Genomic DNA, 115343 nt, shown 5'->3' on the forward strand with positions numbered 1-115343 from the left:
ACTGGCTGCATGTATCCAAACTAAAGTTTCATTTCGTTTAGCATAGGCATAGGAAATAGCAAAACGTTCCTTAATACGTTTTACATCTTCTTTGCCAATAATAACTCTTAATACTAATAAAAAGAAATACACTGGAAGAAGTAGAAAACTTAAGACATAGTATAAATAGATCATAGATAGATTTACTTCAACCCTGTTAATGCTTGTGCTAAATTAATATTGTCTTGGTTTTCATTTCCTACAAAAGCTAGTGGTAAGCCTATAAAAGTTGTTATTTTACCAAAAGGTAGCGGCATAATCAGTTTATCCCAACTCTTAAGTAAAAAATATCTAGAAGCCTGACAAGAAACCGGTATTAATTTTATATTATATTTTTGAGCTATTTTGTTAATATTACTATTTATCTTATAAATAGGTCCACGTGGACCATCTGGTGTGATCACTATATTACTACCGTTATGTAACTTTTTGATAATTGTTTTTAAAGCTGCTACGGAATTTTTATTAGTCGAACCATTTATTACCCCAAAGCCAAACTTATTGACAATATTACCAATTATTTTACCATCCGAATGAGGAGAAATAAGTGCATAAATATCTTTATGACCAGCAAATATTCCTGGACCGAAAGCCAGCCTATTATGCCAAAAAGCAAAAATCACCCCTTTTTGTGCCAAAAATTCTTGCTTATTGTAATTATCTGAAAAAACAAATTGCCAGCGACAGGTAAAATAAACTACTCTCAAATAAGTATACAATAACTTAGTAACTACACTAAGTACAAAATTGTTTTTTTTCAGAAGTTTCTTGATCATTTTAATTGATGACAAGCATTTTTTATACGCAAGCATGCTTGCTCCAAATTTTCTATCGAAGTTGCGTATAAAATTCTAAAATAACCTTCTAGACCAAATGCAATACCAGGAATAACCGCAACGTTACATTCTTCAAGCAGATATTCTCCAAAATCGTTACTATTTTTGATAATTTTACTAGTGGGAGTTTTCAAACCAAATAATTCATTACATTTAGGAAATAGATAAAATGCTCCTGCTGGTTTATCACAACTAACACCTTTGATATCACTTAGAATTGATAAGGTTAGGTCACGTTTTTTTTGAAAGTTTTTTGCATTAGGTTTAATAAAATATTGAGTGCCAGTTAAAGCTTCAATAGCTGCCATTTGGCTTATAGAGCAGGGGTTAGAAGTACTTTGTGACTGAATAATAGTCATTGCCTTAATTAATGATTTAGGACCAGCCCCATATCCTATACGCCATCCTGTCATAGAATAAGCTTTTGATACACCATTAACAGTAAATATTCGATCTTTTAAATCCGGTGCTACTTGGGCAAAAGTATAAAATTTAAAATCATCAAAAATAATATGCTCGTAAATATCATCTGACATAACATTTACATTGGGATATTTGCGTAGTAACTCAGCAATATCTGCTAACTCTTGGTAAGAGTATGCAGCCCCTGTTGGATTACTTGGTGAATTAATAATTAACCATTTAGTTTTTTGGGTAATTACTTGTTCTAGAGCTTCAACAGTAAGTTTAAAATTGTTGTCAATGCCACAATTAACAAATACTGGAATCCCTTCAGCTAACATTACCATATCTGGATATGAGACCCAGTAAGGACTGGGAATAATTACTTCGTCCCCTTGGTTAAGGGAAGCCATAAATAAATTATAGATTACTTGTTTACCACCGCTTGACACGATTATTTCATCTAGATCATAATCTAAATTATTTTCATACTTGAATTTAGTCTGTACTGCTTGTTTTAGCTCCAAAATGCCATCAACATTAGTATATTTTGTGAAACCATCTCGCAGTGCTTTAATTGCAGCCTCTTTGATATTATTGGGTGTGTCAAAGTCAGGTTCACCAGCCCCAAGAGAGATTATATCTCTACCTAGCTTTTTTAGTTCAAATGTTTTTTTTACTAAAGCTAAAGTTGGAGATGGTTTTATTAGATCTAAGCGTTTAGCAATAAGTGGCATGATTCTATAAAACCTTATAATTATTTTCGTATTACGCGAATTTTGGATAAGAATTTGTTAATTCTTATCCAAAATTGGGGTGTATTATACTATAATTGTTAAAAAAAACAATTCTTGAAAGCAGAATTTAGTACAATATGATTTATTTTATATAATTTATTACTATTAAGTATTAGTGTCATTTGATATATATGTTATCATATGATGAATATATGTTTAAAAAATCAAATTTATAGCAATTTATGTTCGGCAGCAAAATTATTCGTAACAGTTACGACTCAATAAAAGACAAAATAAAATTATACTATAATTATATTAAGAATTTCCCATCTTGGTATAGGGAGAAAATCTTGACATCTATCAATTATTTTGTCGATGTAAAATATAAGGTAACACACTTAAAAGAAACTAATTTTAATCTTGGTATAGAACATTTGTATAAAAATAACTTAAATGACGCTATACTAAGGCTTAAATTGGTTGACAAAATTCTTTGTCCTAACGACCATCAAGCTAATTATTGGCTTGGTTGGACATATTGCTTAAAAAATAATTATGAAAAAGCTTTGTATCATCTACAAAGAGCTTTTGAAGCTGATCAAATAAAGTTAGCATCTTTTCTACAAAATCATAATAATTTGTCAGAGATTCCACCGCAAATTTGGCATCAATATAAAAATCTTACCGCTGAATATTATGGCAATAAATTTCGTAGTAATAATAAACTATACCTACCTTACAGTTTTGTAAGTACAACTATGAATAACATAACAGACTTACCTGATAATTACCATATTTTGGAGTTAGGTAGTAATATAGGCTTAGTGGGTTATGAAGTAAAAAAGCGTTTTCCTGATGGCTTTACTTTTACCGGTGTTGAAAATTCAGAAATTATGAATAAGCTTGTTACCATATATGGCAATATTTATGATCAGTTATTAGAAATTTCAATATCGGATTTTATTAAACACAACTCTAATAAATATGATGTAGTACTGAGTTTTAACTCTCTTTCGTTTACTAAAAACCTATTAGATTATTTTAATTCTATTTATTCTATAGTTAATGTATTAGGATATTTTGCATTTTGTTTACCAATAGATAACGTCACAAACCTTTCATTAAAGAGAAAAGAATTTATTTTTACTATAGCAGATATTAAGAAAGCTTTAGGTCAAACTAAGTTTACCATATTAAATAGTGAAGAATTAGCTCTAGAAAAAAATGATAAATACTATATGGTGATTTGTAAGAAAAACCATTAATGATGCCATGAAGCAATTTATATTACTGTTGTTAGTTAATTTTTCTACTATAACTGCAATAGCGAGTACTCAAAATACTCAAGATGATGAAGATTTTAGGTATGTTTATAATGAAGGTAAGGGATGTACTCAAGTCTATGACCCTTATGAGAAACTAAATCGTAAATTTTTTGCCTTTAATTCTGTTTTAGACTATATATTCTTACGCCCTATTAGTATAGGCTATAAACGAATTAGTAATAATTATATTAGAGCTAGAGTGAGCAGTTTTCTAGATAACATTAGTGTGCCTTTGACTGCCGTCAATTATGGCCTACAGATGAATTATGACCAAACTATGAAAAGCTTATGGAGATTTTTAATCAATGCTACGTTTGGTATAGGTGGGTTATTTGATGTAGCAGATAAAATTGGATTGAGAGTTACCAAACAAACTTTGGGTAGTACTTTTGCCCACTATGGAGTTGGTTCTGGACCATATTTAGTCATACCATTTTTTGGTAGTACTAATGCAAGAGATAGTACAGATGCTATATTTACAAATAGTTACTTAAATCCTATAATGTACGCAGTACATAGAGATTTTGAAATCATAGTTTCTAGTATACAAGTTATAGATACTAGGTTAGGATTATTACCATTTACTGACTATATAGGATGTAGTTCTACTGATCCTTACATAGCTGTAAGATCAGCTATGCATCAAAATCGTGAATCGGTCATTGTCTATCCTAATCAATTTAAATGTCCTAAACCTAATTAAGAGTAGTTACTTATGAAAAAAATTATTGTTTGCTTAATTTTAAGTTGTCTATCTTTGTCAGCCTATTCTGCTGCTGATGACAAAATGGTGGTTGATAATTATGTTAATCAGCTAATAAGAGCTGGGCTAGATGTATGTAATGATGAGAGTTTAGATCAAGATGCCAAAATAGCTAAAACTAAAAAGCTAATTTTAGCTAACTTATATCTGAATTGGATGGCTAAATTCACCCTTGGTGTTTATAGAAGAACTCTAACTCCTGAACAAATTAAACAATTCACAGAAGTTTACAGTAATTATGTAAGCAAGGCCTATGCTGATTTAGTAAAGAATTACCATGGTCAAGAACCTAAAGTTCAACAAGTGCGTGTTCTTGATGAAGGAGAGTTTATGGTAGAAATGTTAATAGGAACTGCTAAAGTAAATTACTTAGTACGTCAAGTAAAGGGTACAAGCGATAAAACTAATTTAAAAGTCTCAGATGTTATTACAGAAGGTGTTAGTCTTATCAATTCTCAACAGTCAGAGTTCATGAATATTCTCAGTAATAGTGGTTTTGATAAGTTAATAGATGAATTGGGAAAGAGGTCATAAAACCTACGAAGATTGATATCATTTTTTCTGCTATTGAATAGAAATATTTTTCATAAAACACTTAGTGCAAATTATAATTATTGTATACTACAAAAAATTAAACCAATTCTTAAACCAATTATTATAATTAGCATGAAAATTCTTGCAGGTCTTAGTCATAAAAAATTAGCCAGATATTTAGCTGAGGAACTAAATTGTTAATATGTGGAAACTTATATTACAGCTTTCGATGATACTGAAACAAGGGTACAAATCCTTGAAGATATGCATAAGTGTGATGTTGTTATAGTACAATCTACTTCTAGACCAGCCAATAACCACTTGATGGAACTTTTATTATTAGTTGATACGGTAAAAAGAGCAGGAGCTTCACAAGTAACTGCGGTTATACCGTATTTTGGTTACAGCCGCCAAGATCGTAGATCTTGTAGTTTTACTCCAGTATCGAGCCGTCTTGTAGCGAGTATGTTGGAAGTTTCTAGTGTTAATCATGTAATAACTGTCGATTTGCATTCACAGCAATTAGAGGGTTTTTTTAAAATTCCAATACAAAATCTTGATCCAATAAGTTTATTTGCTCCGATTATTGAAACTTATAATAATTCTATTATTGTATCTCCAGATGTTGGTGGTTTTGTACGTGTACGTGATGTGAATAGGCTTTTTAACATGAATATAGCTGTTATTAATAAAAGTAGAGAGGTCAAGAGGTCTACTAATAAATGCCAAATGTCAGAAATAATAGGTAACGTTTCCGGCAAGCATTGTGTATTAATTGATGATATTGTTGATAGTGACGAAACCCTGTGTAAGGGAGCTAAGCTATTAATGGAAGTAGGAGCTTTATCTGTCAATGCTTTTATAACTCACCCAGTGCTTTCTAGCATGTCCAAAGAAAATATTCAGAATTATGATATAATGAACGTATATATAACTGATATAATAGAAACTACTGATTTACCATCTAAGTTCCATGTAATATCAGTTGCTCCAATTATTATAGCAGCATTACAAAAATCTACAAAATCATGAGAATTTAAGACTTTATGCATACTGATAGATGTACACTTGAAATAGACTTAGCAAAAATTCGTGCTAATTATCGTATTATTTCTAAAATTTGTAAAACTTCAGAGATTGCCTCCGTGGTAAAGGCTAACAGCTATGGACTTGGTGCTGATGCTATCGCACCAGCCTTACAGATGGAGAATTGTCAGAGTTTTTTTGTAACCTCAGTTGATGAAGGAATATCATTACGTAAAGTATTGGGACAAAAATCTAATATTTTTGTGTTTAATGGTGTATTTAGCAATGACGTTGAGGAATTTAGAAATAGTAATTTAATTCCTGTGCTTAATAGTTTAAAACAAGTTGAAATTTGGCAAGAGTTTGCCTCTCTTAAAAAAGAAGTATTATCTTGTACAATCCATGTTGATACTGGTATGAATCGCTTAGGAATGATTGACACAGAAATGCAACATATAATAGACAAACCTGATCTATTAGTTGGCCTTGAATTGCAGTATATTATAAGTCATTTATCTGCATCTGAAATAGTTGATGATCCTTATAATTTACAACAATTAAAAAAGTTTAAGCATTATTTAAAATATTTCCCAAAAGTCAAAGCTAGTCTAGCTAACTCTAGTAGTATATTTCTAGGGAAAGAATATCATTTTGACTTAATACGCCCTGGTGCTGCATTGTATGGTATTAATCCTTTGGGTAATACATTTAAAAATCCAATGCATAATCCGATAAGACTGACTGCTCCAATAATACAATTGCAAGAATTACCACCAGAAAGTTACATTGGTTACAATATGACCTTTAAAACAAATAGTAATAGACTAATTGCTACCTTGCCTCTTGGTTATGCTGATGGCTATCCCCGGGCTTTTAGCAATTGTGGGGTAGTAGCTATTGATTCGCATTCAGCTCCTGTAGTTGGTAGGGTGTCAATGGATTCAATTACTGTTGATGTTACTGAACTCCCACCAAATAAAATTTTTCTAGGGCAACAAGCTGAAATTATAGGGAATTATTGTACTTTAGATAAAATAGCGAATATAATAAATACCATTGGTTATGAAATTCTCACTCTACTAGGCAGCAGATATAAGAGAGTATACAAAAATGATTCTTGATACCGTTAATTTATTAGGTAAACATACTATTGGTTTTGCAAGGACTATAGGGGCTTTTTCTCTATTTACTATTGCGGGAATCACTAGTATTTTTAAGAGACCTTTATACTACAACTTAGTATTAAAGCAGTTATTGTCTATAGGTTTTTATTCTCTACCAGTTGTAGCTATGACTACCTTTTTTTCCGGTGCTGTGCTGGCATTACAAAGTTATACAGGTTTTTCTCGTTTCTCGGCTGAAAGTTCAATAGCTACGGTGGTAGTCCTTTCAATAACTAGAGAGCTTGGACCAGTTCTTGCTGGTCTTATGGTTGCTGGTAGGGTTGGTGCATCAATTGCTGCTGAAATAGCTACTATGAGGGTGACTGAACAAATAGATGCACTTTATACTTTGTCAACTGATCCCATAAAATATTTAGTTTTTCCAAGAGTACTAGCCGCAGTTATTACATTACCATGTTTAGTATTAATAGGTGATATATTAGGAGTAATGGGTGGTTATTTGGTAAGTGTTTATAAGCTTGATTTTAATAGTTTTAATTATATAACGAATAGCTTTAAGTTTTTAGAACCAATAGATGTCATTTCTGGTTTGGTAAAAGCAGCAGTGTTTGGTTTTATTATCTCAATAGTAAGTTGTTATAGTGGTTATTATTCAGGTACAGGAGCAAAAGGAGTTGGGACGAGTACAACTTCCGCGGTAGTAAATTCTTCAGTTCTTATTCTAATCAGTAATTACTTGATAACAGAGTTATTTTTTAAAATATAAGACTCGAGAATAGATTATGGATGAATCAAAAATAAAAATACGCTCATTATATAAATCTTTTGGCGATCATAAGGTACTTGATGGTATAGACTTAGATATAAAGCAGAATAGTTCAATAGTAATTCTTGGGGGATCAGGAACTGGTAAATCAGTGTTAATAAAGACTATAATTGGTTTAATTCAGGCTGATGAAGGTAGTATAGTTATTGATGAAGTGGAAACTGTAAATATTTTAAGTAAAGATAGATTTAAAATGATGGAAACCATGGGGTTTCTATTTCAGGGAGGAGCTCTTTTTGATTCTTTAACTGTTCAAGATAATATTACATTCTTTACTGAAAAACTGTATAAATTATCTCCAAAAAATAAAGAGGAGTTAGCCGCATCTAAACTTAATTCTGTAGGTTTGTCTACAAAAATACTAGGTCTTTATCCATCTGAGCTTTCCGGAGGTATGCAAAAGCGAGTATCTCTAGCTAGGGCTATTTGTGGCGATCCGTTAATTCTTTTCCTTGATGAACCAACTACCGGTCTTGACCCTATAATGGCTAATGTTATCAATGAATTAATAATTAAAGTTCAAGAGGAGCTAAAGGCTACTACCATCACCATAACTCATGATATGAATAGTGCTTATATGATAGCTAAAGAGGTTGCTATGATTTATAAAGGGAAGATTTTATGGTTTGGTAAAAAAGATGAAATAAAAAATAGTGATAATCCTTACTTGCAACAGTTTGTTAATGGTTTAACTACTGGACCAATTGAGATTTAGTATGGTATATTTAATAATAAAAAGTCAACTAAATCTACAAAATTAAATAACAACCTCCATATAACCTAATGAGTTTCTTAACCAAGTTTTTTGAAAATTGAAAAAATGTTATAATTATTTCAATTTTAGGTATATTTTTTAATTGACTAGCTAATGTATAAGTTATAAAATATGTCTTTTAAGTAGCTTCTTGGTATACTGCTCGTAAATGAAGAGTTGGTAGACGATAGTATAACTTCAAGAAGAGCTAGACAGTAGCAAAGTTGAGCTGCTAGGCGTACATTAGTACGTGAGCAGCTTCGATCTTTAGACATGACGACGCCAATTCTTGAAGTTCACCGAGTATACAAGCATTATTTATCGATAGCTTAAAAAAATTATCGTATATTACTTAGTGCTTGAGAGTTTTTTTGCTATACTACTAATGAGTATCATATAATTTAAGTTATTTATTATGGCTATTTCCCGTTTTCTTGATCCAAAAAATGATTTTTGCTTTAAGCAAATCTTTGGTACAGAGAAAAATAAAGATATATTAATTCACTTCCTTAATGATATTTTGGGATATCAGGGAAAAGATCAAATTATTGAGGTTAGTTTTCTTAAAACCATCCAAGATCCTGTAATTGCTGCATATCGGCAATCTATTGTCGATGTTTTGTGTAAAGATCAGAATGGCACGCAAGTAATTGTTGAAATGCAGGTTGGCGAACATAAGGGATTTGAGAAAAGAGCTCAATTTTATGCGGCTAAAGCCTATTCACGCAAATACTTAAAGAAGATGAAAATCATAAAAAATTAGCAGTATATGCTAAGCTTAAAGGGGTGATATTTTTGGCTATTGCTGATTTTATCATGTTTCCTGACAAGAAAAATTGGAAATCAACCCATAGATTGTTAGATTCCAAGAGTTATGAGCATGATCTTAAGGATTTTTACTTCATCTTTGCTGAACTAAAAAAATTCCATAAAACCATTGATCAGTTAGAGAATATTGAAGAAAAATGGATGTATTTCTTTAAACATGCCCATCATAGTACTTTAGTAGAAATGGAGCATTTAATTGGTCACGATATTATCATTAAAAGAGCTTTCCAAGCAATAGATCAAGCCTCGTGGACGGAAGCAAAGTTAAATACCTATGATCATATAACCAAAACCCAACTAGATAATCTAGCAGTAGAGCAGTTCAAAATCGAACAAGCTGAAAAAGCTGCTGAAACTAGAGGTGAGGCTAGAGGCGAAAAGAAAAAAGCTATAGCTATAGCTAAAATTTTACTTAAAGAAAATATGACGTCTGAGTATATAGCCAAGATTACCGGTTTGAGTATTGAAGAAATCAACAAGCTAGAAAAGTAATTGATTACTTAACCATTTCTGTCCTCTAATTGAAAGTAGAGGATAAACTTGTTGTTTAATTTTTTGATAGTATTGTTTTATATAATTTATCTCATCTGCGTTTAGCATTCTGCGATCTATTAAATCTTTTGCATAAGGAACAAGGGTGAGAGTATCAAACTCTAGATAATTTTCATCCTGTGAAGTATTTTTGACATACATCAGATTTTCTATTCTAATACCAAATTCGTTTGTTTTATAATAACCTGGCTCGTTAGATACAATCATACTAGGTTCTAGAATAACGTTACTGCGTAAACTAATATTTTGTGGTCCTTCATGAACACTTAAGAAGCTACCAACACCATGACCTGTACCATGTGGGTAATCTTGTCCATCTCTCCATAAAAACTGCCTAGCTAGCACATCTAAATTACCTCCTGTAATAAGATTAACTGGAAACTTAATCATCGACAAAGCAATATGCCCCTTAAGAACTTGAGTGTAACGTAATTTTTGTTCTTTGTTAGGATACCCACCTATAGCAAAAGTCCTAGTTACATCAGTAGTACAACCGTTATATTGACTACCAGAATCAATTAATAATATACCTTTACCTAAGATTTTCTTTGCCCCCGTGCTTGTTGCTCGGTAATGAATTATAGCACTATTTTCCTTAAAGCCACATATAGTCGGGAAGCTATCCATAACATATTGATCTTGCTTAAATCTAAACTCTGTTAATATTGCTCCTAAATCATATTCAGTTTGATCTTGCAAATTTGGTAGTTCGAATAAATATGCAAAGAATTCGCATAGTGCCACCGCATCCTTAATATGGGAATTAATTGCATGGTTAATTTCAATATCGTTTTTACGGGCTTTAGCTAATTGACAGGGATCATTAATTTTTTCTATTATCTTAGTGCTTAGCAAATCTATGATATAATTGGAAGTGAAGTTTTCGTCAATTAGGACTTTATTAGCTTGACTCAATATATCAGCAAATTGGGCAGAAGGTAAGATAGTTATATGAGGACGAGCAAGTATAATATCTTGGTCCACCCTATTTGGATTAATAAATAAATATAGTTGGTTCTTAGTGATTAGGACTATACCAAGCATCAATGGTGAATATGGAATGTCACTTGCTCTGAGATTTAATAACCAGCATATTGAATCTGCTGCAGTAATAATCATGGTATCTGCAAAATATTTAGTGAGTAGATTACGACACATGGTAATTTTATCACTATACGATTGACCAGCAAACTTATCATCATAAATATATATTTTTGATGATGGCTCAGCTGGTCTATTACGCCAAATTTGATCTACTAAATTATTAGATACTTTATGTAAACGAGGCTTTATTTTAGAAAATATTTTTAACTTAACATTAGTGAAGAGTTTCGCATCATATCCTAATATACCATCATTACCTAAATAATCATCCCAAGGAAAATAGGGTAAATCTTTAATATCAAAAATCTCAAAAATTTTTGGATCTAGTTCACGCTTACTTTGTTCTAGATAACGACCATCTGTGAAAAATATAACATTATTTTTGCAGATCACCACAATACCATTTGACCCACTAAAGTTAGTCATATATTGCAGTCGTTTAGCACTTTCATGAACATACTCGCTAAAATATTGATCATTAGACGGTACTATATATGCATCTATTTTATACTTAGCGAAAAGACCCCTAATATTGCTAATACGTTCTTGCATTAAATTATTATCAATAAAAAAGAATTATCTTCCTCTGCTACTATTAGGCGATTTATTAATTAAAGAACTCACATGGCTGGGAGCAACATTATCTGTAGTCAGAGCTTTAGGTGATATATCACTTGCAATGGATTTCCCAATCAGTTGAGCGGCTTTTAGAACTTCAGGACTCAATGTTTTTAAGTTACCTAAAGATCTGTCTACCTGCTTCTCTCTTCCAAGCTGCGAAGTTCTACCTAGCATTCCATCAATAGGAGCTTTAAAATAATCAGCAATAGCTATAACTGCTCCAGTACTTAGCATTTTTTGGTTATTATCATCTTCTCTTAAAAAAGCTCGAATGCTGTCTGGACTACCACCAATTTTTGGTCCTAATTCGTATTGAGTCATTTGGTTTTTATTCATCTTCTCGGTGATAAAACTCTTCAAATTAGCACTTAATGCTTCTGGAGATAGTTGCATATATTCTTGTTTCTCTTGAGGCTCAAATTCATCTCTACCTACGACTTTATCAATAGAGCAGTTAAAATAATTTGCAAGTTTAATTATGTTTTTTATTTCAGGACGTCGATTACCCAATATCCCTCTCATAGTAGTCGTAGGAATGCCTGCAAGTTCAGCAAGATCACTTGCCTTTAGTTGTTTTTCTTCCATTTTATTCCTAAGGAATTCTTTTATATTTTCAATCCAGCCCATTGTAAATATTTTTTTTATAAATTTGATCCGTGAAAAACGGTTTTTTATTGACAACAAAAAATTGTCACAGTAAAGTTGTTTATCTTACTAAATGAACCAAGGAATTATTTAGTAAGATAAACTTTAAAAACTAAAACTATTCAGTACATAAATTCAACTACTACAAATATAGGTAAGTTGAATAAAAACGAAATAATACTAAATGTTAGTTAAGCACAAAACCTCAATCATAAAAGGAAATGCCCTATGAATATATACAATATTTGCTCAGTAATCAAATTTATTCTTGCTTATTTAGCAACTTTCTTTTTAAAAATGCAACCTCAACTACCCTATCTAATAATGAATAGGAATATTTTACCTACAATCATAGTAAGAGGGTTTTATGCAAAATGATTTTAATGATAAATATCTAAAACAACTATATAGCAAGATTATGACTATATCAGGTTACATAGTTGCCATGAGATCAGAGTGTATAAGAGAAGCTAAAAAAACTGAAGATGCTCTAAAAATCCTAATCAAGCGTACATATGACATTAGAGGTGGGCTTTGGATATGTTTGATTACTATATGGTTTTTAGCCATACTTTTTTTGCAAAAAAACTTTTAGCCAGTACTTATTAAATTTACATTTTCGGCTACATGTTATTATTTGCAGATTTTGTCATTTGGGGCATAGTTATTCTTCTTCCATCTATTATGAAACCAAAACCATTGACCTGGATTTTCTTTAACCCAATTACCTAAAATTTGGTTAATGGTAAACATTATATTATAACAATCTGTTTTACTATTATTAGTTTTTTGTAATTGTATTGGTGGATGGATAATAGCTTTAAAATAACTGTTATTACTATTAGTGCGAACCACTTGTAATGGTATAATCGGGTAGCCGAATTGTAAGGCAATTTTAGCAATTGCGTGAGCAGTCATGGCCGGTCGGTCTAAAAATGGTACTTCAATGCCATTATTCATTTTTTGATCTACAAGCATGCCAATTGCGTATCCTGATTTGATTGCAGATATGAGATCTCTTGCACCCTTTTCTCCTTTTGGAATTAGCTTTATATCACTAGTTTTACGCCTATCATTAATCAGCTTATCAATATAAGGATTATTTAATTTACGATAAATAATAGCAAATTTAGGATAAAATTTATTTATAATTTTAAGTGCAAAATCCCAATTAGCAAAATGCCCCGTAAATAATAAGAAAGGTTGGTGTGATTTCTGAAATTCTATTATATTATTAAGTCCGATTATTTCTACCCTTCTAGATAATTCTTCCTCTGACATATTATTAACATATGGAAATTCTCCTATAAAACTGCTAAAATTATCCCATACTTGATCAATGGTTACTTGAGTCTCCATGCTTAGACCATTTGTCTGATTCTTGCCAAAAATATTTTGAATATTTTCTTTTGCAATTTTATTGACTGGCAATAGAGGACCTATTTTCCTTGCTATATACCGACAAATTTGTACAGATTTGTCGATACCAAATGTTCCTAATATCTTTAGTACTATTAAAACGAAAAAATACTCAAGCAAATACTTAATATTTTTAAAGAATTTTTTCATATATTAAATCTGCTAATAATTTTTGATTATTTAGTAATAAATGTACATCACAACATATTATTGACAAGTTAGTATCACATATTTTTACGTAATCTTTTCTAGTTGTTATTAGAAGAGAATTAGATTTTTCTGATTGTTCTTTTAAATAGTCTAAATCTTCTTCACGATATTGATGATGGTCCGGAAAAATTTTATTACCAACTAACTGCAATCCATAATTTTCTAATGTAGAAAAAAAACGTTCAGGATTACCTATACCACTAAAAGCAAAATATCTCTTTGTTTTATCTATGTCTATAGTTGGAACTATTTGGGCTTGAAAAAAGGGAAGCTCCTTATATAAGAAAGAAGGAGCAACATTACTCGAACCGACGAGAATAACTATATCTGCTTTTTCAATAGCTTGTTTAGGATACTCACGCAAAGGACCGGCTGGAATTAACAATTCGTTGCCAAATAACCTGTCAGCATCAACTGACAGAATAACAATATCCTTATAAAAATTAGGATTCTGCATTGCATCATCTACTATAACCACCTTTGGCTTAATTTTCTGTATAAAAGGCAGTATATATTGAATTTTCTTGCTAGCTATGACTTTACCATATTTTAATAGCATTACTGCTTCATCTCCGACATCTAGTGCTGTATGATGTGGTTCAACTAACAACGCCGTTTTCAGTTTACTGCCATAACCTTTAGTAATAATTATAAAATCAATATTAATAGCCTTCAACATTTTCGCAAGGAAGATCACTATTTGAGTTTTACCAGTACCTCCAATGCTTATATTACCGACACAAATTACTTTACAAGGAAATATTATAGGACGTGCAATTATTTTTCTTAAATAACTAGCAAAAAGATATAACCAACTTAGTGGTAATAATAAATATGCTATAATGTTCTTGGTGTACCAAAATTTAGGATAAATAAGCCTGATCATAAGTTTAAGACAACTTAAGCCCTATAATAGAAATTATCATAGTCGTAATAAAGAAAACTCGCATGACAGAGTATGGCTCGTTAAAACACACCATCCCTACTATTACTGTTCCTACAGCTCCGATACCAGTCCATATAAGATAAGCAGTACCAAGAGGAAGTTTATCTAGAGTTTTACTTAGACAAACAAAACTCAATATAGAAAAAATAATAAAAGCTATAATGGGTTTTACTTTGGTAAAACCCTCTGACAACTTCAGCGATATAGAGAAACCTACCTCAAATAATCCTGCAAATATAAGGAGAACCCAAGTTACTAGCATATTGTTACCTTTGTTTAATTTGTCCTGAAGATTTGCTATTTTTGTTATTTAGTAAAGACTTTTTACTAGGTAAGTTAACCGATAGCTGATCTTTTATTATATCTAATTTGTTAGATTTTAGATTGACTACCGACTTTATTTGACTATCTAATTTTTGCATGGATACATTATGCTCTACTGCTCGCTGTTGAGACAAGAATTCCTTATTATTTTTCCATAAATTAGTTTTTAGAGCGGTAATTTTTTCTTCTTGCACACTCATGGATTTATCCTGACTCAGAATTACCCCGCCAATTTTTTCGCCGATTTTGGGAGCATATTCTATTGCTAGAATAGAAGCTGGTACTACCATAAAAGCGAATGTGGCACCAGCTGTTGCAACACTGATAGCCCCAACTGCTAGAACAGAAATAGCAGTTATAATTTTACTAGTTGCTTGTTTAAATATTTCAATTTTCTTATTATGTTTTACTGCAACATTTACTATTCTATTAATTTCTAATCTAGCATTAGTGCTGACTTCCTTTGGGTTTTGATATTTTTTCACCGCATGCATTACCGTTGTACAAAATACTTCTGGTTCAAGCTGTATAAAATTTGTTAATTCATAACTATTCCTTGCTGCCAGTAAATCTTTTAACACTTGTTTTATTACTTTTCTCTCTTCAGAATTTGCCTTACCAAAATTTGTATTTATTAGTGTATCAATTATTATATCTTCTGATTTGTTTAGAATATTATCTCTATCTTGATATTCTACTGCATCAGGAGAGATTGCTACTGAAAATAACATTAAAACTGTTGAAAAACTATCATCCGTAATAACTTTCTGACCGAGAAAAATTCTTAATTTACCAATACAATTACTTATATGGACACCAATCTCAGGTGTTGATTTAAGTCTAATTTCGTAATCAATAGTTATTATATTAGCAAGTGTTAAACACGCATGTTTTGTTATATTATTAAATAACTCTTCACTTATTCTTTTTTTACATATAGAAATGTTTATACTGCTAAAGATGTTCATTAGTCTTTGGCTCTTTATTTTTTATTTAGTAAGTCAATTTGCTTAGTTTTTTTATCTTCTGTTAAGAAAGAATATTTAATACTATTAGACACTATTTCTTTTAGCTTATCATAAGATGGTTTATAGCGAGTGACAAATTTTAAATATTCATCAGTTAAATTATTACGTGACACCCCTGGATCATCAGTAGAAATTGCAATTGGTACTCCATACTGCATATAAAGTCTCACTGGATGATCGTTACCTTGTACTCCTAGTAACGCTTCATTACTAGTCAAATTAATTTCTACAAGTATATTTTTGTTTAATAATGTATTTATTAATTGGTAGGGGTTAGATTCATGCATAATATCGACACCATGTCCTATACGGTTTGCCTCTGCCAAATTAACCGCATCATTAATATGATAACTCAATTCTTCAGGAGCAACTTGACCTAAAGTAAGCTCTCCCGCGTGCAGCGACAATTTTACATTAGGAAATCTTTGTTTTAAGAAACGAAACATTTTCATATGCAACTTATAATCACGTAAAGCAATAGGATGAGCCTCATTACCAACAATGTTAACTCTAACAAATTTGGTATTATTCTTTACAATTAAAAACGCTGAATATAATCCAGAAAATATCAGCGATGGGTTGTTGAAACGTACTACATATGGTTGAAATAGCATACTAAAATCATCATCATCAATATCTTTGGAGTTAGATACGATTTCACGTAAATTTTGAGCGATTTCATTTTGTATAATGCTATCTTTATCTAAAACATCAACAGCCTGACTTAAAACACTATTGATAGTGGCATCATCTGTATTACTTGTTAGTTGATTAACCTTATCAAGTGCAGGATTGTCACTAATTGGGGCTAAGAACAATATAGTTTCAATATATTGGATATTTTCTGATTTAGCTCTTACCTTTAATAAGGTCAAACTACTTTTGACATCAACTGCTTCTATTGGACCTACATATCCAAAAACATTAAAGAAATGTTTTAATCCATCTTATTGAGTACAGTTATGATCGTAAAAGAATCTACCATATGACCAGCGACTTAAAAGAGCGGTATATAGATCATAATTATCTTGGAGAGCAGTAATACTAAGGCATGTTTTATTTAGTTTATTTGGTTTATTTTTTTGCACGTGATAGCTATTTTTATCTATACAAAAACCAGCCTTATTAATAAGATATAAATAATTTTCGGCATATATAGCTCCACTAAAATGATGATGAAGCTCCCCTCCTTTGGGTAATAAACTTAAAAACATATTAAGCTCTGCCATATCGTTACTGGATATCAAATTATGGTAATATTGACTAGTAGCGATATAATCTTTTGTTTCTTTTGATGAGGAGTTACTAGCCATCGTCACTTCTGCAATAAAAATAATATTTAAAATAATGATAACTCTTACTAACTTTTTTACAACAATATTCATATATTTTTCTAAGATTTATTAATAATTTTGTTATAAACAATATACAATAACTACTTAAGATTACAATTACTTATTTGCCGTTATTTCTCTTATACGCATGTTAAGTTTTGTAAATATCATATCAGGTGTTCTTTCTGTTGATAGTTTATAAACAACCTTAGGTTCTAATACATCTTCTTTCTTTATGTCTATAGATAGTACAATAGTATTTTCCGGCATACAAGAATAGATTTCTCTTATAATTGTCAAGAAAGTTGCAAAATCTTTAGTGGCAAATCTTATGTAAACATCATAATTCTTTATCCTTATAGTATCCTGCTTTGTTCCCACCATTGGGGTAATACCACTAAAGAATTCTTGTTTAATTGATATAGTAATAGGCTCATTTAAGTTGTATTTTTTTGAGAAACTATCAATTGTTGTTATTAACCTTGCTCGTTCTAAACAATTTTGTCTAGCAGAAATAGATAATAGTTTTGAATATCTTGCATAAGTTTCTAGTATTTTATGTTTGGAATTTATTATAGAATACAACTTTAACGTTTCTTGAGCTAGAGATTCTTCTATATTTTGATTCTTGGCAATTGATTCCATATAATCTTTATTAATACTTTGCAACAACCATAAAATAGTAGAAATACACAGACAACACATAATAAACTTAAAGAATATAACATTTTTTAGATGAACAATAAAATTTTTAAGCATCTCTTATCCTTTTTTCTTAGTAATAATAACCTCAGCAGGTATTACTACTCTATTAGGTAACTCTAATATTTGATCAGTAAATATCGTAAAATTAATATCCATATTGCTAAATATTTTACTAAAATTTGCAATTTCTTGTTTTAAGAGCTGAGTAGCATCTTCAACTAGCATATCACTAACGATAAATTTTAATAATATCTCGATTTTTATATACTGATTAGATGATAATAACGTATTATCTATATCCGACCTTTGCCATTTAATCTCCTCTAGGTGCAGATTAGGTGGTAAATTTGTTAAAAACTTTTCTAACGAGTCAAATGGCGTTGGTACGGGGATTTGCAATAATGCTTCAAATACGTATAAATCAGCTAAATTAGTGGTATTTTGAATATATGGATAGGTTTGCTTAACATTATAATAATCTTGTTCAGCACTAAAATAGTGTGAATTTAAAAGATCCAATTTTCTGTAATTTGCTACGGTTTTAATTTTGATAGCACATGCAGCAAATATCAATACTATTATTATAGTGATAAATGGTTTGAAAATTAAAGAACTGATAATATTGAGTTTAGCTATGGATTCTAAATATTTGTTAAAGGCTAGAAAGCTTTTTTGTTCATTAAATAACTTGACAACCATTGCATCTGAAAATTTGCTATTATCACCTAATACACTGCTAGACTTACATATTACTGGATGTTCAGCAAAACTGGATTGTTCTAATAACAACTTTAGACTTTGGTCTACTATAAGAATTATACAAACTTTAAGGGTTAAACTATCAATATAGCTTTTACAAGATATCAAACAATCTTCCACTTCTTGTTCAATTATACCTTGAATATATAAGTCTGACTTATCAGCTGGATAATCAAATGTTTGAATTGAGATTATATTACCTTGATGTTTAACAACAAGTTTAATACCGTTTGTACTTAAAATACATACAAAAATTTGTAAATATTCACTATACTTATTATTTTTAACATTTTTTACAATTTTATCTATAATTGTTTTCCATTCCAAAGCTAAAAAATAAATCCCACCAAACTTTTGCCTCTTACTTGCCAAAAGATTCTCAAGTAACTTACTTAAAGGTGGGGTATAAGGAGTAGATACCAGCAAGGTATTCCACACCTCACTATATTTGGTATTGATGTTATAGACATTGTAAGCAACTATATCATCTATAGAAAAATACTCCTCTATAAACTTTTCTACAGGATTGGTTTTTACTATTGAATGTAGTACAGGTACTATATCATGGCGTACTTCACATGCAGAACCGTTTAATAAGAAGAAAACGTAATAGTTTTTGAATTTACCAAAAAATTCTTTATAGGAGTCTAAATTATCTTGGTTTTCAGCAGGAACAAATAAAGTATCCACAATTTTATCGTGTATTAAAGCACAAAGAAATGTACCTTTATCGCCTATTAAAATAATAATATTTCTTTTATATAAAAAATATACAACCAATTTATGTAGTTTTTTTAGTAAAACTTGTAGTTTAGGTAGTTTGGATATGTTAATCATGTAACTAATACTTAGACTTAAATATTTAAACATAGACTATTATAACAGCAATTATCTTTCCACTAAGCGGATTTAGTATTTTTTTATGATTTATCTATAAAAAAATACTAAATCCTATTGAATAATTATAATATTATCCGTTTCAAACGGATAATGGCTATGTGAATGATATTAGGTGCAAAACCTTAAATTACTATTATTTTAAAATAAATTTTTATTTTTGTAATATTTTGTTGAACATTCTTAAATAATAAATATACTCTCCTTGAGTTAGGTTATTATAACGAATTATAAAGGACGATAACCTAATAAAATTCTAATGATCTTAATAATTGAAAAATGAGCATATAAAATATAGATACACCTTATTAGGTAAGAATAGTATATTTTTTAGTATTACAAAATCAATTATTAGTAATATGTTGAACTAATTGAGGATTACATTATTATGGCTAATATTATGGCTAAACAACAAAATTATTGGTTTACAAAACAGGATGTAGAGAATGCTTTGGTGATACTTACAGCTGTGCAAGCAAAAAATATTAAAGCTATATACACAATAATAAGTTTACCTAGTGCAATACAAGAGAAACTTACTGGTAAAACTAGTATAGACGCTGAAAAGATATTGACTACACAATTCCCAAAGTTAAAAAAGAGTTATGCTAAAGATGAAAAAGAAATACCACATATAGACCCAAAGTCTCAAAAACTCAAACTAAACGAATTATGCACAAAATTAGCTACAAAAAAACAAGAATTAGAACAAGTAAAAAAATGTCTAGATTTGATTCATGCCATTAATGATCCAAATGTATCTATTAAACAAATACTTAATATGAGCGACGTATCTTATCGTATAATAGACGAACTGAATTTAGACAATAAGTATACAATTATACCTACAGTTGTAAATGAATTGAATAACTTATTGTCTACATTTGATGCTCCACCACCAGAAAATGATTCTGATTATGCATCTGGCGATGAACTTCTTAATAAATCAACTAGCGAAACACAACACACAGTGAAGTTACCAAGTAATATATTAACAAATAATCCACAACAGCATGAACTATTGTCAAGGCTCAAGGAAATATCAAATGAATTCGCTCTAAAGAGAGGACTCGACAACACTGCACATACAAATAATCATATTGATGACTGATGACGTTATCGCAGCAGGAGAACATAATGATACGCATTAAACTATAGCTATAGCACGGAAAGGTTAGTTACAGTAATGGAATAGAATCAATGTCATTCCCGCTTACGCGGTAATGACATCTTTTCTTCTCTTCATAATGTTTAAACTACCATGGCAGTTATATACTAAAAAAGTTGTTATTGCAGTAGACACCACACCCCAAATTCTCTATAATACTGCTATCTTCAAGAATTTTACAATATTAAGAGCCTAAATTATACCCCAAATTTGAGATTGCTAAGTTTTAATAACTCTTGATTTGCAAGTATAAGTATGTAGAGTCAGTATAATTCCCAATTGAAGAGGTGAATTTAATAAAGAGAGTTTAGTATGAATAAATTGTTGAATATAATTCACCCCCATCCTTCTAAAGACATATCAGATAAAATTGGGGGCAAGGAGAGTTATATCAATATGACAGTAGGCAATCCAAATTTCAACCTTCCTGAAAAACTTTTGAATAGTTTAAAGGCTACAATAGAAAGCAATGATAGTACCCTTAATAAATATGCAGATTCAAGAGGTTTTTACCCTTTACGTACCGCAATTGCAGAAAGATACAAGATAAAATACAACATTAAGCTGCAACCAAATAACCAAATACTTGCTACTAACGGTTGTGCTGAAGCTATTTGGTTAACAATCTTTACTGCAACTAACATAGGAGATGAGGTAATAATTCCTGATCCATGTTATATGCTTTATGAACCTATTGTTATTTCATTAGGACGTTTACCTGTAAGAAGTGTTACTTCACATCTTAATAGATTTGAATTAGATGTTGACGATATTTTAAAGTGCATAACTCCTAAAACCAAATTAATCATCATTAATACTCCGTGTAATCCAACGGGTACAGTTTATACTTTAGAAACATTAAAAAAATTGTACCAAATTATAGTAGAAAAAGATATTTATCTTATGCAAGATGAAGTTTTTGATGATTTTATCTTTACAGGACAATCTCATATACCAATAATTAAATTTTGTGATAACATGCATAATTTAATTGTTGTAAACAGCTTTTCAAAAAGATTAGGCATTACTGGTTGGAGAGTAGGATGGCTAGTTGCATCAGAGAAGTTTACTGCACAAGCACTAAAGGCTCATACTTATAATTGTTTGGCTGTCAACACATTGATACAAACAGCACTAGCTGAGGTAATGAATGATCAAGAGGTCATAAATACGACCAAAAGTAATGTATCACTGTTAGAGAAAAAACTAACTCGCTTTTTCTCTTCACTGCAAGAAATTGATGGTTTTGAGCTTGATAAAGCTCCAAATTCAGGTATGTATTTATTTCCTAACATTAGTACCTTATACAAAAAGATTCCTAATAGCTATCAGAATAATTCTGTAAGTGAATCTGTTGCTAATTTTATTTTAGATAAAACTCGTGTTGCGGTTGTCCCTGGGACAGCCTTTGGTAAAGCCGGAGAGAATCATATAAGAATATCTATAACTGGCTCAGAAGAAAGTTTATTGGAAGCCATAGAAAGGCTTAATACGCAATTACAGTATGTCTAATTTTTAAGGATCATTACTAATGACTAAACTTACCACTGAAGAAATTAGAAGTAAATTTATAAGTTATTTTGTTGCAAATAATCATATACACGTTCCAGCTAGTTCCCTAATTCCTTATAATGATCCTAGTTTAATGTTTGTTAATTCCGGGATGGTACAATTTAAAAATGTTTTTACCGGTCAGGAAACTAGAAACTATCAAAGAGCCACTACTAGTCAGAAATCACTACGGGCTGGTGGTAAGCATAATGATCTTGAAAATGTTGGTTATACTGCACGACATCATACGTTCTTTGAAATGTTAGGTAATTTTTCTTTTGGTGATTATTTTAAAGAACAAGCAATATATTACGCGTGGAATCTCTTAACCAAGGAATTTGCTATCGCCAAAGAAAAACTATATGTAACTGTTTATCATACTGATGAAGAAGCAGCAAGCTATTGGAAAAAGATTGCTAATTTAAGTGATGACCGAATTATTAAAATAGCAACCAATGATAATTTTTGGTCAATGGGAGATGGAGATACCGGACCTTGTGGACCATGTTCAGAAATTTTCTATGATCATGGAGAGAAGATACCAGGTGGCTTACCTGGTACAAAAGATCAAGATGGCGATCGATATATTGAGATTTGGAATATGGTCTTTATGCAATTTGAACAATTGGATAGCAAGACTAGGATTGCCTTACCTAAACAATCCGTTGATACCGGCATGGGACTAGAACGTATTAGTGCTGTATTGCAAAATGTATATGATAATTATGACATAGATTTATTTAAGGAAATAATTGCTTATACGGAAAGTATAGTAAAAGTTAAAGTAGAAGGGGAAGCAAAATTTTCTTACCGTGTTATTGCTGATCATTTACGAGCTTGTGCCTTTCTAATTAGTGATGGTGTCATGCCGTCAAATGAAGGCAGAGGATATGTACTTAGGCGTATTATGCGTCGGAGTATGAGGCATGCACATATACTTGGTAGCAGTGAACCTTTAATGCACCGATTGCTAGCAAAATTAGTAGATCTTATGGGTGCAACTTATCCTGAACTGAAGAGGGCTGAGGCTTTTACCCGTAGTATCTTGGAACAGGAAGAATTAAGATTTAAAGCAACTCTTGAACGAGGTCTTAAGCTGCTTGACGATGAAACACAGCATCTTAGTAAAAATTCAGAACTTTCAGGAGAGATAGCCTTTAAATTATATGATACATATGGTTTTCCTCTCGATTTAACTGAAGACATATTAAAAGGTAAACAGATATCAGTTGATCTTGATAGCTTTAATAATAAGATGCAAGAGCAAAAAGAAAGGGCTAGAAAATCTTGGTTAGGTTCAAATGAGTCACAAATTGACCAAATATGGTTTGATATTAAAGGCGAATTTGGTAGTACTGAATTTTTGGGTTACTCTTTGGATAAGGCAGAAGGTAAGATATTAGCTCTAATTAAAGATAATAAGTTAGTCAACAATATAGAAACTAGCGAAGAGCAATTTATTCTAATTAGTAATCAAACTCCTTTTTATGGAGAATCTGGTGGACAGATGGGAGATATAGGCTTTATCAAATCAACAGGCAGCAAAATTAGAGTAATAGATACTTTAAAATATCTTGGTTCAATAATTGCTCATATATGTGTTTTACAGGAAGGAGCTATCCAAGCAGGAGATAGTGCTGATTTTGCTATTGATGTCAAGTACCGTAAAAATTTAAGAATTCATCATTCTGCAACTCATATATTACATACAGTATTACATGAAGTGCTGGGCAAACATGTAACACAAAAAGGATCGCTCGTAGCACATGATCGTCTGCGTTTTGATATTAGCCATATGACACCACTAACAAAACAAGAAGTTATATTGATAGAAGATAAGGTAAATCAAATTATCACTGATAATTTTAAGGTTACCACAACATTAATGTCAACAGATGAAGCTATTAAGGCAGGTGCTATGGCTTTATTTGGTGAGAAATATGATTCTGAAGTAAGAGTGGTGGCAATGGGCAACTCGCTTGAGTTATGTGGTGGCACGCATGTTAGTAGAACTGGTGATATTGGAATATTTAAAATTATTAGCGAAAGTAGCGTTGCAGCTGGCGTTCGAAGGATAGAAGCTGTTTGTGGTGAATTTGCCTTAAAATTAATTAGACAAAACGATACTATAATTGATGACTTGTCTTCAACCTTAAAAATAGGTAAGAATGAAATTACTGATAAAGTAAATAACCTGATTGCCAGTAAAAAACAATTAGAAGATAAGTTAGTAGCTACTCAGGTCTCGATGCTTGACTTGAATATTGAGCAGATTGCCAAAGAATCAGTCAGTATCTCCGATATATACTCAAAGCAGAAGAGCATACAATTTATCTATAAACTAGTACAAAATTCGGATACTAAAATATTACGCTTATCTGCTCAGCGAATAGTTGATAAGTCAGATAATCTAGTGATTGTATATATAGGTATGCCTGATTTGCAGGGTAAATTATCTATTACTATTGCGGTTAGTAAAGAAATTAGCAATAAGGTTCATGCAGGTAACTTAGCTAAAGAAGTGTCTGTATTCCTTGGCGGTAGCGGCGGTGGTGGTCAGGCGAATATAGCCCAGGCTGGTGGCACGGATGTAAGTAAAGTAGGAAAGTTACAAGATATAATAAAGGAGCTGTTATCTAAGTTCTGAATTATTAAACGTCGGCTATATACGATATTTTTACCACATTTATCCAAGAGTTTAATGCTAAAACTATTTTAGGCTTTTAAGTAACAGTATGATAATATATAATACACAGGTAGGATGTTTAACAATTTTTTCTGTTAAGCAAATATAATCAATAGCTTTATTTAAATTAAGGAGTTTGTTATGCTAATAAAAAAAACTGCAATAGCTTTTTTAGCACTATTTGTGCTTTCTGGGTGTGGTACTAAAAAGAAACCGACAGAAGCGGAGGTGACTCCTAGTGTCGAGGAAAGTTCTTTAGCTGCTGATTTCGAAAGAAATGTTGGTGATAGGGTATTTTTTGCTTTGAATAAATCAGATCTTTCAAGTAAATCAAAAGAACAGCTAAATAAACAAGCGGTTTGGTTAAAAAAACATTGTTGTACTAAAACTACTATTGAAGGACATTGTGATGAAAGAGGCACAAGAGAGTATAACTTAGCACTTGGTGAAAGAAGAGCAGAAGCTGTACGAAAATACTTGATTGGTCTAGGAATTGATAATAACAGACTTGATACTATCTCTTACGGTAAAGAGAAACCAGCTGTTATGGGTTGTGACGAAGCAGCTTGGGCACAGAACCGTAGAGCTGTAACTGTTATAAAATAAAGTATCCTACTATTTGCTCTTTTCAAGAGTTGTAAAAACAACTCTTGAAAGTTAAAAAATCGTCATTGCGAAGCACCGTTAGGTGCTGTGGCAATCTTCATGAAGTAAGGTCTCCTTCACAAGATTGCCACGTCGCCGCTTTGCGGCTTCTCGCAATGACATTTATGCATTTTAAAAAACAAACTTTTCTATCATTAGTTGGGACTTTTAAACTGCCCTGCAAACAGCAGTCATTTCTTGTATATCACCACTACAATGTAGTACTAAGTCACAACCAGCTACAATAGTTTGTCTAGCAACTTCAACTATACTTGTAACAAATTCTGCCTTCAGTTTTGGGAATTCTTCTACTAAATATTTTTTTAGTCCGGTTTGGTCGGATTTGTCTTTAATAATTCCGTATTCAATAAGTTTTTCTAAATCTTGATTACTTATCGTAGTTGTAGAATCCTGCTTTTCAAAAATCGTCAGAGGTTTTTTAACTATTGAGTATTTAGCTCCAATTTCACCATGCAGGGCAAGCATACAAATATCATCTGAAACTAATATACCTTTAAAACCAATGTCATTTCTAATGAACTTTATAGCAGTGGGCGATAAAGTTACTGGTAGATTGGTATCTAAAGCCTCAAATACAATGTGACCTGTCATAGCCCATCCTGCCTTAACATTTTTAGATAGTTGTCTAAACACTTCAAAATCTGTATTATTTAATTCAGCAAGCGAACTGGTAACACGCGGCAACTTATAATGACTATCACACGTAGCTCGACCATGCCCTGGTATATGCTTAATAATGGCAATACCTCCCTGCCCTTCTATCGCCTCTATTGTTTTTGCACATAAGCCAACTACTTTTACTACAGAATCTCCAAAGCTACGATCTCCAATAGCATTATCAGTATAAGGGTAACGCAAATCAGCAACTGGACAACATGGCGAGTCTATTCTATATTCTTTTAAACTCTTCATCAGACTTGAATAATTTGCAAAAACTTTTAAATATGCATTCTCTGAACCTTCTTGATCATATATTCTACCGAAATCACCAGCAGGGGGATATTCTATATCTATGATAGGTGGCTTCAACCTTGCAACCCTGCCCCCCTCCTGATCGACAAAAATCAATATATTATAGTCATATAAGCCTCTTAAATCTTGTACTAACTTTAGTAACTGTTCTCGATCTACAATATTTCTTTTAAAGAGAATAAAGCCATATATTGGATTTTCTAAAAATAATTCCCTTTCTTGCACAGTCAAACTAGTACCAGCAATGCCAAATATTAAAGGTTTCTTGAGCATTTATTATTCCTATAACGCGAATTCGGGATAAGAATTTGTCAATTCTTATCCAAATTCAGTGAAATTATCGAAATAATCAGATTTGAGACGGCTCTGCATCTGATTGTTAAATTAATATTTTGCTAAAAACATGATTTTAGCTTTAGAAAGGTTTAAAATGCATTCGCGTTAGCCGCTTTAAGAATGCATTTTTCCTTATATTAAAGCCCATTCGGGATAAGAATTAATTAATTCTTATCCCGAATGGGGGTCTATAGTGTTTTCTGTAAATTATTAAATTTTGAATACTGACCATCATAGTGAAGTTTTACGCTACCAACACGACCATTACGATGTTTTGCTATTATAATATCCGCAATATTATATACTTGATTTATATTATTTTGCCACTTTGCATGTTCTTCATTACCTGAAGAAGGCTCTTTACGAGTTAGATAATATTCTTCTCGATAAATAAACATCACTATATCCGCATCTTGTTCAATAGACCCAGATTCTCGCAAGTCAGATAACATTGGTCTCTTATCTTCTCTAAGTTCTACAGCTCTAGATAATTGTGATAAAGCAATTACTGGAATATTTAATTCTTTGGCTATAGCTTTCAATCCTTGAGTAATTTCTGAAATTTCATTTACTCTATTATCATATTTATTTATCCCTCTAATTAACTGCAGATAATCTATAAATAATATACCAAGGTTATGTTTACGCTTCATTTTTCTTGCCCTAGTACGAATAGCTGCAATAGATAAAGCTGGCGTATCATCAATAAGAAATGGTAGGCTTGACAGATCTATAACTTCTCTACGTAATCGATTATAATGTTCTTCCGTCACATGACCTGTACGTAGCGAAGACGAGTTAATTTCAGTATGCATGGAAAGAATACGAGTAGCAAGCTGCTCAGATGACATTTCAAGAGAGAAAAAACCTACTGACTTATCTTTTTCTTGTTCCTTATTTTTTAACTTCATAGAATTACAAGCATTTATCGCAAGATTTATGGCAAAAGCTGTTTTCCCCATTGATGGGCGTGCAGCAATGACAACTAAATCTGAGTTATGAAAACCTGATAACTCCTTATCTAAATCAATTAATCCTGTAGAAATACCTATTACATGATTAGAATTCTTCATTGCTCTGTTAATATTGGCAAGGGACTCCGAGAGAGAAACAGCAATTTTAACAAAACTCTTGTCATTAACTCCTTCACTAGCAAGGTTATAGAGTTTACCCTCTGCATGCTCTATTTGTTGACTTGCATCATATTCTAAAGAGGAGTCATAAGCATTATTAACTACCTCCTCCCCTATCTGAATTAAATTACGCCTTACTGCCAAATCATAGATTATTCTTCCATAATCAAGAGGATTAATTACCATCATTGACAGAGTAGCCAGCTTATTTAGATAGTCACTGCCACCTAATTGCTGAAATAATTCGTCTCGTTCTAACATGCTTCTAAGCGTTACTGGAGTAGCAATTAAGCCTTTTTCGGTAATAACTTCAATAGCATTATAAATCTTTTGATGTATCGACTCAAAAAAATGATCTGGTCTTAGGAATTCTGAGACAGTATTTAAGTAATCATGGTTGACTAAAATTGCTCCTATTAACATTTGCTCGGCCTGAACATTTGCTGGCAAAGTTCGAGCAACAGGCAAAATTATACTTGACTCACTTGATCCGCTTGACTTATCTATTTTATCACTCACTTTTTTACTACGAGACATAATTTTAATTTAATGATTTAAAAACTTTTCTACTTCCAAAGCCGCCATGCATCCTGTACCAGCAGCGGTAACTGCTTGTCTAAAAATTTTATCTTGTACATCTCCAGCAGCGAAAACACCTTTAACACTGGTTTCCGTTGAATTTGGTTTAGTAATAATATAATTATCACTATCTATATCTAGTTGCCCTTTGAACAAACCAGTATTCGGCATATGACCAATTGCTACGAATATACCAGTACAATTAATTGAACTAAGCTCCCCTGTTTGAGTGTTTTCAAGCTTGGCTGAATTAACCGATTTAGGATTATCAGTACCAATGACCTCAATCAGTCTATGATTCCAAATGACCGATATTTTGGGATTTCTAAATAATCTCTCTTGTAAAATCTTCTCGGCTCTAAAACTATCCCGGCGATGAACAATAGTCACCTGACGTGCATGATTAGTTAAATATAATGCCTCTTCAACAGCACTATTCCCCCCACCAATAACTAATACATCCTGATTCTTGAAAAAAAAACCATCACAAGTAGCACAAGCTGAGACACCATATCCTTTGAATTGTGCTTCGGAAGGAATATTCAGCCACCTTGCTTCTGCACCGGTACATATTATAACGCTGTCCGCCCTAATTATACCAGACGAGGTGGTTACCACTAAGGGTTTTTTTGAAAAATCAACCTTTTCTACATAATCATAGATAATTTCTGCACCAACATTTTTTGCCTGTTGCGTCATTTGTTCCATTAACCATGGACCTTGAATAGGCTCTGCAAAACCTGGATAATTTTCAACATCTGTAGTAATAGTTAGCTGCCCACCTGGCTGCATACCATGCAATAATATTGGTTTTAGTGCTGCCCTAGCTGTATAGATTGCTGCACTCAGTCCAGCAGGACCTGACCCTATAATAAGTACTTTAGTAGAACGATTCATAACAACCTAAATTTTTATATTTTCAAAGCATTTACCCAAGATTTTATATAACTAATCTGATCATCGGTCATTAATGAAGGTACATGACCAGCATAATCAACAACGAACAAATCAAAATCTTTGGTTTCTTTCATCTTCTCAATAGTAGATTGTTGCAAAATTTCTGATTTAGCCCCGTGGATAACCAACAATTTACAAACAATCTTATTCCATATAGTCCATATATCAACATTTTTTGGCTTATTTGCATTAGCATTCATACCTTGTACTATGGCAGGATCATAATTCATTTTATATTTTCCATCTTGGATTTTTATAAAACTATATTTGGTAAGATGATCCCAATCTTCCTCACTACTAATACCGAATTGGCTATATATTAGCTTTAAATGTTGCTTGGCACTAACTAAATCAACAAATGAGGGAGTTTGACCTGCATATTGACCGATTTTAACTAGAGTAGATGCGGGAATAAAAGGTCCTACATCATTTATAATCATTGCTTTGATAAGTTCCTTATATTTACTAGCTAGCACATAACCAATTATTCCACCCATGGAAGTACCAAGCCAAATACAGTTGTTAATACCTAATTTTTTTAAAAAAAGCACCGTATCTTTTACATATACTTGATAATTATAATGCTTTTTCATTTTAAAAACATCACTATCCCCACGTCCTGGATAATCTATAGCAATTACTCGAAAATTATCACTTAATACCATAGCGATTTTATCAAAATCATGAGCATTCCTAGTTAAACCATGGGTACAAATTATTACATTTTCATTATTAGGGTCACCAAACTCAAGATAAGCTATTTTATGAGCTGGAATATATTGTGAGCCTAACCAATTAATATAAGGTCCAACTTGGATAAATTTTTGTATCATTTTTTTATATCATTAGTGCTATAGCTAACCTGACTAGCATTACACCAAATTCACAGACGCTATTAGCGACGAAGCAATCTATAATTTCGCATTAATCAGGTTAGCTATAATAATTAATTCAAATCACTTAAAAATATAGTTACCATAACTGGTATATATACTACACCAAAAAGCAGGGAAAGAAATACTGTGGTAGCAACTTTTTCTGGATAGAATTTTTGTAAACTGGCTATGACAATTACGTTTGCTGCCATAGGAGCAGTTGAAAGAAGCCTTAAAGCATTATAATAATTCTCATCATACCATCCTAAAACAAACTTATCCAAAAGAATAAATATGTTAACCCCTAGTGGATAGAATAAAAATTTTGCCATGAAAGTAGCTAAAGTAAACTTTATGTCTATTTCAAACTTTTGCAAAGCTGAAAGAGCTAAACCAACCATAACCATACCAAGTATAGAAAATGCCCCCCGCATGTTATATATAAAATCATCTAGGAAATCAGGTAAAGTAAAACCAGCAAAACTAAATAAACAACCAAGTAAAAAACCGTTTAAAATTGGTAACTTTACAACCTTCAAGATACTTTCACTACTATTAGCAAAGCTCCTAACACAAATATAAAAGCCTACTGATGATTCGAAAATATTTATTCCTATAACTGCCATCATATAGATGCTTAAAACATAATCATCAAAGAGAGTAGCGGCTATTGGCAGCATAAAATAACCACCATTAGCGGTACCTGCAGATAATGCTATAATGTTTCGTGTATGATCAAGCCAATATCGCCCAAAAAAATAGTAGGAAAATATTGATAACGAAGTGGCAATGAAAAAAACAACTACAGTAACGCTTAATGCTGATAAAGTCAAAGTAGTACTGGCGGGAATAGCAAAAAAAACAATAGGAGATATAAAATAGAATAACAAAGAAGCTATACTATCTCTCTCAACTTTAGAATATCTTCCTGCTAAAAAACCAATTAATACACTCAGTAATACAGAAATGGTTTTAAAAAAAACTATAGTAAAAATTGCCATGCTATAAAAGCCAAAAGATATCAGATGCTGTTTTACTTAACCTTTTAGAAAATAGCAAATTTATTCCACAATTAACATAAATAAAGTACCTTTATTCACCTAATTCTTGTATAGCAAGACACATATCTGCTAATTGAGTTCTATATTTTTGTTTACTAAGATAGCGACTATTTAATTTAAGATTTTCAAAATCTTTATTACTGGTAGGTAAATATTGACAAATCTGTACTAATTCCTCATCAGAAATAAAATGTCTCCTTGGTAAATCTATTGTACTGGCTTGTTCCTCCCTATAAGCTGCCATAATTTTCATTTTATGAATAAAAGACTCTGAATGATTATTGAATCTAACTTTTTGCCAAGCTTTTTGTACATTAATAATATAATTTTCAATATTAAGCAAAGATTTTATTTGCTCGTCATATTGGTTTTGTAAGTTATTATCTTGAATTACTTGTTGTAATACCTTGTAAACCGGTTCTAAATATTCAACATCTTTAATAGCATAATTTAACATATTAGCATTAATTGGACGCTTTAACCAATCAGACCTTTGGTAAGTTTTATCAATGTGAACAAAGCAAATTTTGCTACATATATCCGAATAACTTAAATGTTTACCAAAATCGCAAATACCAGCAGCAATTTGTATGTCAAAAACATTTTTTGGCAGTTTCTTAAATAAACGATAAAATATCTCAAAATCCTCTCTAGGGGCGTGAACTATTTTAAGAATTTTATCGTTCAGAAATATTTCGTTAATAGGAGAAAGATCCAAATTGCTCAAAGTGTCAATTATCACTTTATAACTACTGGCCATAATTTGAATTATGCTAAGCTGAGCAAAATAGGTATTTTTACGCAAGAACTCAGTATCAACACTTATAGTCTTACAATCCAATAACTGTCGACAGAATTCATTTAATGCTTTCTGATTATCAATAATAAGTATTTTTGAAGTATTAGTAATTAAATTGCTCCTATATAATAAACTTGGTATTTTTCTATACGCGAATTTGGGATAAGAATTGACAAATTCTTATCTACTCTTCTGTTTTGAAGAATTGTTTTTTGAAAATATCATGGATTCGCATGTGTAACTATACTATATGTATGCTACGCCTTCTCACCATTCATTTTCAAATCCAATTCGTAGGATCATTTGAGTATCCTAAATTCGGTGAAATTATATATATTGCTTCGTCGACCTACGGTCTCCTCGCTAATAGACGTTTTATAGACGTATATGTCTATTAGCGAGCAAACGTATGTGAGCGTGGCAATCCATTTTGCTAAAAACATGATTTTAATCTTTTAAAATCATGTTTTTAGCTTTAGAAAGGTTTAAAATGTATTCGCGTTAACCGCTTTAAGAATGCATTTTTCCTTATATTAAAGCCAATTTTGGATAAGAATTAACTAATTCTTATCCAAAATTGGGGTTCTATGCTTTTTTGTGGTTAAAAGTAGCGTAACACTTTTACGCTACTTTGTCAAAGATGGAATCCTTAATTTATAAAACTCATCTTAAAATAAGTGTTTCATAAGTGCTACAATTAAAAAAACAATTAAGACATTTCAAGAAACAGATAATCGGAACTATTAAACCGATGTCTCCCATCGAACTAAGGTAAAATAGTCAAATAAGATTCTAATAATACTATTAACGCGAATTCGGGATAACAAGTTATCCCAAATTCGGCTGTATATATAGAAACAATAAGGTTTGAAGCGGTTCTACACCTGATTGTTAAAATATCATTTGCGTTCAATAGATGATTTTAATTATTAAAATCATCTATTGAACGGTAAAAAAGTTAAAATGTACTCACAGAACCGCTTCAAGAGTACATTTTTCTTTATATCACAGCTAATTCGGGATAAGAATTATAATTCTTATCCCGAATAGGGTTATTAGAATTTCATAAGTGTGAATTTTAACTATATCCACTCTTTCAATTCTTGTATATTACTAATTGGGCAAATTAGGTTATTGCTTAACTTTTCAAGTTTGGAGCAAATTAATTTATTGAATCCTAATTTCGTTGCTTCTTTTATTCTCATTTCTGCTGCATTGACTTTTCTTATTTCACCAGATAAACCAATTTCTCCAAAAAAAACACTATGTTCTAGCACAGCTTTATTATTTGCTGCAGAAATTAAAGCAGCTGCAACAGTTAAATATACTTCCTTAGAAGTTAAGTTAAGACCAAACCATACATTAAGTACAGCTATTATCATTGATAATCTATTTAAATCCCATCCTACAACCGAACGTCTTGGCATTGGCATATTGGAAGGGGCAATTAATGCCTGAATCTCAATTAATAACGGTCTAGATCCTTCAATTCCAGCAAATACTGTTGTTCCGCTAACATTTTTATCCCTTTTCATCAGAAATAGCTCGGAAGGACTAGAGACTTCCATAAGACCACTAGCAGTCATCTCAAAAACACCGATTTCTCCTATTCCACCAAATCTATTTTTAATAGAACGCAAAATACGAAAATGACTATTAGGATCACCTTCAAAATATAGTACGGTATCAACAAGATGTTCGAGTAACTTAGGACCAGCTAATTGTCCATCTTTTGTCACATGACAGCTAAGTAAAATAATAATATTATTTTGCTTAGCATAGCTAACTAATTCATTAGCACAGGCACGAATCTGCGAAATAGTGCCAGGTGGTGATGATAGTGTGCGAGTTACCATTGTCTGAATTGAATCGATTACTACCAAATCAATATTGTTCTTATCAGCATCAATAGTTGAGATAATATCTTCGATATTAGTGGCAGCTAATATAGATGTTGTTTCATTATTAAGACCTAATCTTAAGGCTCTTAGCTTTATTTGGTCAATGGATTCCTCACCAGTTATATATAAGCAATTCATTCTAATTTTATCACAAAAAGAACTTGCCACTAAGTGTAATAATAAAGTTGATTTACCAATTCCAGGATCACCACCAATTAAAATTGCTGAAGAGGAAACCAACCCGCCACCCAACACTCTATTTAATTCATTTATAGGCGTAGGAGTACGTAATGATTCCACAACAACACCATCAAGCTTTTGTATTTGTTGGTTATTGCCTAACCTAACTTGTACTTGACTAATTACCTCTTCCTCAATCGCTCCCCATAAGCCACAATCAAAACATTGTCCTGCCCATTTTGATGTACTATTACCACAATTTGTACATATATATTGCTTTTTAATTTTACTCACTTTCCTAATTTTAATTCCTTTTCACCCTATATGATATTATGCAACCAATAATTGCTCCAACAGACTATTCGCTTCCTCTATAATATCTTTTCCTACCAATGTTTTGGTAAATACTAACTTAGTATCCGGTTTTATTTTAGTTTGCTGAGGATACTTTATAACAAAATTTCTAATCTTATCAGCTATATCTGATTCTTTATAAAATTTTAAAACAAATCCTCGATCACCAGAGTCTAAATTTTCAATATTAAGCTTACTGCATTTATGCTTTATTTTTACTATATTAAGTAGATTATTAAATTCTGATGGGATAGGACCGAAACGATCAACCATTTCGTCCTTAAAATTTTCAATATCTATATCATCAATTAAATTTCCAACTCTTCTGTACAAACTTAGTTTAAGAGCAGAATCTGCAATATAATTGTCAGAAATGAAAACAGGTAATCCCAAATTAATTATTGGCACAAAAGCTTTTGGCTGCTCAATAACTTCATCCTTAAGAATTGCTATTTGTTCATCTAACATCTCCTGATAAAGCTCCACTCCTACTTCTTTAATCTGCCCAGACTGCTCTTCTCCTACTAAATTGCCAAAACCACGTAAATCCATATCATGGCTGGCAATGGTAAAACCAGAACCAAGAGTACAGCTACTTTGCATTATTTCTAGCCGTTTTATTGAATGTGCGGTCATTTTCTTATAATTAGCTAAGGTTAAATAGGCATAACCTCTGACTTTACTTCGTCCTATCCTACCTCTAAGCTGATATAACTGACTCAAACCAAGCATATCAGATTTATGAATAATCATCGTATTAGCTTCTGCAATATCTATACCAGACTCAATTATCGTGGTGGAAACGAGTATATCAAACTTACCATCACAAAATTCACCCATAATCTCATCCACTTTGGCAGCTGGCATCTGACCATGAGCAACTTTATACTTTAGCTCTGGTACAATTGTTTGTAAGTATCTCTCTATATCTGGTATATCCTTAATTCTAGGCACTACATAAAAACTTCTACCACCACGAAAACGTTCTCTAAGTAAAGCATCTCTGATAATTACTTGATCAAAAGGCATCACTGTTGTCCGAACTTCTAACCTATCCATTGGCGGTGTGGCAATGATACTAAGGTCTTTAATCCCAACCATTGACATTTGCATTGTACGAGGAATTGGTGTTGCTGAAAGAGATAGAACATGCATTGTAGTTCTGAGTTTCTTTAAATATTCTTTTTGAGCAACACCAAAATGTTGCTCTTCATCAATTATTAATAATCTGAGGTTACTAAATTCTATATTCTTACTCAGCAAGGCATGTGTACCAATTATTATATTAGCTGTACCCTTTTTGATTTGTTCTTTAACAATTTTAGCCTCACTATTGGTAACTAGGCTAGATAATTGTATTATATTCAGCCCTAAATCCTTAAATCTTTTACGAAATCTTAAATAATGCTGCTTACCTAGAATAGTAGTTGGTACGACAATGGCTACTTGAGGGGAGACGTCACAGTTTGATTTAGCTACCATAAAAGTTGCCCTTATTGCCACTTCAGTTTTTCCAAAACCAACATCACCACAAATTAATCTATCCATTAAAATACCTGAGTCAAAATCTTTTCTAATATCATTTATGGCATTTAATTGATCTTCAGTTTCGGTATATTTAAATCTCTGACAGAATTTGTCATATTCTTCATGATCAAACTCTATTGGATTAGTTACAGTTAATTTCCTCTTAGCGGCTATTGCTAATAATTGCTCGGCAATTTCTGTAATACGATTCTTGAGCTTAGCCTTACTTCTTTGCCAGCTACTGCTACCTAACTTGGCTAGCTGTGCTTCACTGCTACCATATTTCTTAATTAGCTCTATATTCTCAACAGGAATATATAATTTATCATTATTCTCATATAAAATTTTTAGGAAATCATGAGCTTTGCCTTTAACATCTAGTGTTTCAACATTAAGAAATTGACCAATACCATGATCCTTATGAACAACTAACTCCCCTTCGCCTAAATTATCTAATTCCATTAGAATGTTTTTAAGCTTACGTTTAGCACCTTTCTGGCGAACGTTTACCACACTTTTTCCTAAAATATCGTGAGCTGCAATAAACAAATATTTATCACTATAAAATCCTTGACTAAGTTGGACATATGCAAGATTTATCACACCAATTTTTGCCTGTTGTAGATTGTCTATCTCGATATATTCTCGTGAGTAGCTATTTATCAAGCTCTTCAGTCTTTCCAAATTACTTTTAGACTGACAAAAAATAATTGGTATTTTAGTATTATTGTTCTCTATAATCTCAAATAGCTTATCAAAAACTGTCTTATCCTCAATAAAACTAGTTGCAATAATTTTTTCTAATGAATATGCATAAGATGAATCTTCAGGACTAATTAAAATATTCTTATCCTGTTCTAGTAAAGTTTGTATTTCTTGACTGGTAAAGTAAATCTGCTCAGGAGGCAATGCAGGATAGAATGTGTTTAATTTTATTTTGTTAGACTCAATCCGCGATCTGTAAAGATCTGTATAATTATTCTCCTGCTCAATAATTGATTGTAACGACAAATTATCATAAATAATAATAGGGTCATCTAAATAATTAATTAAGCTACTGAAAGAATTATAGAATAAAGGAGATAAATGTTCATATCCTTGAAATTTTTTTCCTTCAATTACTGATTCATATAAAGGGCTATTCACGTAATTAACACCAAAAGCTTTTAGATAATTATCTCTAAAATTCTTTATTGTTTCTAGATTTAATATTACCTCACTGGCAGAATTAATTATTAACTCCGTACAGCTATTGGTAGAAATCTGGCTGTCAATATCAAATTCTCTTATTGACTCTATGTGATCCCAACTAAAATTAATACGATAGCCCTTATACCCTGGCAAAATTATATCTACTATCTCTCCTCTTACTGAAAATTCACCACTATCAATGCTACTACTATTCCTTGTAAAACCATTATGTACTAGGAATTCGGCGAGCTTGCCCGCTGAAAACTTCATTTTATTATGTAATTTCAGAAAAGACTTAACTAAGAATTCCGAAGGTGGTAATTTGCTCAGTAAATTCACCGCATTAGTAACTACCAATTTTTTTTCATTATTAGTTGCTAAATAACTTAGTGCATTAGCTCTTTCTGATAAAATGTTAGACTGGGGCGAAATGCGATCATATGGTATAGTATCAAAACTAGGAAAATATAATATATTACTAGTCTTAATGCTTTGTGCAAAAAATAATAATTGTTTATGGCTATTAATTGCATCATCTTCACTGGCAAAAATAAGTAAAATATTCTTAGTTGGTTTATTTGAGAAATACTCATTAGCAAAAAAACTTTTTGCACTGAGTGGTAGAGGTTGTTGTATCATTGTTTATTAAGCTTATAGGCGGTTAATATCAAAATTAAGTATTTGTAACATTACTTTTGAATTTAAGTGAACAGGAGGAGTTGTTTTATTGGTAATCCAATCATAAATATCTATATCATTTTGATTAAGTATTAAAGCAAAATCTGTTAAACTATCTATATCCATATTAGCAAGAAATTGTTCAGCAAATTTACCTAATATTAACCCGGTTTCTTTGCAACCACGATTTTTGCTTTGGTATAGTAATTTTTTAGCTAGGAATGCTTTTTTTAAATAGTCCATATTGATAATCTTATAAAAAAATATCATAATATGATTCAGATAGTTTGACAATTACCAAATATAAAATATAAAATGTAAACTGTATATTAAGTAGTATATACTCAATTAGTCTAAATCTTGTTCTTATTCAATAAATTTTAATATATTCAAAAAAATGCAGATGCCTATAAGTATCAAAAATATATCTTCCTTAGAAGCTTATAAGTTGCTAGAAATGGATGAGTGTACCATTGTTGTTGATATTAGAACTACTGAAGAATGGCAAAAAATAGGTATTCCAAAGCTTGATAAATATCAAGTACTTTTTCTTAGCTGGCGTTTATTGCCTGATATGTCATTAAATCGTGAATTTAACAACCAGTTTATGTCGAAAGTCAGTAATAAAAATAATGTATTATTCCTTTGTCGTTCAGGTGCCCGATCTCATGAAGCGGCCTTGTGTGCTGGTGGTTTAGGTTATACAAAATGCTACAACATCGTTGATGGTTTTGAAGGAGGAGGTAATGGAGCTGGTTGGAAACAAAATAATTTACCATGGCAAGTTCTGTGAATACTAACCAAAATCAATTGACTGTAGAAAAGGAAGTAGCTCATTATAGAGATATTTGGCAGCATGTGTGTTCTGATCTTAATAAACATTACGGTGAGTCTTTGTATAAAAGTTGGTTCAGTAAGATTAACTTTCTAGAAGCTTCTACTACTACTGTTATACTTTCTACACCAACAAATTTTATCCGAGATTGGATAAAATCAAAATATGCATGTGATATATTGCAATCTTGGCAGTCTTATGACAAAGATATTAAATCAATTGAGATAGTTACTAAAGAATTACTAGAACAAAATCCAAATATACCTGAATATTTAGCAAAAATTCCATCAATAAAAGAAGGAATGGATCTCAATTCCGAAGGCATTTTTTCAGCATTAGACTTACGATTTACTTTTGAAAATTTTGTAGTTGGTGGACCAAATGAGTTAGCATATGCAGCCTCTAGAGCAGTTGCTGAATCAGAAAGTGCCGTAGCTGAATCTAACCCCTTATTTTTGTATGGGGGTGTTGGTCTTGGTAAGACACACTTAATGCATGCTATTGCTTGGTATATAAGACATAATAACCCGACTCGCAAAGTAATTTACATGTCGGCAGAAAAGTTTATGTATCAATTCATCAAAGCACTTCGTAATAAAGATGTTATGTCATTTAAAGAAGAATTTCGTTCAGTTGACGTGCTAATGATCGATGATATTCAATTTATATCTGGTAAAGATAGTACTCAAGAAGAGTTTTTTCATACTTTCAATGCTTTGATTGATAATAATCGTCAAATGGTTATATCATGTGACCGTTCACCGTCAGATTTAGATAATATTGAAGAGCGGATTAAGTCTAGGCTTGGTTGGGGCTTGGTTGCAGATGTTCACAGTACTACTTATGAACTAAGATTGGGGATATTAGAATCTAAGCTTGAACAGATGAATATTCACATACCTAAAAATGTTGTAGAATTCTTAGCATCAAAAATAACGTCAAATGTCAGAGAGTTAGAGGGGGCTCTTAATAAAGTTATTGCTCATTCAACTTTAGTTGGTAGGGAGATAACTTTAGAAAATACCCAAAATATTTTACGTGACTTACTACGTTCCAATGAAAGAATTATAACGATTGAAGATATTCAAAGAAAAGTAGCTGATCGTTATAATATTAAATTTTCTGATATGTCTTCTCCTAGACGTGTTCGCTCAATAGCTAGACCAAGGCAAGTAGCTATGTATTTAAGTAAAACATTAACCCCAAAAAGCCTTACTGATATCGGTAAGAAATTTGGTAAGAAAGATCATACTACAATAATGCATGCTATCAAAAAAGTAGAAGAATTATGTGAAATTGATACAGAATTTCGTGAGGAACTTAGTCTGTTAATGAAAATACTGCAAAACTAGATTACTATGAACTTAAAGAAAAGCACGTTTCCCATAATAGAAGTCTTATCCCGAATTGGCTTTAATATTTCGAGGTATTATGCTATTATAACCTCAGCATCCGTAATGGAAGTCAATAAGAAAATAATAACTTACCATAAATTTTCATTGCAAGAAGAATTATTTTTTACAATAGAGTGCATAAAAGCTAGTAATTTACGCATAACAGCAACAAGAGCAACTTTTGCTGGTTTATGTTTAGCAATTAAGTGGTCATAAAAATTACGTAAACGCTTATTACATCGTAAGGCAGCTACTGCAGCCATATAAAGAATTCTTCGAAGATTACCTCTACCTTCAAAAATACTTCTTCTACCTTTATAACTACCGCTTTCTCTAGCAAAAGGAGCAAGACCTACCAAAGATGTTAACCTGTCTAAAAGTAATATTGCCAAGCTCTAGTGCTTCACATATTACTTTTAGAACCTGAATGGCGAAATCTTACTAAGTGCTAAACAATTAAACAAAACTTCTCGTCAACTTCTATCTTTGATAGTGTCTCGTATACAATTTTATAACAAATGCTAGGGTATATCGTCACGAGATTTTAGCCCACATTAGTAATCCCCTTAGACAAAGACCTGCCATGTATGATTTTGTATTTTTAGCATATCTTGTTGCTATACCACGCCATTCTTTAAATTTTTAAAATGTATTTTCAATAATGTGCCTTAACTTATATAAATCCTTATCTATCTCTCTTTGAATCTTTCTGTTTCTTTTTGATGGTATTACAGGAATTATATTTGCTTGCTCAGCAAATTCTACGATGCTATTTGTGTCATAAGCTTTATCTGCTGGTACTCTGTGCCTCTATATTTTGGGTTAATTCACAAGCTTGAGTACAATCGTTTCTGGAACCTTATGTAACAATAATTCTGACCGGCATACCATGCGCATCCACGGCCATATGTATCTTTGTATTGAGCCCCCTTTTGTACGGCTAATCGTTTGATTCCCGCCTTTTGCCCCAAGTCCTGCTTTATGAACTTTTACAAATGTTGAATCTATCATTAACCATTCGAAATCAGGAGCATTTATAAAAATATTTAGTACATGCTCCCATACTCCATTATCGCGCCATCTACAGAATCTTCTGTGTACATTCTTCCAATTCCCATAATCAGGTGGCAAATCTCTCCAAGGAGCTCCTGTCCTAAATATCCACATTACTGCATTTACAAAGGTTCTATTATCTTTTGCAACCCCTCCCCAACAACCTTCCCTGCCAGGCAAATGCCTTTGTATCTTATTCCAAAGTTCATCATTTATATCATGTCTTCTATGTGCTAGCCCCATAACTATTATCCCTATTACTATAATTAGTATAACCAACTTCACAAATTATTCAACTATAATCTCATGACGACATGCCCTAGAGAAATAGAATATTTTTTTGAATATTAATATATATACTCGGTGAACTTCAAGAATTGGTGTTCCTGCAACCAAAGATCGAAGCTGCTCCGTTACTCATGTACACCTAACAGCTCAACTTTGCTACTGCCTAGCTCTTCATTTACCAACTCTTTATTTACAAGCAGTATATATAACATGTGTTTATCAGACATCTGAGTTAGAGAACAAAAAATATACAAAAAGGGCAAAAAAACTATACGACAAACTTTGCCGTTTTGGTATAATGTATGAATAAAAAATATTATGTTTTACGAATATTGGTTGAATATGTAAGAGTTTCGTCTGAAAATGAAAGATAGAATACAGATTTGCAATATAATGCTTTGATAAAAGCTTGAGTTGATCAACGTAATATATATAAAGATCAAGCTAACTTACACAAAAGAAATTATTTACTCGATGTTAGTTATATGTGGACCTACCGCTAGTGGCAAGTCTTATTTGGCACATTATTTAGCTAAAATATATAATGCTGAGATAGTTAACTGTGATTCTATGCAGATATATAGGCAGATTCCCATTATTACTGCCTCGCCATCACAAATATACCGTAATGAGATTCCTTATCATCTTTATAATTTTTTATCTATAGAACAAGAATTTTCAGTAATACAATATGTAAATCATGCTCTTGAGAAAATTACAGACATTCGTAGTAGAGGCAAGTTACCAATAATTGTTGGTGGTACTGGGTTATATATTAATTCATTACTTTTTGGTTATAATGAAATACCATCAATATCTCCTAAAATTAGGCAATATGTTATAGAGCTACACTCTAAGATTGGTTCGACCCAGTTTTTTTATAAACTAAAAGAGCTAGATAACCTAGCTGTTCAGAAGTTAAATGAACACGACACTCAAAGGGTTATAAGAGCCTATGAAGTATTTATGGAAACCGGGCAATCTATATTTGCTTTCCAAAGTTTACAAAATAAATCTATTCTTCCAGCATTTGATTTTAAGGTAATTTTTCTACATCCAAAGAGGGAATTTCTTTATCAAACATGTAATACTAGGTTAGAAAAATTATTTAATGAAGGAGCAATTGAAGAAGTAGCTCAAATTAAAAAAGATTTTCCTGATATATATTCTTCTGCAATAAAAACCATTGGTCTACGGGAAATATTATGTTATTTAAATAATGAAATTACTTTGCAAAATGCCATAAATCTAGCACAAATTAAGACTAGGCAATACGCAAAAAGGCAAATTACTTGGTTCAAAAACCAAATAAAGGACAAGGTAACTCTACAATATTCTAATAATCAGCAATTTGAAGAGTTGATTATTGATTTGTCGATGATTTTATAAAAAATTTATCAAATAATTTGCATATATCTATTAGTGTAGTTGATTTTTGTGATATATTGTCATGCGGTAAGGATGAGTTTTATAGTTAATCCATTATATGTTCTAGATCAGGAACCTATTCGAGTTAGCTATAACGAATCTATAGGGTATTGTGGTTCAATAACTTCTTTTGAAACTCTATTTCTGCTGGTGATTTGTACGTGATACCGGTACTCTGCTCCTCACGTATATTCAAGTATGCTACGGTTCAAGGTGAAGTGTCTCCTTCAAACCCTTGCACATAAGTGAGTTTCGAAAGAAGTCTAATTTATTGGCTTTTATGTTAAATGAACGTATAACTGAAAATATTGTTAGGAATCTATTACGAGAGAAAGGTTATTATAATGATGATAACCTTATAATAGAAGAGCAATCATCAATAAATCCCAAAATAGATAAATTACTAAAAAATTCTTCAAAAAGTGGTAATGGTGCAGGACGTCCTGAATTTATTATATCTTTTAAAAATAATCCGGATAATTTAATTGTCATAGAATGTAAGGCAAGCATATCACAACATGAAAGTAAAAATAGAAACCTATATAAAGATTATGCTGTAGATGGTGTTTTATTATATGCTTGTTATTTAAAAGATGCTTTTAATATAATCGCTATTGCAGTTAGTGGACAAAATGAAATAGAGCAAAAAATCTCAACTTTTTTGTGGTTAAAACAACATTATACCTATAAGGGTATGCTCGACAATATTTTTCTAAAATCCATAGAGATTGAAAATATTATCAAACAGCAATCTAAGCCATTTGCAGAAGAAGAGCTTATTAAGAAAGCAATAGAATATAATTCATTTTTGCATAATTATTCTATACCAGAAGTCGAAAGATGTACGTTAATAAGTGCAATTTTGATTGCATTGTAATATGCTCCCTTTTTGAGTAGCTACAAATATTACACATCCAACAAAGAGCTAACTGAAGCCCTATTATCTGCTTGTGAAAGTGTTTTGAAGCAAAATGATTTAGATTCTGAGAAAAGACAAATTATAATTTTAGAATACTCAAAATTTAGAAACAATAATGATTTTAGTTCTGATATAATTTACAATAAAAAGACAAAGAAAGATGAGAAAAACACCTTTTTGAGGGATTTTATTTTATCTATCAATCAAGATATTTTACCCTATATTGATGAAAGTCAATTTGATATTTTAGGAAAATTTTATACCCAATTTATAAGATATGCTGGAAGTGACAAAAAAACTGGTCTTGTATTAACCCCCTGCCATATTACAGATTTCTTTTGTGATATCACAGAATTAAGCACTGATGATATTGTTTTTGATCCTTGTTGTGGAACGGCTGGTTTTTTAGTAGCTGCAATGAATTACATGCTTAAAAAAGCAGGAAATAATACAGATAAACATAAAAAGATAAAATCAAGCCAATTAATTGGCATCGAGAAAAGAGCTGATATGTTTTCTCATGCTTGCTCTAACATGATGATGAGAGGAGATGGTAAAAGTCATATTTTATATGGTAGTTGTTTTGATGAGAAGAACAAAAAAATAATAAAAGCCAACAAAAGGCTTTTTAAATCCACCTTACCAAGATGGAAACGCTGATGAACAATTAGAGTTCATAGAGAATACTTTAGAATGTTTGACTAAAGGTGGCATTTGTATTGCTATTTGTCAAATGTCCACGGTTGTTTCTGAAGCTAGTAAAGTAATTGAAGTTAAAAAAAGATTGCTAGAGAAGCACAGCTTAGAGGCGGTTTTTTCTATGCCAAACGATTTATTCCATCCAATCAACGTTAACAGTTGTATATTAGTTCTTAAGGCACACTATACACATTTAAAAAATAAAAAAACTTTTTTTGGTTATTTTAAAAATGATGGATTTGTAAAACAAAAAAATAGCGGTAGAATTGACAAGAATGATTGCTAGAAGAATATAAAAGATTTTTGGTTAGAAAAATACATTAATAAAGAGAGCGTTGCCAGTATAAGTATAATAAATAATGTTACCACGGAACAAGAATGGTGTGCCGAAGCGTATATGGAAACAGATTACACCAACTTAACGGAAAATGACTTTATTAAAACTATTAAAGATTATGTTGGATTCCTATTTCTGAATAATTATATACAACTTGCAACAAATAGTATATCTTCTAATCAGGATATTAGTTTAGAAACTGCAAATTGGCAATATTTCTACATTTCAGACATATTTGGAATTTTAGAAAAAGCTAAATGCAGTAATGCTTCAGTACTGTTAACTAGTGGAGAGGATGTTTTTTACATAGGAGCTAAAAAAACCAATAACGGTGTTATGGAAAAAGTTGTAACAGTTGATAATCTAATCTCCAAAGGCAATAGTATAGTATTTATAGGCGATGGACAGGGTTCGATTGGATACACAAGTTACCAACCATTTGATTTTATTGATTCCACGACATTAACCTTAGGTTATAATCAGAAATTAAATAAGTATAATGCCATGTTTTTAGTAACTGTGCTTGATCTGGAAAGATACAGATATTCTTTTGGTAGAAAATATGGGAAGAATATTATAATGGACTGAAGAAAATGGACAAAAAAATAGAGTTAAAAGTTTCCTAATTAAGATAAAATAATAAGAAAAAATTAGGAGAAAAAATGACAAAAGAAAAAGTAAGAGTTTTTAGTGCTGAAGAAAAAACTAGGATAGTATTAGAAGTGCTGAAAGAAGAGAGTCCATTATCAGTGATAGCATCAAAATATGAGATAAACTCCAAGACAATTAGTAATTGGAAAAAATAATTTATATCAAATGCAGCATTGGCTTTTGAACCAGCAAAACTGGTAAGTAAATATCAGGAACAAATTAATATGCTGAAAGAACAAAATGATGAATTAGCGAAAACTCTTGGAAAAACAATAGTAGAGAGAGATTGGGCTGTGGGAAAGCTACAAAGCTTGGACTTATCAAATAGAAAAGAATTTGTCGATTCCAAGCTAGCAATGTTACCAAAGACAAGGCAATATGAATTATTAAAGATTAATCGTTCTTCAATGTACTATAAAGCAAAACCATTTAGTGGGTATAACTTAAATATTTTAAATAAAATAGATGAAATATATACTGATAATCCTGAATTTGGTTATCGTTATATCCATAGACAATTATTAGAAGATGGCTTGGTTATTGGTAAGGATCGGATTCTAAAATATATGAACATGATTGGCATAGAGGCTATTTATCCAAAGAGGAAAAAGTTAACATCTGGAAAAGATAAACAGCATAAAATTTATAGTTATTTGCTTGATAAATATTGGTCTAATCTAGGTACAAGTAAAACTGTAGATGTACCTAACACTAACGAGGTTTGGAGCGGAGATATCACTTATGTTAGAACTAATTCGGGATTTATGTACATGGCGGCAATTATAGATTGGCATAGTAGAGCTGTGTTGAGTTATAAATTGTCAAATAGTATGGATGTAAGTTTGGTAACTGAAGTATTGCATGATGCACTTAACAAATATCCTGCACCGCAGATACTTAATAGTGATCAGGGCAGTCAATATACTAGTCATGAACACATTGAAATTTTACAAGAGCATAACATTAAAGTTTCGATGAATAGTAAAGGAAGAAGTATTGATAATATAATTATGGAGAGATTTTTCCGAACTTTAAAATATAATTGTATATTTATTAATGATTTTAAAGATGTTAAAGAGCTAAAGAGTGGTATTGATGATTACATCAATCACTATAATTATAGAAGATTCCATTCAAGTATTGGTTACAAAAAGCCTATGAATGCCTATCTAAATTCTATACAAAATTATGAACAAATTGCAGCTTGAAAAATGCAAAAATGGGAAACAACATTATTATTTTTTTGTCTTGATTTTTCAGTCCAGTATCTATTGTCAATAGTGCAAGAATTAAATTGCCAGCAACACGACAGGGAACACTAGACTAGGAATTTATGGAAAACTATGTAAAATCACTACCCTATAGTGGTTCTCTATAAAGAGAATAATACTATACTCAAATCATTTGAGTATAGTATACCTTTACTGTCAATTTTAATTTGATCAATTAAATCATCGAAAGAAGTCTATTGCTTACCGCAAACCGTCTTAAGTAAGTTAAGCCAAGCAATCCAGTCACGTTTACCTAAATCTTCTTCAAATGATAATAAATCTTGCACCGATTTTCTACAAGTTTCTTGAGATGGTATGATTAACTCCTGATTTATGGAACATGCTAAACATTGGGTTTTACATGCTTGCTCTAAATGATAAGTATAAAACATAGCTTCATGTATTGTCCTACCACATGCTAATATTCCATGATTACGTAGAAACATAACATAATTTTGCCTGAGATCATCAAGCATTTTATTACTGTGATTAGACGTAAGTATAAGAGAGTTATATTCATGATAAGATAGTCTTTCATAAAAATGCAGTGCCCACTGACTTATTGGCATTAATCCTACTCGCATAGATGATACAGCAACAGTTGCGGGAGTATGCAAATGAAAGATAGATGAAATATCCTCTCTTGCTTTATAGATATTACTGTGAGTGACATAACCGGTTTCATTGTAACTATATTCGCTACCCTCTAAAACTGTTCCATCCAAACTAACTTGCAGTAAATTATTGCTAGTTACTTCCTCAAACCTTAAGCCAAAAGGATAAATATAGTAAAAATCAGCTCCTTTAGGCCTTGCCGATAGATGAGTATATGTATGATCGTCTAAGCCCAAAATTGTAAGAATTTGGTAGGCAGAAACTAAATTAGATTTGATTTCTGAAGTCATTATTATATCATTTTAGTTAATTACTATTTTGAAATATTTTTAATTTGAATTCAGGTAGAACTGCAAACAAATGATCAAAAATATCTGATTGAATATCTTCATATATACCCTTCCTTATTTCATGAGTAAAGACATATAACTCTATTGGTAAGCCATTAGGAGTTGCAGGCAGCTGACGTACTAGAAATGTAAAATCTTGTTGATATATCATGGGGTGATTTCTCAAATATTCTTTTACATATAATCTAAATATCTTGATATTTGTTATATAGTCACCTAGCTGTTCCAAACTCACTTTATCCATTGCTTCTTTTGTCAAATATGATGATTTTTTCAATTCTTGTATAAAAGATACAGTTGAGAGCAATACAATAGTATTTATGTCAATACAGATTGGTCCCTGGATTTTTCTTGCCATTGAGTCACTTATACCTCGCGAGTTTACTACATTAGTTGTTAAAAGACTAGAAGTGGGTATTGTCGAAATAGTTTGATCACTATTCCTAATTTTAACGGATGTAATAGTAATTTTCTCTACAGTACCTTCAACATTATACTGGCTAATACTAACAAAATCGCCAATTCGTATTATATCCTGCGAAATTAGCTGTAAGCTTGATAGCAAAGCCACAACAGTGTCCTTAAACAGAAAGGTTAACAACGCTGCTGCTGCTCCTAAGCTAGTAAAAAATGCACTAAGGGAAACATTCAGAATACTGGAAATAATTATAATGGTAGCAATAGAAATAATAAATATTTTCAATATTTGAGTGTATAAACTTAAATAGGATTGGATAGAAATTGTTAGTCTATTTCGATAAATATCTGCAAAAGTATCGATAAGAGATAAGATTAGCATTGTAACGAAACCGCCTGTATAGAGGATTATCGCAATATTCTTGATGCTAATTATCCAAGGTAAAGTAGGAAATTGCTGTAAGATATTGCCCCAGAATATAATATATAAAGCTAGTAATGTATGTAATAAATAGGTGTATATAGAATATTTTTTAAATATTATTTCATAATCATGATGCCATTGATCAATATATTTTTTGATCATTGAAAAGATTATTGTTTTAATAAAAATAATCAATGGAATGATCGAAGCTATCATAGTTATTAACATTAAAATCTCTTTATCATATTTACGATAAAGATCTAATAAATATTGTACTGTCATATAAGCCAACCTTTTTGTTAAAGATAGATAACATTATCAGGTATAAAAATAATTATTTTTATACCTAATTCTTGTAGTATACAATAATTATAATGTACACTAAGCATTATAATGAATATTTTATAAAAAAGATTATATTTGACTAAAAATAATATCTATTTAAGTGGTAGTTAATATTTTTTCTCCGATTGCTTGCAATCGATAAAGCTTGCGTATATAATGACCGTATGACCTTTCCAAATATCAATCCTGTTATTTTCTCTATTGGACCATTTAGCGTTTATTGGTACTCTATGGCTTACGTTGTAGGTATACTAGTTGGGTGGTTCTATACTTATAAAATTATAAAAAATTTTGAGGTTGATATTACCGTAGCAATCTTAGAACACTATATTACTTGGACTACCCTTGCTATCGTAATAGGTAGTAGATTAGGGTTGTTACTATATGAACCAATTAGATACTTATCTGATCCTATTAGCCTTCTAAAAATTTATGAAGGTGGTATGTCATTTCATGGGGGAGTAATTGGTTTAATTATTTCTAATTATCTTTTTTCCTGCAGGTATAAAGTTAAATTCTTACTTTTAAATGATATATTAGCTACAGTTGCTCCCATTGGTTTGTTTTTAGGTAGAATAGCCAATTTCATTAATGGTGAGTTATATGGTAGAGTGACCAAAATGCCGTGGGGGATGGTTTTTCCAAATAGTGATCTACAAACAAGACACCCCAGCCAACTTTATGAAGCCTTATTTGAAGGGATTATATTACTCTCAATTCTAGCTTATGCCACTTTTAAATACAAAAGTATCAAGATACATGGTTTAAATTCTGCCATATTCCTAATATTTTATTCTGTATCCCGAACTATTATAGAAATGTTTCGTGAGGTAGACTCTCCTCATATAGGCTTTATTTTAAAATATCTAACTATGGGACAAATTTTATCATTACCTATGCTAATAGTAGGAATTTATTTAATAATACAAATTAAATGCCAATCGACTCCAAAATAAGAAAACTTATTGAACAGAATGGTAGTATTAAGCTTGATGAAATGATGCTCCAAGTAATGTCGGTAAATCCTTCTTCTTACTACAAAAAACAAGATAAGTTAGGTTGCCTAGGAGATTTTACCACAGCTCCAGAAATTTCTCAGCTTTTTGGTGAAATGATAGCGTTATGGGCTATTGATCAATGGCATAAAATGGGATGTCCTCAGAAAACTAATTTAGTTGAGTTAGGTCCTGGACAAGGAGTATTAATGCGGGATTTTCTCAATGTTGCTAAATTAGTTCCAAAATTCTACCAATCCCTTTCAATAGAATTGATTGAAATTAATCCTCATTTCATCAAGAAACAACAAACAAACCTAAAGATGGCGGGTTTACCTATTAAACACCATACAGCAGTACAATATATATCTAAAATTCCTTCTATTATAATAGCTAACGAATTTTTTGACACTATGCCAATTAAGCAATATATTAAAACCAAAGAACTTTGGTACGAGTCAATACTTATTATTGACCCAACTGATGGTAAAATTAAGTTCGATAAGATAGAGGTTAGTAAAGAATTGCAAAACTACTTACTGCAAGAACACTCAAACGCATATGATGGAGCAGTAATAGAAGAATCACCTAAATCATTAGAAATTATAAAATTTATTAGCAAGCATATAATGAAATTTGGTGGGGCTAGCTTAGTTATTGATTACAGTTATGATATAGATCCAATAAAAAGGATGCGTAACCAATACGACCCTACTTTACAAGCGATAAAAAATCATAAATATTACCCTCTGCTTGAAACTTTAGGAGAAGCTGATTTGTCAGCACATGTTGACTTTTATGCTTTAAAAACAGTAGCCCAAAATATAGGAATAAATGTTTATAGATCAATAACACAACGTGATTTTCTAATTGGTAATGGTATATTATTACGAAGTAAACTATTGCAAAATAAATTACCTATTATAGAAGCAAATATAATAGCAAAACAAGTTGATAGGCTAATCGCTCCCAATAAAATGGGACTATTGTTTAAAGTATTATGCCTTGTACAGGAGTAAGGTATAATTCCTATAATAACCTCAAGTATTGAAGAAAAAGTATAATTTTTATTATTTAATACCATTTTGCTATTAGTGCTAGCATATATTTAGGATATTATACTAAACACAGAATAAATATAAGAAACAGTTTTGTATGATAGATGATGCTAAAATAGAAAATATAGACTTTGGTAATGCATTATCAGAGCGTTACCTCTCTTATGCCTTATCAACAATTATGTCAAGATCCTTGCCAGACGTTCGTGATGGGTTAAAACCAGTGCATCGCAGATTATTGTATGGCATGCTCCAACTAAAGTTAGAACCGACCTCTGCCCATAAGAAATGTGCAAGAGTTGTCGGTGATGTAATGGGTAAATATCACCCACATAGTGACGTTGCACTGTATGATACATTAGTACGTCTTGCACAAAATTTTTCTCTTAGATATCCACTAATTGATGGACAAGGAAATTTTGGTTCTATTGATGGAGATAACGCAGCAGCTATGCGTTATACAGAATCAAGAATGACAGAAATTTGTACCTTATTAATGTCAGATATAGATCAAGATACTGTCGATTTTCGTGCTACATATGATGATTCCGATACCGAACCGGTAGTTATGCCCGCTATGTTTCCTAATTTACTGGCTAATGGTTCAGAAGGTATAGCAGTTGGAATGGCAACCAGTATACCACCACATAATTTACATGAATTATGTGATGCACTAATATATTTAATTGACCATCCTCAATCAAATGTTAACGATATTTTGCAATTTGTCAAAGGCCCTGACTTTCCAACCGGTGGAATAATTATTGATAGAATAGATTCAATCCGCCTAGCCTATAGCGTAGGGCGTGGGAGCTTTAGAGTAAGAGCAAGATGGGCAAAGGAAGACCTAAGTTATGGTTTATATCAGATAGTAATTACTGAAATACCTTATCAAGTACAAAAATCTAAACTTATCGAACAAATAGCTGTACTGTTAAAAGACAAAAAAATTCCTTTAATAAGCAATATTAGAGATGAATCTACAGAAGATATAAGATTAATTATTGAACCTAGGGATCGTAATTGTGATCCTAATATAATTATGGAGTTATTGTTCAAATTAACAGTTCTAGAAAATAGAATTCAACTTAATATGAATGTTATAGGTTCAAATAATATTCCTAAAGTAGCTAATATACTGGAAATATTGCAGGAGTTTTTATTACACCGACAAAATATTATTACTCGCAGATCTAAATTTCTTATTGGCAAAATTGAACATAGGTTGGAAGTTCTCAAAGGTCTAAGAATAGCTTACTTAAATTTGGATGAAATAATTAAAATTATTCGTGAAGAAGATGAACCTAAACAAGTAATGATAGCTAAGTTTGCTTTAACTGATGTGCAAGTTGAAGCAATTCTTAATACAAGATTGCGATCTTTAAGAAAATTGGAAGAACAAGAAATTATTAACGAGCATAATCTACTCGAAAAAGAACATGCGAATTTACAGAAAATTCTACAATATCCGAGTGAATTAAAAAAGATAGTTAAGAAAGAAGTTAAAATGGTGCAAACAAAGTTTGGTTTTAGCACTAAATTGGGGTTACGCCGAACTAGTTTTGAAGAAGCTAATATTGTTGCTCAAATTGTTGATATTTCAGCCTTTATAGCCAAAGAACCTATCACCATAATTTGTTCCAAAATGGGGTGGATTCGCTCTTTAAAAGGTCATAATAACGATTTATCAACTGTTAAATATAAGGAAGGAGACGCAGAAAATTTTATTCTAGAAGGCTATACTACTGACAAAATTCTTATATTAAGTGCAGCGGGGCGTTTTTTCACTATCCTAGCCGATAATATATTTAAAGGCAAAGGCAATGGAGAATCTATAAAATTGATGATAGATATAGGTAATGAAGAAATCGTAAGTATGTTGGTCTATAAGCCCACCCAAAAACTTTTACTGGCAAGCAGTATTGGTAAAGGATTTATTATTGATTCAGATGAGGTAGTAGCACAAACTAAACTCGGTAAGCAAATTATGCAAATTCCTGCAAATCATTCCTGTATTGCTTGTGTGCCTGTAGAAGGTGATTGTATAGCTTGTATAGGTGAGAACCGGAAATTACTAGTATTTAAACTAGACGAAATACCAATAATGAAACGAGGACAAGGGGTAATTCTACAAAAGTTCAAAAATGCTAAACTTATGGATGTCAAGATATTTGATAGTAGTTTAGGACTAAGCTGGAAAGTAGAAGAAAAGATTAGGGTAGAGAAAGATCTTTTACCATTTCTTGGACGACGAGGTTCGGTTGGTAAAATCCCTCTTAGTGGATTCCCTAGAAATAATAAATTTTCTTAAGATGAAAATATATGAATAATTCCTCTAATTATATTAATAGACCTCTTACAAAACTAGAGATGAATACTAGACTTCCTGCAGAATTCGCTTTTGCTGAGGAATTTGTAGGAGACACGGAACGCAGAACCGCAGCGTACTCAAATGTACGTGAGGATTCGAGTACCGGATCGACGCACAAATTACCAGCAAAAGTAGAATTCTGCAGGAAGTCCACTACTAAAAAAATCTCTAATAGCTCAGTTATGGACTATATCCTACTCATGAAGCCAAGAGTGATGGCACTTGTGGTATTTACCAGCTTTTCCGGTCTATGGCTTGCTCCATACCCCATCCATCCATTTATAGCTTGCATCGCTATGCTCTGTATTACACTTGGAGCTGGTAGTAGTGCAGCTATTAACATGTGGTATGATAGGGATATTGATGCGATAATGAAACGTACACAAAACAGACCTCTAGTTATTGGGGTTATAGAACCACAGGACGCTTTAGCTTTTGGCGTGGTTGTAGGGTTCTTCTCAGTTTTTTTGATGGGACTTTGTGTTAATCTACTATCTGCTTTATTATTACTAATAACCATATTGTATTATGTCTTCATTTATACCATGTGGCTAAAACGTTCAACAATGCAAAATATAGTTATTGGAGGGGTTGCAGGTGCATTGCCTCCTATGATTGGCTGGGCAACAGTAACTAATGAGATTTCACTTTTCTCCTTTTCTTTATTTATGATTATTCTAACCTGGACACCGCCACACTCGTGGGCATTAGCAATTTTTCGCTCAGAAGACTACAAAGATTGTGGTGTCCCGATGATGCCGGTAGTAAAGGGAGAATATTATACTAAAAAGCAAATTCTTGCCTATAGTATAATTATGGTTATTACTTCATTTACACCCTTTTTTTTAGGAATAAGTAATATTGTATATTTAGTAATTGCATTTATACTGGGTCTAATTTTTTTATACTATGCTACCTCTCTGTTTAGTGATAAAGATCATAAACAAGCTAAAAAACTATTTGCCTATTCGATATTTTATCTTTTTAGTATTTTTTTAACATTGGACTTCTCTCGAAACTAACTGTTTGTGGATAGCAACAGAACAATAGACCTCTTTCGAAACTTGCTTATGCTGAGGGATTTGAAGGAGACGCTTCACCTCAAACCGCAGCGTACTCTAATTCCGTTACGGATTCGAGTACCGCATCATTGTCCAAATCACTAGCAGAAGTAGAGTTTCGAAAGAGGTCTAATTTAAAAGCCGGGCTGTTTAAACAGCCCAATTTTAAAATTACCCTAAGCAACTATCCCTCCTACCTCAAAAGCTGTTAATGGCTTTGAAGTAGGAGGAATAAATTATGGAACTTTATTCACTATATTATTATGAGAAGCCTTAATAATCGCTATTAGCACACTCACCGGTGAGGTATGTAGTAGATTCTTCAGTAGGGGGATAATAATTAGAATATTTAGCAGAATATTTAGGCAGAGCAGTGTAAGGGCAAGTATAGTCGTATATTTTTTTCATATCCCGACGTAATTCTAGATCGTTTTCTAGAACAGAAGAAGCCTTTGAACATAACGTATATGCTGTATAACTAGGAAATACTGGAAACAGCTGCTTAGCTAACTGTTTTAATTGCCCAGCTATAGCTTCTCTTTTAGCAACATCTGTATGTGGGTAACAATCTATAGCTTGTACTTGCTGATATACTTTACCACCTAAACAGACCTTAGCTAAGCAATCCCTCTCTGCAGCACTATATCCATCTTGAGCAACAGTCTTAGATACTATAGTAGTCCTATTAACATCCATTTCATAATTACCACGTTCATCTTTAAAATAAATACGAATGCTAATGGCTTTACTATAAATTTGTTCAGCTTTTAGTTGTTCTGATGATTGATTGGAAGGTAAAAGAACTCCAGCTAAATTTAGCAAAACTATCTGATCATCGGTAGCTTGCCATATATTTGGATCATTGTCAAGAGCCTTTTTACAAACTATTCTTGCTTTCTCCATTTTATTTGAAGACAAAAGAACGTCAGCAAGAAGCACCAAAATTTTAGAATCCTCTATAGTTTTATATACATCAGGATTCTCTTTAACAGCTTTAATCAAAAGACTTTTAGCCTTGCCTTTAGTAGTGTTATAATTTGAATCTTGCCAATTAAGCGACGGAATCAAATGAGCTAACTTAATTAACTCTTTTAAAACCGTCTCGTCAAGAGGCTTAGCTATAGGAGCTGTAGGAGCTGAGGGAGTCTCTTGAGCAAGTTGCAAATATTTATAATTACCTATATCGATACTGGTATACGCTGGTGGTAGAGATGAAGTAGTAGAAGAGTCACCGGCTTCATCCACTTTAGTATCTTTTGTAGGTGAAGCTTTAGGTTTAAGTGCCTCTAATTCAGCTTTGTGTTCAGTTTTAAGTTTCTCTAATTCAGCTTTTAATTTAGCTTCGTGTTTAGCTTTAAGTTCTTCTAACTGTTTCTCCTGTTCATCAACAGTTATAACCGTCTTTAACTTAAGGGTAGATTTGTCATATTTCTCTTTATCTCTTTCAACTTCTTTTACAGCTTTCTTTATAGCTTTCTTTACAGGTGCCGTAGCAACTGTTGGATTTGAGTTGTACTTTAAAACATAGGCAGCAGCTTTGGCAGCAACTTCTTTATCATTAACTTGGTTACTAAGGTGATCTTGCCATTTTTTAAGGATATTATGAATATCTTGACGTTGTGTAAGATTATTCTTTGATTTGTCTTCAAAATACTTCAAAGCTTCATTTGGATATTTTATTGTACTAAAGTATAGATCAAATATTTGGAAATTATGGCTATTTTTATTCAAATACTCCATTTTTGCACGAGCTTGGTCATATTTTCCAGTCTTAATTAGTAACTGAACTTCTTCTTTGACCTCTTTTAATAAACTATCGTATTGTGGAGAAATACTGGGTACGTCTTTTGCATTTGCACCAAGTGTTTTATATATCTCCACCCATCTTTCTAGTCCTATTATAGATTTATCTCTATCAGGACCATACTTGTTATACGCATGTAATAAATGTATATTATGTTCTTTAAACTCACCTGCTCGGAAGGCACTAATAGCTTGATACTCGTATGTCTTAAATAATAATTGCTTTGTTTCCTCAGGTTTAAGGATACAGTCTTTTTTGATATCGTTATATAAAATTTTATATTGAGCCTGAGCCGCAGTATAACTGGATTGATCAAGAGCCGTACTGATTTTTTGTATATCACCATATTGTTGATTTAAAGCTCCAAGCGCGTCTTGGAAATATTTAAATTTGAGTGCTAAAACAGGTTCAGTACCAGTATCATTAACAGTACTCCTATCTAGACTAGCACTCTTATTTGGACTAGATCTCTTCTGAAATATCTGAGCTATTTTAGACATAATATCCTCCTGGTATAGTTATTGTTTTCATTATTTAATTAGTAGCAGTTAGATTTTATATTATCTAAACCTGCTGCTAAACTACTTTAGTTGTGTAATACTACACACAGAGCTGTCATCCGAGCTACGGCGGGAATGACAGCGTTTGTACTACTGGTACTCCAGTATTACATTTTAGTATGTAGAAATAGGCTCTTGCATAACTTCATTCTTGTAAGGTAATCTTATTGTCAAAATTAAGTAAGGAATTATACATATCTTGTTCTACTTATACTCCTTACTTAATTTTTTTCCAAAACTTCCTCTTTCATAATTTAGCAATACAAGACGTCTTCAGTATATTAAGACAGGTTTATAGCCGGTAATCAAGTAATATCAAATAACATCACGAAAATTATATTAATAACTCTAATAAATAGTAACTTTTCTGTAACTTATGATATTTTTGCAAATACTTCAAGTTTTTCAGTATAGTTAACCTCAACTATTGATGTAAGACATCGGTTTAATAGCTCCGATGTCATCAACTGTTGAAAGTTAGAAGAGGAAGCGGTTTTAATATAACACTCCATTCAATATGTGATTTTAATAATTAAAATCACATATTGAATGATGAAAAAAGTTAATGTTTTTATTTTAGCAAAATGGATTGCCACGCTCACGTACGTTCGCTTGCTAATAGACATATACGTCTATTAAACGTCTATTAGCGAGGAGGCTGTGGTATAGGTATTTGTAAACTTTTAACAGTTGTGCATTAGGTGTCGTGGCGATCTTGTGAAGTAAGGGTTGCTACTTCAAAATATTGCCACGTCGCCGCTTTCAGCGACTCCTCGCAATGACGTATTTTTTAATAATTCTAAAAAACTTGATTATCGAGTATTAGGCATTTTCTTTTCAAATATTCTCCTTCAACCAAATTAGAAATTTTTTAAACCAACTAGTATCGTTATTATCATTAATATCAAAATTATTTTTTTGTATTTTTAAAGATTGATTTTTTACCATACCTATAGAAGTGGAGTATATATGGGGATTATAATCTTCAGCAAAACCTAGTAAGACCTCTGGTTTACCAATTCGTACTTGTTTTTCAAAAATTTTGCTTGCCAGTTCTTTTACTCCTCGGAGCATTGCCCCACCGCCGGTAATAACAATGCGATAAGCGATCATATTGCCTGCAACAACTTTGTCATATTCTGCTTGAACCATCAATAATATTTCTTCTACTCTTGAATTAATGACAGATGCAAGATACTTTGAAGTAATTGTTGGTCTGCCGCTATCAGGAATCTCCATTTCAGAATCTTCTAAAATAATAACACTATCTTTATCAAAAGAAGATGGCATAGCATTACCATGAAGAATTTTAAGTTTTTCTGCAACATCAAGGCTTACTGAAAAGACTTTTGCTATGTCAGATGTAATATGAAAGCTACCTATATCTATGTAGCTTGTATATAGTAATTTACCTGAGACGAATACACCAAATGAGGTAGTTCTAGCACCCATATCAATTATAATAGAACCAAGAGCTTTTTCATCTTCTGAAAGACAAGCAATTCCCGAAGCGTAAATTGCTAATATAATATTATTTACTTCAACATGACATTTTGCAAAACAATTGGTAATATTCATCAGCATATTAGAATTTGCTGTAATAATATGTAATTCACACCCTAATTCTTTGCCAAACATCCCAACTGGATCTTCAATAGCATTATTATCGTCAAGAATAAATTCTATAGGAAAATAATGAATAATTTCTTGGTCTTTAAGCTTGAACTCCAATAGGGCTTTTTTGATAAGTTTTTTGATATCTTGCTGTGAAATTGGCTGATTAGAAAGTTTTATTTTATTATTTATGTAATAAGACTTAGTGCCATAGCCTGTTAGTGATATAGTTATTTTTTTTATGTTTTTACCGCAATCTTTTTCTAATGCATAAATCGCCCCGACTATGCTATTTTCTGCCTCTTTTAAATCTAATATGACTCCTGATTTAATGCCTTTTGAGTAATACAGATTTTGGCTTATTATTTTTGCTTCCTCTCTTTTGTCAATATATGCCGCAATGCAAGCTATTTTACTACTACCAAGGTCAAGAGTAACAAAGTTAGACAATTTGGCTTTCATAACTTTTAATATTTTTCCATGTAAACTTTACTCGAATCTCGTAAATCTACAATTTTATAGTTCTGATTAAATAATATATTTTTCATATCCAATCCTGCAAGATAATCTAAAGCATGTTTAAACCTTAAGTCCGGCATTTTAACAGTAATACCTTGTTCTAGATTTAAATCCCAACGTCTTCCTCCATAACGTACAGAAGAGATAATTTTTTTAGCTAATTCAGGGTGTTTAGCTAAATCCTGAATTAATTTGCTAGTATAAATATTAGCATCTGATCCCACAACATGCAAAAGATTAGAGAAACTACCTATATTATTGGTAATTTTATATCCTTCTTGATCAATAAGAAAAACTTGCCCGTTAATCTGCCAAATAGCAATGGGTATTCTTTCAATTAGCCTTATATAGAGAGTATTAGGTAATCTTCTCTCAATAATTGAGACATTTTTAATCCAAGGATTGCGTCTCAAATTACTTTTTATTGAATCCAAATCTAGAGAAAAAATAGCTGTACCCTTATCGGCATTTAAAGTAGCCAATATATCTTCTTCCTGAGTATTATACTGTCCTTCTATTAAAACATTTTCAAGTTTAAATCCAATATCAGAAGTAAATTCGTAAGTATTTTGGATAATTTCTTGTCTTATAGGAGCAAAATAGCTAGTAAAGAAAAATGCAGACAGCAAAACCACTAGGGCAATTTTAATAAAAAATACCACCCTAACATACACCACTCCAATCTTTCGTCGCAGCGGTATATTAGCTTTTTTTTTCTTATTAAACATCTTATTCTTTTTCATGGGTCAATGCTTGCTGTTTCCAAAATTTTTTCAATTAGCGAGCAGAAATCTATTCCCTGTGAAGCAGCTATTTCTGGTATAATTGATAAAGGGGTCATACCAGGATGAGTGTTAATTTCTAGAGCAAAAAATTCATTTGTGCTTTCATCCAAAATAAACTCTGCTCTAATTGCACCCCGGCAATGCATGATTTTATATATTCTTTCAGACTCTTCTAGTAACTTATTATACATATTTTGTGGTAATGGAGCTGGGCATAAATGCTGTGCTAACCCTTCTGTGTATTTAGTATCATAATCATAAAAACGCCGTTTTAGGAGTTTTATTTCCAATACCCCTAAGGCTTTGCCGTTTAAAACGGCGACCTGCATTTCTCTCCCCTTAATATATTCCTCAATCATTACCTGATCACCATAAGGAAAATCATAATCAGCAAAAATAAAATCATCCTCAACAAATATCACCTCAACGCCTATACTTGATCCTTGAGCAATAGGTTTTATAACATACGGTCTTGGCATAGGATCGTTGCTAATATTGTCAGATTTATTAATGACAATACTCTTGGCTATCTTAATATCATTAGCAACAAACCATGCTTTTGCATGTATTTTACTAAATGCTAAAGAAGAAGCAAGAACACCACTATGAGTATAAGGAATCCTTAGGATATTGAGTAATCCAGGCAGACAGCCATCTTCACCATAAGTGCCATGCAAACAATTATAAACTATATCAGGTTTTACCTGCAAAAGTACTGATGCAATGTCTACTCCTATATCAATAAAAGTTACTTTATAGCCACTATCTACCAAAGCTTGGTTAACTCCCGAAGACGATACTAAAGAAACTTCTCGCTCAGCCGACATACCGCCACCTACTACTGCCACATATTTTTTTCCTTTATCACTTAATATTGTAACCTTAGAATTGGCAATAAAGCTTGCTTGATATTTATGCATATTTCCCTATTCGTTTAATCTCCCATTTTAGACTAATTCCACTATCTTCAAATACCTTTTTTTTAACAAGATCACCCAAATCTTCCAAATCACGAGCAGAGCTATTATCATGGTTTATCATAAAATTACAATGTAGTTGCGACATAGAAGCTCCACCTATTTTGTATCCTCTCATACCAGCTTTGTCAATTAATTGCCATGCTTTATGATTCTCTGGATTAGCAAATGTACTACCGCTCGTCCGTTCTTTAATCGGCTGGGTTGCTAGCCTATTTTTATTTATTTCATCCATTTTTGCCAGGATCATCTCTCGCTCCCCAATAGTTGCCTTAAAGATAGCCCTAGTTATAATCAAATCTTGTGGTAAATTATTACCACGATATTTAAAACCTATCTCCTCGTTAGGGATTAGGATAAAATTCCCTCTAGAGTCTATTGCTTCAATTGCTATGATGATATCTTTAAACTCTGAACCATACGCCCCAGCGTTCATAACCACTCCACCACCTATAGTACCTGGTATACCGCTGAGAAACTCAAAGCCAGTAATTGAATGTACCTGACAAAATTTAGCAAGGTTAAAATTAAGGCAACTACTCCCTACCGATATTTGATTATTCGGCATTAATTCTATATTAGTAAAATTTTGACCAAGTTTTATTACAACTCCCTCTATACCACCATCTCTAATAATAATATTTGATCCAGCCCCTAAAACAGTTATTGGTCTCTGTTGTTGGTTTTGTGCTACAAAATCTGCTAAAGTCATTGAGTCTAATGGTTTAAAAAATATCTCCGCAGGTCCACCAACTTTAAACCAAGTTAGATGACTTAGATTGTAATTATTCCTATATTCACCAAGTAATTCCATAATTATAAAATATCTACTTAATAAATTTGTTAAAATAACGTCATTGTGAGAAGCTACTTTAGTAGCGACAAAGCAATCCAAAAAATGACCAAAAATGGATTGCTTCGCTGGCTTACGCCTTCTCGCAATGACGTTCTCGCGTAAATTGCTGATGCAAATCATTGGCCCAAGCAGAAATACTCCCAGCACCCATCATTACTATTATATCATTTGGCATAGCTTCACTAATAATAATTTTAGCTATATCTTTGTGATCCTCGATAAAAGCTGCCATTGGATGAGATTTAGTATTTTTGATTTTATTTACTAAATCTCTTCCCGTTATACCATCTATTGGCTGTTCACCGGCAGCATATATATCTGTAATATACAACTGGTCAGCGTCAGAAAAACAAATTACAAAATCATCAAATAAATATTTAACTCTTGAATATCTATGTGGTTGAAAGATTGCTATAACCTTACTATTTCGCTTATTAGCAATATTTCTTGCCGTAGCAAGTGTAGCTTTTACTTCCTCCGGATGGTGAGCATAGTCATCAATTATCGTAGCATTGTTATATTCTGCCACTTTAGTGAATCGGCGTTTTATCCCTTTAAAGCTATTAAATCCATTTTTAATAATTTTGATACCAAAATCAAGCTCCACAGCTATCGCGATAGCAGCAAGAGCATTAAGGATATTATGTCTTCCTGGGGTAGGTAAAGTGATTCTCTCGATAGTTGTTACGCCATTTACATTAGGTAAACTAATTCGCACATCAAAAGTTGACGATTCAATATCAGAATCTAAATTAAAGGCTTGTATGTTAGCATCATCCGAGTCTATTCCATAAGTTATGATTCTACGCTCAACTATGTCACTTACTAGTTTTCTAACAGCTTGATGATCAATACAAACAACTGCAAAACCATAAAATGGTAAATTAGTTATAAAGCTCCTAAAAGCTTGAATTAAACTATCAAAATTATGGTAAAAATCTAGATGTTCAGGATCGATATTAGTTATTACCGCAACGGTTGCTGGTATGTGAATGAAAGTTGCGTCAGACTCATCGGCTTCGGCTATCAGATAATTCCCAGACCCAAGATAGGCATTAGTAGATTTACTATTAACAATACCACCATTAATTAAAGTCGGACAAAGCCCGGCAGCTTCAAATAAACAAGCAACTAGTGATGTTGTAGTAGTCTTTCCATGCGAACCAGAGATTGCTACAGAGCATTTTAGCCTCATTAATTCAGCCAGCATTTCAGCCCGCCTAATTATTGGTATCTTTCTATGTAAGGCTTCCTGAATTTCAGGATTATCTTTATTTATAGCTGATGATACCACTACATATGAAACATTAGTGACATTTTGTCCTTGATGACCTAGGAAAACCTTAATACCATTATTTTCTAGTCTTTTGGTATTATAATTTTCTGCTATATCAGACCCTTGCACTTTATATCCGAGATTATGTAGTATTTCGGCAATGCCACTCATACCGATTCCTCCGATACCTATAAAATGCATCGTATCAAGAGTTCCGTTTATTTTTTTTAGTTCTAATAAAAACATTTTATATAATAATAGTTATAGTTGTTTATCTCTTGCATAATCAGTTTTTAACCAAAGGTCAAGCTTTTAAGAAAAAATTTCGATTGATTTGAGTATACTCACTAAAAATCACAGGTCTCTGTGACCAAACCCATTAACTGATCTATTTCAGGTTTTATTTGCGATTCCCAAGTTTTAGCAAGTGGGCAATCCATAGGATCAATAAGCAATACTTTTGTTCTTGCTGTAAATTCGTGATCTGCTACAATAATTTCATAAGTCGCTCTCATTTTATTAGAATAATGATTGTACTCATCTACAGTCATTTTTGACTCCCAACTTTTACTATTACTACATTTAGCCATTATTTGTGATCTACTAAAAGAATTAACACAAATAAATATTATATCAGGAAATTGTACGGTCTTATGAGTAGTTTGCACCTGATCTGTATAATGTTTTTTTACCATCTCCCAACTAAATCCTTGATCTTGACAAACAGCACCTTGGTATCCCACTACTTCTGGAAACCCTCCTTTACAAAATATGTACTGATTATTTTTTAAAGCAGTACTAATTAGGTTATCATAGATATTACAGCTTGCACTTATATATAATGCTCCACTTACTGTATTGTTAATTTTATCTTCTACTCTATCAAATTGAACAATTTTCTCTCCAAACTCAGTACTTTTGGGATCATCTACAATCGAGATAAGTTCTGGTGCAACCTTTCTTTCTTGTATAAGATACTCTACAGACATTTGTCTATATTCTTTTTTTCCAGCAAAACTCATACCACAAAACATTATATATTTATTCATAGTTATACCTCCTTATATATATTTTATTATAATAACATAATATAACTAAACACTAAGTACCTTTGATAAATTTTTACAATTAATATAAGAATTCCCACGATAAGAATAAAAAAAGTTGACAACTCTACATGATGATTCAATTACCTAATGCTTTACAAAAAGGTCAAGTATGCGTATATATGTTCTTCTAGTAAAAGTTAATTACTATAATTTAATAATTTTGTAATATTTATCTTATATTAATTAACATTTATTAGATTATATCTTTAATTAATACTAATGAGAATAAATTTATGACTGATAGTCTTCCATCTAATAGCTACTTTAGTAAATCAGCAAAAGTAGAGGATGATACTCTTGTTGTTAATCCTGCTGTTAATCTTGATACAGTTTCTCCCCCACCCTTCTCCTTGCCCTACCCTGTTGCTAACTCAACGTTTTACACTTCCCTTGTCGATTTACAGGGAGACACGAACAACCATAATAACGACCACAATTAGGGAATATAAAATTATAGAAACCCATTATGAAAACAAATATGACTATTGCTAAAAAAATATCCACCTACACTTAGTGCAGCTATATTACATGATATAATGCCTTATATTAACTATAAATATAAGGCATTAATATGTTTGGTCAGATTCTAGGTAGCATAGGAAATAGCATTGGTGGTGTTTTTGGTGGCGGTATATTATCCACTATTGGGAGATTTGCCGGTAGGACACTCGGTGATTACTTAGAACATTTAAATTATGAACCTGAGGAGTATTACCATTTTAAAAATATTAGAGAAAGTTTTTCCTTATCAAAAGCCGTATATGGGCATCCAATAACCTTAGTTTTTGGTACGGCAAGGGTCAATGGTAAAATAATTTGGGCAAGTCAAATTAAGGAAGTACAAGTTACCAGCGTTGCACAACGAGGTTTATCAGTTAATACCGAAACTGCTTCTATCCATAATTTAACGGAATGTGAATATTATTTATCCTTTGCAGTTAGCTTATGTGAAGGCGAAATAGCTGAAATTGGTAGAGTATGGGTTAATGATCAGTTACTCAATCTTGAACAATATAAATTCAGGCTTTATTTAGGGTCAGAAGAGCAATTACCCGATCCTTTAATTGTTGTAACTGAAGCTCAAGGTCAAGCCCCAGCATTTCGTGGATTAAGTTATGCTGTATTTGAAGACCTACCCTTAGCTGATTTTAATAATTCGGTGCCTAATTTTTCCTTTGAAGTAACTAGGAAGGCTAATATTCCCAGTAACGTTGAAGACGATAATAGCTCTATTGCGAAACTGTATATGAGAGAGGAATTTTTAGGAAAAACTAAGCAAAAAACCGGAGCATACTTTAGCGTATGTGAGGATTTTGAGCTTGATTTTGACAACAAAATTACCTCTCAGATACAGTTTCGGAGTGTAGAAGATTTAGTTGAGGCTGTTGACATAATCCCAGTATCCAGAGAGTTTGTTTATGACACTATAATACAATACAAAACTATACAAAACTCTTTAGGCGGTATCATTAGTAAAAAACCAATAAATTCAAATAATTACCGTAATATTGCTAATAGTCTTTATAGTCTAAATCAAATGAAAATTATATGCCCTAACATCAAATGGGTTGCACCAGTTGTATGTTGGTTTGGCGATAGTTTGGATATTGCAAGTTGTACTATTAAACCTGCTGTGGAATTTAATGATCCAAATACACAATATTCAGAACAATGGCAAGTTGGGAAATATTTACGTGATACGGCAAGGCTAGTATCACGAGATGCAGATGATTTTCCTAAATATGGCGGCAGCGTCAATGATGCTAGCTTAATCCGTTACTTACAGGAATTAAAACGTAGAAACTTTAAAGTTATGTTTTATCCAATGTTTTTTTTGGATGTTTGGCAAAAGCCATGGCGTGGTCATTTAACAGGCTGCGTAAATTCAATAGTAGATTTTTTTAATAAAGATGAGGGTTATAATAATTTTATCCTACATTATGCTAAATTGGTTAAAGATCATATTGATGCTTTCGTAATCGGTTCTGAACTAATAGGTTTAACTAGTGTCAAGGATCAATATAATAATTTTCCCGCTGTTAGCCAATTGATAAAATTAGCAAAATTAGTCAAAGAAATCGTGGGTAATAATGTACTTGTTACTTATGCAGCAGATTGGTCAGAGTATCATCACACACAAGATGGATGGTATAATTTAGACAAATTATTTGCCTCAGAATATATAGATTTCGTAGGTCTTGATGCTTACTTTCCTGTAACGAGAAGCATAAATTCAGGAATTTTACCAGAAGAAATCATGAAAGGCTGGCAATCAGGCGAAGGATATGATTACTTTATAGATGAAAATGGTGGCAGGCATCAGTTAGCTGCCGATTATGCTTGGAAGAATTTAAGACATTAGTGGGAGAATTATCATCGTAATCCTGATGGTGTTACAACAGAATGGCAACCAAGAATGAAAAAATTTGGTTTACGGAATTTGGCTTTCCTTCCATTGATAAAGCAACTAATCAACCTAATATATTCTTTGATCCTTTATGTAGTGATGGTGGAGTACCGAGATATTCTACTGGTGAAGTTGATTTTTCTATTCAGCGTAAAGCTATTCGAAGTTTTATTGAATATTGGCAAACACAAGAATATATCGAACAAATGTTTTTATGAACTTGGGATGCTAGGCCTTACCCAGCTTGGCCACATAGTAATATTTGGCGAGATGGTAACTTATGGGCAAAAGGGCATTGGGTTAATAATAAGTTTGGGGCTTGTAGTTTAGCGGCAATAATTCTCGAATTGTCTTATAAATGCGCTATTCCATTAAAGCACATCGATATATCAACTCTCGATGAAGCTGTAGAAGGGTTGGTATTAAATAAAGATTTGTCTTGTATTGATGTTATTAACCTTTTGCGTATTATATATTTCTTTGATATAATAGCTTATCAGGAACAAATTAAGTTCACTAAACGTGGATATTCTACCCCTAGTCATATTAGTCCCAAAATATTGGTTAAACTATCAAGCAATAGCTACTTAGAACAAATAGAAATTTCTAAAACTAGCATTATTAGTAAACTAGCACTAAACTTTATCGATCGGTATGATGATTATAATAATAGCTTTTGCCAAATAAATAGTGAGAATTTTTCACATAGACCTATTCCTAACTTAAAACTACCTATTATACTATATTATCTTGAAGCTGAAAGATTAGGGCAGTTAATCCTAAAAAATGCTGCTACTGAAACTAAAATTTTAAGATTTATCATGCCAGCAAATTTTATTAAATATCAACCAGGAGATTTTATCATATTATATTATCGGAATTATCAATATCAAATTAGGATTATCTCCATGAGATTATCTCGCCTAACAACTGAAATTCACGGAATTATTGATGAAGTTGAGAGTTATATATTCAAGTGAATAGCAGTATATATAAGCAGCAAGAATTTATTTGGAATCTATCCAAGATATATTCCCATCCCGACGGTAATAAACTACATTCATGCGATTAGTATGACTATTTTGAAACATTAAAGCAGGAAGGTTCTCAAGATCCATTTTCATCACTGCTCCACTTACTGATAGAGTTAATATTTCTACAGATTTTTCTGCTATAATTACAGGATTATCATATGCTGCCACATTATCTTCGTCTTCATGTTCATATTGATTGGGTGTTATAGTATATTTAACTGCTTTAGATGTTACTTCGGATATTTTAACTCTATCATGACGATTCTTGAGCTTAGATTTATACTTCCTAAGCTGCTTTTCAAGTCTAGCAAGAGCAATATCAAACGCTGAATATATGTCATCTGAAGCAGCGTTACCTTTCAATATCATATGTCTGCCTGTACCATCATTCACTACAATATCACAAACTAGTTGGAATCCTTGTTTAGAGAAATGCACGTTTGCACTAATTATTACATCACAAAAATACTTTTCTGACACCTGAATAGTACGGTTTCTTACATAATCTTGCAAAGAATTCCCAATAGAAATATGTTGACCTGATACTGATATTTGCATAAAATCCCCTTTAATTTAGTTAAGTCAAATATTATATGTAATAGAAAAGAGCTAGCATATACCCAACTACCTATCTATACAACTAATGTATAATCATGTGAATTTCAAGCCATTATTTTGAAATTTTCATAATGGCTTGATAATTGTGGCTTGATAATTGCTTTAGATAAAATATAAGCTCATAACTCTTTACTTCAAATTGTTTTTTTAAAGTATTTTTCAGTTAAAAAGCGATTCTTTGACCGTAATTTTACCTAAATTGTAACATTTTATAGCTAACTTAAATAAGGTTATAATTTTGTTCTAAATAATGTTTTTTTTGTTTTTACTATCTACTGAGTTTTGTTGTGATGACTTTCTAAGCCTAGATTTATTCTTATGTAGCTTTATTTATAATTGCTTTGGTTACTCTTACTACAAAAGATGGCTCAATCCCACCTTCTAGACAAGTTTCTTTAAAAGATTCACTACCACCAAAAATCCATAATTTTGCTTCTTGTTCTAGCTTTTTTGCTGTGTGGAATTTTGATATATTGGTTGCATCAATAATTGCCTGAGTAATAATAGCTTTACGTAAGATAACATCAGGTGAATTAGTGTATGATTTAAGACGTTCAAATGGGGATTGGAATTTAATAACATTATATATATTTACTTTGTTAACCATAAATTTATTACCATATATTGATTTTAATTAAGTTCTGCGTGCAGAACCTAAGAAGTATAATGATTTTTATGCGTGTACTAATAGTTTCAGGGTAAAAAAGTGTAAGTATTTTAAACTTTCTTAATAATTTAACCTGTATTCGATGTAACAAATTAATACTAGGCTCAAGTAATAATCCCCATTAGGAGGATATCAGCCCTGCGTAACTTACTATTGACCACATCTTTTTTTTGTTCGCTAGCAAATAGCTCACACTAGACTCATTGGTTATTTTGTGGTACAATGTAAATGTTTTTGCATACTCGAATGATCCTACGAATTTCAAAGCAGAAAAGTATAAATAATCTATGGTTTTAAAGTACTATGTCTCTGTTACCTATTGTGACTGCTCCAGATTCAAGATTAAAACAAAAATCTTTGCCAGTAAGCATAATCGATGATAGTATAAGAAAGTTGATGGATGACATGGTTGAAACTATGTATCATGATCATGGTGTGGGATTAGCTGCCATTCAGATTGGAATAGCTAAGCGTATATTGGTAGTTGATTTGCAGAATAATGATGATACAGAAAGACCCGCTGGGTTTTATCCATTATTTATCGCTGACCCGAAGATAATAGACAAATCTAAAGAATTAGTTGTGGCAATAGAAGGGTGTTTATCTCTACCGGAACAACGGGTCGAAGTAGCAAGGTCTGAGTCTATAACTATAAGATTCTTAGATTATCATAATAACCAGCAAGAATTAAAAGCTGATGGTTGGCTTGCTAGGGTTATTCAGCATGAAATGGATCATTTAGATGGTAGACTACTAATTGATTATTTAAGTGATATAAAAAAGGACATAGCATTACGTAAATTAAAAAAACTGAAAAATAATATTTTGTGCAAGTAATTTTCATGGGTACGCCTGAATTTGCTGTACCTACTCTTAAGAGTTTAATTAACAGTAAAGATCACCAAGTGGTTGCTGTATTCACTCAATCTCCAAAATCTAAAGGAAGGGGGCTAAATGAGGTAGCATCACCTATCCATAGTTTGGTATCAAAATATGATATTCCAACTTATACCCCTAAAACCTTGAAAACCGAAGAAATAACCAATTTAATTAATTCAATTAATGCGGATATAATAGTAGTAGTTGCTTATGGATTCTTGATACCACAAGTTATCCTACAAGCCAAGAAATATGGATGTCTTAATATCCATCCCTCAAGTTTACCACGTCATAGGGGAGCAGCTCCATTGCAGCGTACTATTATAGAGGGAGACTCTGAAACTTCTGTATGCATAATGCAGATGGATGAGGGGTGGGATACTGGTGATATTATATTGCAGCATTTGTTTTCACTCTCTCCTAGAATAACTTTACCAGTTTTGCATGACCAATGTGCAGAAATAGGGGCTGATTTATTGGTTAAAACTTTAGATAATATTGATAACCTACCAAGGATTGTCCAAGATAAAGATGGAGTAATTTATGCTCATAAACTCAAGAAAGAAGAAGGGAAGATAAATTGGTATGAGACTGCTTACAAAATAGATTGTAGAATTCGAGGTATGAATCCATGGCCTGGAATATATTTTGAATATAGAGGTAAAGTTATAAAGATCCTAGAAGCGTATTATAATGATTTGGATGTTAAATTACAGCCTGGTACTGTGGTTAATAATAATATCTTAGAAATAGCTTGTGGTAAGGGTACTTTGATCATCAGAAAATTACAGCAAGAAGGAAGAAAAGCTTTAAACGTTGAAGAATTTATACGTGGGGTACAAATTCCCCTAGGTACTTTATTGGATTGATGTGGGAGAATTAGTATATACTAACTCCAGCCACTCATCTTCATCAATAATTTTAATTCCAAGCTCCTTAGCTTTTTTGAGTTTACTACCGGCATCGCTACCCACCACCACTAAAGCAGTAGCAGACGAAACACTACTACTTACTTTAGCTCCTAACTTCTCTGCCTGAGATTTTGCTTCTGCTCTTGAAAGAGTAAGTAAAGAACCGGTAAATACTACAACTTTACCAGTTAATGCAGTTTTGGTGGTTTGATCACTATAGTCTTGAATTTCTAAAATTTTACTTAGCTGGTGAATAATTTGTAGATTTTCTTTAATATCAAAGAAATCGATAATATCCACCAAAATTTTATCTCCTATTCCTTCTAGATCATTTAACCTTTGGTACATAGGCTGATCACCCTTTAATAAAGATTCCATAGCTTCTATAAAATTACCATAATTCTGAAATTCTCGAGCAAGTAATTTGGCGGTTTGTTCACCAATATGTCTGATTCCTAGAGAATAAATGAATTTATTTAGGGGGACGATTTTGGATTTTTCAATGTTTGCAAATAGGTTTTCTACAGAAATTCGCCCCCATCCTACCATATTTTCAAGCTTGACTAAGCTTTTTTCATTATTATTTTGTAAATAAAAAATATCCACAGGATTTTCTATTAAAGATTTTTCCAGCAAAAATTCTATTTGTTTTTTCCCCAAACCATCTATATCTAAAGCATTTTTAGATGTGAAATGACAAATTCGTTCATAATTTTGAGCAGGACAATTCAACCCATTATCACAACGAATTATTATTGTCTCTTGATTATAATGTAACTGAAACCCACAAGATGGACAAAGCACTGGCATATCGATTTTTGGCAATTCACTAGAACGTTTAGTAAAATCTACCGCAGTAATTTGCGGTATGACGTCCCCTGCCCTCTGCAAAAATACATAATCGTTGATCCGTATATCTTTTCTGATGATTTCTTGATAGTTATGTAATGTAGCTCTTGATACCCTAACTCCCCCAATAGAAAGCAGCTCTAACTCAGCAACAGGCGTTAACACACCTGTCCTACCTACTTGTAGAGTAATGTTAATTAGTTTAGTTTGACCAATTATCGCAGGAAATTTATGAGCAATAGCAAATCTTGGGCTTCTTGCAATAAAACCCATCCTTTGCTGCAAAGCAAAATCATTTAACTTATAGACAATACCATCAATTTCATAAGGCAGCTCTTCTCTAGACAAATTCAAATATTCATAGAAATATTTCATATCATTTTCAGAATATGCTAATTTTCCTATATTATTAACGATAAACCCTAGCTCTTTTAACTTATCTAATAAAGCATCCTGAGAATCAGCTATTTTGTTACTACTACTTCCCACAGCATAAACAAAATACCTTAGAGGTCTATTTGCTGTAACGTTTGGATCTAACTGCCTTAACGACCCAGCAGCCGCGTTACGCGGGTTTGCAAATTTATCTTTTTTTGATAATTCTTGTGCTTGATTTAATAATAGAAAATCTTGTTTATTGATATAAACCTCACCTCTTACTTCCAAAATTGCTGTATCCAAGACTATTGAATGAGGGAAATTGTTTATAGTCTTAATATTTTCAGTTATATCTTCTCCAATAAAACCATCACCTCTTGTCGCAGCAGTGGTGAGTATGCCATTCTTATAGGTAGCAGAAAAAGATAAACCGTCTATTTTAGGTTCGCAAAAGATAGGTTGAAAACTATCAAGACGTAAGAAATTCTTTATTCTATTTATAAATTCTGATACATCCTCATTATCAAATGCATTACTAAGAGAAAACATTGGATTTATATGTTTTACTTTAGAAAATTTCTCTGCAGCTAGACTACCGATTTGTTTAGTTGGACTATTTGCCAGCACAAGATGAGGAAATTTTTTTTCAAGTTCAAGATTTAAATTAAATAATTGATCATATTCAGCATCAGAAATCAGAGGAGTATCTTCTTGGTGATATGCTTTATTATATTTTTCTATCTCACTTGCCAGTTGTTTTAGTAAGTTTTCTACCTCTGATTCAGAAAGATGTTCAATATTGGTTGGAATATTTTGCATATTAATCGTAAAAGTTTGAGGATCAGATTTAATTGTAACTAGGTATGAGGTACGGTAATGTTGTATTGAACTCAGGTTAAATTATTATTATCGCATAAACCTTGGCAACATAACCTAATAAGACCTATTTAACGTAAACTCAAGTAAAGAAGCTAAATGATCTTTATAAATATTCTGTATAGGGATTTGCTCTAATAAATTACTAGCCTCATTCTTAATGTTTGCTAGATGGTCGATAATTTGTTGCTTAATACCATGTTGTATCATCAAACTTCGTATTATCTCAAATTCACTCTCAGATCTATTATCCGCCTTAATCATTTTCTGAACTGTTAATTGCCCGGTATCATCAAGCTTCTTATATAAAAAGATTAGGGGTAGAGTTATTTTTCCTTCTAAAAAATCATCACCTATATTCTTGCCAATATCATGACTATTTCCTAAATAATCAAATAAATCATCAATAATTTGAAAAATATTTCCTAAATATCTACCAAATTTTTGTAAACTTTCACAGATCTCGTTAGATTGACTAGAAATAATTGCTCCTACTTCACAAGATACTCCAAATAACTCTGCAGTTTTCGCCATAATTATTTCATTATATTCTGTTTCGTCAATAATTCTCCGCTGATTCAATTTCACAAGCTGAGAAACTTCACCTTCTGATATAATTGCTGAAGCTCTTGATAAAGATTTCATAGCTTTAACAGATTTGGTATCTACCATTAACTGAAATGATTGACTAAATAAAAAATCTCCAACTAGAATACTAGCCTTACTCCCCCAAACAACATTAGCAGTAGGTTTGGATCTTCTCATTGTACTTTCATCTACTACATCGTCATGAAGTAAAGTTGCTGCATGAATAAATTCTACAGCTCCAGCAAGTTTGATATTATCTTCACCGACATAACCAAACATTTTACTAGTTAGAATTGTTAGTAATGGCCGGATTCTCTTTCCACCAAATTCTAGTAAATATTTACCTATTACGCCAACTAGTTGTTCTTTGGCAGCTAAGTGGGTCAGAATAAGTTTATTTAAGCTAGACAGTTCTACTGCTAAATCTTTATGTATTATTTTTATAGTATCCAATTTACATCTCTAATGCTATTTTAACCTCAGTTCGATATAAGAATTAATAATTCTTATATCGATACTTGCTTTGTTATAAGGAAAAATGCACTCTTGAAGCGGCTGACGCGGGTGCATTTTAACTTTTTTCATCATTCAATATGTAATTTTAATAATTAAAATCACATATTGAATGGAGTATTATATTTTAACAATCAGGTGGGCAGCCGCTTCAAACCTGATTGTTTCTATATATAATACTGAATTCGATGTAACTTGTTACATCGAATTCAGGTTATTTTATGACTTCCTGCCAAACATCACTATCAACCTCCAAAAAAGGCTGGATCATTAATTGTTTTAACAATGAATGATGCTCATTAAAATCAGGTACTAGTTCTTGTATCCTTTTTGTTACATTATCACCAATATGTATTTTTTCCGAGGCTTTTTTGTATAATGCTAGATAATATAATGGCAAAAATTTATTAAAGTCTACGGAACCTATTTTGCCTTTTTCTATATTACTTGAATCTAAATTATACTCAAAACTTATGTCACCTGAGTTAGAATCAGGATGATCTGATATGGTTCTTAAAAAATACTTCGTACCTTCTTTGTATACAATACGACTATCTTCTGAGAATGTTTTAAACCTACCCAAGTTAAAGAAATAATTGGTTATAATATCCGTTGCCTTTAAATAATTATTGAAGACAATAAGTCCCTTAATATCAAATTTTCTAAATGCATCTAGCCTGCATTCGCTTGATAATCGAAATCCGGTATTATTAGAAAACAAACTAAGATTATTTATTTGAGCTCTCATTATATCTTTTTTTCTAGCAAGAAAATTTATATCTAAATCAAAAATATATTGATGGTTCTCTAATTCAGTCAAGTTGAATTTATCTTTATTACTGTTAATATACTGTAATTCTTCTATTAAAGATGAACTATTAGGGAGTAGCGATATATATGACAATAAATACTGTATAGAATTCAATATATTATCGGAAAATCCTGGCTTCAAATCAATTTTTGATTCAACCTTAAGATGACTATCATTGCTACCTTCTTCTACTTTACTTTGATACAATAAAGTAGTCAAGGATTCTTGGATACTACTTGAAAACTTGCTGGATATCATTTTTATTTCCAAATCTTTAGCAAATTCACTATATAAAGATTTATTAGTTTTTATATAAAACTTACCTTCAAAACTAAAAGGTATCGGCCAAGCAAATCTATATAATAAAAGACCAGCTGGTATTCTTCTGTTTATAATATTACTTTCTAAGATGTTTGTTGAATAAGTAACATTTAATTTTTGTGGCACATTATTTTTAAAATCTTCTAGATCAGTATAATATTTATTCCTTTCTAGTGAAAATGAAATAATTGTATGATCTTCATCATATAATTTCTGCCCGTCAACTAAATCAAAAATTTTTGTTTTCTCAGATGTTAATTCCAACTTTTTTATAAAATTTATAATTTCAAACGGATCTTTTTTTTGTATAAAAATCTTAAATAATTTAAAGCTTAAAGGCATTTTAGCTATAAAAGAATAATTACCACTTTCGAATTTTGTACCAAATCCCAACTCAATAGGTTTATAGCGACCTGTTGCGTTACCAAAATAACTAACAAAGCAAGCCTGTTTCAGTAAATCATAACCTATATAAATCGGGGAATTAAATTCAATTATACTATTCTCTCCCTCTTCATGCCAACCAATTACTTGCAAGGCAATTTTAAACGGAAAACCATAGCTAACAACTTTATTAAATTTAATGAAATATTTTTGTTTACTATCTATCGAATTAGCAGCGATATAGCGGTTACCATATTGTTGATTAATATTACTAGCTATAAAGCTAATAATTAAGAACCACGCGATGGTATAAATCAAAAGAGTTACAGCAATTACCACTGATATATATATTAACGTTTTTCGCATGCTAATTACATAATTTCACATATTCCCGGTTTAGTTGTACTATATTCCAAAACCACAAAATAACTATAATAATAAAAATTGTTAGTAAATAAACTACTATTGAATCACATGTGGCAGTAGGCACTATAATAAATATAAAAGACTGGATAAAAGCTCCTAAGGACTTACCAAATTTAATACCAATAACCTCAACAGCAGCTTTACCTTTTGTTCGAAGTTCTAATGATAAAGGAATATATGCCATTTCCTTTGTTGAATCAAATAACGAATATTTAGTTGATTTACTTAAAATATTTTGTACTCCTCCGATAATTACAGCCACATAAATTGGATTAAAGTCTTTTATACCAAAACTTATATATTCTGAAAAAATAACAAAGATAAAAAACATTAAGCCAGTTATCAAAAGCATTAAGGGTGTTAATAATGCTGAAATTAACCAAGTAAATTTCCTAATCACATTACTACCAACTATCATAAAAGTAACGCTGGAAATTCCCATCCAAATATTAAACCTACCCATAAAATATATATAATCTAACATATTGGGATTAAGCTCCCTTACCTTAGCTTTCCACGGACCTTCCACTATATTAATTAGTAGTGCATAACAAATTATCAATAAAGCAATGCGTCCAATATATTTTGAGTTAATAACCAACCTTATACTATCCATAAGTGATAAGGAAGTTTTTGCCTGTATTTGAACTATTTGGAAATCAGCCTTTAGCACCTCGTCATTCAAAATAAGATAATTAATTAACCTAAATAACAGCATGGAAATTATACCAACAAACACTATTATAGAAATAACAGGTTGTAGCATTAGTTCTGATTTATATTGCAAATCTTCATTTATTATAACTTGAGCATCGACTACCCCTCGTACATTTGAGAAAGCTACTAATACATTGCCAGCTAAAATTAGACCAACATTACCTACCATTCCTAAAATTGGATAGAAACGTTTCGCTTTACTGGTATCAAAAATATTATTAGCAAATTGCCAAAACATTAGATTAATAATTACTGCACTCCATAATTCTGAACAGATATACATGAGAGCATAACTCCATTTACCCATTATCTTGATAAACCATCGAAAATTAGGATACAATGATACTAAATGTTCTACCTGCTCAGCATTTGGATGATAAAACTCCTGATTAGGGTAAATGATATAAGCAAATATCAGGAAAAAAAGCAAAAAACTCGAAATTACTATATAAAAAATATATTCAAAACGTACGTGATTACTAAGTTTTACATATATTATAGTAAATAATATAGAGGAAGGAAGAACAAACCAAAGTTTTAGGAAACTAATGACTTCTGCTCCTATTGATGGTATGACCAATCCGTCTTTAACGGATCTAAGTGTTCCAAAATTAAAAAGAATACACAGCATCATTAATGCCATAGGCAAAAAAAGTTTCAATTCCTCTCTTTCTATAGGCCAAATGATTTCCTGAATTTTAGTAAAAATACTTTTGAATGGTAACATTATTTTATACAAAAAATTACCTAAAGACTAACACTATTTAACATAGATAATGTAATGAAGCCGAACTAAACCTTTTAAAGCTCTATGTTAATAAAGTCAATGAAAATAAGCATATTTTTCTATTAACAAAATATTTATGTGACAAAATTATAGGACAACGAGACATAACTTGCCTTGTAGGAAAATTTTTAATATGTTACAAAAGATAAAGTAAAATGATAATAATTATGTCCATTAGGTCAATATTAGCCCTATATTTATTGTTTCTTTTTCCATTATATTTATATGTTAATGTAGCATATGCTAATATAGACGTAGAAATTGCTGAATCACATAAATGCTCAAGGATGTTTCCTTACTTTGAAAAGGTACATAAAATTCCTCCTAATACGTTACACTCGATAGCTTTAAAAGAATCGGGCAAAAAACATACTGAATATAAAATTAAAGTGGTTTGGCCTTGGACTGTCAATGTTGAAGGTAAAGGCTATTACTTTAATACTAAAAAAGAGGCAACATCATTTGTAAAAAAACAAATTATTCAAGGCAAAGAAAATATTGATGTAGGATGTATGCAAATCAACTTAAAACATCATTTAAATGCATTTAACTCTTTAAATCAAGCTTTTGATCCTAAGAAAAACGTCGCCTATGCTGCTAAATTCCTAAAAGCTAAATATGATCAGTTAGGTAGTTGGCACAAAGCAATTGCTCATTACCATTCAGCCACCCATGAGTTTGGCTCTAAATATAAACAAGATGTTATCAAAATTGCTAACAATATGGACTTGTATAAAAACTCTATTAACATGTATAGTGGATACAATTATTATAATAATACACCTCCTCTGCCAACAAACATGCTTTTGAGGAATAAACAGAGAGCTTCATTTGAAAGTAATATTAGGAAATATAAGAGTAATATTATGGTAGTATTACCAAGAGCTAGCTAGAGGTAACAATTATATTTGATCGTGAGAAGTTAAAATCTAATCGTGACAAAGTGGTGGATAATATCGCTGAGTGTTCGTTTTTTAAATATGCAGCATTCGATATTATTGAACGTCTAAATATTATTGATAAAGAATTTCCTGATATTTTAGATTTAGAATGTCGTACTGGTATACTAACTAAACTATTAGTGCAGAACTATAACTATGCTATAATTGTAGCGGCTAGTGCATCAAATGTTATGTTACAATCGTTTGACCACACTCCCAAATTACTAGTTGATGAAGAAAACTTACCATTTAAAGCAGCTAGTTTTGACCTAATAACTTTTTCCTTGGGTCTACACTGGATCAATGATGTACAAAATTTTCTGTTACAGATAAAACGTATTTTAAAACCAAATGGCCTATTTATTGGTAATTTTATCGGCGGTAACAGCCTAAAAGAACTACGAATGAAATTCATTGAAGCTGAAATAGCATTAAGTCGCCCTCACTTTCAACATGTTTCCCCTTTTATCCATTTTGATCACGTAACACCTTTACTAGGACAGGCAGGATTCACAGAAATTATCGTTGATTATGAAAATATTCAACTGAGCTATAAAAGCCCTTTAGATTTCATTAGAGAATTAAAGAATATTGGAGAATCCGGAGCGTTATTAAAAAACTCTCATAACATAATATCGAAGCAAATGCTTTCTATTCTAAGCAATGATACTAACACTTTTACCGAACAAATTAATATAATTAGCTTCATTGCTTCTCCGAGTAAAAATAGTATAAAAATAACCAGTATTTAAAATAGTAGGAAAAAATAAGCATTTATAGCTTGCTCTTACTTTCTCCTTACATTATTATAATAATCATAGCTAATATACATAATATGGTATCTTATGAAAGCACAGTGCTCAACAGTTACAAGTAAGGGACAAGTTACTATCCCATCATATATTAGAAACAAGCTACACTTATCTTCTGGCAGTAAATTAGAGTTCATTATACAAGATGGCTCTTTTATAGTAGTGCCAATTAATAAGCCAGTTAAAAATTTAAAAGGAATACTTCCCAAACCGAAAACACTATTAAGTATCGAAGATATGAATGAATCCATTAAGAGTGGATATGATCGGAATTGATACTAATGTTTTAATTCGTTATTTGATTCAAGATGACGAAGTACAGAGTAGCAAAGCTACAAAATTAATTGAGCAATATTCAGGTATTAGTGCTTCTATATTTATTAATAACATAGTAGTTTGTGAAATAATTTGGGTTTTAGGACGAGGTTATAAATATTCAAAAAACCAAATAATAAATGTACTAAAAGAAATATTTGCTACTATAGAATTCCGGTTTGAGGATCACAAAACTTTATCGCTAACTGTTAGAGAATATGAGAACTGTAATACAGATTTTGCTGATATTTTAATAGGTAAACTAAATGAACTAAATGGTTGTAGTACTAGTTTCACTTTTGACCATAAAGCATCAACTCTGCCAATATTTACTACAATAAAATAATCAAAAAATAATTGAATTAAATTCAAATTAGCTATTAGTGTTCGTATATTTATGGTTTATAATGCCATTAATTATTATAAGTAAGGGAAAATATATGCAAGAATTTGATTTAATAGTAATTGGTAGTGGTCCAGCTGGTTATACAGGAGCAATAAGAGCAGCTCAGTTAGGTATGAAGGTTGCCTGTATAGAGAAAAGGGTGACGCTTGGTGGTACTTGCCTAAATGTTGGCTGTATTCCTTCCAAGGTATTGCTAAATTTCTCTGAGAAATATCATGAAGTATTGAACCATTGTGCCGATATTGGCATTATGACCTCAGCCAAACTTGATTTACAAAAAATGATGACTAAAAAAAGTCAGATAGTATCAGACTTATGCAAAGGCATAGAAAGCTTGTTTGCAAAAAATAAAATCACTAAATTTACAGGAAGTGCCAAATTTATTTCAGCCAATCTTGTGGAAATTACTAACGGTACATCAATTGAACAGATATCGGCTAAAAATATTTTAATTGCTACTGGCTCTGATATTATTGAAATGCCCAATATTGTTGTTGATGAGGAATATATAGTTTCATCAACGGGAGCTTTGAGTCTTGCTAAAGTCCCAGAAACTATGGTAGTGATTGGTGGTGGTTATATCGGTTTAGAGCTTGGTTCGGTATGGAATAGGCTTGGTTCTAAAGTAACGGTTATTGAATATGCTGGAAGTATTGTGCCAGCTTTAGATAAAGAGATTATCGGTCAATTTACCAAAATCCTGCAAAAGCAATCTATTGAATTGCGATTAAATACTAAGGTGCTGTCTGCTGAGAAAAAAGCAGGAAAAGTTGTTTTGAATATACAACAAACAGCCGATAACTCAGTGCAACAAATAACTACTGATATAGTGTTATTGGCTGTTGGTAGAAAAGCCCATACAACAGATTTAGATTTAGATAAATTAGCTATTAAAACAGACAAACAAAATAGAATTACGGTAAATAGCCAGTTTCAAACAATAATTCCGAATATTTATGCTGTCGGTGATGTAATTGCTGGTCCTATGCTTGCTCATAAAGCAGAAGAGGAAGCTGTTGCTGCCGTCGAAATTATGGCGGGGCTAGCTGGTCATGTTAATTATAATCTTATTCCAAGTGTCATCTACACTTATCCAGAAGTGGCAAGTGTTGGTTTAACAGAAGAACAATTGAAAGAAGCTAAGATTGATTACAAAGTTGGTAAATTTCCATTTTTGGCAAATAGTCGAGCGAGAAGCACAGGTTCTACTGATGGGATGGTGAAGATATTAGCTGATAGCGTAACGGATAAAGTACTTGGAGCACATATTATAGGTTCTTGCGCTGGTACTATGATTGCAGAGCTTGTAGCATTTATGGAATTTGGGGCTTCTTCAGAAGATATAGCAAGAACTTGCCACGCCCACCCTACCCTAAGTGAAGCTATAAAAGAGGCGGCTCTAGCTGTGGATAAGAGGGCTATTAATTTTTAGGAAGCTGTTTAAATAGTAATTAGTTTTATACAACAAAGCCCATTAATTTTTTGATTTCAGTCAGAGTTCTAGTAGCGATAACTCTAGCTTTATCTGCTCCGTTATGTAGTGTGCTTACTAAATAATCTTGGTTTTTCATTAACTCTGCATATTTGGTATTAATGGGAGTTAGAGTTGTGATGATAATATCAGCTAGATCATCCTTAAATTTAGCAAAACCGGTATTTTGGTATTGATTAACTATTGTGTCAACATTACTACCAGATAAACTGCAATAAATGTTAATTAAATTGCTGATTTCTGGTCTATTCTGAGGATCATAACTAATCTCAGCTAAATGATCGGTTTTAGCTTTTTTAATTTTTTTGTAAATTTGATCTTGGCTGTCATTTAAATTAATACGAGATAAATCAGATGGATCAGATTTACTCATTTTTTTACGACCATCTTTTAAACTCATTATTCTTGATGAACCTTGAATTAATGGTTCAGGTAATTTTAGAACTTCTTGATTGAATTTTCTGTTGATAATAGCCGCAATATCTCTAGTAAGTTCTAAATGCTGTTTTTGATCATCGCCGACAGGCACTATATCAGCATTATATAATAATATATCAGCTGCCATCAATACTGGGTAAGACAACAATCCTAAACCAGCACTCTCTTGGTCTTTCCCAGCTTTGTCTTTAAACTGAGTCATCCGTTTAAGCCAACCAAGCGGAGTAACGCAATTTAATATCCAAGCAAGTTCAGTATGCTCCTTCACCATACTTTGGGCAAATATAGTGGTTTTCTCCGGCACAAGCCCTGTTGCTATATATATAGCAACAGTTTGCAATATAGAAGAATTTAGCTCTATAGGTGAACGATCTATAGTAATAGCATGCAAATCGGCTAAAAAGAACAAGCAGTTATACTCATCTTGGAGCTTAGACCAATTAACAATTGCCCCGAGATAGTTTCCTAAATGCAGAGTCCCGGTCACTTGACATCCGGATAGAGATGTTTTTTTCATTTAATTTCCCCGAATAATTACTAATTATATCTATATGTAGACGTAATTTTATGCTATTGTACCCATTAATTATTAACAACTAAGATTAACCAACTATGTTTTGGCGTTTAAGAGTATTAACATTTTATGCATTACTTGCTATATTTACCATTACATTCTTCCTTATATGTTACATACCTGTAACATATTTTAATGTCAACTATTATATACGTTACAGGATTGGAGTTATTTTCTCCTATGTATTTATTTGGCTGGCTAGAATCTTTTGTGGTTTAAAATACCAAGTTTCTGGTCTAGATAAATTGCCTTCATTTCCTTCTATAGTATTGTCTAATCACCAATCATGCTGGGAACAAATATTTGTACAATTAATTATACCTGAACATTCTTGGGTATTAAAAAAAGAGTTATTTAATATCCCATTATTCGGTTGGGGATTGGAAATGGTTAAGCCAATTGCCGTAGATCGTAATGCCAATATTTCAGTTGGTCAAATTTTAAGAGAAGGACAAGAAAAGATAAAAAGTGGTTTATGGTTGGTTATTTTCCCTGAATCTACTAGATTCAAACCAGAACAAAATGCTAAATTTAAACCCAGTGCAGCAAAATTAGCCTCACTAGCAAAAGTATCTATAGTGATGATGGCTCACAATGCAGGGGTATACTGGCCAAAGGGTTTTTGGATTAAGAAACCAGGGGTAATCCAAGTAAAGATTATTGATGTTATCCCGATAGAGGAAATAGAACAATCTGATGTTCGAGAATTGACAAGTAAGATAGAACAGGTAATCAATACTGAAAAGCAAGTATTATTTGAACAAGCTGGTATACTCAAATGATTTAAAGAATTGGATTTGAAAATGAGGGGCAAGCAAGCAGAAGAATATACTTCCGAAGGAACAGGGATGACACCCACAACTGTTGAAAGTTAAAAAACCGTCATTGCGAGGAGACCGTAGGTCGACGAGAAGCAATCCATATGACAAGCTTCATAGATTGCCACGCTCACGTACGTTCGCTCGCAATGACGCATAGGCGGGAATCTAAAAACACAAAAACACCTTAGACTTAAAGGTTTTTGAAATCCCAGCTTTCGCTGGGATGACATAATGGCGGTAACATCACCCCTAAGAACATTTTTCATTACAGCAATTCTGATTAAGCAACATGTTCAAGATCAACAACACCTGCTAAAGTTACATTAGGGTGAAGTTCATCTAAAACAAATTGACTTGCCTCACTCCACTCATTTGGAGGGAATTGCTCAGGAACATAACGTGTATTAAATTTTTTAAACCAAGTTGCAGTTTGTTTACCACATTTTCCATCAACTTCAATACCATAACCATGGTATTTTAACTGTGTTTGAACATGAGAGACTTTTTGACCTTCATCATCTTTTCGTATTAATATCTGTTCTGCTTGTTCTTTCGTAGTAGGTATAAATTTACCAAAGCCAGCATCTGCAAGTTGTTTCCAAGGGAAGAATTTTCCGGGTGCTACATGCCTTTCAGCAACTTCACCAAGCCCTACAAGATTCTCCTCAAGATTCAAGTTTGGATATCTAACTGTAATATCTTCAAGTAATTTTATTGCTTTATTTATTTGAGATTCTGTAAAAGCACTTTCTGCATCATTAATAAACATGATGCCTATACCAAAGTCATTAACCTTTTCTTGTCCTTTCCAACTACTCTTACCAGCATAAAAGGCTTTTGATTCTAAGTCATTATGGTATTGGTATTGCTGTTCTTGTTTGTTGTTTGGTTCTTTATCTATTATGTAATGTACGCTTGTTCCATTATATTGCAAAGTGTCTATTGCAGAATTTAATGTATTACCAACGGAATAGGTTAGTACTACACAACTTGGCTCTACACCCAGTTCTCTAGGTGCAAAAAATTTACTATCATTAGTAGTGCTAACACCCTTATTTTTACTCATTACAACCTCCATTAAATAATTTTAACCTAATTATATTTACGCTGAACAATAATATACAGCCAAATTGTTTAGTGTAGAATCACTAGATTGTTATATCTAGATATAACAATCTAGTACTTAATATTTGTAGCATTGTATTTTTATTGAGTCAATACCTTAATCAGTTAAAATACTTACGCTCCTTAGTTACAACTTCATCTTCATTAGAGGAGGCTGTTTTGTTATTTTGCCATTTCTTTGCAGATTCGCGTTTATTACCATTATTATCGCTGTTATCTTTATAAGACTCAGATTTTTGATTACTTGTAACGTCCTGAGTAACTTTAGCATCAATATTTTTTATGGTTAATTTTGCTTTGCCTTTATTGTCAAAACCAATAAGTTTAACTTTTACTATATCTCCATGTTTTAAAACACTAGATACAGATTCGATACGTTCTTTTGAAATCTCACTAATATGTATGAATCCATCACGATTACCTAAATAATTGATAAACGCTCCAGAGTCTAATATTTTAACAACAGTTCCATTGAATATGCCGCCTATTTCAGGATCAAAAGCAATTGACTTAATTTTTTCGATAGCCATATCTAGCTTCTCTTTGCCTATAGCCGAAACAATTACATTGCCATCGTCGCTTATGTCAATTTTAGCCGATGTCATATCACAAATTTCGCGTATTACTTTGCCACCCGGTCCTATGACGTCTCTAATTTTATCTTTATCAATTTTAAAACTTTGAATACAAGGTGCATACTGGCTAATATGGTTATTGGTTTTATTAATAGTCTTATCCATTTCTTGTAAAATATGAACAAGACCAAGCTTTGCTTGAACTAAAACATGCTTCATTATTTCAAACGTTACTCCAGATATTTTTATATCCATTTGTAATGCGGTTATGCCGTGTGTGCCACCAGCTACTTTAAAATCCATATCTCCAAGATGATCTTCATCCCCCATAATATCGGATAATACTACAAACTTATCACCTTCTTTTATCAAACCCATAGCAATACCTGCTATAGGAGTTGTGATGGGTACTCCAGCATCCATTAGAGCCATTGAACTACCACAAATAGTAGCCATAGATGATGAACCATTACAAGAGGTAATTTCTGACACTACTCTAATAGAATAAGGGAATTGTTCTTTAGTTGGCAGCATGCGGTTAATGGCTCTCCATGCTAGTTTGCCATGACCTATCTCTCTGCGACCAGGAGCTCTTACTGGGGTTGCTTCGCCTACTGAATAAGGAGGGAAAATATAGTTAAGCATAAAACGCTCTTTATATTCCCCGTCTAAACTATCAACAATTTGTTCATCTTGACCAGTACCTAGTGTTGTAACTACTAAACTTTGTGTTTCTCCTCTAGTAAACAAGCTTGAACCATGTGTTTTTGGCAACAAAGCCACTTCACAAGCTATGTTTCTTATATCTTCCGGTTTTCTACCATCGATACGAATATTACTCTTTAATACGTTTTGCCGTAATATTTCTGATTCTACTTCTTTAAGAGCGAACTCAATCTGAGCATTAGTAAGATTATTATTAGCAATATCTTCGGCAAAATGTCGCTTAATTATATCAGAAACATGCTTTACCGCTAAGACCCTTTCTTGTTTTGATTTGATAGAAAAAGCATGCTGAATATCTTCTGATGCGATGCTTCTAATTTGTTCCTTTAAGCTAGTAGGGAATAAATCGGTAAGCTGTAATTTAGGTTTCCCAGCAATATTTACTAAGTCATTAATCAATTCAATTACAGGCTGTAATGCCTTGTGACCAAACTCAATAGCTTCCAACATTTTTTCTTCGGACAATAGATCAGCTTCAGACTCAACCATCATAACTGACGTCTTAGTGCCTGCCACTACTAAGTCTAATTTACTATCCTTTAATTGACTAAATGAAGAGTTTAATATGAATTGATCATTTATCAAACCAACTCTGCTAGCTGCTACTATATCTTGATAGGGTGCATTAGACAAAGCCAATGCAGCCGATGCTCCAATAATTGCTAATATATCCGTATTACATTCAGGATCGTATGAAAGAACAGTACAAATTACTTGTGTTTCATTAAGAAAGGCTGGGTGGAATAATGGTCTAATCGGTCTATCGATCAAGCGTGAGACTAATACTTCTTTTGCTGACCCTTTACCTTCTCTTTTAAAAAATCCTCCAGGTATTTTACCAGCAGCAAATGCCATTTCTTTGTAGTGTACAGTAAGAGGAAAGAATCCTATCCCTTCTTTTACTTCTTTGCTACTCACGGCAGTACATAATAAAACACTTCCTCCCATTTTTACCATAACTGCTCCATCAGCTTGACGAGCAATTTTACCAGTAGTTAATTCTAGTCGTTTCCCACCTAATTCTATCGTTTTTGTTATTTCTTCAAACATTCTTATTCCTTATTTAATGAACAAAAAACCCGGCTAAAATTTTGATTTTTTAACCGGGCTTTATTTTACTTTCTTATTCCTAGTTTATTAATCAACGACAAATATCTGCTTAGACTTTGCTTCTTGATATAATCCAACAATCGACGCCTACGACCAACTAACATCAATAATCCTCTTCTCGAAGAATAATCTTTGTGATTAGTTTTAAAATGCCCTGTTAAGTTATTGATTCTTTCAGTTAGAATTGCACATTGCACTTCACTAGAACCAGTATCGTTTTCTTTAGTAGCATATTCTGTAATTAATTGCTGCTTACGCTGTGCTGTAATCGACATCATTAATCTCCACGTTTATTTTTATTAGGTTAAATACTCGGAAAGAATTAAAGCAATTTTCACTCAAGCTACCAATTGCTAAGAGAGAGTCATGATACCGAATCCAAATTAATTCAATATTTTCAGGATAATCAAAATAGCATTTCTGACCATGAATGATTTTCTTAGCTTGGTCAGTAGTAGCATCAAGCACCAGGATGTCGTCCAGTACTGCTTCAATCTTTATAGCTTTTTCTGCAAGAAACTGTTTCATTTCTTGCTTTTGTATATCAAGTTCTGTTAATTTAATAGCATTGCATGCTGCAAATATTCCAACTTTAGTACGCTGTAATTCTACCACAAATCCTAAACTTTGCAAGGATAAAGTAATATCTTCTGCTAGAGTCCTTACATAAGTCCCTTTAGAGCATTCAACCTTATAGGTAGCTTGATTATTTTGGTGATTGAAATTAAGACATTCTAAATTATATATTTCAATATTTCGAGGAGTTAATTCTACTACCAAATCTTCTCGTGCTAACTTATAAGATCTAATACCGTTAACTTTTATAGCAGAAAAGGCAGGAGGACGTTGTTTTATTATACCTATGAATTTTTTACATATATTATGGCAATCAATTGAAGTAGGAATATTATCAGTAACCTTTATTATTTTTCCTGAAGCATCTGCTGTATCAGTTTGCCTACCAAACTGTACCGTAAAAATGTAAGTTTTCTTTGCATCTACTAGAACTCGTACTAGTTTTGTTGCTTCACCAATTGCCAAAGGTAATACACCTTCAGCTTCAACATCCAAAGTCCCACAATGACCAACTTTAGCCCCTAAAAGGTTTTTCTTAATGATAGAAACAAGCTTTGCTGAGCTTATGCCTTTAGGTTTATAAATATTAAGCCAGCAATTATTAAGGTAAAACGTCATTTGTTCGGTTATTTACGAATATTGTTAGCATAAGAGTAGTTTAAATCTTAGCATAATCCTATCCTATGAAAAAAACACTGTTTTTCTTACAAAAAAGCACTTTGTATATCAAAATATATATTGTATATATAGAATGTTATGATAAAATAGAAATGATAGGCTAACTATATATTAAACGTAAACTTAAAGATATTTGCAATATGTATCTTTGTTTTTTTTATTAGCAAAGCTTTTGGTAGCTTATCATATGAGGTTTATCATTTTCCTAAGGATAAGAAGCTTAGAATTAAGTTGGAATTTACTTCTCCTAATTCAAATCAAACATAATTATATATTCCTCATCAAGTTTGGGGACATGATTTGTCTAATCAAATAAAAAATATTCATGTAGAAAATGGGGTTTTTATAAAAAATGCTAATAAAATAACGCATAAACCCAATCAAAAGATTATTGTATGGTATGATATATTGAATACTCAAGAAAAACTTGGATCAAGCTATTATACTTACATAATCGACCAGGGATTTTATTTTTTATATAAGTTTGCCTTAAAGTATAGATGTAGATATTAAATTTGCTAGTCATAATGATGTATTTACTAATTTTGGCAATATTGCTGCTAATAAAATACAAAAGCTTAATCTTACTGCAGATAACTTAATTTCAAAGGGATTTGCTATATCTGGAAACCATAGTATCTTACAAAATGTAAATTATAAGGGTAACAACATAATATTTTTTAGTATAGATACCAAATCACAGGAAAGCTTAACAAAACTTTTGTATGAAATAATAAATGCTCAAGAGAAATTCTTTGAAACAAAGAATAATGATAATTTGTTTGTATTCATAAATAACCATAGAAAACATAATAGTTTCTATGGTACTTTAATTGGCGGTAATACTGTTCTGTATCTATTACCTGAGAAGTTTAATGTAAATGATTTTAATATTAAGCACCTACTGGCACATGAAAATTTGCATAAGTGGATAGGCAATACTCTGATAAAGGAAAAAGAGGAAACACTATATAAGTGGTTTACAGAAGGATTTACACAGTATTTTACTGACAAGATTAATTTAACTAATGGAATTGTAATATTTGAAGAATATTTAGGGAAATATAACAAGATTTTACAAAAATATTATACCTCTCCTTACTTATTATTTGATAATGAAACTATATCAAAATTATATTGGGATAATGCTCTAGCTAGCGAGTTACCATATGACAGAGGCTATATAATAGCATCTGTACTAGATATAAAAATACAAAATCTAACTAATACTCAGTTTAGTTTAGATAATCTTATAAAAACAATAGTAGCAAATCATATTCATAATAAAAAAGAGAAATTCACTACCACAATTATGATGCAATATATTAACAATATTACCAAAAATAACTTGAAACGTACAGTTAATAAATTTGTAAAATATGGTAATTTTGATTTAAGTAATTTCTTAAATAACTCAAAATTACATTATAAAAAAATTGCCATAAATGATTATGGGTTTGATATTACAAATTTTCAGAAGATAGTTAGCAACTTAAAAAAGGATAGTACAGCATATAAAGCTGGGCTACGTAATAATGATAAATTCAAGAAAATTCATATTTCACAAGAAAATCAAGAAGCTGTAGCGGAAATAACCATTGAACTAATTAATGGAAGATTAATAAAATATTATGCTAAAAAGAAATTAATAAAAATTCCTGAATATACCAGTATTTATAAGTAGACAGGATTATCAAAAGCTAAAAAACAGAAACTTGATTTTAATGAATTATTATTGAGCAGTACAAAATTTGATCAACTAGAAATCAAGAGAGTGAGGGAAAAGACTTGAGTGATAAGATATCTTCTAGTACAGGGCATTTAAACATTGCAGCTTATCTAGCCATATTATATAATAATTATCTTAAAAATTGTTTCGGTATTTATGAACAAATGGATCTATTATTTTGGTACTAACGGTGGGGAAGGCAATGCTCAAATGAAAAACATACTCGGTAGTAAAGGATCTGGTCTTGCTGAAATGTCTAACTTAAATTTACCTATTCCCGATGGTTTTACTATTACTACAGAACTTTGTAATTATTTTTACAAAAATAATTACAATTTGCCTGAAAATTTTAATAAGGACTTAGCGGTAGCTGTTAAAAATTTAGAAAATACTACTGGTAAAATTTTTGGGGATCATAAAAATCCACTACTACTATCCGTCCGTTCAGGTTCAAGAGCCTCTATGCCCGGCATGATGGATACTATACTTAATCTTGGGTATAATGATCAAGTTTGCGATGTGCTATCCAGTACTGGAAATGAAATTTTTGCTCTTGACAGCTACCGAAGATTCTTAGAAATGTACGGATCAACAGCATTATCCGTTTCAAACGGATTATTTAAGAATGCATTTGAAATGCATAAGAGCAAATGTAATATTTATCAAGAGAATGAAATTACTGGGGATTTCCTAAGAATAATAGTTGAAGAGTTTAAAAAGATAATCTTTAATCATTGTGGTGAATCGTTTTTTGATCCATATACACAACTAGAAGAATCAATAAAAGCCGTATTAAAATCTTGGACAAGTGATAGAGCAATAACTTATAGAAAGCTACATAATATACCTAATGATTGGGGTACAGCGATTAATGTACAGTCAATGGTTTTTGGTAATCAAAACAATAATTCTGCAACAGGAGTAGTATTTTCACGTTGCCCTGCAACTGGTGAAAATAAGCTTTTTGGTGAATATCTAGTAAACGCCCAAGGTGAAGATGTAGTGTCAGGGACAAGAACCCCAAGCCCTATTATGTCAAACGATCATATTAACGATCATATTCCTGATTGCTCAATGCAAACAGTTATGCCACAAATATTTGATCAATTACAGAAAATTTGTAAGAAGTTAGAACTACATTACTTGGATATACAAGATATAGAATTCACCGTGGAAAACGGTAAGTTCTATGTCTTGCAAACACGTACTGCTAAAAGAACAGCTTTAGCCAGTATTAAAATTGCCACGGATATGGTACAAGAAGGACTGATTACTAAACAACAAGCAATAATGCGTGTAGATCCGGAATCTCTAACTCAGCTTTTGCACACGGCTATTGATTATAGCAATACTCTAAGCCCCCTTGCTAAAGGGTTGCCAGCATCTCCGGGGGCTGCTACTGGCATGGTAGTTTTTTCTCCTTATGATGCCGAAAAAATGTCGCATCATCATAAGGTAATTTTGGTACGCCATGATACTAGCCCTGAAGATATAAGTGGTATGTATGTTTCAGCTGGTATTCTGACAGCCAGAGGTGGGATGACCTCACATGCTGCGGTAGTTGCTAGAGGGCTAGGAAAACCCTGTGTTTGCGGGGCAAATGATGTGGTAATAGATGAAAAAAAACAGATATTTAAAATAGGTAACACTATCATCAATTATGGTGACTTAATAACCATAGATGGTGGAACGGGAAAAATTTTTTTAGGGGAAGTACCATTGCTTCAGCCTACTTTTACCAAGGAGTTTCAAACAATTCTAGATTGGGCAGATGAGTTTGCTACTTTGCAAGTTAGGGCTAATGCGGAAACTGTTTTAGATGCAGGTGTGTCCATAAAATTTGGAGCGAGTGGAATAGGGTTATGTAGAACAGAACATATGTTTTTTGATCCTGATAAAATACCATTAGTACGAGAAATGATCATTGCTCCTGATATAGAGAGAAGGACACATGCAATAAGTAAATTATTACCCTTACAAATTCAAGATTTTAAAGCATTATTTAAAATTATACAGGGTAAAGCTATAAATATCAGATTGCTTGACCCGCCTTTACATGAATTTCTACCAACAACAGAGGATGATAAAAGAAACTTAGCAAATGTGATGAATCTACCGTTAGCTGTTGTTGAACAACGTTTGCACGCACTATATGAAGTGAATCCTATGCTTGGACATAGAGGATGTCGCCTTGGTATTTCTTATCCTGAAATTTATCAAATGCAAATAATGGCAATTCTTACTGCTATCAGAGAATTGCAAATTGAAGAGAATATAAATACTATTTTAGAATTAATGATTCCTTTAATTAGTGATGTTAACGAACTAAAAATATTAAAGACCCATATACAAGATGTTATTACTAACATGGAAGATACTAACAAACGCAAGTTTGATTTCACTCTTGGTACTATGATCGAACTACCAAGAGCTGCTTTAAAAGCTGGCGAAATTGCCGAAGAAGTAGATTATTTTAGCTTTGGTACCAATGATTTAACGCAAACAACTTATGGCATTTCTCGAGATGATGTAGCATCATTTTTCCCGGATTATTTGGAGAAAAAAATCTTTGCATTTGATCCTTTTAGTAAATTAGATGAAGAAGGGGTAGGGGAGTTAATAGAAATTGCTATAAAACGTGGGATAAAAAACAATCCTACATTAAAATTTGGTGTATGTGGAGAGCATGCTGGTAATCCTGATTCTATAGAGTTTTTTCATAAAATTGGTTTGCATTATGTATCCTGTTCACCATACCGCATTCCTATAGCCAGGATTGCCGCAGCTCAAGCGGAAATAAAGAAATGTGGATAAAAATATCCCGGTAAATCTATATTAATTATTATTTCTTTACCAAATATTTTCTTCGGTAAGATTATTCTTTTGGCATGTAATAACATTTCCTTGGATAAAGCCATGGCTTCTTGAGTACCATATTTTGTGTCACCTATTATGGGACAACCCAACATTTTCGCATGAAATCGAAGTTGATGCATTCTGCCAGTAAGAGGAGTGAACTCAACTAGAGTCAAACCATTATTTAAGTTTCTCAGTAATTTATAGCGAGTTACGGCTAATTTGCCATGTTCCTCATCATTTTGTACAGTTTCATACCCCCCTTTTTTCCCTATCATACCACTAATTTCTCCTTCATGTTGCGGAAGGTTACCTAAAACTATAGCAATATAGGTTTTCTGAATATTCTTTTCCTTAAAGGCTTCCACTAATTTTATACTACTCGCATAATTTTTAGCGATTAGTAATATACCTGAAGTATCTTTATCTAACCTATGTACTAGTTTTAAATCTGCCCCTTGGCTATTTAAATATTGTAGTGCATAATCTATAGATAGGCTTATTTTACTACCACCTTGGGTTGCAAGACCTACTGGCTTATTAATTGCTACAAACCACTCATCCTGATAAACTAGGTAATCCTTCATTAACTTACCGGCTAGTATAACTGCAGAACTAGAAAAAATCTTATCAGAAGCTTTTTTAGGTTCTAAATTTAAACTATCCTCTATAAAAATTTGATCACCGGTATTTATTCGTAAATTTGCCGCTACCTTACAAGAATTAACCATTATCTGTTTAAACCTTAAGGCACGCTCAACCATCCCTTGGGTAAGGCTAGGATATAATTTCTTCAAGTAACGATCCAACCTACAAGGTAGTTCTATATCTACATTTAATATTGCCATAATGAGAACATTAATACGCTATTTAATCAGGGAGATTTAGGTAACTGGCTTAATACCCTACTATTTAATAACCTTTTATTTATTAGCTTTACGAACATAATTGAGGCGTATGGTTAAACGAGTACACTCCCTTCTCCTTAGTTTAAATCAAGAAAAATTTCAGGATGTTTTTGTACTATTCTTAATAAAGATATAGCTGAACCACGGGGTTTACGTCTTCCTTGTTCCCATTCCTGTAATGTTCTTAAATTAATGCACATTAATTCTGAAAATTCTTTTTGTGAATAACATAATTGTTTCCTAATGTTTATTATCTCATTATTACTTTTTATTGTCTTTATTGTACCTTTTCCTTTTTTTATATCTTTGATAGCTGATAAAAGTTCTGCTCCTATATCCTTTTTTTTGCTTTCATAATTCTAATTCTTCCTTAATTTTTCTTAAAATACCAATTGATATGTTTTCAGTTTCATTTTTTGCATAAATGGTTAATAACCATATTTGCTCTTCTTCCATTTTATAATAATAAATAATCCTAACCCCACTTCGTTTACCACTATCTTTAGCAGACCATCGTATCTTTTCTAAGCCCTCCACTTCTAGGTATCAAATCGCCTGCTTTTGGATGTAGAGATAATTCCCATTGAAATTCAGCATATTAATCATCAGTAAAATAGGACCTTAATAACTTACTAAATAAAGGAGATTCAATATATACTCGGTGAACTTCAAGAATTGGCGTTGTCGTGTCTAAAGATCTCCGCTGCTCACGTACTAATGTACGCTCCGCTGCTCGACTTTGACACTCCTAGCTCTTCTTGAAGTTGACCTTCGTCTACCAACTCTTCATTTACGAGCAGTATATTCCATCACTATATAATACGTCATTGCCGTATAAAGTCAATTATTTTATTAGCAAATGCTAGGTTAAACCCCAAGTTATTAGCAGAAGCAGAATTATGCAATAGGTCTATGCACTCTTTAACAAGAAATACCCCCATAATATACATGATAATAGTATAATAGCAAAAACCTGATGCACTAAGGCCATTAATATAGGTACTGAATATAAAATGATAATTATGCCAGCTAATATTTGTAATATCAATACACCAACAATATAATAAGCAACTTTGTTTAATTTAGGATGCTTGATTTTTATTAGACTCAACACTAATAAACCAACACTAATACAAACAATATATGCTCCAATTCTATGGATAAACTGAACAAAAACAGCATCACTTAAACTATCTCTACTCAGTAGTTTAAAAGCTATTTCTTGAGGTATAAAACTATTCCCCATTAACGGAAAGCTATTATATACAAGCCCTGCATCAAGACCTGCAACTAGACCACCTAAAAAAATCTGTATATAAACTATAATAATAGTTAATATACAAAAGAATCTTGCTAAATTTAAATTTATTGTCCGTTCAACTAGTAGAATATCAAAACTATTTTTCATCAGCTGATAGAACAGTAAATTATAGATAATAACTGCAATAACCAAATGACAAGCTAAACGGAAATGACTGACATATGGCTGCAAAATTAGACCACTTTTCACCATATACCAGCCCATAAATCCTTGGACTGCAAATAATAACGATATCGCCAAATATACAGGCAGTAACCTTGTATCAATCCGTCCACGTACAAAAAAATACAGTAATGGTACTAGATACAACAAACCTGCTACTCTGCCAGCAAAACGGTGAATAAATTCAAGCCAAAAAATAAATTTAAACTCTGAAAGAGTCATATTAGTATTTTTTTGCTTATATTCGACAGATTGTTGATATTTAGCAAACTCATCCTGCCAATCAGCATTACCCAGCGGGGGAACGACACCTGAAACCGGTTTCCATTCAATAATTGATAAACCAGCATCAGTAAGCCTAGTGAGACCTCCTAAAAAAATCATAAATATTACTATGCAGCAGCATACCGCCAACCAACGCTTTACTAATATGTGTGACATTAGACCCGCTACCTTTAATACCAATTCCCGAAATTAATTTCTTCTAGTAATTTGTAAGTCAATCCGGTTCTCAAATCCTCACGTACGTCTTTGTACGCTGCGGTTTTGTGCTCCCTGTCTCCTTCAAATTCCTCAGAATAAATTAATTTCGGAAATTGGTATAGTATCTATAATATAAAATATAACAAATTTTTATCGTCCACTAATACTATTTTTCATTATGAACCTCATGTATGATATTTTTTACCTAAATATTCTATCAATAACAGCACCAACATCTAATTCTTCCATTTTTCCAGTCCTACGATCTTTTAGTTCAGCCACATTATTTTCAGCTTTTTTAGGACCAATGATTATTTGGTATGGTGATCCTATAAGATCATGCGTGGCAAATTTGCTACCAGCTCGTTCACTAGTATCGTCGTATAACACTTCTATATTATTTGCTGTTAGTTTATCATATATGGTTCTGGATAATCTATTACAGTAATTATCATTTATGTTCAAATTTAATATTGATACCATAAAAGGAGCAATATTTGTAGGCCATATAATCCCTTTATCATCGTGACTTGATTCGATTATGGCGGCTAAAAGTCTTGAAATACCAATACCGTAAGAACTCATTTCCACTGGCACAAGATTACCATTATTACTATTTACTAAAGCATTCATGGCTTCAGCATATTTTGTGGCAATATAAAAAATATGCCCAACTTCAATACCCTTACTACTGGCAAGGTCATGTTCTGATAATAGGCATTTATCAGGATCATGTTTTTCTTCTGCTGCCGCATATAAGGCTTGTAATTTTTCAATATCTAAACTTTCCTGGTCTGTTAAAGATAGAAATTTTTTATCATAAAAAATTGTATTCTCACCATTATCAGCAAGAATATGAAACTCGTGGCTTAAATTGCCACCAATTGGACCATTATCAGCAAGTACTGGGATTACAGTTAAACCCATATCACGAAATGTTTGCATATAGGCTAGATACATCTGATTATAGGTTTTTACAGCACTTATTTGATCTATATCAAAAGTATATGCATCTTTCATTAAGAATTCTCTACCACGCATAACCCCAAAGCGAGGTCTAATTTCATCCCTAAATTTCCATTGAATATGATATAAGTTTTTTGGCAAATCCTTATAGGACTGAATATTATTTCTAAAAATATCAGTCACCATGTCTTCATTAGTAGGCCCAAACAATAACGTATTATCATGGCGATCTTGGAATTTTAGCATTTCTTTGCCATAATTCTCAAATCTTCCAGATTCCATCCATAAAGATGCTGGTTGAATACAAGGCATTAATATTTCAATAGCCCCTACCTTGTTCATATTAAGTCGAACGATATTTTCAACATTTTTAAGGGCTTTTAAGCCTATCGGCAACCAGCTATAAATCCCAGCAGATTGCTGTCTTATCATACCGCTTCTAAGCATCAACCGATGAGAAACCACTTGTGCCTCCACTGGTTCTTCCTTCAGCACAGGTAAAAAATATTTTGATAGTAACATGAATAGACTCAAATGAATTAAAGAGTTGGTATATCCGAATATATACGCAATATATCATAAAAATTAACTACACTAATAGATATATGCAAATTATTTGAAAAATTGTTAGCTATATAACTAACCCGAATGAGTTCTGAATAATTTCTTCGTCATTGCGAGGAGCCACTTTAGTGGCGACGAAGCAATCCATTTTTGGTTACTTTTATGGATTGCTTCGTTCGGGCTTCACGCCTCCTCGCAATGACATTTAGGAACTTATCAATATCAAGAACCTATTCAAATGATTATTTCTTGGCAATAATATTTAGAAACTCGTGGCGATATTTCTGCTGCTCTATATATATACCTGTATAATGCATAGTATTCATAATACTATCATTTTGCATAACTCCTCTAAGAGTCATACAGCTATGTAATGCAGAAATCTTAACCGCAACACCTAGGGGCTTAATATATTTCTGTAATGTTTCAGCAATTTGTACAGTCATCTTTTCTTGAATCTGTAGTCTCCTAGCAAAAACATCAACTATCCTAGCGAGCTTGCTGATACCTATTATACAATTATCAGGTATATAAGCTATATTTACCGTACCAGTTATCGGTAACATATGATGTTCACAAAATGAATTAAAATGTATGTCTTTTAACACTATGAAATCCTGAAAATTACAAGTATCGTAAAATTTAGTCGTTAATATTTCTTCCACATCTCTATCATACCCAGAAAACACTTCTTGGTAAGTTTTTATTACTCTATCAGGAGTTTTTAGTAGCCCTTCCCTATTTGGATCTTCACCAATAAATCGTAATAAAGTTTTAACTGCCTCTTTGGCTTCTTCTGTAGTAGGTTTTTTCAAGTCCATTATTTTTATTCCAATTACTTAAACAAGATTCTTCTACCACAAATAATAACAAACATCAAGCCACCAACAATAGTAATCAGCCCACCACCACCCATTATACCCATTAATAATTTACTGCCAATAGTCATTTCTACCCCTGGTGTTTTTCGCATCACCCCGTACCCACCAGCAAAAAGAAGAGCTATAATATGTAACATTTGCCCTATAGTTATCGTTATAATTGCTGTTGTAAAATATGAGTTCTTCTGCTGTTTATCGTCACATAGAAGAAAGCAGAAACCCATACAAGCTACACTAATCCCAACAATTGAACCATGATAGTGTGCAGGAATAGTAACATTCATACCTGTAATTAATATACCAATAAATCCTCCAAACAGAAATAATATGCTAGAACAAATTATGCTCATCTTTATATAGCTAACCTGATTACTATTTACTCGTAGCAAACTAGTGTCATTGCGAGGAGCTACTTTAGTAGCAACGAAGCAATCTATAAAAGTGATTAGAAATGGATTGCTTCGTTGGCTTACGCTTCCTCGCAATGACGAAGTAATGTTATTCAAATTAGCTATAACTAGCTCATAAAACATTATCATCAAAGACAAAGTTGCTGCTATCCCGCCACCATATTTCATTTGTTTAGTGTAGTATTCTTTGAATTCAGCATCTATAATATCATATAATAAATGTCCACTAATAGCTGCAACACTTATAACAAAATTTAAATATAATAGTGCAAGATACAGCTTTTTAAATCTTAATTCCTTACCTATCCAAGCATGGAATAACACTGTCATTACTAATATCAAAATTTGCGTGTAAATAAACTGTAATAAATGCCCGCCACTCCAAAAAAGCAATTCATAGTAAAATTCTATATCGACTGGTACAAGTTTAATAATTTCTTGTAATTGGCAATAAGACCAAATAAAACATACCCATACTAACACCCACATTATTACGGTAAAAAGGATAGTAAAATTAATGAGGGAGTTAAAGTAAGATATTTTGCAACAGTTCCATAATGTATATAAGGCAAATAACAATACAGATACACCAAACAAACTAATTCCAAGAATAAATATTATATTCTCCAGCATTGGTATGTAATTGTTCATTACAGGAAAATTTTGGCCACAAAATGGTGATAAAGCTATTAGTGCAGTAGAAATAAATGCTATTATTACACATGTTATGCTGAAAGTAGTCGCCTCTAAATTATAGCTCCAAACACATGCTGTAACTGACATCAACCAAACTAGGATTGATAAATTAACATGAATAACCAAAGCTGATTTAAAGATTTCTGTATTGGGAAATAGGTTAACTAACATTGGAGTGCGAAGCATTACCAATATTATTGGATACACCCCAGCAAGAGCAAGCGAAAATACACCATTCCTAAGCCAGTAAATAGCTAACTTATTACGGCTTAATTGTGGAATTATATTCTCAAGATTCATAAAGAATACTTACGAATGGTGGGTTTGAGAAGACTTGAACTTCCGACCTCACGCTTATCAGGCGTGTGCTCTAACCAGCTGAGCTACAAACCCATTAATACCCTTAGCATTTCAAGTGTTAGCAGTGTCATGCATCAGATATACTTTTTTAGCTGGCTTCACTTAGGATTATAAACCCAACATACGCAGATATATTTATGGTTTTAAGTACCCTAAAGTGGTGGGCTCGCCGGGATTCGAACCCGGGACAACCTGATTAAAAGTCAAGTGCTCTACCAGCTGAGCTACGAGCCCTAAATACGCTCTCGATGTCATTCCAGCTAAAAAAGCGGGAATCCATACTTAAAAGCCATATATAATAAGCTTTACTTTATCGTTTAAAAAGGTTATGTTGTCAACAATTATTTTGTGTTGTCAACACTTAAATTTTAGTAAATATAGTCATATGGTAGTTTATGCACTCTGATGTTGCAATTATTATTCCTTCAAGACTTGATTCAGTAAGACTTCCCAAAAAACCTCTACAACTTATAGGGGGAATCTCAATAATTGAGCGTGTTCTTAGGCAAGTATATTTAACCAAACTAAAAAATATTTATGTGGCAACTGATTCAGAAACTATAGCTAAAAAAGTTACTGATTGCGGTGGACAATTTATTATGACAAACCAAGAATGTCAAACTGGTACCGAACGTGTATACGAAGCATTTCAGCTAATTCCTAACAATCACCATATTAATTATATCCTGAATGTACAGGGTGATATGCCTTTTGTTGAACCGGAATCAATTATCAAAGTTATTGAAAGCCTAAAGTCCAGTAGCCATGATATTATGACCCCAGTAGTAAAAGTTGGTATAGATGCCGTAAATGGTCATAGTAATGTCAAGGTTGTTACTGACCATAATGATAGGGCTTTGTATTTTTCTCGCAGTCTTATCCCACACGGTACAGAAGAATTTCTATATCATGTGGGAATGTACGGGTTTCGCAAAGAATCATTAACTAAATTCATAAACTTACCAGCCTCAACTTTAGAATTAAGCGAAAAACTTGAACAACTAAGAGCATTACAAAATAACATGTCCATAGGGGTATGTTATGTTAACAATATTCCTATCTCTGTTGATACAATAGAGGATTTAAACAAGGCTATAGAGTTTTATCAAAAAAATATCAGTTAATAAATTATTTCCGTAGCATAATTAACGCAACAAACCTGCCCTGAGGCAAGCTGAATCCTTATGCTCCCGTTCTCATCTATGTCTTTAAAAATTCCTGAAATTTTTGTGTTTCCATCATTTACAGTAACCGTCTTACCTAACTTATAAGCTCTTTTAAGCCAATATTGTCTTATTTTACTAAACCCTTCTTGTTTCCATCTACTAAAATATTTTTCAAAGTTAATCATGAGAAGCTCTAATAAATATTCTAGATCTTTTACTTCTATATTCTCATCGGATAAATTGGTTACCAATTGATCAATATTTAAAGGGCTTCCCTTAACGTTAATGCCAACACCTATAATGAGATAATTATTATCATTTATACTAATAGACTCAAGCAATATACCTGATACTTTCTTGTCATTTATCAAAATATCATTAGGCCATTTTAATTTGATAGAATTTCCTGAGCTAGCAGTCAAAGAATTGATAGTTTTATAAACAACAATAGCCATAACAAAAGATAATAGCGGAATATAGCTAAGATTAATCTTATGATTTAATAATATACTAACATGCAAATTACCTAAACTAGAATGCCAAATTTTACTATTTCTTCCACGCGATTTTGTTTGATTTTTTGCCAATATTACATAATTTTTATCAGGACAATCCTTAGCCATCCTAATAGCTTCAGAACTGGTACTATCTATCTCATCAAAAATTAGTAGATTATATTTTTCCTGCCACGACATAGCTATAAACCATCCATAGTATACTCAAATGATTTGAAGAATTGTTTTTTGAAAATATCATGGATTCGCATGCGTAACTATACTAATGTACGCTCCGCTTGCTCACCATTCATTTTCAAATCCAATTCTTCAAATCATTTGAGTATATCAGCAAATGGCTGAATAAAAACACACAGAAGCAATAAAACTCCAATAATCAAATAGCATATAAATTTTAAGCTCTTAGGTGTTGGTACTAAAACTAGTTTCAAACTTTTATCCGCTTCAAAAAAATACATAAACTTAACTATTTTCAGGTAATAATAAGCCGCTACAACACTTGTGCTAATAGCTATAAATGCTAGAGTAAATTGTTTTTCTATAATAGCCTGATAGAAAATGCTGTATTTCGCAAGAAATCCTGCCAGTGGTGGAATGCCTATCATAGAGAACATGATAATCGCAATCCCAGCAGCTAACGCCTTACGGGTAGAAGCAAGACCTTTAATATCATCAAAAGTTGCCGAATCTGATTTTGCACCCAGTAGAGTAATTAGGCAGGCAAAAAAGCCAGTGACAGAAGCAGCATAAATAACCATATATAGTAATGCTACTCTATCACCGTAAGGAGTATGAAAAGAAATAGCCATTAAAACATAGCCTATATTTAGAATAGTGCTGTAACCCATTAGCCTTTTGAGGGAGGTTTGTCTAATAGCACCAGCTGCCCCAATAAGCATGGACAAAATCGCAGTGATTTTTATTAGATCAACTGAAATTTGCTTATAATCTCCAATTACCATAGTCATTATATTTAATAATACCACCACATTACCAATTTTTGTGGCAGCAGAGAAATAGGTAATTGAAGGAATGGGAGACCCTTCATATACATCTAACGTCCAACTATGCAAAGGAGCAGCTGATAATTTAAATAAGATACCACTTAAAAAAAGCACTAAGCCCACTATTAAACCAATATTTGGCTGCGGTGAATAATTCAATTTCTGAAAAATATTACTATAATCTAAACTACCGCCAAATCCATAAATAAAGGAAATGCCAAATAACGTTAGGCAGCTAATCAAAGACCCAAGAATAAAATATTTTAACGCTCCTTCTGATGCTTTAATATTATTCAGATTAAAGCCAGCTAATACATAGGCTACCAGTGCCTGTAACTCCATAGCAACAAATAAAAGTAAAAAATTACGGGCTGATATAGTAATAAAAACACCAACAGTAGAAAGTAGCACTAAGGTTATAAATTCTGTTTTAAACTCCTCCTTAGTGATTTTACAATATGCCTGATAAATCATCATAGTCATTATTGAAAATAATAAAACAAAGAATTTAAAACCAACAGTAAAATGATTAACGACAAAAGAATTACGAAAAGCTATTATACCATTACCTGAACCTTGTAAAGCAAGATACTGCAACTGTTGAAAAGCGACAATAAGTAATATTGCCGATAGTAATATCTGAGTATACCCTTCGCCTTTCAAGTGTTGGCGTTGTGGCACGATGGGACTTCGCGTAGGAACAACGGGTTGACTACGCCTAGTCTGCTCACCACTCGCAGACCTAGCCAACTCTTGAAATTCATCAGGTATATTGCTAATGGTTTTAGTTTTTGTACTAAATAACACTGCATATGTCTGAGTAAACAAAGCTAGTAAGGTCAGCATTATCTCAGGTAGAATAATTACAAATTGTTTAAAAATTGGTTCTGTCATATTGCAAGTTTCTAAGTTTTTATATAAATGCTAATATATACTATAAAATCGCTAGCACTAAGTACGAATAGTAAAAAATATTCAATTATATTTATCAAGTACCATAGCCATAATCTTACTAGCTATAGGGGCTGCTGCCCTACCTCCACCTCCACCATGATCTACAAACACTAAAACAGAGTAACGAGGTTGTAGGTAAGGAGCAAACCCAACGAATATAGCGTGGTTACGCCTTTCCCAAGCAATTGACTCTCTATTTAAATCATCATTGATATTAGCCTTTGATTGCACTTGTGCCGTACCTGTTTTACCAGCTAATTGATGCCCTTCTGTCAAAATTCTACTATAATAGGCAGTCCCACCTTGCGTATTAACTGCTCTATACATGCCTTCTTTTAAAATATCTAGATATTGTTGATTTATATTAACCTGATCAAATACTGACCCATCTTTTATTGATATATCTTGAGCAATTTTAGGATTATATAATTTCCCATTACTGGCAATTGCTGTTACAAATCTAGCTAACTGGATTGGAGTAGCTGATAAGAACCCCTGCCCTATCGATAAATTAAGAGTATCACCAATAGTCCATTTAGAGTTAAATTTTTTCATTTTCCACTCTTCTGAAGGAACAAAACCTGATGCTTCTCCGATTAAATCAATGCCAGTTTTTGTACCAAAACCAAAATTTCTTGCCATATCTAATATTCTTTTATGACCTATCAAGCGAGCTATTTCATACATATAAGAATTACAAGAATATTTGATAGCATTATACATATCAACGATGCCATGACCATGACGATTCCAACATCTAGCACTATTATTACCTAATACTGAAGCACCAGTACAATTAACAGTTTTAGTCGGTTTAATGCCATTCTCTAATCCAGCTAAAATTGTAATAATTTTAAAAATAGATCCAGGTGGGTAAGTACTTTGTATGGTCTTATTAATCAACGGCTTATAGGGATCATTGACTAAACTTTGCCAGTAATCTTGGGATAATTTTATAAAATTATTAGCCTCAAATACTGGTGACATAGCCAGCACTAGCACATTACCATTATTGGTATCGATAACTATTGCAGAGCAACCTTGTTTATTTAAGTATGGCTGCACTCTTTGTTGTAGTTCCACGTCAATATTTAGATGTAAGTCCTCACCTTGCTGGCTTTGAATATTGGTGATTTCTCTTACTTGTTTACCCAAGGCATTTACTTCTATCTGCTTATAACCAAATTTTCCACGTAACTTGTCTTCATAATATTTTTCTACACCAAATTTTCCAATATTAAAATCTCCTAAATTGTTAATTTGTAAATCTTGTTTTTCTTGCTCATTAATCTGTCCAGTGTACCCTATCACATGACAAGTCGCTTCTGAAAAATGGTAAAATCTTGAATAACTAGCATCTACAAAAATAGAACTTAAATTTAACTTTTGTTCTTCAATAAGTGACATTTGTTGCCAGCTAAGATTATCTAGTATAATCAAAGGAATATGTTTATTGGCTTTTTTTATTTTTTGCTTAATGTAATTTTGTTCTTCTTCAGATAATTCTAGGATATTGGCAACTAGAGATAATTCGTTTTTGTAATCATTGCCATTATGTATGTCAAGTAACAACCTAAAACAAGTTTGGTTTGTAGCCATAATGTTACCGTTGATATCATAAATTTGCCCTCTAAAAGGTGGAATTAGAATAAAACTTATACGATTTTTATCAGATAAAGTACGATATTTATCATTTTCAAGCAACTCCATAAAAAACATTCTTCCAGCCAATAACGAAAGCAATGTCAGTTTTCCTGAACCTATGAGAAAAGCCCTTCTTGATATTAACTGGCTATATAATATTTTACTATTCAGCATGTTTTCTAAAATATTCTAATGCTTTATCAAGCGGAATTCGTAGCAAATTATATGAGAATATAGTAGTTAGATACTGCATTAACATCATAAAATACCCCTCCGAAGATAAGCCTTTGCTTAAAATCAGCAAATATCTAAAATGTAATATAAAGAAATAATAGAAACAAAAGACGATAAAATTTGTTAAATAACTTCTAAGTACAAAAAATTTTCCTGTGAATTCTAAAATTATGTGAGCAATTATCAGAACCAAAGAATTTGTACCAATTGGCATGGAATATAACTGGTCAAAAGTTATTCCTGCTAAAAATATTAGCCAAAAACCAATATGATAAAATGTGGAAAAATAGTAGAGTAAACTAACTTCAAAAGCTGGGAAAATAATAGATTCTCCATTAATTCTAAAATTTTCTAACGGAAAAATTAATAATAACAAACAGAATTCTAATAATATTATTTTACCAAATATTGGTGATAACATTTGTGATAAATTGCCAAAAAACTTCATACTAATTTCAGTTCTTTAATTACTGATGAAATAATCGGTAATGTTAGATCATATTTTCTTATGAGATCCAATACCAGTTTAGCAGATTCTCGACCCTCCACTAAGTATAAATTTTCATTTAAAAATTTATTAACATCTAAGTGCTTCCCTAATTCATAACCAAATCTACTATTTCGTGATTCTTTAGAGTAACAAGTTAGCACCAAATCCCCTAATACGCCTGGAGCATATAAAATAGAGCTATCCTCTAATTCTCCGTCAATGGCCTCAGATAAAATTTTTATTTCTTGAAGCCCCCCCGTTATCAGACCTGCTTTAGCATTCTGTCCATAACCTTTTGCCTCATACCAACCACTTTTTATCGCTACAATATTTTTAACAGCAGATGCCACTTGAATTGCTACCATATAGTCAGTTATAGTAACCTTAAATTGTTGTGATATTAAACTAATTGCCAATCTTCTTGCAAGGTCAATGTCTACAGAAGCAATAGTTACCGAACTTAATAAATTTTGGGCAACTTCTTTAGCTAGGTTAGGTCCAGCGATAAACGCCAATGGATTATTTGGTAATATCTTTTTTACTTTATCGGATAGTAGTTCTGTAGGATCTCTAGAAAAGCCCTTAGTTGCAACTAATAACGCCACATCCTTAGATATCCCAGTATCTTTTAATATATTCAGAGTATCATGAAAAGCAAAAGATGGTACAGCAATAATTATTACTTCTTGATCTAAAATAGCTGCCAACTCACTATAAGGCACTATATTACTTGGTAATGTAACATCGCTACCCAAATATTTGCTATTGGTTTTACTATTTTTTATTTCTTCAACAATATTATTATCACGTAAAAATATGGGAGCATTATCGTAACATCTTGCCACTTGACAGGCTAGTGCAGTTCCCCAACTACCGCCACCATAAACAGCAATATTTTTAAACTTGTTCATACCAAAATTTCTGAAATCATATGATTATCTTCTATAGCAACTAGCCGAGCTTTAACAATTTGTCCTACGTCAAAATTACCTTCAAGCTTTACCGGAATAAAATTTTCTGTATGAGCCATGTTATTTTGTTCTACAAGTAGCTCTACTTCCTGCCCTATATTCCTTTGGAAAAATTTTTGTAATTGTTGTTCTCCGGCAGTTCTTAAAATTTCTGCTCTTGCTTTTCTAATCGATTTTGCTATTTGCGGCATTCTTGCAGCCGGAGTTTCATCGCGTTCAGAATATGGAAAAACGTGTAAATACTGTAAATCCGCCTCAGAGATAAGTCTTTTGGTATTGTCAAACATTACATCAGTTTCCGTCGGAAAACCAGCTATAATGTCTGCACCGAATGATACATTTGGCCTTAAATTACGCAATTTATGACAAAAATCAATAATATTTTGACGATTATGGCGACGTTTCATACGCTTAAGTATCATATCATCACCAGCTTGTAAACTAATATGAAAATGCGGCATAATCTTTGGTATATAGGCCATAAGATCGAACAAATCATCATCGATCTCAGCTACATCAATTGAAGATAATCTAAGCCTCTTTAGTTCTGGAACCAAGCCAATAATTCGTCTAATCATCTGAGCAAAAGTTGGAGTTCCTGGCAAATCTGGTCCATAAGCAGTCATATCAACACCTGTAAATACTACTTCATTGTAACCATTTTCTACTAATGCCCTTAACTGTCGTACTATAGCACCCATCGGTACTGACCTACTATTACCTCTACCATAAGGTATTATACAGAACGTACAACGATGATTACAACCATTTTGCACCTGAATGAAGGCACGAGATCTACCATCAAAACTACTCACCATATGATTAGCAGTTTCAGTAACCGACATTATATCATTTACTACCACTTTTTCTTCGGTAAATTGATAATTGCTAGCAATCAATTTTTCCTCATTACCAAGTACTTTATCAACCTCAACCATATTAGCAAAAATAGCTGGGTTATTCTGAGCAGCACAACCAGTAACAATAATTCTTACATCAGGATTATTTCTTTTAGCCTTACGAATTGCTTGACGTGATTGTTTTTCAGCTTCCTTAGTAACAGCACAAGTATTAAATACTATAACATTTTTAAGACCGGAAAGAGCTAAGTTATTTTTGATCACTTCACTTTCATAAATATTTAATCTGCAACCAAAAGTTATAACTTCTTGGGTTACAACTTCTTGTAATTTAGTCATAAAAAAACTCCCCGCGCGAAACTAAAGTAGCAGGACCAGTCATTATTATATTCTCACCTTGCTTTGACATTTGTAGACTACCCAATTGAAATACTACTTGACAAGGAGAGCTAATAAATCCTAGCTTGACCCCAGAAACAAAACTAGCACATGCTCCACTACCACAAGCAAGAGTTAAGCCTGTACCTCTTTCCCAAACCGATAAATAAATTTTATTATTCTTGATTGAAGCAAAATTAACGTTAACACCATCAGCAAATAATTCTTTTTCCTGTAATTTTTCTCCTATTATTTCTTTATCTTCAATAGCGAGATCACTAAAAATAACAAAATGTGGATTACCAATATCAGCACAGATAACTTCCTTGATGTCGATCATATAACGTTCTACAACCGGCCAGATTTTTTCGGATGAAGAAGGCATCCAATCTTCCTCGAAACTAACTATCCCACTATCTACTTCAATCTCGTTCTCATTCAGTATCTTGCAAGATAATTCTTTTCCATATACCCTCAAAGTGATTTCCTTTATACCTAAATCAAGATATATCAGCTTGGTAAGACACCTTGAAGCATTACCACATAATTTGGCACTTGATCCATCTTGGTTATATATAATCATCTCATAGTAATTTGGTTTTTTATCATAAATAATAAACTGATCACAACCAATACCAGTATGGCGATTGGCAATCTTTAGAGATAATTGTTGCAAATCACAATTTTTAGGTAAATCACACTGGTTGATAATCACAAAATCGTTACCTAATCCATGCATTTTAGCGAAATTGATTTTTTGGGACACGAAAATATCTTTAGTTGTTTGAGTTTAAGTAGCTCCTCGCAATGACACCAGTTTGTTATGGCTAAATACTGATCGGATTAACTATAATTATTATAGCAAATATATGTAAAAATATGTAGTAAATAAATAGACCTCTTGCATAAGTATTTGTAAATGGTTATATTTTTTGTCTGTATAATTAACTCGATTAGTATTAATCTGTCATTGCGAGAAGCTACTTTGTGGCTACGAAGCAATCCAAATGAATATGGATTACCACTACACTTACGTGGTCTCGCAATTACGCCAGTTTGCATGGATTAAATACTAGTGGGGTTAGCTATACTATGTAGTGCAACTCTTTAAAACAAATAAACCAAGTGATAAAATGGACTTTAATTCAAGCAAACTTAAAAATGGTCTAACTATTCTTACCTATAATATGTCTAATGTAAATTCTGTAGCTATTAATGTCATTGTTAATGTAGGTAGCCGCTATGAACAATCTTCAGAAATAGGCATATCCCATTTTCTTGAACATATGGCATTTAAAGGCACAACAACTAGGTCTGCTAAACAAATTGCTGAAGAATTTGACTCTATAGGAGGACATTTTAATGCATATACCTCGCATGAACAAACTGTTTATTATTCAAAAATATTGAATGAAAACTGCTATAAAGCTTTAGAAATACTGGCAGATATCATCCAAAATTCAGTTTTTTCAAAGGAAGAAATAGCCAAAGAATATCAGGTGATTCTACAAGAAATTGCTCATGTTCAAGATAACCCTGATGAACTTATCCACGAGAAATTTTACAGTAGTGCTTATGAGAATCAAGCACTTGGCAGGTCAATTCTAGGAACTCACGACAGTTTGGCTAAATTTGATAGAGAACATTTTAGTAATTATGTTGACAAACATTATAATGCCGAAAATATTTACTTATCAGTAGCAGGAAATATTTCCCATGAGCAAGTTGTAGAATTTGCCAAAAAATTATTTTGTTCATTAAAAAATAAACCAAATAGTCATTTTGAGAAAGTTAGATATACAGGGGGACATAGCTTTATCACCAAAGATCTTGAGCAAACTACTCTAGTTCTAGGTTTCGAGAGTGTGCCGTATTTTAACATACAACAATTATATCATACGCAAGTTCTTTCACTAATACTTGGCAATGGTATGTCATCGAGATTATTTCAACAAATCAGGGAAAAACTTGGACTGGTTTATTCAATTGGTAGCTATAATAGCTCCTACTATGATAGTGGGATTTTTGGCATATATGCCTCCACTAATCATGATAAACTACCATTCCTTACAGAACAATTAGTTAATGAAATAAAAAAAGTTTCTACAGACATCAAAGACTCAGAAATTGATAGGGCTAAAGTACAACTAAAAACTAGTATCTATATGGCTCAAGAAGAATCTTCTTATAAATCAGAAGAAATTGGTAAGAATTTTGCTGTTTTTGGCAAATATATACCTACTGAACAAACTATTGAACATATTATGAATATAACAAAACAAGATATAATAAATATTGCTAACAAAATATTTGTTACAAAACCTACTTTATCTATTATTGGTCCTAAACCACTTGCCATAGATTATCAAGAATTATGCCATAAGCTAGCTTTATGAAATCGGTGCTATTAACTAGAAGTTTAGAGGATAATAATGAAACCATTAGAGAATTGGAGAAAAATTGTAGTTTTAAATATATCTGTTCTCCTTTAGTGGAATATCAAGCTTTGCCATTAAATAGCACCATTTTGCATAATTATGTTAATATAATTGTCACCAGTAAATTTGCTGCTAGAATCCTTGCTGGGCATCAAGAGGTAGAACAAAAGAACGTATGGATAGTTGGCAATTCATCAAAGTTAATTCTAGAACAAAGAAATTTTGTAGTACGATATGTTGCTACAAATATTCAAGACCTACTAGAAAACATCCCTCAAGAAATATATGAGCAAACCATATATTTATCGTCAAATGAAATTACTCAAGATTTGCCTCAAAAAATAAAAAGACACATTATTTATCGGGTAAAATACGCGACCCAGCTGTACCAAATAGCAGAGATTGAAAAGGGTATCAATTTTATTTTACTATATTCACAGAACAGCACTAAGACTTTCATTGAATTATTAATAAAAAATAATTTGCTAAAACTACTAGATAATAGTTTAGTGATTACTATAAGTGAAAAAGTAGCAAATATTATTAGATATTTTGCCAAAAATATGGTTTATTGTGATAATGGACAGCCGCAACAAATGTTAGAGTTATTAATTTATAATGCAAAAATCAGAAACTAATATAATAAAAGGTCGTAGTAATAATCCTATTATTCTCACAATTATTCTAATTGTGTTATTTGCCATATCAATAGGTTACATGACTTTTTTAAATAATAAAAAGGTCGATTCTGAATTACCCAATAATACAACTATTTCTAAAACAGAAGATAGGTCAGAACATGATGTAATTCAAGAAGATAATAGTCCAAAACAAGAAAATAGCTTATTAAACCACCAACCCAAATCATCTAAGCCCCCTCCTAATTATATCATTTATTTACTTAGCGTTAATCTTTTAGTGACAAATTTTTTACAAGATAAAGATTATACACAGCAAATTCGTCAAATTGAAACTGTAGAGTTACCTACAAAAATAAAAAATATTCTGCTAGACCTACACAATTATAATGAAAATTATTTACTTAATAATAGTTTAGGTTTAGTCAAGATATTTCCAAAGGCGAATTGTTGGATCGAGAAATTTATTAAGATTGAAAGAAAATCTAGTTTTACCAAAGATAAAGAAAAACTAAAGTTACAAATAATAGGCAATCTAGATTTTTTTATTAATTTCTTTTATTCAGAAGAATTACAGCAAAAATTTGTAGAGTAAAATAATGATAAGATTATTAATAATTTGTATTACATTTTTGTTATTATATTTAGGCTTTTCTGTCTTAAATCAACTTGACTCAACATTAACCTTAAATTTATATGATTATTATATAGAAACCTCCTTTTTTACTTTCATTATTTTATATATATTATTTACACTTTTTAGTGCTATTTTTTTAAAAATAATATTTCTAATTATTGACCTACCTGCTAATTTAAAAGATATTTTCTTTTCCAAAAGAGCCACTACTGATAATTACCTACTGATGAAAGCTATGGCAGAATATATTGCTGGTGAAAAATCAAAGTCAGTAGCAACTAGTCAGAAAATAGCTTACCGTTTAAGCGAAGAAAACAAGGTATTTCATACTTTACTTTTAGCAGAAGCAGAATTATATCCTTCAATAAGAATAAAATATTTTCAGGAATTAGAGCAATCTAAACATTATAGTGCCTTTGTTACCAAAAGACTTGCACAAATATTTTATCAAAATAATATGTATGAAACAGCTGAGAATTATGCTGTTAGATCATTTAACCTAAATGAATTTGATAGTGAAACTTTAGAAATTTTACTTGATTGTTATGCTAAACTTTCTCTGTGGACAAAATTTATCTTTGTGGTATCCAAACTTAACAGAGTTGACACACAAAAACTAGAGTCTATAAAGAACAAAATAGCTGATTATTATGTTGACGCTGCTAAAAATATGCTAGAAGCTAATGAGACAAAAGATGCTATCCATTATTTAGAATCAGCTATTAAACTTATACCTTCACATATCTCCGCATTAAATCTTTATCTACCTATGAACTCTTCTAGCTGGAATAATAAAAACATTGAAATATTAAAAGCTGCCTTCGCAAATAACCCTTCTTTTGAGATTGTAGAATTATATAAGCACTTTTCTTCTGTACCACCTTTAAGAATTTATGAAGATATAGCAATGTTAGTAAACCCTAAACAATATTTAGGGCTATTTTTAGCTATAGCCGCTTATTTAGGCTTACCGGAAAAGATTAAAAATCTTAAAAATGAACCTGAACTATTACCTTTTCATGATATTTGAGATTAATATATCTCCTGAGAAGGATCTTTTTCGGGAGAGATATTATGGAAAGCATCATTATCTTGACCTTGGTTTTCTTCTTGATAATCTAATACTGGTATATCATGAATTTTGAATGCTTCCATAATACTACTAGCAGAAGTAATTTTACCAGTTGTTGGATCTATTGGTAACAATTTAATTGATTCTGGTACTTTAAATGCCAGTGATGGAATATCAGAATAAGCCTTCTCCATAAAATCAATAAATATAGGCAAGGCAACACTTGACCCTGTTGCAGTTCTTCCTAGTGTTTTTGGCGTATCATAACCAATATATGTTCCGACAACTATTTTTGGAGTAAAACCAATAAACCAAGTATCCATACTATCGTTGGTAGTACCACTTTTACCAGCTATAACCTTACCAAGTTTTTTTGCAGCGGTTGCCGTACCTCTTTCAACTGCTCCAGTGAGAAATGAGATAATCTGATAATCACTTGCTTCATCGGTAATCATCCGATAGTCGGGTTGAGGTAGGATAGGGAGTGATAAGTTATCAGTAAGCTGGGAGTCAGATACATTACAATTTTTACATTCCCTATTATCTCTACGATAAATTATTTTACCATTACGATCTTTAATTAGCTCTACGAAATGCGGCGTAACTTTTTTTCCTGAATTAGCAATTATTGCATAAGCATTGGTCATTTTTTCTAGTGTGGTTTCGAGCGAACCAAGCACCATAGAGTAAAATCTCTTCGGCTCATTATTAATACCAAATCGCTTGATTATCTCAGCAACTTTGCTTAGCCCTATAGCTTGTGCTACCCTAACAGTAACAAGGTTTCGTGATTTCTCAAGCCCTATACGCATAGTAATTGAACCTAGAAAATTCCCTTTATAATTTTTTGGTCGCCAAACTGGCATGCCAGGACCTTGTGGAATCTCTACTGGACCATCTTCAAAAATTCTATTTGGCTGAATTGCGTTTTCTAAAGCAGCAAGATAAACAAAAGTTTTACTGAGTGACCCTGGTTGTCGCAGTGCCTGAGTAGCACGATCAAATTTACTAACTGTGAAATCATATCCACCAACGCTGGCAAGTACCTGACCTGTTGTAGGATTCATCACTATAATCGCACCATTAACAGTAGGAATTTGCCGCAAATAGTAATTAGCATTTACTTTTTCGACTACTACAACGTCACCTTTCTTTAAAAGAGTTTTTACTGATTTAAGATCATTTTTTGCCCACTTCATTTCTGATAAAACTATTTTTGACTTACTAGAGTCACAAAGACCAATTTCTGCTTGATTATCCGAAACATTTAACACAACAGCTAATTGATATTCTAAAATAGCTGGAGGCTTTGCTACTTTATTTAAATTATCTTGCCAGTTATTTAGATCAATATTAGTTATGACTCCTCTAAAACCATGCTTCCTATCATATGCTCTTATGCCTTGCCTAAGAGCATTTTCTGCAGCTTGCTGATAACCAGCATCAATTGAAGTAATGACCGTTAACCCTCCAGTATAGAAATATTCTTTACTGCCAATTTTACTAATGACTTCTTCCCGTACTTGCTCAGCATAATAACCGGCTGTAACGGTTTCATTACGATCCCGCTTTTGCAAAGTAATAGGACTATCTACTGCTTCTTTTGCTGTCTCTTGCGTTATATAACCATCTTCCAACATTCTCATAATAACATAATCTCTACGATCTTTCACCCTAGCATAATTTCTCTCCGGATTAAAATTTGATGGTGCTTTTGGTAGACCAGCGATAAAAGCTGATTCAGCAACAGTTAAATCTTCAATAGACTTATTAAAATAATTCTGAGCAGCCATGGCAACTCCATAAGCTCCCCTACCAAAAAATGTTTGATTAAGATATAACTCCAAAATTTGATCTTTAGTAAAGGTTTTTGAGAGCCTATAGGATAAAATTGCTTCTTTGATCTTACGTTCTATTGATACTTCAGAGGTTAATAAAAAATTCTTAACTACTTGTTGAGTAATAGTTGACCCTCCTTCTACTCTACGATGATGCAAAATATTAGAGATATTGAATATGGCTGCTCTGATTATACTTATAACATCAACTCCTGGATGTTCAAAAAAATTCTTATCTTCTGCTGAAATAAACGCCTCTATAAGAGAGTGTGGTACACTACTAATAGGTACAAAAACTCTACGTTCCAAAGCATATTCCTCCATTAATTTTCCATTTTGGGCATACACTCTTGTTACCGATGGTGGATGATAATCGGCAAGTTGAGAATAGTCCGGTAAATCCTTAGAGTAATGATACAACAAATATATACACACACTAAGTGCTATTAGCCCTAATATTGTAAATAATTTAAAAAATATATAAAAAAGTTTGAGCATTTTTGATAGTGTGTTTCTTACATTTATTCAAGTAAAAGTTTTATTTTATATAATATCATCATCTAAAACATCCTTCCTGTTTATTTTTTAGCTCCCAGTTTACGTTGTGATGACTACCCCCATTCGGGATAAGAAATAACTATTCTTATCCCGAATTCACGTAAATTGGATTACAGCACCATTTCTCCGCTCAAACTACTTGCCCCAGCCTCGGTAATTTTTATGTCGATAATCTGACCGAACAAATCTTTTGCAGGGTTTATTACATGCACCGACTGCATATAACATGTTTTTCCTATCAGTTGATTGTCCAATTTACCGTCACGATCAAATAATACTGGCATTATTTTGCCAATACAACTTTCATTAAACAATAATTGTTGGCGAGATATTTCTTGCTGTAAAATTGCTAAACGCCTAGATTTTATATGTTCAGGCACTTGCTCTTTAACCGCAGCAGGTGTACCAGGTCTTGGACTATATTTAAAAGAATAACACTGACCATAACCAACCTTCTTTACTAGATCTAAAGTGTCAGCAAAGTCTTCATCC

105 protein-coding genes, 2 tRNA genes and 1 pseudogene (2 of these 108 running past the window's edge) are annotated in these 115343 nt (G+C 32.0%); 46 read left to right on the forward strand and 62 right to left on the reverse strand.

Annotation, left to right across the window (positions count from 1 at the left end):
- The 3 genes in view from waaA to AAHM86_RS01790 are tightly spaced (at most 8 nt apart) and all read right to left on the reverse strand, a layout consistent with a single transcriptional unit that may run on beyond the window.
- Positions 1 to 174: the beginning of a lipid IV(A) 3-deoxy-D-manno-octulosonic acid transferase gene (gene waaA, locus AAHM86_RS01780; protein WP_342268068.1), read on the reverse strand. It extends 1113 nt beyond the left edge of the window; 174 of the gene's 1287 nt are visible here — the first part of the coding sequence; its start codon is at positions 172 to 174; its stop codon lies off the left edge, out of view.
- 8 nt (positions 175 to 182) lie between these two features.
- Positions 183 to 815: a lysophospholipid acyltransferase family protein gene (locus AAHM86_RS01785; RefSeq protein WP_342268069.1), complete on the reverse strand. Its 633-nt coding sequence runs from the start codon at positions 813 to 815 to the stop codon at positions 183 to 185.
- A complete protein-coding gene (locus AAHM86_RS01790) occupies positions 812 to 2014 on the reverse strand; it encodes a pyridoxal phosphate-dependent aminotransferase (protein ID WP_342268070.1) in 1203 nt (400 codons plus the stop codon). The genes AAHM86_RS01785 and AAHM86_RS01790 overlap by 4 nt, the downstream gene beginning before the upstream one ends.
- Before the next feature lie 242 nt (positions 2015 to 2256).
- Here AAHM86_RS01790 and AAHM86_RS01795 point away from each other — a divergent pair, with 242 nt between their 5' ends.
- From AAHM86_RS01795 to AAHM86_RS01835, 9 genes are all read left to right on the forward strand, one after another.
- Positions 2257 to 3279, forward strand: a complete 1023-nt coding sequence (locus AAHM86_RS01795; RefSeq protein ID WP_342268071.1) for a class I SAM-dependent methyltransferase — start codon at positions 2257 to 2259, stop codon at positions 3277 to 3279.
- 7 nt (positions 3280 to 3286) lie between these two features.
- Positions 3287 to 4042 (forward strand): VacJ family lipoprotein, encoded by a 756-nt coding sequence (locus tag AAHM86_RS01800; RefSeq protein WP_342268072.1) that lies wholly within the window; start codon positions 3287 to 3289, stop codon positions 4040 to 4042.
- Between the two features lie 12 nt (positions 4043 to 4054).
- Positions 4055 to 4636 (forward strand): phospholipid-binding protein MlaC, encoded by a 582-nt coding sequence (locus AAHM86_RS01805; RefSeq protein WP_342268073.1) that lies wholly within the window; start codon positions 4055 to 4057, stop codon positions 4634 to 4636.
- 204 nt (positions 4637 to 4840) lie between these two features.
- Positions 4841 to 5668 (forward strand): ribose-phosphate diphosphokinase, encoded by an 828-nt coding sequence (locus tag AAHM86_RS01810; protein ID WP_342268074.1) that lies wholly within the window; start codon positions 4841 to 4843, stop codon positions 5666 to 5668.
- Positions 5669 to 5682: 14 nt separating this feature from the next.
- Positions 5683 to 6783 (forward strand): alanine racemase, encoded by a 1101-nt coding sequence (locus AAHM86_RS01815; protein WP_342268075.1) that lies wholly within the window; start codon positions 5683 to 5685, stop codon positions 6781 to 6783.
- Positions 6773 to 7552: an ABC transporter permease gene (locus AAHM86_RS01820; RefSeq protein ID WP_341747289.1), complete on the forward strand. Its 780-nt coding sequence runs from the start codon at positions 6773 to 6775 to the stop codon at positions 7550 to 7552. Before AAHM86_RS01815 ends, AAHM86_RS01820 begins: the two co-directional genes overlap by 11 nt.
- A 16-nt stretch (positions 7553 to 7568) precedes the next feature.
- Positions 7569 to 8327, forward strand: a complete 759-nt coding sequence (locus tag AAHM86_RS01825) for an ABC transporter ATP-binding protein (RefSeq protein ID WP_342268076.1) — start codon at positions 7569 to 7571, stop codon at positions 8325 to 8327.
- 454 nt (positions 8328 to 8781) lie between these two features.
- On the forward strand, positions 8782 to 9129 hold the full coding sequence (locus AAHM86_RS01830; protein WP_342268077.1) for an Rpn family recombination-promoting nuclease/putative transposase: 348 nt from the start codon (positions 8782 to 8784) through the stop codon (positions 9127 to 9129).
- A 23-nt stretch (positions 9130 to 9152) separates the two neighbouring features.
- Positions 9153 to 9686, forward strand: coding sequence for an Rpn family recombination-promoting nuclease/putative transposase (locus AAHM86_RS01835; RefSeq protein ID WP_342268078.1), 534 nt, complete (start codon positions 9153 to 9155; stop codon positions 9684 to 9686).
- On the opposite strand, the gene AAHM86_RS01840 is transcribed toward AAHM86_RS01835, so the two are convergent.
- Positions 9675 to 11402, reverse strand: coding sequence for an aminopeptidase P family protein (locus tag AAHM86_RS01840; RefSeq protein ID WP_342268079.1), 1728 nt, complete (start codon positions 11400 to 11402; stop codon positions 9675 to 9677). The genes AAHM86_RS01835 and AAHM86_RS01840 overlap by 12 nt on opposite strands.
- 24 nt (positions 11403 to 11426) lie before the next feature.
- The gene (locus AAHM86_RS01845; RefSeq protein ID WP_342268080.1) at positions 11427 to 12098 is read right to left on the reverse strand and encodes a helix-turn-helix transcriptional regulator; all 672 of its coding nucleotides are present in this window, start codon (positions 12096 to 12098) and stop codon (positions 11427 to 11429) included.
- A 385-nt stretch (positions 12099 to 12483) separates the two neighbouring features.
- Between AAHM86_RS01845 and AAHM86_RS01850 the strand changes: the two genes are divergently transcribed.
- Positions 12484 to 12711: a hypothetical protein gene (locus AAHM86_RS01850; RefSeq protein WP_342268081.1), complete on the forward strand. Its 228-nt coding sequence runs from the start codon at positions 12484 to 12486 to the stop codon at positions 12709 to 12711.
- A 38-nt stretch (positions 12712 to 12749) separates the two neighbouring features.
- Here the strand turns inward: AAHM86_RS01850 and AAHM86_RS01855 are convergent, their stop codons facing one another.
- From AAHM86_RS01855 to AAHM86_RS01890, 8 genes are all read right to left on the reverse strand, one after another.
- Positions 12750 to 13685, reverse strand: coding sequence for a lipid A biosynthesis lauroyl acyltransferase (locus AAHM86_RS01855; protein WP_342268082.1), 936 nt, complete (start codon positions 13683 to 13685; stop codon positions 12750 to 12752).
- The gene (lpxK, locus tag AAHM86_RS01860) at positions 13669 to 14631 is read right to left on the reverse strand and encodes a tetraacyldisaccharide 4'-kinase (protein WP_342268083.1); all 963 of its coding nucleotides are present in this window, start codon (positions 14629 to 14631) and stop codon (positions 13669 to 13671) included. The genes AAHM86_RS01855 and lpxK overlap by 17 nt, the downstream gene beginning before the upstream one ends.
- 4 nt (positions 14632 to 14635) lie before the next feature.
- Positions 14636 to 14953 carry a multidrug efflux SMR transporter gene (locus AAHM86_RS01865; RefSeq protein WP_342268084.1) on the reverse strand — a complete coding sequence of 106 codons (318 nt, stop codon included), beginning with the start codon at positions 14951 to 14953 and terminating at the stop codon, positions 14636 to 14638.
- Between the two features lie 4 nt (positions 14954 to 14957).
- Complete coding sequence (locus AAHM86_RS01870; RefSeq protein ID WP_342268085.1) at positions 14958 to 15983, reverse strand: RP853 family protein; 1026 nt, start codon at positions 15981 to 15983, stop codon at positions 14958 to 14960.
- A gap of 14 nt (positions 15984 to 15997) precedes the next feature.
- Positions 15998 to 16918: a hypothetical protein gene (locus tag AAHM86_RS01875; protein WP_342268086.1), complete on the reverse strand. Its 921-nt coding sequence runs from the start codon at positions 16916 to 16918 to the stop codon at positions 15998 to 16000.
- A 72-nt stretch (positions 16919 to 16990) separates the two neighbouring features.
- Positions 16991 to 17428: a hypothetical protein gene (locus AAHM86_RS01880; RefSeq protein ID WP_342268087.1), complete on the reverse strand. Its 438-nt coding sequence runs from the start codon at positions 17426 to 17428 to the stop codon at positions 16991 to 16993.
- Positions 17429 to 17494: 66 nt separating this feature from the next.
- Positions 17495 to 18136 carry a hypothetical protein gene (locus AAHM86_RS01885; RefSeq protein WP_341747278.1) on the reverse strand — a complete coding sequence of 214 codons (642 nt, stop codon included), beginning with the start codon at positions 18134 to 18136 and terminating at the stop codon, positions 17495 to 17497.
- A gap of 3 nt (positions 18137 to 18139) precedes the next feature.
- Positions 18140 to 19711, reverse strand: coding sequence for a hypothetical protein (locus AAHM86_RS01890; protein WP_342268088.1), 1572 nt, complete (start codon positions 19709 to 19711; stop codon positions 18140 to 18142).
- Positions 19712 to 20126: 415 nt separating this feature from the next.
- Between AAHM86_RS01890 and AAHM86_RS01895 the strand changes: the two genes are divergently transcribed.
- From AAHM86_RS01895 to pal, 4 genes are all read left to right on the forward strand, one after another.
- On the forward strand, positions 20127 to 20849 hold the full coding sequence (locus tag AAHM86_RS01895; protein WP_342268089.1) for a hypothetical protein: 723 nt from the start codon (positions 20127 to 20129) through the stop codon (positions 20847 to 20849).
- A 369-nt stretch (positions 20850 to 21218) separates the two neighbouring features.
- Positions 21219 to 22418, forward strand: coding sequence for a pyridoxal phosphate-dependent aminotransferase (locus tag AAHM86_RS01900; protein ID WP_342268090.1), 1200 nt, complete (start codon positions 21219 to 21221; stop codon positions 22416 to 22418).
- A 19-nt stretch (positions 22419 to 22437) separates the two neighbouring features.
- The gene (alaS, locus tag AAHM86_RS01905; RefSeq protein ID WP_342268091.1) at positions 22438 to 25104 is read left to right on the forward strand and encodes an alanine--tRNA ligase; all 2667 of its coding nucleotides are present in this window, start codon (positions 22438 to 22440) and stop codon (positions 25102 to 25104) included.
- Positions 25105 to 25284: 180 nt separating this feature from the next.
- Entirely contained in the window at positions 25285 to 25749 is a 465-nt protein-coding gene (gene pal / locus AAHM86_RS01910) for a peptidoglycan-associated lipoprotein Pal (protein ID WP_342268092.1), read from the forward strand.
- A gap of 207 nt (positions 25750 to 25956) precedes the next feature.
- Here pal and AAHM86_RS01915 read toward each other — a convergent pair whose 3' ends face one another.
- The 9 genes from AAHM86_RS01915 to AAHM86_RS01955 form a co-directional block, all read right to left on the reverse strand.
- Positions 25957 to 27054: a glycoside hydrolase family 3 N-terminal domain-containing protein gene (locus AAHM86_RS01915; protein ID WP_342268093.1), complete on the reverse strand. Its 1098-nt coding sequence runs from the start codon at positions 27052 to 27054 to the stop codon at positions 25957 to 25959.
- A 251-nt stretch (positions 27055 to 27305) separates the two neighbouring features.
- Positions 27306 to 28787, reverse strand: coding sequence for a replicative DNA helicase (locus AAHM86_RS01920; protein WP_342268094.1), 1482 nt, complete (start codon positions 28785 to 28787; stop codon positions 27306 to 27308).
- A 9-nt stretch (positions 28788 to 28796) separates the two neighbouring features.
- On the reverse strand, positions 28797 to 29726 hold the full coding sequence (gene trxB, locus AAHM86_RS01925) for a thioredoxin-disulfide reductase (protein ID WP_341747270.1): 930 nt from the start codon (positions 29724 to 29726) through the stop codon (positions 28797 to 28799).
- Between the two features lie 14 nt (positions 29727 to 29740).
- Positions 29741 to 30619 carry an alpha/beta hydrolase gene (locus AAHM86_RS01930; RefSeq protein WP_342268095.1) on the reverse strand — a complete coding sequence of 293 codons (879 nt, stop codon included), beginning with the start codon at positions 30617 to 30619 and terminating at the stop codon, positions 29741 to 29743.
- Positions 30620 to 30732: 113 nt separating this feature from the next.
- A complete protein-coding gene (locus tag AAHM86_RS01935; protein ID WP_342268096.1) occupies positions 30733 to 31662 on the reverse strand; it encodes an AEC family transporter in 930 nt (309 codons plus the stop codon).
- A gap of 91 nt (positions 31663 to 31753) precedes the next feature.
- Complete coding sequence (locus tag AAHM86_RS01940; RefSeq protein WP_342268350.1) at positions 31754 to 32614, reverse strand: ribonuclease D; 861 nt, start codon at positions 32612 to 32614, stop codon at positions 31754 to 31756.
- 989 nt (positions 32615 to 33603) lie between these two features.
- The gene (gene radA, locus AAHM86_RS01945) at positions 33604 to 34896 is read right to left on the reverse strand and encodes a DNA repair protein RadA (RefSeq protein ID WP_342268097.1); all 1293 of its coding nucleotides are present in this window, start codon (positions 34894 to 34896) and stop codon (positions 33604 to 33606) included.
- 36 nt (positions 34897 to 34932) lie between these two features.
- Complete coding sequence (gene mfd, locus AAHM86_RS01950) at positions 34933 to 38313, reverse strand: transcription-repair coupling factor (RefSeq protein WP_342268098.1); 3381 nt, start codon at positions 38311 to 38313, stop codon at positions 34933 to 34935.
- A 12-nt stretch (positions 38314 to 38325) separates the two neighbouring features.
- Positions 38326 to 38622, reverse strand: a complete 297-nt coding sequence (locus AAHM86_RS01955) for a succinate dehydrogenase assembly factor 2 (RefSeq protein WP_341755077.1) — start codon at positions 38620 to 38622, stop codon at positions 38326 to 38328.
- A gap of 133 nt (positions 38623 to 38755) precedes the next feature.
- Between AAHM86_RS01955 and AAHM86_RS01960 the strand changes: the two genes are divergently transcribed.
- Both AAHM86_RS01960 and dnaA read left to right on the forward strand, forming a co-directional pair.
- On the forward strand, positions 38756 to 39145 hold the full coding sequence (locus AAHM86_RS01960) for a rhodanese-like domain-containing protein (RefSeq protein ID WP_410521561.1): 390 nt from the start codon (positions 38756 to 38758) through the stop codon (positions 39143 to 39145).
- A complete protein-coding gene (gene dnaA, locus AAHM86_RS01965; RefSeq protein WP_410521562.1) occupies positions 39130 to 40539 on the forward strand; it encodes a chromosomal replication initiator protein DnaA in 1410 nt (469 codons plus the stop codon). The genes AAHM86_RS01960 and dnaA overlap by 16 nt, the downstream gene beginning before the upstream one ends.
- A 131-nt stretch (positions 40540 to 40670) precedes the next feature.
- Here the strand turns inward: dnaA and AAHM86_RS01970 are convergent, their stop codons facing one another.
- Positions 40671 to 40973: a transposase gene (locus AAHM86_RS01970; RefSeq protein WP_342268099.1), complete on the reverse strand. Its 303-nt coding sequence runs from the start codon at positions 40971 to 40973 to the stop codon at positions 40671 to 40673.
- Between the two features lie 142 nt (positions 40974 to 41115).
- A pseudogene (locus AAHM86_RS01975) lies at positions 41116 to 41877 on the reverse strand (IS5 family transposase).
- A 519-nt stretch (positions 41878 to 42396) separates the two neighbouring features.
- Here AAHM86_RS01975 and miaA point away from each other — a divergent pair.
- From miaA to AAHM86_RS02010, 7 genes are all read left to right on the forward strand, one after another.
- The gene (miaA, locus tag AAHM86_RS01980; protein WP_342268100.1) at positions 42397 to 43311 is read left to right on the forward strand and encodes a tRNA (adenosine(37)-N6)-dimethylallyltransferase MiaA; all 915 of its coding nucleotides are present in this window, start codon (positions 42397 to 42399) and stop codon (positions 43309 to 43311) included.
- Between the two features lie 319 nt (positions 43312 to 43630).
- Positions 43631 to 44227: a hypothetical protein gene (locus tag AAHM86_RS01985; RefSeq protein ID WP_342268101.1), complete on the forward strand. Its 597-nt coding sequence runs from the start codon at positions 43631 to 43633 to the stop codon at positions 44225 to 44227.
- A gap of 12 nt (positions 44228 to 44239) precedes the next feature.
- The gene (locus AAHM86_RS01990) at positions 44240 to 44929 is read left to right on the forward strand and encodes an N-6 DNA methylase (RefSeq protein WP_342268102.1); all 690 of its coding nucleotides are present in this window, start codon (positions 44240 to 44242) and stop codon (positions 44927 to 44929) included.
- 37 nt (positions 44930 to 44966) lie between these two features.
- Positions 44967 to 45254: an N-6 DNA methylase gene (locus tag AAHM86_RS01995; RefSeq protein WP_342268103.1), complete on the forward strand. Its 288-nt coding sequence runs from the start codon at positions 44967 to 44969 to the stop codon at positions 45252 to 45254.
- Positions 45255 to 45365: 111 nt separating this feature from the next.
- Entirely contained in the window at positions 45366 to 45893 is a 528-nt protein-coding gene (locus tag AAHM86_RS02000; protein WP_342268104.1) for a restriction endonuclease subunit S, read from the forward strand.
- Positions 45894 to 45967: 74 nt separating this feature from the next.
- Positions 45968 to 46111, forward strand: a complete 144-nt coding sequence (locus AAHM86_RS02005; RefSeq protein WP_342267695.1) for a transposase — start codon at positions 45968 to 45970, stop codon at positions 46109 to 46111.
- An 18-nt stretch (positions 46112 to 46129) separates the two neighbouring features.
- On the forward strand, positions 46130 to 47164 hold the full coding sequence (locus AAHM86_RS02010) for an IS3 family transposase (protein WP_342268105.1): 1035 nt from the start codon (positions 46130 to 46132) through the stop codon (positions 47162 to 47164).
- Positions 47165 to 47421: 257 nt separating this feature from the next.
- On the opposite strand, the gene AAHM86_RS02015 is transcribed toward AAHM86_RS02010, so the two are convergent.
- Together AAHM86_RS02015 and AAHM86_RS02020 are read right to left on the reverse strand one after the other, a co-directional pair.
- Complete coding sequence (locus tag AAHM86_RS02015; protein ID WP_342268106.1) at positions 47422 to 48132, reverse strand: class II aldolase/adducin family protein; 711 nt, start codon at positions 48130 to 48132, stop codon at positions 47422 to 47424.
- A gap of 16 nt (positions 48133 to 48148) precedes the next feature.
- Positions 48149 to 49315, reverse strand: a complete 1167-nt coding sequence (locus tag AAHM86_RS02020; protein WP_342268107.1) for a mechanosensitive ion channel family protein — start codon at positions 49313 to 49315, stop codon at positions 48149 to 48151.
- Between the two features lie 227 nt (positions 49316 to 49542).
- Here AAHM86_RS02020 and lgt point away from each other — a divergent pair, with 227 nt between their 5' ends.
- The 4 genes from lgt (at position 49543) to cyoE (ending at position 54824) form a co-directional block, all read left to right on the forward strand.
- Positions 49543 to 50334, forward strand: coding sequence for a prolipoprotein diacylglyceryl transferase (gene lgt, locus AAHM86_RS02025; protein WP_342268108.1), 792 nt, complete (start codon positions 49543 to 49545; stop codon positions 50332 to 50334).
- Positions 50313 to 51392 carry a class I SAM-dependent methyltransferase gene (locus tag AAHM86_RS02030; protein WP_342268109.1) on the forward strand — a complete coding sequence of 360 codons (1080 nt, stop codon included), beginning with the start codon at positions 50313 to 50315 and terminating at the stop codon, positions 51390 to 51392. Before lgt ends, AAHM86_RS02030 begins: the two co-directional genes overlap by 22 nt.
- 139 nt (positions 51393 to 51531) lie before the next feature.
- The gene (parC, locus tag AAHM86_RS02035) at positions 51532 to 53742 is read left to right on the forward strand and encodes a DNA topoisomerase IV subunit A (protein WP_342268352.1); all 2211 of its coding nucleotides are present in this window, start codon (positions 51532 to 51534) and stop codon (positions 53740 to 53742) included.
- Between the two features lie 11 nt (positions 53743 to 53753).
- Positions 53754 to 54824 (forward strand): heme o synthase, encoded by a 1071-nt coding sequence (cyoE, locus tag AAHM86_RS02040; protein ID WP_342268110.1) that lies wholly within the window; start codon positions 53754 to 53756, stop codon positions 54822 to 54824.
- Positions 54825 to 55136: 312 nt separating this feature from the next.
- On the opposite strand, the gene AAHM86_RS02045 is transcribed toward cyoE, so the two are convergent.
- The 7 genes from AAHM86_RS02045 to AAHM86_RS02075 all read right to left on the reverse strand — a co-directional run bounded on the left by AAHM86_RS02045 (position 55137) and on the right by AAHM86_RS02075 (position 64303).
- Positions 55137 to 57167, reverse strand: coding sequence for a hypothetical protein (locus AAHM86_RS02045; protein ID WP_342268111.1), 2031 nt, complete (start codon positions 57165 to 57167; stop codon positions 55137 to 55139).
- Between the two features lie 897 nt (positions 57168 to 58064).
- Positions 58065 to 59303 carry a cell division protein FtsA gene (gene ftsA, locus AAHM86_RS02050; RefSeq protein WP_342268112.1) on the reverse strand — a complete coding sequence of 413 codons (1239 nt, stop codon included), beginning with the start codon at positions 59301 to 59303 and terminating at the stop codon, positions 58065 to 58067.
- Between the two features lie 5 nt (positions 59304 to 59308).
- Entirely contained in the window at positions 59309 to 60103 is a 795-nt protein-coding gene (locus AAHM86_RS02055; RefSeq protein ID WP_342268113.1) for a cell division protein FtsQ/DivIB, read from the reverse strand.
- Positions 60100 to 61065, reverse strand: coding sequence for a D-alanine--D-alanine ligase (locus tag AAHM86_RS02060; RefSeq protein WP_342268114.1), 966 nt, complete (start codon positions 61063 to 61065; stop codon positions 60100 to 60102). Before AAHM86_RS02060 ends, AAHM86_RS02055 begins: the two co-directional genes overlap by 4 nt.
- A complete protein-coding gene (murB, locus tag AAHM86_RS02065; protein ID WP_342268353.1) occupies positions 61058 to 61936 on the reverse strand; it encodes a UDP-N-acetylmuramate dehydrogenase in 879 nt (292 codons plus the stop codon). The genes AAHM86_RS02060 and murB overlap by 8 nt, the downstream gene beginning before the upstream one ends.
- Before the next feature lie 112 nt (positions 61937 to 62048).
- Positions 62049 to 63500, reverse strand: coding sequence for a UDP-N-acetylmuramate--L-alanine ligase (gene murC, locus AAHM86_RS02070; protein ID WP_342268115.1), 1452 nt, complete (start codon positions 63498 to 63500; stop codon positions 62049 to 62051).
- Positions 63501 to 63601: 101 nt separating this feature from the next.
- The gene (locus AAHM86_RS02075; protein WP_342268116.1) at positions 63602 to 64303 is read right to left on the reverse strand and encodes a hypothetical protein; all 702 of its coding nucleotides are present in this window, start codon (positions 64301 to 64303) and stop codon (positions 63602 to 63604) included.
- A gap of 293 nt (positions 64304 to 64596) precedes the next feature.
- Between AAHM86_RS02075 and AAHM86_RS02080 the strand changes: the two genes are divergently transcribed.
- The 4 genes from AAHM86_RS02080 to AAHM86_RS02095 all read left to right on the forward strand — a co-directional run bounded on the left by AAHM86_RS02080 (position 64597) and on the right by AAHM86_RS02095 (position 67750).
- Positions 64597 to 64803, forward strand: a complete 207-nt coding sequence (locus AAHM86_RS02080; protein WP_342268117.1) for a hypothetical protein — start codon at positions 64597 to 64599, stop codon at positions 64801 to 64803.
- 131 nt (positions 64804 to 64934) lie between these two features.
- Positions 64935 to 66725: a glycoside hydrolase TIM-barrel-like domain-containing protein gene (locus AAHM86_RS02085; protein ID WP_342268118.1), complete on the forward strand. Its 1791-nt coding sequence runs from the start codon at positions 64935 to 64937 to the stop codon at positions 66723 to 66725.
- A 41-nt stretch (positions 66726 to 66766) separates the two neighbouring features.
- The gene (locus AAHM86_RS02090) at positions 66767 to 66988 is read left to right on the forward strand and encodes a glycoside hydrolase TIM-barrel-like domain-containing protein (RefSeq protein WP_342268119.1); all 222 of its coding nucleotides are present in this window, start codon (positions 66767 to 66769) and stop codon (positions 66986 to 66988) included.
- A 129-nt stretch (positions 66989 to 67117) separates the two neighbouring features.
- Positions 67118 to 67750 carry a phage tail protein gene (locus AAHM86_RS02095; protein ID WP_342268120.1) on the forward strand — a complete coding sequence of 211 codons (633 nt, stop codon included), beginning with the start codon at positions 67118 to 67120 and terminating at the stop codon, positions 67748 to 67750.
- Between the two features lie 27 nt (positions 67751 to 67777).
- On the opposite strand, the gene hpf is transcribed toward AAHM86_RS02095, so the two are convergent.
- Together hpf and AAHM86_RS02105 are read right to left on the reverse strand one after the other, a co-directional pair.
- The gene (gene hpf / locus AAHM86_RS02100) at positions 67778 to 68362 is read right to left on the reverse strand and encodes a ribosome hibernation-promoting factor, HPF/YfiA family (RefSeq protein WP_342268121.1); all 585 of its coding nucleotides are present in this window, start codon (positions 68360 to 68362) and stop codon (positions 67778 to 67780) included.
- Between the two features lie 376 nt (positions 68363 to 68738).
- A complete protein-coding gene (locus tag AAHM86_RS02105) occupies positions 68739 to 69029 on the reverse strand; it encodes a hypothetical protein (protein ID WP_342268122.1) in 291 nt (96 codons plus the stop codon).
- Between the two features lie 363 nt (positions 69030 to 69392).
- On the opposite strand from AAHM86_RS02105, the gene def reads away from it, so the two are divergent.
- Positions 69393 to 69926, forward strand: coding sequence for a peptide deformylase (gene def, locus AAHM86_RS02110; RefSeq protein ID WP_342268123.1), 534 nt, complete (start codon positions 69393 to 69395; stop codon positions 69924 to 69926).
- Positions 69917 to 70837 carry a methionyl-tRNA formyltransferase gene (gene fmt, locus AAHM86_RS02115; RefSeq protein ID WP_342268124.1) on the forward strand — a complete coding sequence of 307 codons (921 nt, stop codon included), beginning with the start codon at positions 69917 to 69919 and terminating at the stop codon, positions 70835 to 70837. The genes def and fmt overlap by 10 nt, the downstream gene beginning before the upstream one ends.
- Here fmt and ligA read toward each other — a convergent pair.
- From ligA to AAHM86_RS02135, 4 genes are all read right to left on the reverse strand, one after another.
- Positions 70826 to 72925 (reverse strand): NAD-dependent DNA ligase LigA, encoded by a 2100-nt coding sequence (gene ligA, locus AAHM86_RS02120; RefSeq protein ID WP_342268125.1) that lies wholly within the window; start codon positions 72923 to 72925, stop codon positions 70826 to 70828. The two genes, fmt and ligA, sit on opposite strands and share 12 nt — an antisense overlap.
- 114 nt (positions 72926 to 73039) lie before the next feature.
- Positions 73040 to 74023: a polyprenyl synthetase family protein gene (locus tag AAHM86_RS02125; RefSeq protein WP_342268126.1), complete on the reverse strand. Its 984-nt coding sequence runs from the start codon at positions 74021 to 74023 to the stop codon at positions 73040 to 73042.
- Between the two features lie 274 nt (positions 74024 to 74297).
- Positions 74298 to 75965 carry a hypothetical protein gene (locus AAHM86_RS02130; protein WP_342268127.1) on the reverse strand — a complete coding sequence of 556 codons (1668 nt, stop codon included), beginning with the start codon at positions 75963 to 75965 and terminating at the stop codon, positions 74298 to 74300.
- Between the two features lies 1 nt (position 75966).
- Entirely contained in the window at positions 75967 to 77469 is a 1503-nt protein-coding gene (locus tag AAHM86_RS02135) for an Npt1/Npt2 family nucleotide transporter (RefSeq protein ID WP_342268128.1), read from the reverse strand.
- A gap of 215 nt (positions 77470 to 77684) precedes the next feature.
- On the opposite strand from AAHM86_RS02135, the gene AAHM86_RS02140 reads away from it, so the two are divergent.
- From AAHM86_RS02140 to lpdA, 5 genes are all read left to right on the forward strand, one after another.
- The gene (locus tag AAHM86_RS02140) at positions 77685 to 78422 is read left to right on the forward strand and encodes a lytic transglycosylase domain-containing protein (RefSeq protein WP_342268129.1); all 738 of its coding nucleotides are present in this window, start codon (positions 77685 to 77687) and stop codon (positions 78420 to 78422) included.
- Positions 78423 to 78484: 62 nt separating this feature from the next.
- Entirely contained in the window at positions 78485 to 79222 is a 738-nt protein-coding gene (locus AAHM86_RS02145) for a methyltransferase domain-containing protein (RefSeq protein ID WP_342268354.1), read from the forward strand.
- Positions 79223 to 79315: 93 nt separating this feature from the next.
- Positions 79316 to 79558 (forward strand): AbrB/MazE/SpoVT family DNA-binding domain-containing protein, encoded by a 243-nt coding sequence (locus tag AAHM86_RS02150; protein ID WP_342268130.1) that lies wholly within the window; start codon positions 79316 to 79318, stop codon positions 79556 to 79558.
- Positions 79545 to 79943: a type II toxin-antitoxin system VapC family toxin gene (locus tag AAHM86_RS02155; RefSeq protein WP_342268131.1), complete on the forward strand. Its 399-nt coding sequence runs from the start codon at positions 79545 to 79547 to the stop codon at positions 79941 to 79943. The genes AAHM86_RS02150 and AAHM86_RS02155 overlap by 14 nt, the downstream gene beginning before the upstream one ends.
- A 94-nt stretch (positions 79944 to 80037) precedes the next feature.
- Positions 80038 to 81435 carry a dihydrolipoyl dehydrogenase gene (lpdA, locus tag AAHM86_RS02160; RefSeq protein ID WP_342268355.1) on the forward strand — a complete coding sequence of 466 codons (1398 nt, stop codon included), beginning with the start codon at positions 80038 to 80040 and terminating at the stop codon, positions 81433 to 81435.
- Positions 81436 to 81460: 25 nt separating this feature from the next.
- On the opposite strand, the gene trpS is transcribed toward lpdA, so the two are convergent.
- The gene (gene trpS, locus AAHM86_RS02165; RefSeq protein ID WP_342268132.1) at positions 81461 to 82450 is read right to left on the reverse strand and encodes a tryptophan--tRNA ligase; all 990 of its coding nucleotides are present in this window, start codon (positions 82448 to 82450) and stop codon (positions 81461 to 81463) included.
- A gap of 95 nt (positions 82451 to 82545) precedes the next feature.
- On the opposite strand from trpS, the gene AAHM86_RS02170 reads away from it, so the two are divergent.
- Positions 82546 to 83289: a lysophospholipid acyltransferase family protein gene (locus tag AAHM86_RS02170; protein WP_342268133.1), complete on the forward strand. Its 744-nt coding sequence runs from the start codon at positions 82546 to 82548 to the stop codon at positions 83287 to 83289.
- A gap of 319 nt (positions 83290 to 83608) precedes the next feature.
- Here the strand turns inward: AAHM86_RS02170 and AAHM86_RS02175 are convergent, their stop codons facing one another.
- The 4 genes from AAHM86_RS02175 to truB form a co-directional block, all read right to left on the reverse strand.
- Positions 83609 to 84394, reverse strand: a complete 786-nt coding sequence (locus AAHM86_RS02175; RefSeq protein ID WP_342268134.1) for an N-acetylmuramoyl-L-alanine amidase — start codon at positions 84392 to 84394, stop codon at positions 83609 to 83611.
- 160 nt (positions 84395 to 84554) lie between these two features.
- Complete coding sequence (gene pnp / locus AAHM86_RS02180; RefSeq protein WP_342268135.1) at positions 84555 to 86804, reverse strand: polyribonucleotide nucleotidyltransferase; 2250 nt, start codon at positions 86802 to 86804, stop codon at positions 84555 to 84557.
- A 65-nt stretch (positions 86805 to 86869) separates the two neighbouring features.
- Positions 86870 to 87139 carry a 30S ribosomal protein S15 gene (gene rpsO, locus AAHM86_RS02185; protein ID WP_341747982.1) on the reverse strand — a complete coding sequence of 90 codons (270 nt, stop codon included), beginning with the start codon at positions 87137 to 87139 and terminating at the stop codon, positions 86870 to 86872.
- A complete protein-coding gene (gene truB / locus AAHM86_RS02190; RefSeq protein WP_342268136.1) occupies positions 87117 to 88058 on the reverse strand; it encodes a tRNA pseudouridine(55) synthase TruB in 942 nt (313 codons plus the stop codon). Before truB ends, rpsO begins: the two co-directional genes overlap by 23 nt.
- A 781-nt stretch (positions 88059 to 88839) precedes the next feature.
- On the opposite strand from truB, the gene AAHM86_RS02195 reads away from it, so the two are divergent.
- A complete protein-coding gene (locus tag AAHM86_RS02195) occupies positions 88840 to 89802 on the forward strand; it encodes a hypothetical protein (protein ID WP_342268137.1) in 963 nt (320 codons plus the stop codon).
- A 201-nt stretch (positions 89803 to 90003) separates the two neighbouring features.
- Positions 90004 to 92661 (forward strand): pyruvate, phosphate dikinase, encoded by a 2658-nt coding sequence (gene ppdK / locus AAHM86_RS02200; RefSeq protein ID WP_342268138.1) that lies wholly within the window; start codon positions 90004 to 90006, stop codon positions 92659 to 92661.
- Here the strand turns inward: ppdK and AAHM86_RS02205 are convergent.
- The 9 genes from AAHM86_RS02205 to AAHM86_RS02250 form a co-directional block, all read right to left on the reverse strand.
- Positions 92634 to 93551, reverse strand: a complete 918-nt coding sequence (locus tag AAHM86_RS02205) for an RluA family pseudouridine synthase (protein WP_342268139.1) — start codon at positions 93549 to 93551, stop codon at positions 92634 to 92636. The two genes, ppdK and AAHM86_RS02205, sit on opposite strands and share 28 nt — an antisense overlap.
- 137 nt (positions 93552 to 93688) lie before the next feature.
- Entirely contained in the window at positions 93689 to 93946 is a 258-nt protein-coding gene (locus AAHM86_RS02210) for a helix-turn-helix domain-containing protein (protein ID WP_342268356.1), read from the reverse strand.
- A gap of 16 nt (positions 93947 to 93962) precedes the next feature.
- Positions 93963 to 94148, reverse strand: a complete 186-nt coding sequence (locus AAHM86_RS02215; protein ID WP_342268140.1) for a hypothetical protein — start codon at positions 94146 to 94148, stop codon at positions 93963 to 93965.
- A gap of 373 nt (positions 94149 to 94521) precedes the next feature.
- Positions 94522 to 95535, reverse strand: a complete 1014-nt coding sequence (locus AAHM86_RS02220) for a COX15/CtaA family protein (protein ID WP_342268141.1) — start codon at positions 95533 to 95535, stop codon at positions 94522 to 94524.
- 243 nt (positions 95536 to 95778) lie between these two features.
- Positions 95779 to 97065 (reverse strand): proline--tRNA ligase, encoded by a 1287-nt coding sequence (gene proS / locus AAHM86_RS02230; protein WP_342268142.1) that lies wholly within the window; start codon positions 97063 to 97065, stop codon positions 95779 to 95781.
- Positions 97066 to 97349: 284 nt separating this feature from the next.
- The gene (gene folE / locus AAHM86_RS02235) at positions 97350 to 97922 is read right to left on the reverse strand and encodes a GTP cyclohydrolase I FolE (RefSeq protein ID WP_341748415.1); all 573 of its coding nucleotides are present in this window, start codon (positions 97920 to 97922) and stop codon (positions 97350 to 97352) included.
- Between the two features lie 20 nt (positions 97923 to 97942).
- Positions 97943 to 99394: a hypothetical protein gene (locus AAHM86_RS02240; RefSeq protein WP_342268143.1), complete on the reverse strand. Its 1452-nt coding sequence runs from the start codon at positions 99392 to 99394 to the stop codon at positions 97943 to 97945.
- Between the two features lie 16 nt (positions 99395 to 99410).
- A tRNA-Ile gene (locus AAHM86_RS02245) sits at positions 99411 to 99487 on the reverse strand.
- Positions 99488 to 99612: 125 nt separating this feature from the next.
- Positions 99613 to 99688: transfer RNA gene (locus AAHM86_RS02250), tRNA-Lys, on the reverse strand.
- Between the two features lie 161 nt (positions 99689 to 99849).
- Between AAHM86_RS02250 and AAHM86_RS02255 the strand changes: the two genes are divergently transcribed.
- Entirely contained in the window at positions 99850 to 100578 is a 729-nt protein-coding gene (locus AAHM86_RS02255) for a 3-deoxy-manno-octulosonate cytidylyltransferase (RefSeq protein WP_342268144.1), read from the forward strand.
- On the opposite strand, the gene AAHM86_RS02260 is transcribed toward AAHM86_RS02255, so the two are convergent.
- The 7 genes from AAHM86_RS02260 to dapF form a co-directional block, all read right to left on the reverse strand.
- Positions 100575 to 101315 (reverse strand): biotin--[acetyl-CoA-carboxylase] ligase, encoded by a 741-nt coding sequence (locus AAHM86_RS02260; protein WP_342268145.1) that lies wholly within the window; start codon positions 101313 to 101315, stop codon positions 100575 to 100577. The genes AAHM86_RS02255 and AAHM86_RS02260 overlap by 4 nt on opposite strands.
- A 134-nt stretch (positions 101316 to 101449) precedes the next feature.
- Positions 101450 to 103033 carry an NADH-quinone oxidoreductase subunit N gene (locus AAHM86_RS02265; RefSeq protein ID WP_342268146.1) on the reverse strand — a complete coding sequence of 528 codons (1584 nt, stop codon included), beginning with the start codon at positions 103031 to 103033 and terminating at the stop codon, positions 101450 to 101452.
- 81 nt (positions 103034 to 103114) lie between these two features.
- Positions 103115 to 104911: a penicillin-binding protein 2 gene (mrdA, locus tag AAHM86_RS02270; protein WP_342268147.1), complete on the reverse strand. Its 1797-nt coding sequence runs from the start codon at positions 104909 to 104911 to the stop codon at positions 103115 to 103117.
- Positions 104901 to 105419 (reverse strand): hypothetical protein, encoded by a 519-nt coding sequence (locus AAHM86_RS02275; protein ID WP_342268148.1) that lies wholly within the window; start codon positions 105417 to 105419, stop codon positions 104901 to 104903. The genes mrdA and AAHM86_RS02275 overlap by 11 nt, the downstream gene beginning before the upstream one ends.
- Complete coding sequence (locus AAHM86_RS02280) at positions 105416 to 106372, reverse strand: NAD(P)H-dependent glycerol-3-phosphate dehydrogenase (RefSeq protein ID WP_342268149.1); 957 nt, start codon at positions 106370 to 106372, stop codon at positions 105416 to 105418. Before AAHM86_RS02280 ends, AAHM86_RS02275 begins: the two co-directional genes overlap by 4 nt.
- Positions 106369 to 107631 carry a tRNA (N(6)-L-threonylcarbamoyladenosine(37)-C(2))-methylthiotransferase MtaB gene (gene mtaB, locus AAHM86_RS02285; protein ID WP_342268150.1) on the reverse strand — a complete coding sequence of 421 codons (1263 nt, stop codon included), beginning with the start codon at positions 107629 to 107631 and terminating at the stop codon, positions 106369 to 106371. The genes AAHM86_RS02280 and mtaB overlap by 4 nt, the downstream gene beginning before the upstream one ends.
- On the reverse strand, positions 107624 to 108436 hold the full coding sequence (dapF, locus tag AAHM86_RS02290; RefSeq protein WP_342268151.1) for a diaminopimelate epimerase: 813 nt from the start codon (positions 108434 to 108436) through the stop codon (positions 107624 to 107626). The genes mtaB and dapF overlap by 8 nt, the downstream gene beginning before the upstream one ends.
- A 367-nt stretch (positions 108437 to 108803) precedes the next feature.
- Here dapF and AAHM86_RS02295 point away from each other — a divergent pair, with 367 nt between their 5' ends.
- Genes AAHM86_RS02295 through AAHM86_RS02310 form a run of 4 tightly spaced genes read left to right on the forward strand, consistent with a single transcriptional unit; the run spans position 108804 to position 112413 of the window.
- Positions 108804 to 110066 carry a pitrilysin family protein gene (locus AAHM86_RS02295; RefSeq protein ID WP_342268358.1) on the forward strand — a complete coding sequence of 421 codons (1263 nt, stop codon included), beginning with the start codon at positions 108804 to 108806 and terminating at the stop codon, positions 110064 to 110066.
- Positions 110063 to 110746, forward strand: coding sequence for a uroporphyrinogen-III synthase (locus AAHM86_RS02300; protein WP_342268152.1), 684 nt, complete (start codon positions 110063 to 110065; stop codon positions 110744 to 110746). Before AAHM86_RS02295 ends, AAHM86_RS02300 begins: the two co-directional genes overlap by 4 nt.
- On the forward strand, positions 110727 to 111341 hold the full coding sequence (locus tag AAHM86_RS02305; protein WP_342268153.1) for a hypothetical protein: 615 nt from the start codon (positions 110727 to 110729) through the stop codon (positions 111339 to 111341). The genes AAHM86_RS02300 and AAHM86_RS02305 overlap by 20 nt, the downstream gene beginning before the upstream one ends.
- Before the next feature lie 4 nt (positions 111342 to 111345).
- Positions 111346 to 112413, forward strand: a complete 1068-nt coding sequence (locus AAHM86_RS02310; RefSeq protein ID WP_342268154.1) for a tetratricopeptide repeat protein — start codon at positions 111346 to 111348, stop codon at positions 112411 to 112413.
- Between the two features lie 2 nt (positions 112414 to 112415).
- Here the strand turns inward: AAHM86_RS02310 and AAHM86_RS02315 are convergent, their stop codons facing one another.
- Together AAHM86_RS02315 and miaB are read right to left on the reverse strand one after the other, a co-directional pair.
- Entirely contained in the window at positions 112416 to 114791 is a 2376-nt protein-coding gene (locus AAHM86_RS02315; RefSeq protein WP_342268155.1) for a penicillin-binding protein 1A, read from the reverse strand.
- A gap of 170 nt (positions 114792 to 114961) precedes the next feature.
- Positions 114962 to 115343, reverse strand: the 3' portion of a protein-coding gene (gene miaB / locus AAHM86_RS02320; RefSeq protein ID WP_342268156.1) for a tRNA (N6-isopentenyl adenosine(37)-C2)-methylthiotransferase MiaB. 989 nt of this gene lie beyond the right edge of the window; 382 of the gene's 1371 nt are visible here — the last part of the coding sequence; its start codon lies beyond the right edge, outside the window; it ends in the stop codon at positions 114962 to 114964.

This window comes from Candidatus Tisiphia endosymbiont of Empis tessellata, from assembly GCF_964031035.1.
Taxonomy (GTDB): domain Bacteria; phylum Pseudomonadota; class Alphaproteobacteria; order Rickettsiales; family Rickettsiaceae; genus Tisiphia.

Excerpts from the sequence above, each read along its gene's own strand:
- AAHM86_RS02135 (WP_342268128.1), bottom strand. The coding sequence starts at position 77,469 with ATGTTACCATTCAAAAGTATTTTTACTAAAATTCAGGAAATCATTTGG.
- AAHM86_RS02130 (WP_342268127.1), bottom strand. The coding sequence starts at position 75,965 with ATGCGAAAAACGTTAATATATATATCAGTGGTAATTGCTGTAACTCTT.
- AAHM86_RS02240 (WP_342268143.1), bottom strand. The coding sequence starts at position 99,394 with ATGAATCTTGAGAATATAATTCCACAATTAAGCCGTAATAAGTTAGCT.
- AAHM86_RS01825 (WP_342268076.1), top strand. The coding sequence starts at position 7,569 with ATGGATGAATCAAAAATAAAAATACGCTCATTATATAAATCTTTTGGC.
- AAHM86_RS01840 (WP_342268079.1), bottom strand. The coding sequence starts at position 11,402 with ATGCAAGAACGTATTAGCAATATTAGGGGTCTTTTCGCTAAGTATAAA.
- AAHM86_RS02305 (WP_342268153.1), top strand. The coding sequence starts at position 110,727 with ATGCAAAAATCAGAAACTAATATAATAAAAGGTCGTAGTAATAATCCT.
- AAHM86_RS02060 (WP_342268114.1), bottom strand. The coding sequence starts at position 61,065 with ATGCATAAATATCAAGCAAGCTTTATTGCCAATTCTAAGGTTACAATA.
- murC (WP_342268115.1), bottom strand. The coding sequence starts at position 63,500 with ATGTTTTTATTAGAACTAAAAAAAATAAACGGAACTCTTGATACGATG.
- AAHM86_RS02265 (WP_342268146.1), bottom strand. The coding sequence starts at position 103,033 with ATGACAGAACCAATTTTTAAACAATTTGTAATTATTCTACCTGAGATA.
- ftsA (WP_342268112.1), bottom strand. The coding sequence starts at position 59,303 with ATGAAAGCCAAATTGTCTAACTTTGTTACTCTTGACCTTGGTAGTAGT.
- trxB (WP_341747270.1), bottom strand. The coding sequence starts at position 29,726 with ATGAATCGTTCTACTAAAGTACTTATTATAGGGTCAGGTCCTGCTGGA.
- pal (WP_342268092.1), top strand. The coding sequence starts at position 25,285 with ATGCTAATAAAAAAAACTGCAATAGCTTTTTTAGCACTATTTGTGCTT.
- AAHM86_RS02280 (WP_342268149.1), bottom strand. The coding sequence starts at position 106,372 with ATGAACAAGTTTAAAAATATTGCTGTTTATGGTGGCGGTAGTTGGGGA.
- lgt (WP_342268108.1), top strand. The coding sequence starts at position 49,543 with ATGACCTTTCCAAATATCAATCCTGTTATTTTCTCTATTGGACCATTT.
- AAHM86_RS01880 (WP_342268087.1), bottom strand. The coding sequence starts at position 17,428 with ATGAATATTGTTGTAAAAAAGTTAGTAAGAGTTATCATTATTTTAAAT.
- AAHM86_RS02000 (WP_342268104.1), top strand. The coding sequence starts at position 45,366 with ATGGAAACAGATTACACCAACTTAACGGAAAATGACTTTATTAAAACT.
- AAHM86_RS01890 (WP_342268088.1), bottom strand. The coding sequence starts at position 19,711 with ATGTTTAAATATTTAAGTCTAAGTATTAGTTACATGATTAACATATCC.
- AAHM86_RS01895 (WP_342268089.1), top strand. The coding sequence starts at position 20,127 with ATGGCTAATATTATGGCTAAACAACAAAATTATTGGTTTACAAAACAG.
- AAHM86_RS02205 (WP_342268139.1), bottom strand. The coding sequence starts at position 93,551 with ATGGCAATATTAAATGTAGATATAGAACTACCTTGTAGGTTGGATCGT.
- AAHM86_RS02005 (WP_342267695.1), top strand. The coding sequence starts at position 45,968 with ATGACAAAAGAAAAAGTAAGAGTTTTTAGTGCTGAAGAAAAAACTAGG.
- ppdK (WP_342268138.1), top strand. The coding sequence starts at position 90,004 with ATGAACAAATGGATCTATTATTTTGGTACTAACGGTGGGGAAGGCAAT.
- AAHM86_RS02315 (WP_342268155.1), bottom strand. The coding sequence starts at position 114,791 with ATGCTCAAACTTTTTTATATATTTTTTAAATTATTTACAATATTAGGG.
- AAHM86_RS02155 (WP_342268131.1), top strand. The coding sequence starts at position 79,545 with ATGATCGGAATTGATACTAATGTTTTAATTCGTTATTTGATTCAAGAT.
- trpS (WP_342268132.1), bottom strand. The coding sequence starts at position 82,450 with ATGAAAAAAACATCTCTATCCGGATGTCAAGTGACCGGGACTCTGCAT.
- ligA (WP_342268125.1), bottom strand. The coding sequence starts at position 72,925 with ATGCAAAATATTCCAACCAATATTGAACATCTTTCTGAATCAGAGGTA.
- AAHM86_RS02045 (WP_342268111.1), bottom strand. The coding sequence starts at position 57,167 with ATGTCTAAAATAGCTCAGATATTTCAGAAGAGATCTAGTCCAAATAAG.
- AAHM86_RS01850 (WP_342268081.1), top strand. The coding sequence starts at position 12,484 with ATGCAAAATGATTTTAATGATAAATATCTAAAACAACTATATAGCAAG.
- proS (WP_342268142.1), bottom strand. The coding sequence starts at position 97,065 with ATGTTACTATCAAAATATTTTTTACCTGTGCTGAAGGAAGAACCAGTG.
- AAHM86_RS01870 (WP_342268085.1), bottom strand. The coding sequence starts at position 15,983 with ATGAACATCTTTAGCAGTATAAACATTTCTATATGTAAAAAAAGAATA.
- AAHM86_RS01865 (WP_342268084.1), bottom strand. The coding sequence starts at position 14,953 with ATGCTAGTAACTTGGGTTCTCCTTATATTTGCAGGATTATTTGAGGTA.
- AAHM86_RS02105 (WP_342268122.1), bottom strand. The coding sequence starts at position 69,029 with ATGGTTAACAAAGTAAATATATATAATGTTATTAAATTCCAATCCCCA.
- AAHM86_RS02090 (WP_342268119.1), top strand. The coding sequence starts at position 66,767 with ATGGCAACCAAGAATGAAAAAATTTGGTTTACGGAATTTGGCTTTCCT.
- AAHM86_RS02020 (WP_342268107.1), bottom strand. The coding sequence starts at position 49,315 with ATGACAGTACAATATTTATTAGATCTTTATCGTAAATATGATAAAGAG.
- pnp (WP_342268135.1), bottom strand. The coding sequence starts at position 86,804 with ATGTTTGAAGAAATAACAAAAACGATAGAATTAGGTGGGAAACGACTA.
- AAHM86_RS01930 (WP_342268095.1), bottom strand. The coding sequence starts at position 30,619 with ATGATACAAAAATTTATCCAAGTTGGACCTTATATTAATTGGTTAGGC.
- AAHM86_RS01815 (WP_342268075.1), top strand. The coding sequence starts at position 5,683 with ATGCATACTGATAGATGTACACTTGAAATAGACTTAGCAAAAATTCGT.
- AAHM86_RS02030 (WP_342268109.1), top strand. The coding sequence starts at position 50,313 with ATGCCAATCGACTCCAAAATAAGAAAACTTATTGAACAGAATGGTAGT.
- hpf (WP_342268121.1), bottom strand. The coding sequence starts at position 68,362 with ATGCAAATATCAGTATCAGGTCAACATATTTCTATTGGGAATTCTTTG.
- AAHM86_RS01800 (WP_342268072.1), top strand. The coding sequence starts at position 3,287 with ATGAAGCAATTTATATTACTGTTGTTAGTTAATTTTTCTACTATAACT.
- AAHM86_RS02175 (WP_342268134.1), bottom strand. The coding sequence starts at position 84,394 with ATGAGTAAAAATAAGGGTGTTAGCACTACTAATGATAGTAAATTTTTT.
- AAHM86_RS02015 (WP_342268106.1), bottom strand. The coding sequence starts at position 48,132 with ATGACTTCAGAAATCAAATCTAATTTAGTTTCTGCCTACCAAATTCTT.
- AAHM86_RS02275 (WP_342268148.1), bottom strand. The coding sequence starts at position 105,419 with ATGAAGTTTTTTGGCAATTTATCACAAATGTTATCACCAATATTTGGT.
- AAHM86_RS01790 (WP_342268070.1), bottom strand. The coding sequence starts at position 2,014 with ATGCCACTTATTGCTAAACGCTTAGATCTAATAAAACCATCTCCAACT.
- AAHM86_RS01920 (WP_342268094.1), bottom strand. The coding sequence starts at position 28,787 with ATGTCTCGTAGTAAAAAAGTGAGTGATAAAATAGATAAGTCAAGCGGA.
- cyoE (WP_342268110.1), top strand. The coding sequence starts at position 53,754 with ATGAATAATTCCTCTAATTATATTAATAGACCTCTTACAAAACTAGAG.
- AAHM86_RS01855 (WP_342268082.1), bottom strand. The coding sequence starts at position 13,685 with ATGAAAAAATTCTTTAAAAATATTAAGTATTTGCTTGAGTATTTTTTC.
- AAHM86_RS01935 (WP_342268096.1), bottom strand. The coding sequence starts at position 31,662 with ATGGCAATTTTTACTATAGTTTTTTTTAAAACCATTTCTGTATTACTG.
- AAHM86_RS02170 (WP_342268133.1), top strand. The coding sequence starts at position 82,546 with ATGTTTTGGCGTTTAAGAGTATTAACATTTTATGCATTACTTGCTATA.
- AAHM86_RS01785 (WP_342268069.1), bottom strand. The coding sequence starts at position 815 with ATGATCAAGAAACTTCTGAAAAAAAACAATTTTGTACTTAGTGTAGTT.
- rpsO (WP_341747982.1), bottom strand. The coding sequence starts at position 87,139 with ATGTCGATTACAGCACAGCGTAAGCAGCAATTAATTACAGAATATGCT.
- AAHM86_RS02260 (WP_342268145.1), bottom strand. The coding sequence starts at position 101,315 with ATGTCGTGGCAGGAAAAATATAATCTACTAATTTTTGATGAGATAGAT.
- AAHM86_RS01830 (WP_342268077.1), top strand. The coding sequence starts at position 8,782 with ATGGCTATTTCCCGTTTTCTTGATCCAAAAAATGATTTTTGCTTTAAG.
- dnaA (WP_410521562.1), top strand. The coding sequence starts at position 39,130 with ATGGCAAGTTCTGTGAATACTAACCAAAATCAATTGACTGTAGAAAAG.
- AAHM86_RS01985 (WP_342268101.1), top strand. The coding sequence starts at position 43,631 with ATGTTAAATGAACGTATAACTGAAAATATTGTTAGGAATCTATTACGA.
- murB (WP_342268353.1), bottom strand. The coding sequence starts at position 61,936 with ATGGAATTACTTGGTGAATATAGGAATAATTACAATCTAAGTCATCTA.
- AAHM86_RS01845 (WP_342268080.1), bottom strand. The coding sequence starts at position 12,098 with ATGGGCTGGATTGAAAATATAAAAGAATTCCTTAGGAATAAAATGGAA.
- AAHM86_RS02075 (WP_342268116.1), bottom strand. The coding sequence starts at position 64,303 with ATGAATAAATATATAATGTTTTGTGGTATGAGTTTTGCTGGAAAAAAA.
- AAHM86_RS01955 (WP_341755077.1), bottom strand. The coding sequence starts at position 38,622 with ATGATATTTTTTTATAAGATTATCAATATGGACTATTTAAAAAAAGCA.
- AAHM86_RS01795 (WP_342268071.1), top strand. The coding sequence starts at position 2,257 with ATGTTCGGCAGCAAAATTATTCGTAACAGTTACGACTCAATAAAAGAC.
- AAHM86_RS01885 (WP_341747278.1), bottom strand. The coding sequence starts at position 18,136 with ATGCTTAAAAATTTTATTGTTCATCTAAAAAATGTTATATTCTTTAAG.
- lpdA (WP_342268355.1), top strand. The coding sequence starts at position 80,038 with ATGCAAGAATTTGATTTAATAGTAATTGGTAGTGGTCCAGCTGGTTAT.
- AAHM86_RS02255 (WP_342268144.1), top strand. The coding sequence starts at position 99,850 with ATGCACTCTGATGTTGCAATTATTATTCCTTCAAGACTTGATTCAGTA.
- AAHM86_RS01915 (WP_342268093.1), bottom strand. The coding sequence starts at position 27,054 with ATGCTCAAGAAACCTTTAATATTTGGCATTGCTGGTACTAGTTTGACT.
- miaA (WP_342268100.1), top strand. The coding sequence starts at position 42,397 with ATGTTAGTTATATGTGGACCTACCGCTAGTGGCAAGTCTTATTTGGCA.
- mfd (WP_342268098.1), bottom strand. The coding sequence starts at position 38,313 with ATGATACAACAACCTCTACCACTCAGTGCAAAAAGTTTTTTTGCTAAT.
- AAHM86_RS01960 (WP_410521561.1), top strand. The coding sequence starts at position 38,756 with ATGCCTATAAGTATCAAAAATATATCTTCCTTAGAAGCTTATAAGTTG.
- AAHM86_RS02295 (WP_342268358.1), top strand. The coding sequence starts at position 108,804 with ATGGACTTTAATTCAAGCAAACTTAAAAATGGTCTAACTATTCTTACC.
- mtaB (WP_342268150.1), bottom strand. The coding sequence starts at position 107,631 with ATGACTAAATTACAAGAAGTTGTAACCCAAGAAGTTATAACTTTTGGT.
- alaS (WP_342268091.1), top strand. The coding sequence starts at position 22,438 with ATGACTAAACTTACCACTGAAGAAATTAGAAGTAAATTTATAAGTTAT.
- AAHM86_RS01900 (WP_342268090.1), top strand. The coding sequence starts at position 21,219 with ATGAATAAATTGTTGAATATAATTCACCCCCATCCTTCTAAAGACATA.
- AAHM86_RS01805 (WP_342268073.1), top strand. The coding sequence starts at position 4,055 with ATGAAAAAAATTATTGTTTGCTTAATTTTAAGTTGTCTATCTTTGTCA.
- AAHM86_RS02310 (WP_342268154.1), top strand. The coding sequence starts at position 111,346 with ATGATAAGATTATTAATAATTTGTATTACATTTTTGTTATTATATTTA.
- AAHM86_RS02080 (WP_342268117.1), top strand. The coding sequence starts at position 64,597 with ATGACTGATAGTCTTCCATCTAATAGCTACTTTAGTAAATCAGCAAAA.
- lpxK (WP_342268083.1), bottom strand. The coding sequence starts at position 14,631 with ATGATCAGGCTTATTTATCCTAAATTTTGGTACACCAAGAACATTATA.
- AAHM86_RS02085 (WP_342268118.1), top strand. The coding sequence starts at position 64,935 with ATGTTTGGTCAGATTCTAGGTAGCATAGGAAATAGCATTGGTGGTGTT.
- def (WP_342268123.1), top strand. The coding sequence starts at position 69,393 with ATGTCTCTGTTACCTATTGTGACTGCTCCAGATTCAAGATTAAAACAA.
- truB (WP_342268136.1), bottom strand. The coding sequence starts at position 88,058 with ATGACGTTTTACCTTAATAATTGCTGGCTTAATATTTATAAACCTAAA.
- mrdA (WP_342268147.1), bottom strand. The coding sequence starts at position 104,911 with ATGCTGAATAGTAAAATATTATATAGCCAGTTAATATCAAGAAGGGCT.
- AAHM86_RS02300 (WP_342268152.1), top strand. The coding sequence starts at position 110,063 with ATGAAATCGGTGCTATTAACTAGAAGTTTAGAGGATAATAATGAAACC.
- AAHM86_RS02220 (WP_342268141.1), bottom strand. The coding sequence starts at position 95,535 with ATGTCACACATATTAGTAAAGCGTTGGTTGGCGGTATGCTGCTGCATA.
- AAHM86_RS02140 (WP_342268129.1), top strand. The coding sequence starts at position 77,685 with ATGATAATAATTATGTCCATTAGGTCAATATTAGCCCTATATTTATTG.
- AAHM86_RS02150 (WP_342268130.1), top strand. The coding sequence starts at position 79,316 with ATGAAAGCACAGTGCTCAACAGTTACAAGTAAGGGACAAGTTACTATC.
- AAHM86_RS02055 (WP_342268113.1), bottom strand. The coding sequence starts at position 60,103 with ATGAAAAAGAATAAGATGTTTAATAAGAAAAAAAAAGCTAATATACCG.
- AAHM86_RS01820 (WP_341747289.1), top strand. The coding sequence starts at position 6,773 with ATGATTCTTGATACCGTTAATTTATTAGGTAAACATACTATTGGTTTT.